At 62.6% G+C, this 95,932-nt stretch carries 80 protein-coding genes, 1 tRNA gene, 1 rRNA gene and 7 pseudogenes (1 of these 89 cut by a window edge); 30 read left to right on the forward strand and 59 right to left on the reverse strand.

Features of this window, described 5'->3' with window-relative positions; genetic code table 11:
• Positions 1-144 precede the first annotated feature (144 nt).
• The 4 genes and pseudogenes from ABMD26_RS13420 to ABMD26_RS13435 all read left to right on the forward strand — a co-directional run bounded on the left by ABMD26_RS13420 (position 145) and on the right by ABMD26_RS13435 (position 5,313).
• On the forward strand, positions 145-1,902 hold the full coding sequence (locus ABMD26_RS13420) for a carbamoyltransferase family protein (RefSeq protein WP_122743287.1): 1,758 nt from the start codon (positions 145-147) through the stop codon (positions 1,900-1,902).
• Positions 1,886-3,017 (forward strand): annotated as a pseudogene (locus ABMD26_RS13425) (glycosyltransferase). The gene ABMD26_RS13420 and the pseudogene ABMD26_RS13425 overlap by 17 nt, the downstream one beginning before the upstream one ends.
• On the forward strand, positions 3,017-3,913 hold the full coding sequence (locus ABMD26_RS13430) for an antimicrobial resistance protein Mig-14 (RefSeq protein ID WP_354311829.1): 897 nt from the start codon (positions 3,017-3,019) through the stop codon (positions 3,911-3,913). Before ABMD26_RS13425 ends, ABMD26_RS13430 begins: the two are co-directional and overlap by 1 nt.
• Positions 3,910-5,313, forward strand: a complete 1,404-nt coding sequence (locus ABMD26_RS13435; RefSeq protein WP_354310035.1) for a PIG-L deacetylase family protein — start codon at positions 3,910-3,912, stop codon at positions 5,311-5,313. The genes ABMD26_RS13430 and ABMD26_RS13435 overlap by 4 nt, the downstream gene beginning before the upstream one ends.
• 397 nt (positions 5,314-5,710) lie before the next feature.
• Here ABMD26_RS13435 and ABMD26_RS13440 read toward each other — a convergent pair.
• Positions 5,711-6,314: pseudogene (locus ABMD26_RS13440) on the reverse strand (lipopolysaccharide kinase InaA family protein).
• A gap of 237 nt (positions 6,315-6,551) precedes the next feature.
• Here ABMD26_RS13440 and msbA point away from each other — a divergent pair.
• Both msbA and hldE read left to right on the forward strand, forming a co-directional pair.
• The gene (gene msbA, locus ABMD26_RS13445; protein WP_134723551.1) at positions 6,552-8,360 is read left to right on the forward strand and encodes a lipid A export permease/ATP-binding protein MsbA; all 1,809 of its coding nucleotides are present in this window, start codon (positions 6,552-6,554) and stop codon (positions 8,358-8,360) included.
• A gap of 394 nt (positions 8,361-8,754) precedes the next feature.
• Positions 8,755-10,176, forward strand: coding sequence for a bifunctional D-glycero-beta-D-manno-heptose-7-phosphate kinase/D-glycero-beta-D-manno-heptose 1-phosphate adenylyltransferase HldE (hldE, locus tag ABMD26_RS13450; protein WP_354310036.1), 1,422 nt, complete (start codon positions 8,755-8,757; stop codon positions 10,174-10,176).
• Between the two features lie 178 nt (positions 10,177-10,354).
• Here hldE and ABMD26_RS13455 read toward each other — a convergent pair.
• The 4 genes and pseudogenes from ABMD26_RS13455 to ABMD26_RS13470 all read right to left on the reverse strand — a co-directional run bounded on the left by ABMD26_RS13455 (position 10,355) and on the right by ABMD26_RS13470 (position 13,722).
• A pseudogene (locus ABMD26_RS13455) lies at positions 10,355-11,321 on the reverse strand (metal ABC transporter ATPase).
• Between the two features lie 41 nt (positions 11,322-11,362).
• Entirely contained in the window at positions 11,363-12,175 is an 813-nt protein-coding gene (locus ABMD26_RS13460; RefSeq protein ID WP_134723548.1) for an aldo/keto reductase, read from the reverse strand.
• The gene (locus ABMD26_RS13465) at positions 12,172-13,347 is read right to left on the reverse strand and encodes an NAD(P)/FAD-dependent oxidoreductase (RefSeq protein WP_049862456.1); all 1,176 of its coding nucleotides are present in this window, start codon (positions 13,345-13,347) and stop codon (positions 12,172-12,174) included. The genes ABMD26_RS13460 and ABMD26_RS13465 overlap by 4 nt, the downstream gene beginning before the upstream one ends.
• A gap of 42 nt (positions 13,348-13,389) precedes the next feature.
• Positions 13,390-13,722 (reverse strand): DMT family transporter, encoded by a 333-nt coding sequence (locus tag ABMD26_RS13470; RefSeq protein ID WP_122743280.1) that lies wholly within the window; start codon positions 13,720-13,722, stop codon positions 13,390-13,392.
• A gap of 145 nt (positions 13,723-13,867) precedes the next feature.
• On the opposite strand from ABMD26_RS13470, the gene waaA reads away from it, so the two are divergent.
• Complete coding sequence (waaA, locus tag ABMD26_RS13475; protein ID WP_354310040.1) at positions 13,868-15,139, forward strand: lipid IV(A) 3-deoxy-D-manno-octulosonic acid transferase; 1,272 nt, start codon at positions 13,868-13,870, stop codon at positions 15,137-15,139.
• A 63-nt stretch (positions 15,140-15,202) separates the two neighbouring features.
• Positions 15,203-15,364 (forward strand): YqaE/Pmp3 family membrane protein, encoded by a 162-nt coding sequence (locus ABMD26_RS13480; protein WP_082223739.1) that lies wholly within the window; start codon positions 15,203-15,205, stop codon positions 15,362-15,364.
• Positions 15,365-15,414: 50 nt separating this feature from the next.
• On the opposite strand, the gene ABMD26_RS13485 is transcribed toward ABMD26_RS13480, so the two are convergent.
• The 27 genes and pseudogenes from ABMD26_RS13485 to ABMD26_RS13620 form a co-directional block, all read right to left on the reverse strand.
• On the reverse strand, positions 15,415-17,244 hold the full coding sequence (locus ABMD26_RS13485; protein WP_354310042.1) for a S9 family peptidase: 1,830 nt from the start codon (positions 17,242-17,244) through the stop codon (positions 15,415-15,417).
• On the reverse strand, positions 17,210-18,370 hold the full coding sequence (gene pqqE, locus ABMD26_RS13490; protein WP_056845284.1) for a pyrroloquinoline quinone biosynthesis protein PqqE: 1,161 nt from the start codon (positions 18,368-18,370) through the stop codon (positions 17,210-17,212). The genes ABMD26_RS13485 and pqqE overlap by 35 nt, the downstream gene beginning before the upstream one ends.
• Complete coding sequence (gene pqqD / locus ABMD26_RS13495; RefSeq protein WP_049862451.1) at positions 18,324-18,617, reverse strand: pyrroloquinoline quinone biosynthesis peptide chaperone PqqD; 294 nt, start codon at positions 18,615-18,617, stop codon at positions 18,324-18,326. Before pqqD ends, pqqE begins: the two co-directional genes overlap by 47 nt.
• Positions 18,614-19,366, reverse strand: coding sequence for a pyrroloquinoline-quinone synthase PqqC (pqqC, locus tag ABMD26_RS13500; RefSeq protein ID WP_134723543.1), 753 nt, complete (start codon positions 19,364-19,366; stop codon positions 18,614-18,616). The genes pqqD and pqqC overlap by 4 nt, the downstream gene beginning before the upstream one ends.
• A gap of 129 nt (positions 19,367-19,495) precedes the next feature.
• Positions 19,496-20,407, reverse strand: a complete 912-nt coding sequence (gene pqqB / locus ABMD26_RS13505; RefSeq protein ID WP_056845285.1) for a pyrroloquinoline quinone biosynthesis protein PqqB — start codon at positions 20,405-20,407, stop codon at positions 19,496-19,498.
• A 79-nt stretch (positions 20,408-20,486) separates the two neighbouring features.
• Positions 20,487-20,558, reverse strand: coding sequence for a pyrroloquinoline quinone precursor peptide PqqA (gene pqqA / locus ABMD26_RS13510; protein WP_008365141.1), 72 nt, complete (start codon positions 20,556-20,558; stop codon positions 20,487-20,489).
• Positions 20,559-20,688: 130 nt separating this feature from the next.
• Positions 20,689-23,142 (reverse strand): pyrroloquinoline quinone biosynthesis protein PqqF, encoded by a 2,454-nt coding sequence (gene pqqF, locus ABMD26_RS13515; RefSeq protein ID WP_354310046.1) that lies wholly within the window; start codon positions 23,140-23,142, stop codon positions 20,689-20,691.
• Between the two features lie 208 nt (positions 23,143-23,350).
• Positions 23,351-23,515 (reverse strand): hypothetical protein, encoded by a 165-nt coding sequence (locus tag ABMD26_RS13520; RefSeq protein WP_090360818.1) that lies wholly within the window; start codon positions 23,513-23,515, stop codon positions 23,351-23,353.
• 122 nt (positions 23,516-23,637) lie between these two features.
• On the reverse strand, positions 23,638-24,720 hold the full coding sequence (locus ABMD26_RS13525) for a polysaccharide biosynthesis/export family protein (RefSeq protein WP_049862447.1): 1,083 nt from the start codon (positions 24,718-24,720) through the stop codon (positions 23,638-23,640).
• Between the two features lie 87 nt (positions 24,721-24,807).
• Positions 24,808-26,008, reverse strand: a pseudogene (locus ABMD26_RS13530) (glycosyltransferase family 4 protein).
• Positions 25,986-27,059 carry an acyltransferase family protein gene (locus ABMD26_RS13535; RefSeq protein WP_354310049.1) on the reverse strand — a complete coding sequence of 358 codons (1,074 nt, stop codon included), beginning with the start codon at positions 27,057-27,059 and terminating at the stop codon, positions 25,986-25,988. Before ABMD26_RS13535 ends, ABMD26_RS13530 begins: the two are co-directional and overlap by 23 nt.
• Positions 27,056-28,165 (reverse strand): glycosyltransferase family 4 protein, encoded by a 1,110-nt coding sequence (locus ABMD26_RS13540; RefSeq protein ID WP_134723539.1) that lies wholly within the window; start codon positions 28,163-28,165, stop codon positions 27,056-27,058. The genes ABMD26_RS13535 and ABMD26_RS13540 overlap by 4 nt, the downstream gene beginning before the upstream one ends.
• Positions 28,166-28,280: 115 nt before the next feature.
• Positions 28,281-29,561 (reverse strand): hypothetical protein, encoded by a 1,281-nt coding sequence (locus ABMD26_RS13545; protein ID WP_354310051.1) that lies wholly within the window; start codon positions 29,559-29,561, stop codon positions 28,281-28,283.
• 29 nt (positions 29,562-29,590) lie between these two features.
• Complete coding sequence (locus ABMD26_RS13550) at positions 29,591-30,916, reverse strand: hypothetical protein (RefSeq protein ID WP_134723537.1); 1,326 nt, start codon at positions 30,914-30,916, stop codon at positions 29,591-29,593.
• Positions 30,885-32,123: a glycosyltransferase family 4 protein gene (locus tag ABMD26_RS13555; protein WP_354310053.1), complete on the reverse strand. Its 1,239-nt coding sequence runs from the start codon at positions 32,121-32,123 to the stop codon at positions 30,885-30,887. The genes ABMD26_RS13550 and ABMD26_RS13555 overlap by 32 nt, the downstream gene beginning before the upstream one ends.
• Positions 32,120-33,124, reverse strand: a complete 1,005-nt coding sequence (locus tag ABMD26_RS13560; protein WP_134723535.1) for a glycosyltransferase — start codon at positions 33,122-33,124, stop codon at positions 32,120-32,122. The genes ABMD26_RS13555 and ABMD26_RS13560 overlap by 4 nt, the downstream gene beginning before the upstream one ends.
• A gap of 39 nt (positions 33,125-33,163) precedes the next feature.
• Entirely contained in the window at positions 33,164-33,676 is a 513-nt protein-coding gene (gene rfaH / locus ABMD26_RS13565; RefSeq protein WP_056845295.1) for a transcription/translation regulatory transformer protein RfaH, read from the reverse strand.
• Positions 33,677-33,973: 297 nt separating this feature from the next.
• Positions 33,974-34,459: pseudogene (locus tag ABMD26_RS13575) on the reverse strand (WbqC family protein); the annotation flags it as partial.
• Between the two features lie 26 nt (positions 34,460-34,485).
• Positions 34,486-36,702, reverse strand: a complete 2,217-nt coding sequence (locus tag ABMD26_RS13580; RefSeq protein WP_354310056.1) for a polysaccharide biosynthesis tyrosine autokinase — start codon at positions 36,700-36,702, stop codon at positions 34,486-34,488.
• On the reverse strand, positions 36,699-37,148 hold the full coding sequence (locus ABMD26_RS13585; protein WP_134723532.1) for a low molecular weight protein-tyrosine-phosphatase: 450 nt from the start codon (positions 37,146-37,148) through the stop codon (positions 36,699-36,701). Before ABMD26_RS13585 ends, ABMD26_RS13580 begins: the two co-directional genes overlap by 4 nt.
• Before the next feature lie 7 nt (positions 37,149-37,155).
• Positions 37,156-38,082 carry a glycosyltransferase family 2 protein gene (locus ABMD26_RS13590; protein WP_320497594.1) on the reverse strand — a complete coding sequence of 309 codons (927 nt, stop codon included), beginning with the start codon at positions 38,080-38,082 and terminating at the stop codon, positions 37,156-37,158.
• Positions 38,079-39,611 (reverse strand): lipopolysaccharide biosynthesis protein, encoded by a 1,533-nt coding sequence (locus tag ABMD26_RS13595; protein WP_134723530.1) that lies wholly within the window; start codon positions 39,609-39,611, stop codon positions 38,079-38,081. Before ABMD26_RS13595 ends, ABMD26_RS13590 begins: the two co-directional genes overlap by 4 nt.
• A gap of 37 nt (positions 39,612-39,648) precedes the next feature.
• The gene (locus tag ABMD26_RS13600) at positions 39,649-40,764 is read right to left on the reverse strand and encodes a DegT/DnrJ/EryC1/StrS family aminotransferase (protein WP_354310059.1); all 1,116 of its coding nucleotides are present in this window, start codon (positions 40,762-40,764) and stop codon (positions 39,649-39,651) included.
• A gap of 54 nt (positions 40,765-40,818) precedes the next feature.
• Complete coding sequence (locus ABMD26_RS13605; protein WP_354310061.1) at positions 40,819-41,589, reverse strand: hypothetical protein; 771 nt, start codon at positions 41,587-41,589, stop codon at positions 40,819-40,821.
• Positions 41,590-42,323: 734 nt separating this feature from the next.
• Positions 42,324-43,106, reverse strand: a complete 783-nt coding sequence (locus ABMD26_RS13610) for a carbon-nitrogen hydrolase family protein (protein ID WP_354310063.1) — start codon at positions 43,104-43,106, stop codon at positions 42,324-42,326.
• Positions 43,107-43,135: 29 nt separating this feature from the next.
• Complete coding sequence (locus ABMD26_RS13615) at positions 43,136-44,818, reverse strand: flavin monoamine oxidase family protein (RefSeq protein ID WP_056845300.1); 1,683 nt, start codon at positions 44,816-44,818, stop codon at positions 43,136-43,138.
• A gap of 141 nt (positions 44,819-44,959) precedes the next feature.
• The gene (locus ABMD26_RS13620; RefSeq protein ID WP_354310066.1) at positions 44,960-45,415 is read right to left on the reverse strand and encodes an Lrp/AsnC family transcriptional regulator; all 456 of its coding nucleotides are present in this window, start codon (positions 45,413-45,415) and stop codon (positions 44,960-44,962) included.
• A 329-nt stretch (positions 45,416-45,744) separates the two neighbouring features.
• On the opposite strand from ABMD26_RS13620, the gene ABMD26_RS13625 reads away from it, so the two are divergent.
• The 4 genes from ABMD26_RS13625 (at position 45,745) to ABMD26_RS13640 (ending at position 48,737) form a co-directional block, all read left to right on the forward strand.
• Positions 45,745-46,431: a hypothetical protein gene (locus tag ABMD26_RS13625; protein ID WP_354310068.1), complete on the forward strand. Its 687-nt coding sequence runs from the start codon at positions 45,745-45,747 to the stop codon at positions 46,429-46,431.
• Between the two features lie 19 nt (positions 46,432-46,450).
• Positions 46,451-47,182: a hypothetical protein gene (locus ABMD26_RS13630; protein ID WP_354310070.1), complete on the forward strand. Its 732-nt coding sequence runs from the start codon at positions 46,451-46,453 to the stop codon at positions 47,180-47,182.
• A 107-nt stretch (positions 47,183-47,289) separates the two neighbouring features.
• Positions 47,290-47,541 (forward strand): helix-turn-helix transcriptional regulator, encoded by a 252-nt coding sequence (locus ABMD26_RS13635; RefSeq protein WP_049862428.1) that lies wholly within the window; start codon positions 47,290-47,292, stop codon positions 47,539-47,541.
• Positions 47,541-48,737 carry a type II toxin-antitoxin system HipA family toxin gene (locus ABMD26_RS13640; RefSeq protein WP_354310072.1) on the forward strand — a complete coding sequence of 399 codons (1,197 nt, stop codon included), beginning with the start codon at positions 47,541-47,543 and terminating at the stop codon, positions 48,735-48,737. Before ABMD26_RS13635 ends, ABMD26_RS13640 begins: the two co-directional genes overlap by 1 nt.
• Before the next feature lie 38 nt (positions 48,738-48,775).
• Here the strand turns inward: ABMD26_RS13640 and ABMD26_RS13645 are convergent, their stop codons facing one another.
• The 7 genes and pseudogenes from ABMD26_RS13645 to rpsU all read right to left on the reverse strand — a co-directional run bounded on the left by ABMD26_RS13645 (position 48,776) and on the right by rpsU (position 58,451).
• Positions 48,776-49,546 carry a nuclease-related domain-containing protein gene (locus ABMD26_RS13645; RefSeq protein WP_354310074.1) on the reverse strand — a complete coding sequence of 257 codons (771 nt, stop codon included), beginning with the start codon at positions 49,544-49,546 and terminating at the stop codon, positions 48,776-48,778.
• Positions 49,547-49,586: 40 nt separating this feature from the next.
• A complete protein-coding gene (locus ABMD26_RS13650; protein WP_354310076.1) occupies positions 49,587-50,402 on the reverse strand; it encodes a formate/nitrite transporter family protein in 816 nt (271 codons plus the stop codon).
• A 242-nt stretch (positions 50,403-50,644) separates the two neighbouring features.
• Positions 50,645-50,721 (reverse strand) — tRNA-Ile (locus tag ABMD26_RS13655).
• Between the two features lie 14 nt (positions 50,722-50,735).
• Positions 50,736-53,690, reverse strand: a pseudogene (locus ABMD26_RS13660) (sensor domain-containing protein); the annotation flags it as partial.
• A 367-nt stretch (positions 53,691-54,057) separates the two neighbouring features.
• Entirely contained in the window at positions 54,058-55,902 is a 1,845-nt protein-coding gene (gene rpoD, locus ABMD26_RS13665; RefSeq protein ID WP_049862422.1) for an RNA polymerase sigma factor RpoD, read from the reverse strand.
• Between the two features lie 67 nt (positions 55,903-55,969).
• On the reverse strand, positions 55,970-57,928 hold the full coding sequence (gene dnaG / locus ABMD26_RS13670) for a DNA primase (protein WP_090360755.1): 1,959 nt from the start codon (positions 57,926-57,928) through the stop codon (positions 55,970-55,972).
• 307 nt (positions 57,929-58,235) lie between these two features.
• Positions 58,236-58,451 (reverse strand): 30S ribosomal protein S21, encoded by a 216-nt coding sequence (gene rpsU, locus ABMD26_RS13675; RefSeq protein WP_002551877.1) that lies wholly within the window; start codon positions 58,449-58,451, stop codon positions 58,236-58,238.
• A gap of 195 nt (positions 58,452-58,646) precedes the next feature.
• Here rpsU and tsaD point away from each other — a divergent pair, with 195 nt between their 5' ends.
• Positions 58,647-59,672: a tRNA (adenosine(37)-N6)-threonylcarbamoyltransferase complex transferase subunit TsaD gene (tsaD, locus tag ABMD26_RS13680; RefSeq protein WP_049862420.1), complete on the forward strand. Its 1,026-nt coding sequence runs from the start codon at positions 58,647-58,649 to the stop codon at positions 59,670-59,672.
• An 18-nt stretch (positions 59,673-59,690) separates the two neighbouring features.
• On the opposite strand, the gene plsY is transcribed toward tsaD, so the two are convergent.
• Entirely contained in the window at positions 59,691-60,260 is a 570-nt protein-coding gene (plsY, locus tag ABMD26_RS13685; RefSeq protein ID WP_134723523.1) for a glycerol-3-phosphate 1-O-acyltransferase PlsY, read from the reverse strand.
• Positions 60,261-60,334: 74 nt separating this feature from the next.
• Here plsY and folB point away from each other — a divergent pair, with 74 nt between their 5' ends.
• Positions 60,335-60,688 (forward strand): dihydroneopterin aldolase, encoded by a 354-nt coding sequence (gene folB / locus ABMD26_RS13690; RefSeq protein ID WP_354310127.1) that lies wholly within the window; start codon positions 60,335-60,337, stop codon positions 60,686-60,688.
• Positions 60,679-61,194, forward strand: a complete 516-nt coding sequence (gene folK / locus ABMD26_RS13695; protein WP_192001454.1) for a 2-amino-4-hydroxy-6-hydroxymethyldihydropteridine diphosphokinase — start codon at positions 60,679-60,681, stop codon at positions 61,192-61,194. Before folB ends, folK begins: the two co-directional genes overlap by 10 nt.
• 145 nt (positions 61,195-61,339) lie before the next feature.
• Here folK and ABMD26_RS13700 read toward each other — a convergent pair whose 3' ends face one another.
• From ABMD26_RS13700 to ABMD26_RS13750, 11 genes and pseudogenes are all read right to left on the reverse strand, one after another.
• Positions 61,340-62,563, reverse strand: coding sequence for a multifunctional CCA addition/repair protein (locus tag ABMD26_RS13700; RefSeq protein WP_354310129.1), 1,224 nt, complete (start codon positions 62,561-62,563; stop codon positions 61,340-61,342).
• 66 nt (positions 62,564-62,629) lie between these two features.
• Positions 62,630-64,192, reverse strand: a complete 1,563-nt coding sequence (locus ABMD26_RS13705) for a SpoVR family protein (RefSeq protein ID WP_056845313.1) — start codon at positions 64,190-64,192, stop codon at positions 62,630-62,632.
• Positions 64,189-65,463, reverse strand: coding sequence for a YeaH/YhbH family protein (locus ABMD26_RS13710; RefSeq protein ID WP_043192463.1), 1,275 nt, complete (start codon positions 65,461-65,463; stop codon positions 64,189-64,191). The genes ABMD26_RS13705 and ABMD26_RS13710 overlap by 4 nt, the downstream gene beginning before the upstream one ends.
• Positions 65,464-65,567: 104 nt before the next feature.
• Positions 65,568-67,491 (reverse strand): annotated as a pseudogene (locus tag ABMD26_RS13715) (PrkA family serine protein kinase).
• A 312-nt stretch (positions 67,492-67,803) separates the two neighbouring features.
• Positions 67,804-68,124 carry a thiosulfate sulfurtransferase GlpE gene (gene glpE, locus ABMD26_RS13720; protein WP_122743251.1) on the reverse strand — a complete coding sequence of 107 codons (321 nt, stop codon included), beginning with the start codon at positions 68,122-68,124 and terminating at the stop codon, positions 67,804-67,806.
• Between the two features lie 28 nt (positions 68,125-68,152).
• Positions 68,153-69,034 (reverse strand): symmetrical bis(5'-nucleosyl)-tetraphosphatase, encoded by an 882-nt coding sequence (locus ABMD26_RS13725; RefSeq protein ID WP_354310132.1) that lies wholly within the window; start codon positions 69,032-69,034, stop codon positions 68,153-68,155.
• Entirely contained in the window at positions 69,034-69,414 is a 381-nt protein-coding gene (gene apaG, locus ABMD26_RS13730) for a Co2+/Mg2+ efflux facilitator ApaG/CorD (protein ID WP_090360735.1), read from the reverse strand. The genes ABMD26_RS13725 and apaG overlap by 1 nt, the downstream gene beginning before the upstream one ends.
• A 106-nt stretch (positions 69,415-69,520) precedes the next feature.
• The gene (rsmA, locus tag ABMD26_RS13735) at positions 69,521-70,327 is read right to left on the reverse strand and encodes a 16S rRNA (adenine(1518)-N(6)/adenine(1519)-N(6))-dimethyltransferase RsmA (protein WP_354310135.1); all 807 of its coding nucleotides are present in this window, start codon (positions 70,325-70,327) and stop codon (positions 69,521-69,523) included.
• The gene (gene pdxA / locus ABMD26_RS13740) at positions 70,327-71,313 is read right to left on the reverse strand and encodes a 4-hydroxythreonine-4-phosphate dehydrogenase PdxA (protein ID WP_320523606.1); all 987 of its coding nucleotides are present in this window, start codon (positions 71,311-71,313) and stop codon (positions 70,327-70,329) included. The genes rsmA and pdxA overlap by 1 nt, the downstream gene beginning before the upstream one ends.
• On the reverse strand, positions 71,310-72,632 hold the full coding sequence (surA, locus tag ABMD26_RS13745; RefSeq protein WP_134723516.1) for a peptidylprolyl isomerase SurA: 1,323 nt from the start codon (positions 72,630-72,632) through the stop codon (positions 71,310-71,312). Before surA ends, pdxA begins: the two co-directional genes overlap by 4 nt.
• Positions 72,613-75,372: an LPS-assembly protein LptD gene (locus tag ABMD26_RS13750; protein WP_192066825.1), complete on the reverse strand. Its 2,760-nt coding sequence runs from the start codon at positions 75,370-75,372 to the stop codon at positions 72,613-72,615. Before ABMD26_RS13750 ends, surA begins: the two co-directional genes overlap by 20 nt.
• 130 nt (positions 75,373-75,502) lie before the next feature.
• Between ABMD26_RS13750 and ABMD26_RS13755 the strand changes: the two genes are divergently transcribed.
• Genes ABMD26_RS13755 through ABMD26_RS13765 form a run of 3 tightly spaced genes read left to right on the forward strand, consistent with a single transcriptional unit; the run spans position 75,503 to position 77,941 of the window.
• The gene (locus ABMD26_RS13755; RefSeq protein WP_049862405.1) at positions 75,503-76,516 is read left to right on the forward strand and encodes an aminoglycoside phosphotransferase family protein; all 1,014 of its coding nucleotides are present in this window, start codon (positions 75,503-75,505) and stop codon (positions 76,514-76,516) included.
• Positions 76,513-77,172, forward strand: coding sequence for an N-acetylmuramate alpha-1-phosphate uridylyltransferase MurU (murU, locus tag ABMD26_RS13760; RefSeq protein ID WP_354310139.1), 660 nt, complete (start codon positions 76,513-76,515; stop codon positions 77,170-77,172). Before ABMD26_RS13755 ends, murU begins: the two co-directional genes overlap by 4 nt.
• Position 77,173: 1 nt before the next feature.
• Positions 77,174-77,941, forward strand: a complete 768-nt coding sequence (locus ABMD26_RS13765; protein WP_354310141.1) for a DnaJ domain-containing protein — start codon at positions 77,174-77,176, stop codon at positions 77,939-77,941.
• A 32-nt stretch (positions 77,942-77,973) separates the two neighbouring features.
• Here ABMD26_RS13765 and ABMD26_RS13770 read toward each other — a convergent pair whose 3' ends face one another.
• On the reverse strand, positions 77,974-78,918 hold the full coding sequence (locus ABMD26_RS13770) for an alpha/beta hydrolase family protein (protein WP_354310143.1): 945 nt from the start codon (positions 78,916-78,918) through the stop codon (positions 77,974-77,976).
• Between the two features lie 214 nt (positions 78,919-79,132).
• Here ABMD26_RS13770 and rpe point away from each other — a divergent pair, with 214 nt between their 5' ends.
• The 7 genes from rpe to ABMD26_RS13805 all read left to right on the forward strand — a co-directional run bounded on the left by rpe (position 79,133) and on the right by ABMD26_RS13805 (position 85,426).
• Complete coding sequence (gene rpe, locus ABMD26_RS13775) at positions 79,133-79,807, forward strand: ribulose-phosphate 3-epimerase (RefSeq protein WP_056845321.1); 675 nt, start codon at positions 79,133-79,135, stop codon at positions 79,805-79,807.
• Positions 79,804-80,622, forward strand: coding sequence for a phosphoglycolate phosphatase (locus tag ABMD26_RS13780; protein WP_354310146.1), 819 nt, complete (start codon positions 79,804-79,806; stop codon positions 80,620-80,622). The genes rpe and ABMD26_RS13780 overlap by 4 nt, the downstream gene beginning before the upstream one ends.
• Positions 80,623-80,681: 59 nt before the next feature.
• Positions 80,682-82,160 (forward strand): anthranilate synthase component I, encoded by a 1,479-nt coding sequence (gene trpE / locus ABMD26_RS13785; RefSeq protein WP_049862398.1) that lies wholly within the window; start codon positions 80,682-80,684, stop codon positions 82,158-82,160.
• A gap of 77 nt (positions 82,161-82,237) precedes the next feature.
• Positions 82,238-82,837: an aminodeoxychorismate/anthranilate synthase component II gene (locus tag ABMD26_RS13790; protein WP_134723511.1), complete on the forward strand. Its 600-nt coding sequence runs from the start codon at positions 82,238-82,240 to the stop codon at positions 82,835-82,837.
• A gap of 9 nt (positions 82,838-82,846) precedes the next feature.
• On the forward strand, positions 82,847-83,896 hold the full coding sequence (gene trpD, locus ABMD26_RS13795; RefSeq protein WP_049862396.1) for an anthranilate phosphoribosyltransferase: 1,050 nt from the start codon (positions 82,847-82,849) through the stop codon (positions 83,894-83,896).
• Positions 83,893-84,693: an indole-3-glycerol phosphate synthase TrpC gene (gene trpC / locus ABMD26_RS13800; RefSeq protein ID WP_354310149.1), complete on the forward strand. Its 801-nt coding sequence runs from the start codon at positions 83,893-83,895 to the stop codon at positions 84,691-84,693. The genes trpD and trpC overlap by 4 nt, the downstream gene beginning before the upstream one ends.
• Before the next feature lie 43 nt (positions 84,694-84,736).
• Positions 84,737-85,426 (forward strand): lipoate--protein ligase family protein, encoded by a 690-nt coding sequence (locus tag ABMD26_RS13805; protein WP_354310151.1) that lies wholly within the window; start codon positions 84,737-84,739, stop codon positions 85,424-85,426.
• 10 nt (positions 85,427-85,436) lie between these two features.
• On the opposite strand, the gene crp is transcribed toward ABMD26_RS13805, so the two are convergent.
• Positions 85,437-86,075 (reverse strand): cAMP-activated global transcriptional regulator CRP, encoded by a 639-nt coding sequence (gene crp / locus ABMD26_RS13810; protein ID WP_134723507.1) that lies wholly within the window; start codon positions 86,073-86,075, stop codon positions 85,437-85,439.
• 200 nt (positions 86,076-86,275) lie between these two features.
• Here crp and ABMD26_RS13815 point away from each other — a divergent pair, with 200 nt between their 5' ends.
• The gene (locus ABMD26_RS13815) at positions 86,276-86,698 is read left to right on the forward strand and encodes an OsmC family protein (protein WP_043192495.1); all 423 of its coding nucleotides are present in this window, start codon (positions 86,276-86,278) and stop codon (positions 86,696-86,698) included.
• 60 nt (positions 86,699-86,758) lie between these two features.
• Here the strand turns inward: ABMD26_RS13815 and coq7 are convergent, their stop codons facing one another.
• The 4 genes from coq7 to hemJ all read right to left on the reverse strand — a co-directional run bounded on the left by coq7 (position 86,759) and on the right by hemJ (position 89,149).
• A complete protein-coding gene (gene coq7 / locus ABMD26_RS13820; protein ID WP_056845328.1) occupies positions 86,759-87,406 on the reverse strand; it encodes a 2-polyprenyl-3-methyl-6-methoxy-1,4-benzoquinone monooxygenase in 648 nt (215 codons plus the stop codon).
• 39 nt (positions 87,407-87,445) lie between these two features.
• Positions 87,446-87,784, reverse strand: a complete 339-nt coding sequence (locus tag ABMD26_RS13825) for a histidine triad nucleotide-binding protein (RefSeq protein WP_049862388.1) — start codon at positions 87,782-87,784, stop codon at positions 87,446-87,448.
• 69 nt (positions 87,785-87,853) lie between these two features.
• Positions 87,854-88,627: an SDR family NAD(P)-dependent oxidoreductase gene (locus ABMD26_RS13830; RefSeq protein WP_354310155.1), complete on the reverse strand. Its 774-nt coding sequence runs from the start codon at positions 88,625-88,627 to the stop codon at positions 87,854-87,856.
• A 96-nt stretch (positions 88,628-88,723) separates the two neighbouring features.
• On the reverse strand, positions 88,724-89,149 hold the full coding sequence (gene hemJ, locus ABMD26_RS13835; protein WP_043192500.1) for a protoporphyrinogen oxidase HemJ: 426 nt from the start codon (positions 89,147-89,149) through the stop codon (positions 88,724-88,726).
• Between the two features lie 134 nt (positions 89,150-89,283).
• Here hemJ and argC point away from each other — a divergent pair, with 134 nt between their 5' ends.
• Together argC and erpA are read left to right on the forward strand one after the other, a co-directional pair.
• Positions 89,284-90,318 carry an N-acetyl-gamma-glutamyl-phosphate reductase gene (gene argC / locus ABMD26_RS13840; protein WP_056845330.1) on the forward strand — a complete coding sequence of 345 codons (1,035 nt, stop codon included), beginning with the start codon at positions 89,284-89,286 and terminating at the stop codon, positions 90,316-90,318.
• A 141-nt stretch (positions 90,319-90,459) separates the two neighbouring features.
• On the forward strand, positions 90,460-90,810 hold the full coding sequence (gene erpA, locus ABMD26_RS13845) for an iron-sulfur cluster insertion protein ErpA (protein ID WP_043192502.1): 351 nt from the start codon (positions 90,460-90,462) through the stop codon (positions 90,808-90,810).
• 61 nt (positions 90,811-90,871) lie between these two features.
• Here the strand turns inward: erpA and ABMD26_RS13850 are convergent, their stop codons facing one another.
• Both ABMD26_RS13850 and ABMD26_RS13855 read right to left on the reverse strand, forming a co-directional pair.
• The gene (locus ABMD26_RS13850; protein ID WP_134723505.1) at positions 90,872-91,963 is read right to left on the reverse strand and encodes an anhydro-N-acetylmuramic acid kinase; all 1,092 of its coding nucleotides are present in this window, start codon (positions 91,961-91,963) and stop codon (positions 90,872-90,874) included.
• 3 nt (positions 91,964-91,966) lie between these two features.
• Positions 91,967-93,430, reverse strand: coding sequence for a peptidoglycan DD-metalloendopeptidase family protein (locus ABMD26_RS13855; RefSeq protein ID WP_320523612.1), 1,464 nt, complete (start codon positions 93,428-93,430; stop codon positions 91,967-91,969).
• Between the two features lie 210 nt (positions 93,431-93,640).
• Here ABMD26_RS13855 and tyrS point away from each other — a divergent pair, with 210 nt between their 5' ends.
• Both tyrS and ABMD26_RS13865 read left to right on the forward strand, forming a co-directional pair.
• Positions 93,641-94,840 carry a tyrosine--tRNA ligase gene (gene tyrS, locus ABMD26_RS13860; protein WP_354310159.1) on the forward strand — a complete coding sequence of 400 codons (1,200 nt, stop codon included), beginning with the start codon at positions 93,641-93,643 and terminating at the stop codon, positions 94,838-94,840.
• Positions 94,841-95,355: 515 nt separating this feature from the next.
• Positions 95,356-95,932 (forward strand): 16S ribosomal RNA (locus ABMD26_RS13865) (it continues 960 nt past the right edge of the window).

The following is a 95,932-nucleotide window of genomic DNA, read 5'->3' on the forward strand; positions in this document are numbered from 1 at the left end:
ACAACGCACGAAGGCCGAGGCGCGGCGTGCGCCAGCCTTGCCCCGGTGTTGGGCGGTGGGCAATTACGCTATAATCCTCGCCTTTCGCCGCCCGCCGCCTTGAAGGCCCGCGGGCGCATCTACCCGTTCAAAGAGGCTAGACCCTTGGCATTGACGATTCTTGGCCTGTCCGGCGCCCTTAGCCATGACCCTTCCGCGGCCCTGTACATCGACGGCAAGCTGATTGCCGCCGCCGAAGAAGAGCGCTTCGTGCGCGACAAACATGCAAAGAACCGCATGCCCTACGAATCGGCCAAGTTCTGCCTGGAACAGGCCGGCATCAAGCCGTCGGACGTTGACGTGGTGGCCATTCCCTTCGCCCCCATCAGCCTGTTCGGCAAGGCTCGCTGGCATTACGCCAAGCGCTATTGGTACGCCCCGGACCGCGCTCTCGATGCGCTGTTGATGGGCAACCGCCGCTACAAACGCTACCGCAACAAGATCGTCTTCTGCCTTGAGCAATTGGGCTTCGATGCGAAGAAGATCAAGATCGAGCCGGTCGAGCACCATTTGGCGCATGCGTCCAGCGCGTACCATTGCTCGGGCTTCCAGGAAAAAACCGCGATCCTGGGCATCGACGGCAAGGGTGAGTACGCCACCACCTTTTTCGGCTACGGCGAGAACGGCAAGATCCACAAGATCAAGGAATTCTTCGATCCGGATTCGTTGGGCGGCCTGTATGGCGCAATCACCGAATTCCTCGGCTTCGAAATGCTCGACGGCGAGTTCAAGGTCATGGGCATGGCGCCCTATGGCGACGCCAGCAAGTACGATTTCTCGCGCCTGGCCTCGTTCGAGAACGGCGAGCTGGTGATCAACACCGACTACGCCAACGTCATCGGCCTGCGCCGCTATAAAGAGAAGGGCAAGGGCTTCTATTTCTCGCCCAAGCTGATCGAATGGCTGGGCCCGAAACGCGAAGGCGACATCGCCGACGAGCCGTACATCCACTACGCGGCGAGCATGCAGGCGCTGTTCGAGAAGCTCGCCTTGCAGATGATCGACCACTACCTGGGCGATGTGCTCAAGCAGACCGGCAAGCTGGCCTTCGCCGGTGGCTGTGCGCTGAACGTCAAGCTGAACCAGAAGATCATCGCCCGCCCGGACGTGAAAGAGCTGTTCGTGCAGCCTGCGTCCGGCGACGCCGGTACGGCGGTGGGTGCGGCGGCCTATGTGTCCCATGCCCGCGGTGTGCCCGTGGAGAAGATGGAGCACGTGTACCTGGGCCCGTCCTACACCAACGAGGACGTGATCGCCGCTTGCGCACGCCATCCGAACAAGCCCAAGGGCCGCATGCTCGGCAACATGCCCAAGCAGATCGCCCAGATCATGGTCGACGGTAACCCGGTGGCCTGGTTCCAGGGGCGTATGGAGTTCGGCCCGCGGGCGCTGGGTGGTCGTTCGATCATCGGTTGCCCGAGCGTGCCGGGCGTGGCCGACCGCATCAACCATCAGATCAAGTTCCGCGAGCGCTGGAGGCCTTTCTGCCCCTCGATGCTCGACACCGTCGCGCCGCAGATGATCAAGATCGACCATCCGGCGCCGTTCATGACGTTCACCTTCGAGGTGGCCGAAGAATGGAAGACCCGTGTGCCGGAAGTGGTCCATGAAGACGGCACCTCCCGTGCCCAGGTGCTCAAGCGCGAATACAACCCGCGCTACTACGACATGATGAAGGCTCTGGAAGAGCTGACCGGCAACGGTGTGTCGCTGAACACTTCGCTCAACCGCCGTGGCGAACCGATGATCTGCTCGCCGACCGATGCCTTGAACATGTTCTACGGCTCGGACCTGCAATACCTGATCATGGAAGACATTCTGGTGGTCAAAGAGGGCGCCAAAGCCTATGACACGCTCGACTGAGCGTCATGTCCTGCAAATTTGCCAAAGGCTATGACGGGCTGCTTCTCGAAGGCGCCCGTCAATACGCCGGCGTGTTGGTGGGCCGTGGCTATCGGGTCACCACCGTGTTTTTGACCGGCGCAGCCGATGCTCGGGTGGCCGCCGACTGCGAAAGCGATGAAGTGCTGTTCATGGCCTGCAGCGCCGAAGCTTTGGCCGGTCTTAAGCGGGACGCCATTGCCGAGTTGCGCAAGATTGTCGCTGCGCGAACATTCGCCTTCTGTGTCGCGCACCAGTTTGCGCCTATCTACATTGCTCTGTTGGGCACTTCGCTGCGGGTGATCGGCGTGCATCATGCGTTCGGTGCCTATCAGCGTCGTTCGCGCCGGCTGTTTGTCCAGTTGTTCCGCAAGCGCTTAGGGCTGCTGGGTGTGTCCGACGTGGTACGCGACGACATTCGCCGCTGCCTGCCCGGCTGGGCACCGGAGCGTATTGTCACGCTGTATACCCGCATGAATACCTTCACCCTGCAGGAGCAGTTGCTGCCGGCGGCCGAAGCCCGCCAGGCCCTGGGCCTTGCGCCCGATGCCTGGATCGTTGGCAACGTGGGCCGTCTGCACCCGGACAAGGACCAGGCCACCTTGCTGCGTGGTTTTGCCCTGGCCTTGGCAAAACTGCCTGAGCGAGCGCTGCTGGTGATCATCGGCTCCGGGGAGCAGGAGCGGCACCTCAAGGACCTGGCCGTGGAGCTGGGTATCGTCGAGCGAGTTCGGTTGCTTGGCCAGGTGCCGCAGGCCCGGCTGCATTTCAAGGCGTTCGATGTGTTCGCCTCGAGTTCCACCAACGAGCCTTCGGGCATGGTCCTGCTCGAAGCCATGGTTGCCAATGTGCCGCTCCTGGCGGCGGCCTGCGGTAGTGCGCCGGAGATCGTCGAGGGTGCCGGTATCCTGTTCCCGCAAGGTGATGCCGAACGTCTGGCCCATGGCCTGGAGCACATGGCCACAATGGATCGCTACCAGCGTGCGGAGTACCAAATGCTCATGGCCGAACGCCTGGACGCCCGCTTCTGCGAACGGGCCGTGCGCAGGGCCTTCTGGCAACTACCGATGGTCACGGCACTGACGGCGCAAACATGATGCTCAATCGATTGCAAAGCGTGCGCGAGCGGGGCTGGCAAACGCTGGATGCCTCCAGCTACGCCCAAGCCTGGACACAGTTCGGCGGCAGTGTGGCCACTCATCCACTGGTGGTCGAGCGCCTGGCCGAGCTGGCCGGCATCCCGGTGCGCTATCTGGGCTGGGAGCATGCCGGTGAACTGGTTGCGGCAATACCCACCTGGGGTCGCTACCTGGCGTTGTCCAAGGACGTGCTCAAGCAGCACGGCAAGAAGGGCTTGTACGATCTGGGCAATGCCGAGTTGATCCTGCCGGCAGCCAAGGACGCCCAGGCGCCGCTGCGTCACCATGGCCGTTACCTGTCCGAACTGAACCAGGGGCGTTTCAGCGGCTTGAAGACGCAGGCCGAAAGCCTGGCCATGGCGCGCACGCCGGAAGACCTGTCGAAGAAATTTCGCTACAACCAGCGCCGTGAACTGCGGTTGCTGGAAGAGGCGGGCGGGGTGGTGAAGCCGGTCACCGAGTTCAGCAGCGACGAGCTGGCGGCGATCTACTGCGATCTGTTCCTGCGGCGCTGGGGTTTTGCCGCAACCGGTGCCGAACGCATGGGCGAGGTCATCGAGTTGCTGCGCGAGCTGATGATCGGGTCGGTGCTGCTGCTGGACGATGCGCCCATCGCCATCCAGTTGGTGTACCGCGTCGAGGCCCCGGAATGGGTCAGTGTGGAGTACATCAATGGTGGTGTGGATCCGCAGTCCCGTGCGTTCAGCCCGGGCAGTGTGCTCAGTTATCTCAATACCCAGAGTGCCTGGGAACAGGCCCGTGCGGTGAACAAGCCGCTGCGCTTCTCGTTCGGCCGGGCCGATCGCGAATACAAGGACCGCTGGTGCAACCCCGTTCCGGTGTTTCAGGCATGAGCCGCAAACAGGCGTTGCTCGCCCGGCACCGGCGCAACAAGCGGCGTGTGCTGCTGGCTGGGCTGGCGGTGATGCTGCTGGCCGGGATACTGATCGCCTGGTGGTTGCCGCTGCCCCTGCTGTTGCTGGCCTGGGTGGCCCATGAGGCGTGGTTTGCCGATCATTTGTTCTATTCCCCCGGCGATGATTACGCCTACAGCTTCGACAGCACTGCGGAACTGGCCGGGGTCAGCCTGAACGGCGACCTGCTGCAGGTCACCGAACGCCTCGAAGCAGTGGACACGCTGATTCTGGCGGTGGACGTGAAAGCGTCCTGGCTGGGTCGATTCCTGGATCCGTGCGTGCAACTGCTGGGTGCCGAGCTGGCCGACCGGCAGACGTTCGAGCGCGGTGTCGACGGTTTGCGCTATCTGAACCTGAGCGGCTTTGCCGACGAACTCAATCAGGGCCGCCTGCGGGTGCGTGGACGTTTCTGTCGGATCGTCGGGGAGCCGCGGCTGTGGCGTTTCCAGCATCCGGATTTTGCCGAGCAGCGGGTCATGGTCATCGCACCCCATGCCGACGATGCCGAGTTGGCGGCCTATGGTTTGTACAGCCGGGCGGCGAGCAGTTGGATCGTGACCGTGACGGCAGGGGAGATCGAAGCCGAGCACTATCAGGCGATGGGGCTGGCGCCGGCCGAGGCGGCGCGCCTGAAGGGACGGCTACGGGCCTGGGACAGCCTGGCCGTGCCGCGCTGGGCCGGGGTGCCGGCCGAGCAGTGCGTGCAACTGGGGTATTTCTGCCTGCAATTGCCGGCCATGCAGGCGGCGCCTGACCAGTCGTGTGGCTCGCGTGAGGCGGACATGACCGATATCCGCCCGTTCCGCCAGCTCAACCCTTTCGCCTTGCCAGCTGACGCCGACGGCGCGCCGACCTGGAACAACCTGGTGGCGGACCTGCGCGAGCTGTTGCAGCGTGCGCAACCCGAGGTGCTGGTGATGCCGCACGCGAGCATCGATCCGCACCCCGACCACATCTGCGCCCAGGCGGCGGTGTTGCAGGCGCTGGAAGGGCTGGCACACCGGCCACGTCATCTGCTGGGCTATGCCAACCATTTGCATGACAACGACCGCTGGCCCATGGGCAGTGCAGGCGAGGGCGTGGCCCTGCCGCCGTTCTTCGATGCCCGCGAGCGGCTGGTGCCGTGCAGCCTGCCGGTCAGCGCCACGGTGCAGATGGACAAGGCCATGGCCCTGGGCATGATGCACGACCTGCAACCGCCAGCCCCGTTCAAGCGTCGCGTGCGACGCTGGCTGCAGTGGTTGCTGGCGGGTCGACGTTGGCCGGCCACCGGCGAAAACGAATTCTTCCGCAAGGCGGTGCGCCGTCATGAGTTGTTCTGGCGCAAGGACTTGTAAGGCGGCGTTGGGGCGTTGAGGAAAGCTGCACGGCGTTCTTGCAGGTACATCGCCTGTACCGCCGACGCGGCTCGCGCCGCTGCTACAGGGGTTGTGTTCTTGCAGGTACACCGCCTGTACCGCCGACGCGGCTTGCGCCGCTGCTACAGGGGTTGTGTTCTTGCGGGGACACCGCGTGGGCCGCCGACGCGGCTTGCGCCGCTGCTACAGGGGTTGTGTTTTTGCAGGTACACCGCGTGGGACGCCGACGCGGCTTGCGCCGCTGCTACAGGAGTTGTGTTTTTGCAGGTACACCGCGTGCGCCGCTGATGCGGGGGGTGCGGATTTCTGGCGGGCACCGCGATCCCCTGTAGCAGCGGTGCAAGCCGCGTCCGGCCATACCGCGTCGGGCCTGGTGTTATCTCAGAACGGCCTTGTTCAGCTCTGCCAACGGGAAGCAGTCGGTCAATCGCTCGCGTTCCAGGTAGCGGGAGAAATGCTCCAGATTGCGCTTGATCAAGCGCCTGGACAAAGGCCCTCGCGTGAAGCTCATGTCGGCCATGTCGATCAAGCCCAATGCCCCTTCGGGCGTGACGATCACATTGCCCAGGTGCAGCGAGCGGAAATACACCCCAGCAGCGGTGCAACTGGCGGATCAGGGCGATCAGTGGCTCAAGGCTCTCCTGCCAGGTGAACTCGGCAGTGTCCATCAACTGGCGCAGGTTCCTGCCGGGCAAGGGCTCGTACAGCACGGCCGTCATGCCGGGCTTGTCCAGACGGTAGTGCTGCAGCACCTTCAAGGTCGGCACGCCCAATTGCTGAAGACGCTGGGCGTTGGCGATGAAACGTGCCGAATAAGGACGCAGCAGCGCCGAGGAAAACAGGCGTTTGCGACGGAACAGCTTGAGGATGTTCCCGTCCGCGAGCAGGTACACTTTCGCGCCATGGCTGTCGGCCTCCAACACCTTGGCACCGGTGGTCAGCGTGTCAAAAGCAGCCTGAGGAAGGCGGGTGCATTGCATCGTGATAAAGCCTTGATTGAAGAGGGCGGTTGGCATGATGCCCAAAAGCGGCGGCATGTTCTACCGCCAGGCCCACCGCAGTGCGCCCCTCGCGGGCAGAGCCTGATACCACAAGGGACTGTGCTGTGGGAGTGGGCTCTGCCCGCGAAAGGCGCGGCGCCGTGTTCCTGCTGCACCGCGATCCCTGATCCGCCCCTGTGATAAAGTTCCCGTTCTACGCCAACAGTGAGTTAGACGATGAGTGATTCACCGCGCCCAGCGGAACAGGATTCAAGCCTGAAAATCTATTTGCGACTGCTCAGCTACGTTCGCCCCTACGTGGGCATGTTCCTGATCAGTATCCTAGGTTTCGTGATCTTCGCCTCGACCCAGCCCATGCTGGCCGGGATCCTGAAGTACTTCGTCGACGGCCTGAGCAATCCCGAAGCGGTGCTGTTTCCCAACGTGCCCTACCTGCGCGACCTGCAACTGCTGCAAGCGGTGCCGATCCTGATCGTGCTGATCGCCGCCTGGCAGGGCCTGGGTTCCTACCTGGGCAACTACTTCCTGGCCAAGGTATCGCTGGGGCTGGTCCACGACCTGCGCGTGGAGCTGTTCAACAAACTGCTGGTGCTGCCCAACCGCTACTTCGACACGCACAACTCCGGCCACCTGATCTCGCGCATCACCTTCAACGTGACCATGGTCACGGGGGCTGCGACCGATGCCATCAAGGTGGTGATCCGCGAAGGCCTGACGGTGGTGTTCCTGTTCATCTACCTGATCTGGATGAACTGGCAACTGACCCTGGTGATGCTTGCCATCCTGCCGCTGATTGCGGTCATGGTCGGCAGCACGAGCAAGAAATTTCGCAAGCAGAGCAAGAAGATTCAGGTCGCCATGGGCGACGTGACCCACGTGGCGTCCGAGACCATCCAGGGCTACCGGGTGGTCCGCAGCTTCGGCGGCGAAGGCTACGAACAGACCCGTTTCGCCAAGGCCAGCCAAGGCAACACCGACAAGCAACTGCGCATGACCAAGACCGGCGCGATCTACACGCCGATGCTGCAGCTGGTGATCTACACCGCGATGGCCGTGCTGATGTTTCTGGTGCTGTACATGCGTGGCGACGCCACTGCCGGTGATCTGGTGGCCTATATCACCGCAGCCGGCTTGCTGCCCAAGCCGATACGCCAGCTGTCCGAAGTCAGTTCCACGGTGCAGAAGGGCGTTGCCGGTGCAGAAAGCATCTTCGAGCAATTGGACGTTGCCCCCGAGCTGGACACCGGCACGGTGGAACGCGAGCGCGTGAGTGGCCTGCTGGAAGTACGCAACCTCAACTTCACCTATCCCGGCACTGATCGGCAGGTGCTCAATGACATCAATTTCACTGCCAAACCGGGGCAGATGATCGCTTTGGTGGGGCGATCGGGCAGTGGCAAGTCGACCTTGGCCGGGCTGATCCCACGCTTCTATCATCACAACGAAGGTGAAGTGCTGCTCGATGGTGTGGAGATCGCCGATTATCAGTTGCGCAATCTGCGTCGGCACATTGCCTTGGTGACCCAGAGCGTGACGCTGTTCAACGACAGCATCGCCAACAACATCGCCTACGGTGATCTGGCCGACGCGCCGCGCGAGGACGTGGTGGCGGCCGCGGCCGATGCCTATGCCAAGGAGTTCGTCGACCGCCTGCCCGAAGGGTTCGATACGCAGGTCGGCGAGAACGGCGTGCTGTTGTCCGGTGGCCAACGCCAGCGCCTGGCGATCGCTCGAGCGCTGCTCAAGAATGCACCCGTGCTGATTCTCGACGAAGCGACCTCGGCGCTGGACACCGAGTCGGAGCGGCATATCCAGGCAGCGTTGGACCACGTCATGAAGGGGCGAACCACCCTGGTGATCGCGCACCGCTTGTCGACCATCGAGAAGGCCGACCAGATTCTGGTGATGGACCAGGGCCGCATCGTCGAGCGTGGCACCCACGCCCAGTTGCTCGCGCAGAACGGCTATTACGCCAGACTGCACGCCATGGGCCTGGACGAGCCGGTAAAAACCGACATCACCTGACCCCCTGTTTGTTCTGCGGGGCGGGCCACGGCATCTGGTCTGTGGCATCTGGTCTGTGGGAGCAGGACTGTGGGAGCGGGTCTCTGCCCGCGAAGGCCTCACCGCGACCTGCCTGCCATACCGCGTCGTCCTCTTCGCGGGCAGAGCCCGCTCCCACAGGGGGGGGCGGGCCACGGCATCTGGTCTGTGGCATTTGGTCTGTGGGAGCGGAACTGTGGGAGCGGGTCTCTGCCCGCGAAGGCCTCACCGCGACCTGCCTGCCCTACCGCGTCGCCTTCTTCGCGGGCAGAGGGCTCGGCCGCCTGCCCCGCTCCCACAGTAAGGGCAGGGGCGGGCCTATCGGGTGCTTGCGTGTTAATATCGCCGCCCTGTTCATTTTGTATGTGGGTTGCCCATGAAGTTATCCATGCCGCGATTCGAATCGGCCCCTGTACTGGTGGTCGGCGATGTCATGCTCGACCGTTACTGGCATGGCGGTACTTCGCGCATTTCCCCGGAAGCACCGGTGCCGGTAGTCAAGGTCGAGCAGATCGAAGACCGTCCCGGTGGTGCTGCCAACGTCGCGTTGAACATCGCAGCCTTGGGCGCACCGGCTTCCCTGGTCGGCGTGACCGGGACCGACGAAGCCGCCGACAGCCTGAGCGACAGCCTCAAGGCTGCCGGCGTCACCGCGGTGTTCCAGCGCATTGCCCACCAGCCGACCATCGTCAAGCTGCGGGTCATGAGCCGCCATCAACAACTGTTGCGCATCGACTTCGAGGAAGCGTTCGCCACCGACCCGGTTGCACTGGCCGGTGAGGTCGACGCACTGCTTGAAGGCGTCAAGGTGCTGGTGCTGTCGGACTACGGCAAAGGCGCTTTGAAGAACCACCAGGCGTTGATCCAGGCGGCGCGTGCACGCGATATCCCGGTGCTGGCCGACCCCAAGGGCAAGGACTTCTCGATCTATCGCGGTGCCAGCCTGATCACGCCCAACCTCAGTGAGTTCGAAACCATCGTCGGCGGCTGTGCCGATGAAGCAGACCTGGTGGCCAAGGGCGCCACACTGATGCGCGACCTCGACCTGGGCGCCTTACTGGTGACCCGTGGCGAGCACGGCATGACTTTGTTGCGACCCGAACATCCGGCCCTGCACCTGCCTGCACGGGCCCGTGAAGTGTTCGATGTGACCGGCGCCGGCGATACGGTGATTTCCACGCTGGCGGCGGCCATCGCAGCAGGTGAAGAACTGCCCCACGCCGTGGCGCTGGCCAACCTGGCGGCGGGTATCGTGGTCGGCAAGCTGGGTACGGCGGCAATCAGCGCGCCTGAACTGCGCCGGGCGATCCAGCGCGAGGAAGGTTCGGAACGTGGCGTGTTGAGCCTGGAGCAGTTGCTGCTGGCGATCGACGATGCGCGGGCACACAACGAGCGCATCGTGTTCACCAATGGGTGTTTCGATATTCTCCACGCCGGTCATGTGACGTACCTGGAGCAGGCTCGTGCCCAAGGTGATCGTCTGATCGTGGCAGTCAACGACGATGCTTCGGTAAGCCGCTTGAAAGGGCCGGGGCGCCCGATCAACAGCGTCGACCGGCGCATGGCGGTGTTGGCGGGGCTGGGGGCGGTGGACTGGGTGATCAGTTTTGCCGAAGGTACACCGGAGAAGCTGCTGACCCATGTGCGTCCGGATGTATTGGTCAAGGGCGGTGATTATTCGATGGATCAGGTGGTAGGCGCCGACATCGTCAGCGCTTATGGCGGCACGGTGAAGGTCTTGGGGCTGGTGGAAAACAGTTCGACCACCGCCATCGTCGACAAAATCCGCAGCCGTTAGAGCGTCGGGTTTTACCGCGTTCCCGCAAATGCCCCGCGTCCACCGCCGACGCGGCTCGCGCCGCTGCTACAGAGACCGCGTCCACCGCCCACCCCTGTAGCAGCGGCGCAAGCCGCGTCCGCCCACACCGCAGTTTCCCAGGCACACCGCACGATGGTAGCCGGTCGGGACAATGGGGTTACTTGTGCAAACCGCTGCGCACCTTGCGCACCAATACTCGCGCCTTGACCTTGAATTTCTCCAGGCTGGTGCGGGGCTTCTTCGGGATGGCGAGGCCTTTTTCCGCTACCCAGTTGCGCCAGCGCACGCGTTCGTCGCGGACCAGCCAGCCATCCTGTGCGGCGAAGCTCTCGGCCAAGTAGACGCCCCGTGTACTGGCGGCGTGCAGCTTGTCCTTCTTCAACGTGTACAACTCGGCGACCGGCTGCCCGTCCTTCAAAGGAATCAGGTACAGGTCAGGCTTGCTGCGACTCAAACGGGTGATCAATTCCCCTTTTTCCAGCCGTTCCTCGACGTGGAACAAACTCAGCCCCTTGGCCTGGGTCGGTACTTCCAGACGCAGGTCGTACACCAACTGCAACGAAGCCGTCGGTACGTGCACGTAGGCTCGGGGCCGCTCGATCAGGTTCAGGCTGCCACACTTCACCGGCCGCGCCGCACCAGAGCGGGTGCTCAAGCGAAAGGGCAGCTTCTCCTGATAGCGCAAGACCTGGTCATACGGCGTCGGCAGCCAGGTGTCGTTGAAGCGCCCCACCCAGCCAACCTTCCGACGTCTCCAGCAGGCATTCCTCGGCAATTTCCTGAATGGCCGTGTGCAGCGGCAGGTTCACTTCATGGGCAGGCACATAGCCAGAGATCAGCTTGAGCACCACGTCGCCGCGGTCTTCGCGGCGCTGGCGCACCAGCACCCAGTAGTCGCGGCCACGCCAGTTGAGGGTCAGCCGGACCGACACGCCGAGGTTGGCCAGTTCCACGCGAAAGCGTTCGCTGTCACTCACCTCGACCGGTTTGCGCCGCTCCAGGGTCTGGGCGAAATTCAACGGCATGCCCACGGCTTCATAGCTCAGGGCTTCGGGCGTGGCATCGACGGTAAGGGGCAGGGTCTTGAAATTGCCTGGATTCTTTCGGGTCAGGGTACGCGGCATTACGGCTCCTTCTTGCGTCGGGGTCGGCCGCGTCGGCGGCGTCAATTCCTGAGTAGCACGGCAGCGGCTGTCGCTACGTTGTGGGACAGGTGCAGCGGATTTATCGTTCCGACAATAGCACTGGCAACGCCTGGGTGAGCAAACAGCAGCTCGAAGCTGGCGCGCACCGGATCCACGCCCGGCGCCAGGCAGGCATGACCGCTGGCCAACGCCTTTTTCACCAGAATGGCCTTGCCATGGGCGGCCGCGTAGTCGAGCACCGGGCGCTCGGATTGCTCGTTCAGGTTGTAGGTGACCATGGCGCAGTCTCCGGTTTCCAAGGCTTTGAGCCCACCCTGCACGGTTTTGCCGGAAAAGCCGAAGCCGCGAATCTTGCCTTCGGCCTTCAGCGCCGCCAACGTTTCGTACACCTCACAGCCCTGGAGAATATCCAGATCGTTGCCGTCCGAATGCACCAGCAGCAGATCGATGAAGTCTGTTTCCAAGCGTTTCAAACTGCGCTCCACCGAGAAACGCGTGTGCTCGGCGCTGAAGTCGAAGCGTGAATGGCCCGATTCGAATTCTTCACCGACTTTGCTGACGATCACCCAGTCCTGCCGCTGACCCCGCAGCAGCGGCCCAAGGCGTTCTTCGCTGATGCCATAGGCCGGCGCGGTGTCGATCAGGTTGATGCCCAGCTGGCGTGCCTGGCCCAGCAGCATGCGCGCGGCGCTGTCGTCGGGAATGGTGAAGCCGTTGGGGTATTTCACCCCTTGGTCGCGGCCCAGCTTCACCGTACCCAGGCCCAAGGGTGAAACCCGCAGGCCGGTGTCGCCCAGCGGGCGGTGCAGGTCGTGCAGGGTGGGCAGGCTCATGGCAGCAGTTCATCCCAGACAGGTGTGGCCAGGGCCGGCTTGGGCAGCTCTGGCAGGGGAGCATGGCTGTGCGGTGCAATGCCATCGCGCTGCAGGGCAGCGATGACGCGGTCGGCGAAATCCGGCGCCAGGGCCAGCTTGGTCGGCCAACCCACCAGCAAGCCGGGTTGATCGGCCAGAAACGCATTGTCCGGGCGCACCAGCCCGGATTGAGCGGGCTCGGCACGATTGACCCGCAAGGTGGCCCAGCGCAGTTGGCTTTGATCGACCCACGGCAGCAACTGGCCGATTTCCTTCTGGGCAGCGGCGATCTGCTGCGCCGGATCGCGAGCCACACCGTCGGCTTCGGCGATCTCGCCACCCAGGTACCAGACCCATTGGCCGTCGGCCCCCGGATGGGTGGTGACGGTGATGCGCGGCTTCGGCCCGCCGCCCAGGCAATGGGCGTACAAGGGTTTCAGGTTGGCGCCCTTGGCCAGCACCATGTGCAGTGGCCGCCGCTGCATCGTGGGTTGTTCGACGCCCAGCTCCGCCAGCAGGGCCTGGATGCCTTCGCCGGCGCTGAGCACCACGCGCTGGGCGCGAATCACCCGGCCGTCGACGATCAGTCCGGCCAGCCGGTTCTGGTCATACAGTGGCTCGATCCGCTCGCCTGCCAGCAGCCCATCGCCGGCCAGCTCGGCGAGCCGAGCGACCAGGCTAGGCACATCCACCACCAGCTCGGCCAAGCGATAGACCTTGCCCTTGAATGCGCGGTCCTGCAGCGCAGGCGGCAGTTGCTCGCCCTTGACCTGATCGACCCGGCCGCGCACGGCCTTGCTGGCGAAGAAGCTGGTGAGGTTGCCCGCCAAGGTGCCCGGCGACCACAGATAATGCGCCTCGGACAGCAGGCGCACGCCCGAAAGGTCCAGTTCGCCCTGGCCAGCCAGCGCTTCGCGCCAGCGCCGCGGCATGTCGGCGATGGCTTCGGAGGCGCCGGTCAGCGCGCCGTGCAGGGCGTATTTGGCACCGCCGTGAATGATCCCCTGGGCCTTGAAGGTCTGCCCGCCGCCCAGGCGCGCGTTCTCCACCAGCACCGTCGAATAGCCCAGGGCGCGCAGCCGCGCGTTGAGCCAGAGCCCGGCGACACCGGCGCCGACGATGACGATATCAGTGGACAGTTCAGACGGCATTGCAGACCTCACAGGCTAGGACAGGCGGGGGAGTATACAGCCTCAGTGCCCGGTGGTTTTCGAGAACAGCTGGATCACCACCACGCCCAGCACGATCAGCGCCATGCCGAGCATGGCCGGCAGGTCGAGCTTTTGCCCGTAGATGAACAGGGCGGCGATGCTGACCATGACGATGCCCATGCCCGCCCAGATGGCGTAGGCGATACCCACCGGCACCGTGCGCACAACCAGGGTCAGCATCCAGAACGCGATGCCATAGCCGGCCACCACCAGAAACAGCGGCAGCGGTGTGCTGAACCCTTTGACCGCCTTCATGGAGACAGTGGCGATCACTTCGGCGCAGATGGCGATGGCAAGAAAAGCATAGGCGTTCATGGTGGGGCTCCTGTTCGATGCAGGCATTCTAGGCGATGCACGGCCGGCGCGGGTTCGTCCATTTCGAGTGACCGCCGGGCAATCGGTTCGCAGGGTTGCGGCGGGCACTTGGTCAAGGATCATGACCTGAGTACACTTCGCCGCCATGAACAGAACTCTCTACACCTTGCTGTTTCACCTGGGGCTGCCGTTGCTGGCCGTGCGTCTGTGGCTGCGGGCGCGCAAGGCGCCGGCCTACGGGCAACGCCTGGGCGAGCGTTTCGCCTACCGGCTGCCGCCGATGCAGCCGGGGGGTATCTGGGTGCATGCCGTGTCGGTGGGCGAAAGCATTGCCGCCGCACCCATGATCCGCCAGTTGCTGCTGCGCCATCCCGAGCTGCCCATCACCGTGACCTGCATGACCCCGACCGGGTCGGAGCGCATCCAGGCACTGTTCGCTGGCGAGCCGCGCATCCAGCATTGCTACCTGCCGTACGATTTGCCCTGGGCATCCGGCCGCTTTCTCGACCACGTACGTCCGCGCCTGGCCGTGATCATCGAAACCGAACTGTGGCCCAACCACATTCATCAGTGCGCCCGGCGCGGCATTCCGGTCGCATTGGCCAATGGCCGGCTCTCCGAGCGTTCGGCCAGGGGCTATGCACGTTTCTCTCGGTTGACCGCGCCAATGCTGGCGGAAATGAGCCTGCTGGCGGTGCAGACGCAAGTCGAGGCAGAGCGTTTTCTGGCATTGGGTGCGCGCCCCGAGTGTGTGCAGGTGACCGGCTCGATCAAGTTCGATCTCAACGTCGACCCTACCGTGCCCATTCGCGCCGCTCGGTTGCGCGAACAGTGGCAGGCCAGCGAACGTCCGGTCTGGATCGCTGCCAGCACTCACGAGGGTGAAGATGAGGTGATTCTGGCCGCCCATCGTCAGTTGCTCGCCAGCCACGCCGATGCCTTGCTGATTCTGGTCCCGCGGCACCAGGAGCGTTTCGCTTCGATGCATGGGTTGTGCAAGGCCCAGGGTTTCACCACGGTGCAGCGCTCGCTCGATCAGCCGGTCACGGCGGCAACCCAAGTGTTGCTGGGCGATACCATGGGCGAGTTGCTGTTTCTCTATGCCCTGGCGGACATCGCGTTCGTCGGCGGCAGCCTGGTGGCCAACGGCGGGCACAACCCATTGGAGCCTGCCGCGCTGGCCAAGCCGGTGCTGAGCGGGCCGCACATGTTCAACTTTCTCGAGATCGGCGCGATGCTGCGCGAGGCCGGTGCATTGGTCGAGGTCGACGACGCCCAGGGTCTGGCAACGGCAGTGCGACAGTGGATAGAACTGCCGCGTGATGCGGTGCGCAGCGGAGAGGCCGGGCTGGCCGTGATGCGCGCCAACCAAGGCGCGTTGAAGCGTCTGCTCGATGCCCTCGACGCCAAGCTTTAGCGCCACGCGGAACGCCGGGGGCGGCCCGAGGTCTGTTATGCATCGACCTCAAGGAGCTGCACCATGGACATCATTCGCATCATTTTCGCCATCCTCCTGCCGCCTGTCGGCGTGTTCATGCAAGTGGGCTTCGGTGGCGCTTTCTGGCTGAACATCCTGCTCACGTTGCTGGGCTACATCCCCGGCATCATCCACGCGGTGTACATCATCGCCAGCAGAAAGTAACGACGTTGTTGCCGGTGCGTTCGTCCTTCGACGAGCGCACCGGCACCCGTTCAGAGCAGGTCGACCAGTCCGCGGTCGTCCTCCTGCATCACCTGCAGATAGAACCGCCACTCATGCTCCAACGCATGCGCGAGGTTCGCGGCATTGCGAAAGCCATGCCGCTCTTCGGCGTAATAATGCGCCTCGACCGGTATGCCGTTGGCCTCCAACGCAGCCACCATGTCGCGGGTCTGCTGCGGCACGACCACTACGTCCAGCTCTCCCTGAAAGAAGATCACCGGCGCGGTGATTCGGTCCGCATGCAGCAACGGCGTGCGGTCGGCGTAGCGCTGGTGGTCGATGTCCGGGTCGCCGATCAGCCAGTCCAGGTAATCGTTCTCGAACTTGTGGGTGACGCGCCCCAGGGCAGCCGGATCGCTGACCCCGTACTGGCTGGCGCCGGCGCGGAACACCTTGGCGAACGCCAGCGCGCACAACACCGTATAGCCACCCGCGCTGCCGCCACGCACGAACGCACGGTGCGGGTCGATGCGGCCTTGAGCGGCCAGGTACTCGACCACAGCGCAGGCATCCTGCACGTCGGTTTCGCCCCAGCGCAGATGCAGGGCGTGGCGATAGGCGCGGCCATGGTTGCTGCTGCCGCGATAGTTGAGGTCGGCGACGGCAAAGCCGCGTTGAGTCCAGTATTGAATGCGCGGATCGAAGACCGGATAGCACGCCGACGTCGGCCCGCCGTGGATGAACACCACCAGAGGCGGATGTCGCTCGTCGCTCTGTGCCGCGTAGAAGAAGCCGTGTGCCTGCTTGCCGCCGCTGGGGTAGCTGAGCGGGTGCGGCAGGCTGACCTGCTCGGCCGGCAATGGCGAGTAGCCGCCCGCCAGGGTGCGTACGCTGTGGTCGTGGCGGTCGATGGCAATTACCGCCGATGGCTGCACCGGCGAGCCGGCGATGGCGTAGAGGTGATCGGCGTCCATGGCCAGCGCGCGAAAGCGGGTGTATTCGCCGGTGTAGTCCACGCATTGGCCTTGCCCATCGCACAGGCCCAGACGGCCGAAACCTGCTTCGAACCAGCTGCTCAGGTAGCCTTGGTCGCTCGTTGGCAACCAGGTGCAGGCACCCAGTTGCCAAGGGGCCGCGGCGTGATCGGCCTTGGCGGCGGGCAATGGCGCCCAGTCGTCGCCGACCTCGGCCCAGGGTTGCCAGAAGCCGTGCGCGTCGGACAGGCAGTACAGCCGCCCCTGTTCGTCGAAGCGCGGCTGCTGCAGGCTGAAACCACTGGCCACGCACTCCGGGACTGCCGCCAGTTCGCTGCACATCAGGCGCGTTTGCGTCCAGGGTTGATGGGGCCGATCCCATTCGATCCAGGCCAGGCGGGTGCCGTCCGGGCTCAGCGCCGGTGATGCGTAGAAATCGGCGCCTTCGGCCAGCACGCGATGGCGCTCGCTGGCCAGGTCGATGGCCACCAGACGATGCGTGTCGCCGTCTTCCTCCACCGCCAATACCTGGCCTGCGGCATATTCCAGCCCCCCGTAGCGCATCTGGCCGAAGCTCAAAGGCTGCGGCAGGCCACCGGTCACCGGCTGACGGTACAGCTGCTGGTCGGCCTCGTTGACGAACACCAGTTCGTCATTCGCCAGGCAGAACGAGCCACCACCGTATTCGTAGACGCGGCTGCGCACGCTGTAACCGTCGGGTGTCAGGCACGTTGCCACGCCGTCGCGCTCGGTCCACACACGGCACGCGCCATCCTGGGGGCGGAACTCGTTCCAGAACACGCCGGCGGGGCCTACCCGAAGTTCGGCGAAATCGGTCCCGGCGGCGACGGCCTGGGATGCACTGAAGCGGTCATGCTTTGGCGATGATGCGAGAGTTTCGTTCATTGCGGAAGGCCAGTTGTTCGATCGTCTGGGTGGCGTGTTCCGCTTCTTCGCGAGCGCGCAGAATCACGCCATGGTGGGGTGACTTGCTGCACACCGGGTCGGCGTTGGCAGCATCCCCGGTCAGCATGAAGGCCTGGCAGCGGCAGCCGCCAAAGTCCTTCTCTTTCTCGTCGCACGAGCGGCAGGGCTCGGGCATCCAAGCATAGCCACGGAAGCGATTGAAGCCAAAGGAGTCGTACCAGATGTGTTGCAGGCTGTGATCACGGACGTTGGGGAACTCCACCGGAAGCTGGCGCGCGCCGTGACAGGGCAGCGCGGTGCCGTCGGGGGTCACGGTAAGGAAGATGCTGCCCCAACCGTTCATGCAGCCCTTGGGGCGCTCTTCGTAGTAGTCGGGTGTGACGAAGATCAGCTTGCAGGCGCTGCCGGCCGCTTCCAGCTTGGCGCGGTACTCGTTGGTGATGCGCTCGGCGCGTACCAGTTGCTCACGGGTGGGCAGCAGGCCCGCACGATTCAGCTCGGCCCAGCCGTAGAACTGGCAGGTGGCGAGCTCGACGAAGTCGGCCTCCAGGGCCACGCACAACTCGATGATGCGGTCGATCTTGTCGATGTTGTGCCGATGGGTGACGAAGTTGAGCACCATCGGATAGCCATGGGCCTTCACCGCACGGGCCATTTCCAACTTCTGCGCGAAAGCTTTCTTCGAGCCGGCCAAGAGGTTATTGACCTGTTCGTCGCTGGCCTGAAAGCTGATCTGGATGTGATCCAGGCCAGCGGTCTTGAAGTCGGCGATCTTCTGCTCGGTCAGGCCGATGCCCGAGGTGATCAGGTTGGTGTAGAACCCCAGGCGCCGGGCTTCGCCGATCAGTTGTGCAAGATCCTGACGCACCAGCGGTTCACCGCCGGAGAAACCGATCTGGGCCGCGCCCATCTCGCGGGCTTCGGCCATCACCTTGAACCACTGCTCGGTACTTAACTCCTTGCCCTGGGCTGCGAAGTCCAGGGGGTTGGAGCAGTACGGGCATTGCAGCGGGCACCGGTAGGTCAGCTCCGCCAGCAGCCAAAGCGGCAGGCCGACTTCAGGCGTGGGTGGCAGGCTGGGCAAGTTCGATCCAGTGCTGTGCACGGGCGACCTCCATGAATTGCTCGATATCCTCGGCCAGTTCGGGCACGCCGGGAAACTGTTCTTCGAGCTGGGCGATGATAGTGGCCACGCTGCGCTGACCATCGATCAGCCCGCCGATGGCGCTGGCACTCTCGTTGAGTTTGATCATGCCCTCGGGATAGAGGAGCACATGGCCTTTCTGCGCGGGCTCGTACTGGAAGCGGTAGCCTTGGCGCCATTTTGGGGTGCTTTGACGGTCGAAACTCATAGGGCGATCCCCTTGTGCCAGACGCGCTGGTCGGTGACGCTGTGATAGGGCGGGCGGTTCAGCTCGTAGGCCATGCTCATGGCATCGAGCATGCTCCACAGGATGTCGAGCTTGAACTGCAGGATTTCCAGCATACGCTGCTGGCCTTCGACCGTCGTGTAGTGCTGCAGGGTGATACTCAGGCCGTGCTCCACATCACGCCGGGCCTGGCCCAGGCGGGTGCGGAAGTATTCGTAGCCAGTGGGGTCGATCCATGGGTAGTGGGCGGGCCAGCTGTCCAGGCGCGACTGATGGATCTGCGGTGCGAACAGTTCGGTCAACGAGCTGCTCGCTGCTTCCTGCCAGTTGGCCCGGCGCGCGAAGTTGACGTAGGCGTCCACGGCGAAACGCACACCGGGCAGGACCAACTCCTGGGAGCGCAACTGGTCGGGATCCAGGCCCACGGCCTGGCCCAGGCGCAGCCAGGCTTCGATGCCGCCGTCTTCGCCGGGGGCGCCGTCGTGGTCGAGCAGGCGCTGGATCCACTCGCGACGGATTTCACGGTCCGGGCAGTTGGCCAGGATGGCGGCATCCTTGAGGGGGATGTTGACCTGATAGTAGAAGCGGTTGGCAACCCAGCCCTGGATCTGCTCACGGGTCGCGCGGCCTTCGTACATGGCCACATGATAGGGGTGGTAGATGTGGTAATACGCACCCTTGGCACGCAAGGCCTGCTCGAACTCGGCGGGGGTCATGGGGGTGTCGGACATTGTGGTTCTCCCGGGGAATGTGTTGTCAGTGCCGGCCTCTTCGCGGGCAGAGCCCCGCTCCCACAAGGGCTGCATTGAACCCTGTGGGAGCGGGTCTCTGCCCGCGAAGAGGCCCTTACTGACACGCCACTACAACTCGATGCTCATCCCATCGAACGCCACTTCGACACCGCGCCTGGCCAGTTCGGCCCGCTGTGGCGAGTCTTCGTCCAGGATCGGGTTGGTGTTGTTGATGTGGATCAGCACCTTGCGCTGGCGCGGCAGGCCTTCGAGCACTTCGAGCATGCCGCCCGGGCCGTTCTGCGCCAGGTGGCCCATTTCGCGTCCGGTGCGGGTGCCGACACCGCGTCGCTGCATTTCGTCGTCATCCCAGAGGGTGCCGTCTACCAATAGACAGTCCGCGCCTGCCATGCGTTCGAGCAGGGCATCGTCCACCTGGCCCAGGCCCGGTGCATAGAACAGCGTGCCACCGGTACGGGTGTCTTCCACGATCAAACCCAGGTTGTCGCCCGGGTGCGGGTCGAAACGGTGGGGCGAGTAGGGCGGCGCGGCGCTGCGCAACGGCAGGGGGGTGAAACGCAGGTTCGGGCAGGCCGGAATCACGAAGCTGCCTGTCAGTTCGATGCGTTGCCAGTCCAGTCCGCCATTCCAGTGGCTGAGCATGTTGAACAGCGGAAAGCCGGTGCTCAGGTCCTGATGCACCATGTCGGTACACCAGACCTGATGCGGGCAACCTTCGCGCAGGCTGAGCAGGCCGGTGGTGTGATCGATCTGGCTGTCGAGCAGGACGATGGCTTGTATCCCGGTGTCACGCAGGGCACGGCCCGGCTGCATGGGCGCAAAGCTCTGCAGTTGCGCACGGATGTCCGGCGAGGCGTTGCACAGCACCCAGTTCACCCCGTCGTCGGACAGGGCAATGGACGACTGCGTGCGCGCATGGGCACGCAGACTGCCATCGCGAAAGCCACTGCAATTGGTGCAGTTGCAGTTCCACTGGGGAAAGCCGCCGCCGGCGGCGGAGCCGAGAATCTGGATATGCATGGAGAACTCGCAGCATCAAGCCTGGAAATGAAAACGCCCCGGTCATTGGCTGGCCGAGGCGTTGCGTTGCAACTGAAGCTTAGCGGCTGGCGAAGTACATGGTGACTTCGAAGCCGATGCGCAGATCAGTGTAAGCAGGTTTGGTCCACATAAGAGATCTCCTTCTGGGTTGATGGGCTTGTAGCATTAGTCCGCCCCGACCGTAGGACGTTCAATGCTCCTTGGGGCGCTATGTTACTAAATAAGAAAGCCGCCTATGGGTATTTATTCGATAAAGTCCGTTACCTGCCCGGTAACGATCGCTGGGCCGGCACCCACGAAGGCTCCAGTGCAGGGCCGGTGGCCAGGCACAGCCAGCCACCGGTGCCGCTGGCCAGTTGCTGCGCCGCGTGGTGCAGGTCGTCCGGGCGTAGCTCGCGCACGGCTCGCTGCAGGGCACTCAGGTAGTCGGCACCATGGCCGGCCTGACAGGCTTGCCAGAGCAGCTCGGCCAGGGGCAGCAGGTCCATCTGCGAGCGCTCGTGGCGACTGGCGAGTTCTTCGCGCTGAGTGTCCAGCGCAGCGGGTTTCAGGGTGTCGATCAGGGTTGGCAAGGTTTCGATGAAGGTTTGCACATGGCCCAGGATATCGGCCAGCGGTGCCTGGGGCGACTGCACACCGAACACCAGACCAGTGCGGCCAGCCATCTGGCGCAGGCCACTGAACACGGCGTAGCCCAATTGCAGCTCGACGCGCATGCGCTGGTAGAACGAGGTCTGGCACAGCTGCGCCAGCAGGCGCCAGGCGGCTTCGTCGGCGATGCTCTGGCTTGGCACCGGGCAGAACAACAGCAGCGCCTGTTCGCTCGACTGGCAGGGCACATGACTCCAGCTACGCCCCGATTGAGCCGCATGCGGTTGACCCCGCTGCGGGCTGGCGGTGCCGGGCATCTTGCGCAACGCATTGTTCAGGGCGCTGCGTTCACCGTCGTTCATGCCCACGGCCAGGCCGTCCCAGCGCGCTGCGCCCCACAGCTTCTGCAAGGCCAGGGGGCGCAGGTCTTCGTCGGAGGTGCGGCTGTGGAAATAGCCCAGGCTGTGGTCGGGCAGGCGCTTGAGCAGTTCCTTGATGGGGGTCAGGGTGGCACTGGAGGATTCCTGCCCGGCCTGGTGCCAGACCTCCGGGGCCGGTATGGCCAGCAGCTCCAGGGCTTGCTCCAGCAGCGCCGGGATGGGCGCCTGCACGCCGCTCAGCTTGAGTTGCCAGTCGTCGCCCAGGCTGCTGAAGACCATCTGCACACCGGCCTGGCGTGCTTCTTCGGTGAGCTTGCGCAGGCTGTCCTGCAGGGTGCGGAACAGCCCCTGATGGCGCGAGGCATTGACGCGCCAGCGCAGGTACAGGGCGGCTTCATGGCTGTGCGCCGAAGCGCCGTCCCAATAGGCCAGACCTTGCGGATCCTGTACGGGATGGTCCGGGCGGCGGCTGGGGCGCAGGAAGCGGTTGCGCGGCGGCAGTCGCCAGCGGCCGGCCAGGTCACGTTCCGGACCGGCTGCCACTGGGTGCAACAGGTGTTCGGGGCGCAGGTGTTCGAGAATCTCGCGCAATGCCTGCAAGGCTTGGCGGCTCAACTCGCACGGCGTTTCGTCGCTGTGGTGGCGAGCCAGTTCCAAGGCACTGGCAACCTGCAAGCGGCGCTCGTTGAGCAGGCGGAATTCCTCGCGCAGGCCTTGCCAGTCGTCGTGGGCCTGGAAGAACTCCAGCCAATCGAAGCACAGCTGGCCGATCAGCGCGGTCGCCGTTTCGCCTGCCGGCGTGAGCTTGAATTCGATATTGATCAGGGCCTGGTCGGCGAAGTTATAGAACGTGCTCAGTTCCAGGGTCTGCACCAGTTGTCGGCGACGCAGCTCGGCCAGCAGGCCGCCGTGCTGGCTGGCTCCCAGCCAGGTGGCGAGGAACTCCAGCGCCTGGGTGGCACCGCGGGGCAGGTTTTCGCAGGCGAACAACAGGTTGAAACGGCCTTTGTCCGGCGGCTCGACCGCTTCGCTCGGCGTGCCCACCAGCGGTGGCGGGGCGATCTGTTCGGCAGTGTCGCCGGGGCGCAGCGCACCCGCCGCTTTTTCTGCCATGGCACGCAGCTGCTCCAGCGGTTGCGGGCCGACCAGGCACAGGGTCATCTGTCCGGTCTGGTAGAAGCGCCGGTAGAAGCTGCGCAGATCCTGCTGGAACGAATCGCGCGGCACCGGCAGGCTGTAGCGATTACCGGCGTGGAAGGCCCGCAGCGGATGCTCGGCGTCCAGCGCGCTGGTCAACCATTGCTGGTGGCGTGCCTCGGGGTCGCGCGACCAGGCGACGAATTCGGCGTGCAGCACTTCGCGTTCGCGCAGTTGCTCGGCCTGGGTCATGCGCGGATGGCCGAGCATGTCGCACAGACGTTCCAGCGCACCAGCGAAGGCATTCACCGGCACTTCGAAGAAATAGTCGGTGCAGCGCTCGCGGGTGCTGGCGTTGATCTGCCCGCCGTGGTTCTGCACGAAGGCCATCAGCCCGTGGTCGCCGCTGTGGCGTTCGGTGCCGAGAAAGAACAGGTGTTCAAGGAAATGGGCCAGACCAGGCCAGGCGGCGGGTACGTCGTGGCTGCCTGCGGCAACGCGCATGAAGGCGGCGGCACGCTTGAGACGTGGCTCATGATGCAGGCGCACGTGCAGGCCGTTGTCCAGCACCACATGTTCGGCGGCCGGCAGTGAAGGTTGAGGCATGTCAATTCCCTTTGAGCGGTCAGGCTGTAGGGCGTAATCGTAGCGGATTTGGGGGTAGGCGGGGGAGCCGTTCGCACAGGGATTTTCCAGGCGAAACGAGCTTTTTTGCGGATTGCGGAGAAATGCACATCTCGGGAAGCGATGTGGCGGCCGCCGACATCAACCGGCGCCGCCAGACCACGGTCTTCAACTCAGCTCAAAGACAGGCTCAAGCCTTGTCATCCTGCTCGTCCTGCTGCTCATCGTCGTGCTTGAGCGCTGGCTTCATGCCTGGCTGTGGCGCGTGCTCGGCGTTGGGTGCGATCTCTTCGCCGTGGTTCTTCTTTTCCTGCTGGACTTTCTTGTCGTGGGCAACGTTGCGTGGGTCAGTCATGGGAATTCCTGGTGTGGGCAGATGATTCGAATACCCGTCGACGCGAAACGCTGGCAATGAGCGCCCGGGCAAGACTTGGAGTGGAGCGCTTGCCCAAGCGTTCAGTGCGGCTTCAGGTCAGATCACTGACTCAGCGCATTGCCAGTAGCGACCACGGACGCCGAGGGCAGCAGTTGGCTGATGAAGCGGTTCCAGCGGGTGATGTCCGAAGGGCCGACGAACACGACGTCCGAGGCTTGCAGGTCGAACTGGCGGGCAAGCAGGAATGCGGTTGGCTTCTTGGCGTTGAGGTAGAACACCGTGGCGGGTTGCTGGGCGCGCTCCTGTGCGCCGCGGATCACGTAGATGGCCTCGGCGTTGGCGGTTTCCTGGGACAGGCCGCCGGCGTTGCCCAGCGCTTCGAGCAGGGTGAAGGTGCTGGTGCCGTAGGTCATCACCTGGGGCGAATTGACTTCGCCGAGCACGTAGACCTTGTTCGCCCGGTTGTTGCCCAGGTGCAGCTGGTCGCCGTTCTTCAGGTAGATGCCGTTGAGCTTGGAATCCTTGCGGTTCAGGGTGTCGATGTCGAGCAGGTACTCGTGACCGTCGCGCTTGAGGATCAGCCCGGCCAGGTTGCCGCTGCCATCGTCGCCACCGGCACGGCTGACCGCTTCGATCAGCGACAACGGCACGTTGTTCAGCACCTGGGGACCTGCGTTCTTGAACGAGCCGGAAAACACCACGCGCTGGCTGGCGTAGTTCTGCACGTTGACGTCCACCTGGGTGTCGGTCAGGTAGCGCGAGAGGGCGCGTTGCAGGTCATTGCGCAGTTCGCTGACGGTCTTGCCTTCGGCCTGGATGGAGTTGATGAACGGGTAGTACACGGTGCCGTCGTTGCGCACGATCTGCGTGCCCTGAGCGCGCGGTTCCTGGTTGGTCGGCGAGTTCAGCTCGACGTGGTCCCAGACGGTGATCTGCAGACCATCGCCGGCGCCGATGCGGTAGTCGCCTGGCTTGTAGGCATACAGCGCGGCCGGTACGGGTTCTGGCCGGTACTGGTTCTGATGCTGGGCGACGGTCTGCGCGTTGATCGGCAGGACCGTGACCGGTCCGGTTTCGCCGATGTCATCGGCGGCATCCTCGGGCGTCATGTGTTGCCCTGGGGAAAACACACATCCTTGCAGCAGCACGGCGAACAACGCGACTACGAATACAGTTCGTTTCATTGCAATCTTCCTTGGAGAATCGGACTTCTCACACGGTATTTGGGAGGTTCGGAACAGCGGTGTGGCGGTGAAGTCTTTTCGTGTGGCCTAGAGTTTCTGGGCTGCGGCGAGCAGCAGACCGGCGTCGGCCAGGCCCAGTACCGGGTTGCAATCGAAGGCATCGCCCAGACGCGCCTCGTTCCAGCGGTTCTCGACGAACTGGCGCATTTCCCGTTCGAAGCGCTTTTCCGCGAATTGCAGGGCGTTCTCGCGGCAGGCGCGGGGGTTGAAGCGCGAGGCCTGGCTCTCGAACGTCTCGATGGCGGCCGTGAGCGCCGCCACGGTCTGCTGGTAATAGAACACCCCGGTAGGGTTGTCTTCGTTGAGCCCGCGTACGGTTTCCAGGGTGCCACCGCGGCCGAAGGCGATCACCGGCGTGCCGCAGGCCTGGGCTTCCACCGGGCTGATGCCGAAATCCTCTTCGGCAGCGAAGACGAAGCCGCGGGCGTTCTGCATGTGCTCGCGCAGCACTTCGAACGACTGGTAACCCATCAGCGTGACGTTGGGGCCGCACACCGCACGGCACTTGTCCATCTCCGGGCCGTCGCCGATGACGATCAGGCGCTTGTCGGGCATGGCGCTGAACGCCTCGACCATCATCGGCACCTTCTTGTACGGCACCATGCGCTGGGCGGTCAGGTAGAAGTCCTGCTTCTCGGTCTGCAGGTTGAAGCCGGTGGTGTCGACCGGCGGATAGATCACGGTCGAGGGACGGCGATAGGCCTTGTCGATGCGTCGGCCGATGAACTGCGAGTTGCTGATGAACTCGTCGACACCGGCGGCGGTGCGCTGGTCCCACATGCGCATGTAATGCAGGATCATCCGTGCCACCTTGCTCTTGATACCGGCCAGCAGATTGGCCTCGCGCAGGTACTGGTGCTGCAGGTCCCAGGCATAGCGGATGGGCGAATGCACGTAGCTGATGTGCAACTGGTTGGGGCCGGTCAGCACGCCCTTGGCCACCGCGTGGCTGCTCGACAGGATCAGGTCGTAGCCGGACAGGTCCAGTTGCTCGATGGCCATGGGCATCAAGGGCAGGTATTTCTGGTAGCGCGTGCGGGCCTTGGGCAGGCGCTGGATGAAGGTGGTGGTGGCACGCTTGCCGCCCAGGTGCACGCGATCTTCGTCGCTGAGAAAGTCGATGACCGAGAACAGATCGGCGTCGGGCCGAGATCTTGAGCATCGAGGCCAGGACCTTTTCGGCACCGGCGTAGGTGACAAGCCAATCATGGACGATTGCTATTTTCATAGGGCACCTGCAGTTCGGGAATGAGGGGCGCTCTGGGACGAGCACGGGTGTTGAGTCGTTTGCTCAACTGGATAAAAGGCAGTTCGACGAGGCGATAGCTCACGTGCGCGGCCAGCAGCGACAGCGCGGTGGCAAGCAAGGTGACCGACAACGAACGACCGGGAACGCCCAGCAGGTAACGGCACAACAGCTCCATGCTCGGGTGCAGCAGGTACAGCGAATAACTGATGGTGCCCAGCCACAGCAACAACGGTTGATGCAGGCGGATGCGCTGGGTCAGCAACATGAAGCTGCTGATCGCCAACAGGTAGGTGAAGCAGTAGCGAAACCAGTACTCGCCGTTGCCGGCATCGAAGCCGTAGGCGGCGTAGAAGGTCGGCGGCAGGGCCACGGCATAGGCCAGCAGCAGGCCCTTCACGCAGCGCCGCACCTGGGCATCGGCCTGGCCCAGCAGGCAGTCGCGCCAGATCGAACCGAACAGCATCAGCGACAGGCCCAGCGGCAAGGCCACCGGCAGCTTGCGTTCGAGCAGCATGCGCATCATGCCCATGCCCACCGCAGCGGCCAGCAGGGCCAGGGCGCAGGCGGCGCGGAAGCGGGTGCTGCGCAGGCGACCGATCAGCATCAGGCCCAGGCACAGTGCGTAGAACAGCCACTCGATGAACAGCGTCCAGTACAGCCCCATCACATCTTCGACGCCCATGGCCGCTTGCAGCATGGTGACGTTGGCCACTACGCGCTGCCAGGTCGGCAGGGCTTCGCCGGTCAGCGCCAGCATGCTGATGTACAGCGCCAGCGACAGCCAATAGGCCGGGTAGAGGCGCAGCACCCGCGAGACGATGAAGCGACGTGCGCCGCCGGGGCCAGGTTGCAGGCTGAACGGGATCACCACACCGCTGAGCAGAAAGAACCAGATGACGCCCAGCTTGCCGATGTCCAGCCAGAAATGCGGCAGCGCACCGGGGCCCAGCAACGGCTGCCACAAGTGACAGACCACCACCAGCAGGGCGGCGATGCCGCGCAAGGCATCCAGATACCCCAGGCGAGTCATGAGTGCTCCTTGCCGGGCGACGGCTGGGTCAATGCGGCACTGCGCGGACGTCGGGTCTGGACTGTGTCGATTCGGTCGCTGATCAGTCGTGCCGATGCGTCCCAACTGAACCGCGACACGTTCTGCAGGCCCAGGGTGCGCAGGTGCTGGCGGATGGTCAGGCTGTTCAAGGCCAGCGCCATGGCCCGGCTGATGTGTTCGACGTCCAGTGGATCGAAGTACAGCGCGCTGGACTGCAGCACCTCGGGGATCGAGGCGGCATTGGCCGCCAGCACCGGGCAACCACAGGCCTGCGCTTCGAGCGGCGGAATGCCGAAGCCTTCGTACAGCGAAGGAAACACGAAGGCCGCCGCGCCCTGGTATTGCTCGATCAGCTGGGCATCGGTCAGGCGCCCGAGAAAGCGCACCCGTGGATCGCTGTTGGCAAGAGCCTCCAGGTTCGGGTCGGAAAACACCGCGCCGCCGCCACCGACGATGCGCAACTCGACCTGCTCGAAGCCCTTGAGCTGCAGGAACGCCTGGATCATGCGGCTGAAGTTCTTGTGCGCGCTGGGCGAGGACACTGCCAGCAGATAGCGCGGACCGGCCTGCAACGGTTCGCCGGGTTGAAATTCTTCACCCACGGCGTTGGGTACCACGAGGATCTTCTGCGCCGGAAAATCGTAGAACTCGCCGATCTCGCGCTTGGAAAACTGGCTGACGGTGATCAGTGTCTTCAGACGCTTGAGCAACAGCGGCGTCATCAGCCGATAGGCCGTGCGGAACTGCCAGGTGTAGCTCTGTGGATGGCGCACGTAGGTGATGTCGTGGTGCGTGGCGATCTGATTGCCATAGAACAGCGGTGCCGTGGCGCACAACGACAGCAACAAGGGATTGCCCTGGCTGCGCAGGTAGCGCGGCAGGTCCAGTTGTTCCCACAGGTGGCCAGTACGAGTGCCCACGACCTGTGCATCCAGCAGCCGAGCGGTCTCGTGCATGCGCACACCCGGTGAGGTGACGAATACCAGGTCGTCACGTTGCCGCTTGAGGGCCAGGCAGGTCTGCTCGGCGAACCGTTGCACCCCGCGCAGCTCCTGGGTCAGAAAACGTGCATTGATGACAATCATCGGAACATCCTTGGCTCACGCGCTTGCTAGAGGTAGTGCCGCGTCCAACGGTCGCGGTCGAAGGCGGCGCAAGGTGCACCGCAATTAAGGCCCGCTCCTGCGGGCGTCGCGTTTTCTACTGGGTGAACAACCAATTGGCCTTGCCCAGGCTGACGATCTTGGGGAACTCGGAGGCGGTCACCACCGTGGTGCAGTAGTGCTCCCCGCAATCCCATGGGTTCTCGCTTTCGCGCATGCCCACACCGGCCTGGCGTGTGTCGATCAGCCGCGCGCCACCCTCAAGCAGGGCGCTGGACTGGATCCGCACCGGCCGCGACTGACCCACCGCCCACATCACCAGCACCTGTTCATCACCCTTGGCGAAGCGCAATTGGTACAGCGTGTCGCTGATCACGCTGTGCTTGGCGTCGTAGCGGTACTGCGTCAGGTACGGTGCAATCGCCTTGAGCGTGGTGTACGCCGGCTTGGGGTTGAGGTCGTTATCGAGCAGGCCGAAGTTGTGTTCGCGCTCCTTGGGGTCGCGACCGTCGTTGAGCAGGTCGTACCACCACATGCCCTGGATCGCCGGATGAATGCGCGCCAGGAAAAACCCTCGCGCCAGGTACGCGGCCTGGGTGGTTTCGCTGACGCCGCAAGGCTCGTCGGCGCTGGGCCAGCTCATTTCCGTCAGGTACAGCGGCACCGGGCGTTCGGCCAGGGCGTCGAGGCGGCTGGAGATGTCGCTCAGCCACTTGATCCAGCTTTCCGGGGTGTTGCCTGCATGGTCCTTGCGGCAGTGGACATAGGGGTGCAGCGACAAGCCGTCCAGATCGTCCATCACACCGGCCTCTACCAGCCGGTCGGCGAAGCCTTCCTGCAGACCCTGAGTGGTCACCGCGCCGGCCACCAGGCGCACGTTTGGGTCGTTGCTGCGCACCAGCGCGCTGGTTTCCTTGATCAGCGTGGCGTAGTCCTGGCTGAAGGCTTCGCTGGTCGGGTCTTCCAGGTCCCATTCGTTCCAGATCTCGTAGAAGTCCACCTGGCCACGCAGGCGCCGGCTGATGAAGTTCACGTAGTTGGCGAAGGCATCGCGCACGAACGGGCTGCGCGGTTTGGCGTCTTTTTCATACCACTGGTTGCCGTAGCCCAGGATGAGCATGGTGCCGATCTGCCGTTCGCGCAGGGCCTGCAGATAGCGCTGCCAGCCCATCGGAAAGTTCAGGCGCTTGGGCTCCCGCTCCACCGTGGACCAGAACAGGTCATCGCGGGCCGAGGCGATGCCGGCCTCTTTCATGAGCAAGGTCGGCCGTGCCACCGGCGCGCTCGAATGAAGCAGATGGGTACCGACCCCGACGATGAAAGTGTCGGCGGCCTTGGTGTTCGCATGGGTGAACAGCCCCAGCAGTAACCAAACCATACGTTGCAGCAATCTGGGCATAAAAAGGTTCACGTCAGTTGAAGGCCATCGGGGTAGTCATCACGGTTGCTGCGGCGTCGCTCGGTAATCAACCACTGCACGGGCATGGCCTTGCGGCGCAGCGCATGGGCGATGGCCAGGCCCAGAAAGATCCCGCAGACCGGCACTTCCAGCACGTCAGTCGTCCAGCCCACCACCACCACGCACAGGCAAATGCTCAACAGGGCGCGAGCCATCCAGCTGTTCTTGCTGCGCAGTGTCATCAGCAGCGGCAGGAACAGTGCGTAGAGCACCGGACCCATGACGCCGAAACTGGCCCACAGGTACATGAACAGGCTGTCGGCCACGGCCGGGTACTTGACGTTGTCCACGGGGAACATGTTCACCGCGCTGCCGACCATGCCCAGCCCGCCGCCCGTCCAGCTCCAGTCGCGGCGGACCACTTCATCGGCCAGGCGCGGCCAGGTGTTGATCATGCGGTCGTACAGCGACACCAGGCTGCCTTCGGCGCCACTGGCGGCCAGGCTCGGATCCAGCTGCGTCCACAGGCCGATCAGCGGCAGCACGGCGCCCATGCCCACCAGTACGACGAAGGCGACTCGGCACAGCAGGCGCTGGTTGTAGAACGGCATCACCAGCAACACGGCGATGAGCGCCACGGCGGTGGACTTGTTGGTGGTCACTAGGATGGTCACGAACGCCACGCCCAGCAAAGCCAGGAGCAGCACCTTGGAGCGGGTGAAAGCACACAGGTACAGGGTGAAGACCGCGGTCAGGGTGGCGGCTGTGGTCGACATCCGCGCGAAACCGGCGGGTCGGTCGATACCGTCCGCTGCCCAGGTCATGTTACCGGTCAGCTCCTGGTCGCCCAGGTTGTAGCTGTAGCCTTTCCAGGGCACCGAAAACAGGCTGTCGGCGTACACACCGACGATGGTCGCCAGCAGGCACAGGCCGATCGCCCAGCCCAGCAACTTGCGGCGCTGTTCCAGATGTTCCCCGCAGACCAGCCCGAACAGCAGCGGAATGTAGCCGAACAGGGCGAACAGCGGGTTGACCAGGGCCGCGCCGTGCAGCATGCCCAATCCGGCCGAGACGACCAGGCCCAGCAACAGGATCCAGAACAGGCGGTGGGTCTTGAGCGTGGTCAATTCCAGGGCGAACAACACCACGCACAGCACCTTGGGCAGGTACAGCAAGGCCGAGATGCCGGCCTGGTCGAAGTAATAGCGCAGCGCACCGGAAAACGTCTCGACCAGCAGCAGGGCGATCGCGGTCCAGACCACCAGCGTCGACTTGTTCACCGCAAGTCGTGTCGCCGGTGCCTCAAAGCGACTGAGTGACAGGGCTGATTTCATGATGGACATTTCTTCTTTGCAGAACATCGAGGAACAGCTGTTGATAACTGTCGAGCATCCGCTCCTGGTCGAGCAGGTGCTCGACGCTGTTGCGCGCCTGGGCGCCCAGGCGTTCGCGCAGTTCGGGGTCGCGGTACAGCTGCAGCATCGCCAGGCCCAGGGTCTGTGGCTCGTCGGGGTTGCACAGCAGGCCGTTGACGCCGTCCTGGATGATCTCCGGCAAGCCGCCGCGGGCGCTGGCGATCACCGGCACCGAGTGGGCGCAGGCTTCCACCGCCACCAGACCGAACGGCTCGTTCCAGATCGAAGGCACGATGGCCACGTCGATCTGCCGATAGAAACTCTCCGGCGACTGGTAGCCGACGAAGTGGATGTTTTCGCCGCTGGCCTCAAGCTTCAGCACCTGCTCGTAGTCCAGCTGCCCGCGCCCGGCGATCTGCAAGGTGGCGTTGAACGGCAACCGTTTGAACTGATCGATCAGCCAGCGCAGGCCCTTGGGCTCGGACAAGGTGCCCAGGTAACCGAAGCGCAACGGTTCGCCTTGGGCCATGCGGGTGAAACGCGACGGTGCATGGTCGATCTTCGGGCTGGCGTTGTAGATCACCTGCTGCGAAGCGTTGCGGAAGAAGCGGGCGTCGGTGAGCTTGCCCAGCAGGTGCTGGCTGACCCCCACCACCGCGTCGACCTGGGCCGAGCGTTCGGCATGGCCCTGGCGGAAGTGCCTGCACAGCTTGCACGGCACCTTGCAGGCGGCGTTCTTCTTGAACATGTTGCTGCTGGGGCACATCAGGTACATGTCGTGCAGCACCTGCACCAGCGGCAAACCGGAGGCGGAAATCTCGTCCCAGGCCGACACCGACCAGCCACTGAGGTTGTGGCACACCACCAGGTCGACGTGCTCGGCAGCCAGCACTTCGCGCAGGTAGGTGCGCATGCCCATGTTGTACTTGTCGCGCAGGTGCCAGCCCAGCCGGGCCAACGCGCCGGGGCGCTGCTCGCTGAAGTGCCAGTAGGTGTTGAGCAGCCCGGCGCGGTAGACCTTCACGCCCTTGACGTATTCATGCTTGAGGCCCGCATCCGGGCCGGTGCTCAGCACGCAGACCTGGTGGCCACGCTGCTGCATGCCCTCGACCGTGCGTTGCAGGACGATTTCAGCACCGCCGCCGATGTGCGGCGAGTACAGGCTGCTTAGGAACAGTATCTTCATAGTGGGTAGGATTCATGAATGCCCAGACGACCCGATTCCCCGTCACGCATGGCTTGTTCGAGCAAGCCCAGGCGTCGGTCCGAACCGCTCCTTTTTGCGAAATAGCGCAGCAACAGCAGAAACACCGAGCGATTGAGCCGATACAGCAGCGTCGAGCCGGCCCACACGTGCTTGTCGAACCAGGCCTGGTTGCGCGCGGTGTAATAGGCGCGCAGGTCCGAGTTGCCGAGCAGGAAGCTCTCGAAAATGTTGTTGGTGCGGGCCTTGGCATTCCACGACTCTTCCAGGTCGTCGAGCAGCGCCTCGGTCACCAGGAATATCTGTCCGCCGCTGGCGGTGATGCGCCAGGTGTATTCGGTGTCGTCGGCATACAGCAGCAGGTCTTCGAGCGGCAGGCCGATGCGCTGGAACACGCTGCGGTGCGCGAGCAGGCCGCCGTAGGTGGTGAAGGGCAGTTGCACCAAGGGCTTGCTGGCCGCCTTGCGCCCGGCCGGTTTTCCCCAGGGCGTACGCCGCCACAGCTTGTAGGGCAGTTGGGCGATGTGGAAACCGAAGCAGCTGGAGCGCAACTGGATCGCATAGCGATGCGGCACCCCGGCGGCGATGTCGGCCTGGTGGTTGGGGCGAAAACCGATCACGGCGGCCTTGTCCACGCCCACGAGGCGCTCGCACTCGTGCAGCCGCTGGTGCAGGGTCTCGACCGCGCCGAGGGTGGGCGCATTGTCGTCGTCCATCAGCCACAGGTATTCGGCGCCCTGTTGCAACGCCGCCTCGATACCGACCTTGTAGCCATTGGCCGAACCGGTGTTGCTGGGCAGCTCGATCACGGTGATCCGGGTCGGCCATTGCGTGCGCAGCGAGTTCAGATCGGCGCGCGACGCGTTGCTCACCACCACCACCCGTTCGATGTGTGCGGAGGCCAGCGAACGCTCGATCAGCGCTTCGAGGTAACCAAGGCGGTCGCCGTACGTCAGTGTCACCAGGGTGGTCTTGGCATTCATCGAACTGCTCTCCTGAAGCATCGTATGTCGGTGCGCCGCTCAGCAGGCGTGCGCGGTAAGCCGCTGCAGGCTGCTGCGCGGCAGGCTGATACGCTGCTCGCGTTGCAGCAGGTTGAGCAGGATTACGGCGCGTTCGTCGCCGTCCTCGCAGAGGAAAATGGCCTGCACTTCACTGTCGCCGGTGCGCACCCGCACCGCTTCGCCTTCGGTGAAACGCACCGCGTTCGCGGCGCTGGCCTGGGTGCGCTGGCGAATGCTGGCGATCAGGCTGTCCGGCACCGGGCACGGCATGCCGCCGAAGGCGACGACGCGGCACACGCCACGGGTGGAACGGATGGGGTACCAGTTGTCGTTGCAGTCCAGGCGGATGAACAGGTAGCCGGGGAACAAGTCCTCGTCGGCCACGCGGCGGCTGCGGGTCAGGGCAGGGGCGGCGCGCAACGGGCGAAAGCACTCGTATTGCTGACGCAGCAGATGTTCTTCGGCACGGGCTTCCTGCCGCGGTTTGGTCTGGATCAGGTACCAGTTGGCATTGCTGTCGAAGTCGTTCATGAGCGCATCTCGATGGCGTGGACGGAAGGACTGGTGGCCACCCTGCGGGTGTCCTGTGCAGCGCTCGGCTTGAGCGTGCTGTAGCACGGCAGCCATTGGCGAATCCGTGATACCGGGTTGAACATCAGCACGTCGATGATCGACAGGTTGGGCACGAACGGGTCTTTGAACTGCGTGTAGCAAAGCTCGTCCATGCGGTGAAAACGCAGTTCCAGGTCGTGACGGGCGAAGTACTCTTCGTCGTACAGCGCCAGTGCCGCCGATAGGATTGAGGTAGCGCTGCGCACCGAAGTGGCGGGCCAGCTTCACCACGCGATCCTGCTTGTCCAGCACCAGGCGCTCGTCCACCGGCAGGGTGGAGGCGACGTGGATCGGCGTGTCGATCTGCAGGTATTCGCAGACCTTGCGCAGCGAGTACTCCAGGTACAGCGCCAGGTTGCGTTCCGGGCAGGTCATCAGCGGCTCGAGCAGCGCCAGCACGTCGTCGCGGTAAGGTGCACGGGAGTAGCTCATGGCAATGGTCTTGAGCAGCTTGCCCAGCACCTGCGGGGCGCTGTCGCTGAGCTCGCGCCGGTTGATCGCCAGGTCCGAGCGGTCCTTCTTCAGCGGCAGGGTGAACAAGCTCGGCGCGCCACAGCTGAGCAGCCGGTTGCGGTTGACCCAACCGGGATGGACGTACTGCAGGTTGTCGCCGAGCACAAAGGCATCGGCGCCGGCAATCAGCTGGAAATAGCCGAAATAGGGAAACCAGTAAGGCTGCATCATTGCAACGGTGCGGGGCATCGGGAGACTCCTGCCTGGATCGGCGATCACTTCTTGCTCGGCGAATAGTCGTAGCCGTAGGCAGCGCAGTCGTACTCGGCGGTGGACGCCTTGCGGATCACGCCGTTGAATATCGCGCCCTTGACCAGCACGCCGTTCTGCGCAAGACGACGCTTGCTGACCTCGATCTCCTTGACCGAACTCTGGCCGAAGCGAGCGACCAGCAGGGTGGTCCCGGCCTGGCGACCGACCAGGCTGGCGTCGGTCACGGCAATCACCGGCGGGGTGTCGATGATCACCAGGTCGTAATGCGGCGACAGCTCGCGCAGCAGCTTGCTGAAGTTGTCATGCATCAACAGTTCTGAAGGGTTGGGCGCGGCAAAGCCACAGGCGATCAGGTGCAGGTTGTCCACTTCGGTGGCATTGATCACCTCGGTGTTGCCCAGGCGCGCGGCCAGGGCATCGGACAGGCCGTGCTTGGGCTGCAGGCCGAACGATCGGTGCAGGTAGCCCTTGCGCATGTCGCCGTCGATCAGCAGCACGCGCTTGCCGGCCTGGGCAATGATCACCGCCAGGTTGGCGCTGACGAACGACTTGCCCACACCGGGCATGGGGCTGGTGATCATCAGCACGTTATTGCGTGCTTCCATCATCGCGAAGTGCAGGCTGGTGCGCAGGCTGCGCAGCGACTCGATGGCCAGCTCGCTCGGTGCCGCCACGCTGAGCAGGCGCGATTCGCGATTGGTCACACCCTTGCCACGTTTCTTCTGCAGACGTTCCTGCTGGCGCGACAGCGGCAGCGAGGCGTACACCGGCATGCCCAGGCTCTCGATCACCTCGGGGTTTTCCACGCCGCGGTAGAACGCCTGGCGGATGAAGATGATGGCCACGGCGACCAGCGTGCCCAGCAGCATCGCCACCAGAACGATAACCGCGCGCATCGGCTTGACCGGTTCTTCGACGTTGCTGTCGGCCTTGTCGATGATGCGCACGTTGCCGATGTTGCCGGCGCGGATGATGTCCTGCTCCTGGCTCTTGTTCAGGACCAGGGTGTAGGTCTGGGTGGTCACCTGCATGTCACGGGTCAGGCGCAGCAATTCCTGCTGAGTCTCGGGCAGGCCCTTGATCTGCGCTTGCAGGGAGGTCTTCTGCGACTCGATCTGACTGATCTGCTGGCTCAACGCTGCCGACGCGGGATGCTGACGGGTGTACAGGCGATCCAGGTCGGTGCGCTTGAGGCGCAGCTCCGACAGTTGGGCGTCGTAGGCAACCATCTGGTCGAGCAGGGCCTTGGTCTCCAGGGTGATGTCCACCGACTTGGTACGCATCTGGAAGGCGTGCAGGGCTTCTTCGGACTTCTCCAGTTCCTTGCGCACCACAGGCAGTTGCGAGCGCAGGAAATCCAGGCGCTGGGCCGCTTCGGCCGAACTGCGCTCCACGTTCTGGCGCACGTACAGGCGGCTGACTTCATCCAGCACGCGGTTGGCCTGGACCGGGTCGGTGTCGTTGATGCTCAGGTAGACGATGCCCGAATCCTTGCCCGACTCGGCTACGCGCAGACGCTGTTGATAGTCCAGCGAGGTGTTGAGCAGGCGGTTCTTCACCAGGCGAAATTCAGTGCCGGGGCGCGCGGTGAGCTCGGCCAGTTGCAGGGTCACGCCGTTGCCTTGGCTGACCTCGCCGACACGGCCGCTGAGCAGTGGCGCGCCGTCGGTGCCCACGAGGCGATACGTGCCGTTCGGCCCGGCGATCAGGGTCAGGCGCTCGCCCAGCAGGTTTTCCGGCACGTCCAGATTGAACACGTCGATCTTCTCGCCGCCCCAGGCGAATGCATCCAGACCGAACAGCGGCGCGGCCAGTTTCTGGTTGGCGGCCGGGGTGAATTCGCGCGCCATGTAGCGGCCGATCGCCGGGAAGTAGCGCGGCGTGGCCACTACGTCCAGCTTGAGGTCGCTGACCACCTGGCCGAGCACGGTGCGCGACTTGATCAGCTCGATCTCGGTCACCGCTTCCGATACCGAGGACGGCTTGGTGTTGAGCTGCGGGGTCGCATCCAGACCGACCTTCTTCGGTTCGATCTGGATCATGGCGTTGGCCTGGTACACCGGCGTGGCGACCACGGCGTAGAAAGCACCCAGCAGCGTGAACAGAGCCACGACTCCGGCAATCAGTTTCTTGTGATCGAACAAGGTCCGAAGAATCGTCGCGAGATCGATCTGGGTGTCCTTGTAGTACTCCAGGTTTGAACGGTTCATCGCGGTCATCTTTGTCGATCCTCGGAACTCAGGTAGGGCAGCCAGCCTTCGATACACCGAGTCAATTCGGTGTAGGTCCTTTGAAAGGCGGCAATGGGGCGGCGATAGGGATCGTCGATTTCGAAATTGTCGAGCCACTTGCCGATCAGAAACGTTTTGCCGCGCGTGTGCGGGGCCGTGTCGGTGATGCTGCGCAACTGGCGCTGGTCCATGACCAGAATCAGATCGGCCCAACGCACCTTCTCGCCGGTCAGCTGGCAGGCGGCGTGCGCCGGCCGTGGCACTTGGTTGCCGGCCAGTACCTGTGCGGTCAGGCTGGCCATGTCTTCGCCAACACAGGCCCTCAGGCCCGCCGATTCGACTTGCAGGTGCGGCGCGTGGTGACGCAACAGCGCCACTGCCATGGGGCTGCGGCAGATGTTGCCGATGCAGATCACCAGAACCTTGTTGATCATGTCGTCTTCAGCCCCTCGCCGCGGCCGGCGTCAGGCGCCGTATCAGGTTGCGGCTGACGTTGCCCGACACATGCAGCAGGGCGCGGAACTTCTGTACCGGGCGGATCGCCGCCACGCACATGCCGGACACCTGCACCAGAAAGTGCTCGTAGAGCACGCGATCGCCCTGGCGGAAGTAGTAGTTGGCCAGGCATGCGTAGGTGTGCAGGGTCATCTGCAATTTGTTCTGGCCCGGACGCTGGGAAAAGATCCCGCCAGGGTGCAGGCGGTAGCGTGCCGGGGCGATGTCGGCCAGGTACTTGCCCTTGCCGTGGGCACCGAGCATCGACCACCAGCACAGGTCCAGCACCGGCGCTTGCGCAAGCTCGCGGGGCAGCTCGTGCAGCACGTTGCGAAAGCAGGTGGTCAGGGTCGAGATCGGCCGCGCCTTGAGCAGGTCCATGGCGCTGGCGTCGGCCTGATACTGGCCGGTCAGCTGGATGCCCCGTTCACCTTCGCTGTCGAACGCCATGGCGTCGTGGTAGGTCAGCACGTAGTCGGCGTTGGCTTCGAGGAAGTTCACCTGCTTCTGCAACTTGAGCGGGTCGATCCAGTAATCGTCGCCCTCGCAATAGGCGATGTACTTGCCGCGGGCCCGGTTGAACAGCGCCGGGAAGCACCAGCGACCCAACTGGTATTGGTTGTGCTGATGAATCACCGGCTTGATGAGGTTCGGGTACTGTTCGGCGTAGCGCTCGATGATCTGTGTCGTGCCGTCGCTGGAGGCGTCGTCGTTGATCAGGATCTCGAAGGCGAACGTGGTGCGTTGCGCCAGAAAGCTGTCCAGGGTCTGCTCGATGTAGTCGACCTGGTTGTAGGCCGGGCAAGTGATCGACAGCAACGGCTCCTGCCCCTGTGGCCAGGCCTGCATGATCTGTTGTTCGGTCCGTTTCATCGTTCGGCGCTCGCTCTGCTCAACTTGAGAAAAACCCGTTGGGCCAGTGGTTTGTAGGTGGCGGCCACCAGGGCCAGGGTCAGCGCGCCACACAAGGCCAGGGCGACAAAGATCACCAGCCGATCGCTGGAGCCGCCGGCAATGGCCTTGAACAACGGATGGGTCAGCAGCACGCCGAGCACGGTGCTCAGGCTGATGCGCAGAATGTCGTGCAGCCAGGGTCGGTGCAGGCCGGGCGCCAGGCGCCGATGCACGACCTGTGGCCACAGCGCGAACGACACTAGACGCAGCATGAACCAGGTCACGGCCGCGCCCAGGGCGCCCCAGCCGTACACCGCGATGATCATCGCCGGCACGCTGATCACGGCCGACACCACGCTGTAGCCGATGTGCAGGCGCATTTCGCCGTAGGCGTATTGCAGGTGGTACTGGAACGCGCTGACCGCCAGGATGGCGCTGCCCAGGGCGTACCAGAACAGGATCGGCGCCCCCCACTGAGCGGCTTGTGTATCACCGCTCCAGGCAAACAGCAGCGGCTCGGCATGGAACGCGATGATCGCCGCCAGGGGGAACAGGAAGGTGCTGACGAAGCGGCTGGCACCCAGGTACAGGGCATGCATGTCGCTTTCACGGCCTTCGGCAACCTGCACCGTCATGCGCGGCAGCAAGGTCTGCACCAGCGGGTTGATCATCATCATGATCCCGGTGGTCAGCAGGGCGACCAGCGAGAAGTAACCGTATTCGGCCAGCGGCAGCACTTTGGACAACAGCACCTTGTCCAGCTGGGTCAGCACGATCCACACCACGGCGGTCAGCGATACGCTGGCCGCGAACGGCAGGATCGGCTTGACCAGCGCCCAGTTGAACCCGCTCAGCGGGGTCGGTGCAGGCAGGTGGCGGTAGGCCTTGGCAGCGAAGATCAAGGTCTCCACCAGCGCCACGAACAGCTGGAATTCGAAGAACACCTGCGCGTCCTGCGACACCCAGGTCACCAGCACCAGGCCGCCGAAGTAGCGCAGCGTGGCGATGACCACGTTGGCGTTGTTCAACCAGGCGTGCATTTCCAGGCCTTGCAGGCCGCTCTTGTACAGCGTGGCGAACAGGCGCAGGCCAACCATCACCCCCATCAGAATCACGCAGTTGACGATGGTCTGCGGCTCCAGTGCCTGGGCCTGTAGCCAATGGGCGGCCATCCAGTCGCTGGCCAGGTACACACCCAACGCGCACACCAGTGCCATGGGCAGAAACACCAGCTCGAAGGAGCGCATCAACCAACCGCCGATACGCTTGGCCGCCGCGCTGTCGCTGCTGCCCTGGTGATGAGCGATCTGGCGCACCAGCGACGGCGACACACCGGCGTCGAGCAGCAGCAGCCAGGCCTGCATCACGGCGTAGAAGCCGATCAAGCCATAGGCTTCGGCGCCCAGATGGCTGAGGTAGAACGGCATGATCAAGATGCCGATCACCAGCGCATAGGCCTGGCCCAGGTAGCTGAGGGCGGTGTTGTGGATGACCGAAAGCTTCTTCATCGACGCGTGCCCTGGTTCAACGAATTCATGCCTGTTTTCATACAGCGGTGGCCCATGAAACGGATTGTGGGTAACTCAGTTCGTGGCCGCGCAGCAGGGTGTCGATGACCTGGTCCTGAGTCGACCGCGCCAGACCGGGGTAGATGGGCAGGCAGAGCACCCGCTCACTCAGGCTGCGCGATTGGTACTGGACCGCTTGCGGCTGCAGATATTCGAGGGTGTCGAGCGAAGGGTAGAAATAACGCCGTGGATTGATGCCGCCGGCTTGCAGTTCGGTGCGCATGGAAAGCACCTGGGTTTCATTCTGCAAGGCCACCGGGAAATAGCTGTAGTTGACCTGGCTGTCGTCGGCCTGGCGTTGCAGGTCGAGGTAGCCGCTCAGGCGCTGGCGGTAGTAGTGACCCATCTCGGCGCGACGCTCGAGGATGTTGTCGATGTCGTCGAGCACGCTGAGCCCCATGGCGGCGCAGAATTCGTTGAGCTTGGCGTTGGTGCCCAGGCCCTCGATCTTGTCCACGTCGGTGATACCGAAGTTGCACAGCTTGCGCACCCGCGCCGCGACTTCATCGTCGTTGGTGACGATCGCGCCGCCCTCGATGGTGTGGAACAACTTGGTGGCATGGAAACTCAGGGTGCTGGCATCGCCCCAGTGGTACACGGACTGACCGGCGTGCTTCACGGCAAAGGCGTGGGCGCCGTCATACACCACCTTGAGACGATACTGACGAGCGATCGCTTCGATGCGTTCCACCGCGCAGGGGTTGCCGAACACGTGGGTGGCGACGATGGCACTGGTGTCGGCCTGCAGGCTGCCTGGGATCTGCTCCGGGTCCAGGTTCCACGTATGCGGATCGATGTCGGCGAACACCGGACGAATACCTTCCCAGTGCAGCGAGCTGCTGGTGGCCACGAAGCTGAACGGCGTGGTCACGGCGCTACCGGAAAGGCCCAGGGCGCGGTAGGCCACCTGCAGCGCCAGCGTGCCGTTATTGGTCAGGATCAAGTGGCGCACGCCCAGGTAATCCTTGAGGCGCTCCTCCAGCTCGCAGCACAGCGGACCGTGGTTGGTCAGCCAGTGGGACGCGTAGATACGGTCCACATAGGCCTTGAACTTGTCGATGTCGCCTAGATAGGCCTTTGTTACGTTGATCATTCGCTGCTCCCTGGCGGCTCGCCATTGCTGTGGTATCCAACCGTTGTCGTCCGCTCAGGACGCCTGACTTTTGCTGCGGGCGACTGCGCGTCGGGCGCGGTGCTGATTGAGCCGCAGGATCATCCGCGTGGTCAGGCTGCCGGCATGGGGGTCACCGTAGTGGAACAGCGCCGTGGCACGCCGGTGCGCCGGATCGCACGGCTGGTTGGCATGCAGCGAACGGTAGCCCCAGAAGAAATACACGTTGCCAGGTTTCATGCGCAGCAACAGCGGCTTGAGCCAGCCGCGCTCAATGCACCAACCCATCAGGCGCCGGCACAGCGGGTTCTGATACATCACTTTTTCGGCAGCGTTGAACAGCACGCTGCGCCGCACCTTGCGCAGGTTGGGAAACAGCACCAGGTCGCCGCGATCCTTGCCCTGATCGGGGATGAAGATCGGCACCAGCATGGTCAGCAGGGTGGCATCGAAGTGAAACGCGTTGGATTCCTTCAAGCCGCTGTGGCCTTGCACGCAACGCAATACCGGGAACACCTGGTCGCTGGGTGCGGCATGGCCCTGGCCCTGCTCGTGCAGGCGCGCCAGGTGCTGGCGAAACTCGCTCGACATCGCCGTGGCGGCCAAGCGGCTGCCCACCAGCGGCGCATTGCCGTGATAGGCGAAGTACTGTTGGTTATGGCGCGCAGCCTGGTCATCCACATAAGCACGAAGTTCTTCCAGCACGTAGGGCGCCAAAGCGTTCTCCAGTACGGCATAGCCCTGTTCATTCATGTCGGCCGCCAGGCGGTTCGACGTGTTTTCATCCAGGTTGAACAAATGTGACATGAGGAAGAACCCTCCTTGGACACGCGGTTGATTGAACGCCATAACTAACGTTCTCTGTGTTTGGGCAAAGCTACCGCCCGGTTCGTACTCGACGATCCTTGAAATGTGCAACTTCCAACTTCGCGTACTGCAATGAACATGACGGACTGCATAGGCCAGAGCACACGGCGCGGACCGCTCATTGAGGTCAGCGCTTACAGGGCATTGGGGTAGTCGTCGGGTCTGCGCGGCACTCTTCGGCGTCGCTGCAACTGCTGTGTTGGCGGCAGATGGGGTGATATATCGGCTTTGGCGGGAGGAGTGTCAATTGCTTTCGTCAAAAATAGCGCGCCGATTAGGATCGCCTTGACAGAATTACATATGACATTGATTTATAAAGTAATTTATTTTTGGCGCTGGCATATTGCTGCTTTCTTTGACGTTTTTGAAGTTTTCCAGCTGGGGAGCCCGTCAGTGGACCGCAAACCCGCGCAGTTACTGGGCCCGATCATTTCGCAAGCGCGGTAGAACAGTAAAATTCACACAAAAGACGACTATTTACCGTCGTCAAAAAAAAACCACCATGGGCCACAAAGCACGCTCATGATGGTTTATTGACATCACTCATTCACCCGTCCCGCCACACCCCCCATCCCCTTAGGAGCGGTCAGCGGCCGCGAAAAGACACTCCGGTGTGTCAGACACGCCCCAGTCAAGCTTTCAAGGTCCAAGACCCCGCCTACACGTTGGCAACATCAATAAAGCTCGGTCCGCCTGTCGTTCAGATAGGTGAACGCACTGCGCGCCGACGCCAGAAAGGCCTTGTCCAACGTGCCGACGATCAACGCCTCATCCCGACCCGCCTTGGCAATCTGTTGCCCATCGGCGCCGGCAATGCTGCTCAGCCCGCAGTACTCGAACTCCATCTCGTTGCCGCAATAGTTGGCATACGCCACGTAGCACTGATTCTCGAACGCCCGACTGCGCACGGTCACCTCGGCAATGAACCCGTAGGGGACCATATTGGCGGTGGGCACCAGAATCAGCTCCGCCCCAGCAGCAGCCAGCCGACGCGCGTTTTCCGGAAACTCCAGGTCGTAGCAGATCAGCAGGCCCAGCTTCCAGCCATTGAGTTCGAGCACGGCAGGGGCCTGTTCGCCTGCGCTGAACATAGCGCGGTCTGCGTCGCCGAACAGGTGGGTCTTGCGGTAGTTGCCCAGGCGCTCGCCGGTGCGGTCGATCAACTGCACCGAGTTGTACACGTTGCCCCGTTCATCCAGTTCCGGGTAGCCGTACACAATGGCCAGGCCGAATTGCCGAGCGATCAGCGCGACCTGTTCGGCGTTGGCACCGTCGCTGGCCTGGGCCAGGTTGCGGGCCACGCCCGCGCCAATGTTGTAGCCGCTCAGAAACATCTCCGGCAGTACCAAGAGTTCGACATCCCACTGTGCAGCTTCACGGGCGCGCGCCTGCAAGCGGGCAAGGTTGCCCTCGACGTCGAGCGGTTGGGACGGGCATTGGTACAAGGCTATGCGCATGCGGGCTCCTGTTGCGATCAAGGAAGCGGTCAATCCGACAGGGCAATGGGCCCCAGTTCATCGAAAACATCCCCAGGCCCGGGGTTTTCCGGGTGAGTGTAGCCGTCGAAGTGGGTCATGATGCCCCACACCGCGTTCAGCGACGTCTGCACCGCGCCTTCGACCCAGGCAGGCGTCCACGACACGTCGTCACCGGCGATGAAGATACCGCGTTGTGCATCAGGCAACGCGCTTTGCATAAAGTGCGCATACATGCGCTGGTTGTAGCGGTAGTGGCCGGGCAGGGCGCCCTTGAAGGCGCCGAGGAAATACGGATCGGCTTCCCATGACACGGTGATAGGATCACCGATGATGCGCGCGGCAATGTCGACTTTCGGGTAGATCTTCTTCAAGGCATCCAGGGCCAGCTTGACGCGCTTCTCCACGGGATGGGGAAGCATCTTCAAGGCATCGCTCATCCAGGCGTACGACAGGCAGATCACCCCCGGCTTGTCGTCGCCGTGGTCGAACAGGTAGGTGCCACGGGTCAGGCGGTCGGTGAGGGTCATGCTCATCAGATCGCGGCCGGTCTCGGGGTCCTTGTCCTTCCAGAACGGCCGGTCGACCATGACGAAGGTCTTCGAGGACTGCATGTAGCGGGTACGGTCCAGCGCCATCCACATCTTCTGCGAAAACAGCGTTTCCTCGCATTCGATCTGAGTGGTCAGCAACCAGCTCTGGCAGGTGGTCAGGACGGCCGCGTAATGGCGCGTGTCGTCCCAGTGATCGGTGACCGCAAAGCGGCCGTCGGCGGCCCGGGCGATCTTCTTCACCCCGCCACGTGGCGCGCCGCGGTGCAGCGACGCCAGGCTGGTGCCGGCAGGCCAATGAGCGCAGCGCTCAGGCACATGCTTCCACAAACCCAAAGGCACCTGCTCGACGCCACCGACCACCAGATGCTGGTGATCGTCGCAGTTGGTCATCACCACGCGGAAGATTTCCAGCATCGAATTGGGAAAGTCCGAATCCCAGCCGCCGGTACCGAAACCCACCTGGCCAAACACTTCCCGGTGATGAAACGACAGCTGGGCAAAGGCCTTGGACGTGGCCACGAAATCATAGAAGGTGCGGTCGTCCCACAGCGGCACCAGGGTGTTCCACAGCTCCTTGAGACGAGGCACATCGCGGTCACGGATCGCCTGCTGGATATCGCCGAAACGGGCGCCTTCTTCCAGCGCGTCGGCCCAGGCGTCCGCGACCTCCTGAAACAGCGCCGGCAGATCGGCCAAGGTCTGGCCGTAGTAGGTCTCGCCTTCCAGGTCGATCACCGTGCTGCCCGAGGCCGGGGTCAGCGGGTTGGGGAAGGGCTTGGTCTGCAGGCCGAGCTTGTCGACGTAGTGATAGAACGCGGTAGACGACACCGGAAAACGCATCCCGCCCAATTCGGCGACGATATCCTCGGTGCCTTCGAACTTCTGCGAGCGCAGCCGTCCGCCCATTTTCGACGCCTCATAGACCACGGGCCGCAGCCCCAGCTTCATCAGCTCGTAGGCCGCCACCAGCCCGGCGATCCCGGCGCCGACGATGGCCACTTCGGCGCCATGGTGGTGTTCGGGAATCACCCCCAGCCCGGCCGGATGCTCGATCCAGTCATCGAAGGCGAAGGGAAAATCCGGACCGAATACGGTGACGGGCTTCTTGCCGTCGGCGGGGTGACGCGAAGTTGGGCTCATGGCGGGACCTTGGCTGAACGAGGAAAACGCCAGGTTCATTCTAGGCAAGGGTGATGAGGTTAATAAGACACAAAGTGTCGTCGATCTGACGTTTTATCGGTCGAAAAGACGTGTCGGCGCTGCATTGTGCAAAACGGGGGTTCAACCCCGGCGGTCGACCTTGTTGCTGAGGATGATCGACGTCGTGGTTTTCTCCACCCCGTCGACGCTGCCGATCTGGTCCAGCAGTTGGTCCAGCTGCTCCGGCGAGTCGGTGCGCAGCCAGGCCACGTAATCGAACTCGCCACTCACCGCGCACAGTTGCTGCACCTGCGCCATCCCACTCAGGCGCCGCACTACGTCCTTGCCCGAGCGTGGCTGCACGGTGATGCCGACGTAGGCCTGCAGGCCGCCGTCCAACGCGTGCCGGCCGAGCCGCACACCGTACCCGCTGATGACCCCGGAGCTTTCCAGCCGAGCGAGCCGCGCCGTGACCGTCGTGCGCGCGATGCCCAATCCGCGCGCGAGCATCGCCACGCTCTCGCGGGCATTGAGCTGCAGCGCGGCAATCAATTGGCGATCTATGGCATCCAAGGCAAGCGGGTGGCGGTCGGACAAGGCGGGGGCTCCATAGGCAAGTCAGTGCGGCGCATTAGGCCATTTATCGACGCCCGGCTCAAAGCAATGTTGCCAAGGGCGATCCTTCAGGTCTTTCAACCGCTGTTGCTTGGCGTTGCGTTAGTTGAATGGAAAGTTTGACGCAACGGATGAAAAGTCCGCTGCAACCGGCTGTTTCTGGCGTCAGGCGAACGGCAGGCTGAGTGCAGTGGATTGATTAAATTGAAGTGGCAAAACAATTAATCCCTCTATAGTTCGCCTGCCGAACAAAACCCCTTTCATACCCTGACCAAACAGTCCGCTGCTCGCGGCCATGGAGAGCAAGGAACATGAGTTCAACCCGTGGCATGCACCTGCCCACCGTAGTGGCCGGTCTGATGCTGGCCTGCGCCGTGATTGCCAGCTTCCTGGCCAGCAGTGGTCCGATTCAGTGGATGGACAACGGCCTGATGCTTGCCGAGGCCGCCCACGGCTCGTTCTTCAGCACCTCCCTGGGGCCGGTCAGCCACCCGTTCCACGCACTGGTGAGCCGTGTCGTCCAGGCGCTGCTGGGCATGCACCTGCTCAGCCTGCTCAACGCCATCCTCTTGCTGCCGCTGGCGCTGGTCGTGCATGGCCTGGCGGTCAGCATCGGCGCTGCGCGCCACCTGGCGCTGCTGTCGGTCACGGCAACGGTATTGGCCCACGCCGTGTTCTGGGCGTCCACCAAGGCCGAGCCCTATGTGCTGCATGCCGTGCTGATCATCGGGGCCTACTGGCTGTGCTTCGCCACACCCGCGCGACTTGGCGCCACAGCGCGCCTGCTGGCCATCGGTGTGCTCAGTGGACTGGCCCTGGCGATACACCCGCTGACGCTGGTGGTGCTGTTGCCGATGTACGTGCATCTGGCCATGCAGGAAAGATTGCGCCTGCTGCTGGTCCTGCCTGCAATTGCGCTGGGGTTTGCACCCGCTTTGCCCGCTGTCATCGGCGACCTGGACAGCGGCATGAGCCTGTTCGACATCGCTCGCCGTTAACCTGGCCGGTCCCGACCAGTTGGCGATCATTCCCGGCGGCCGCAACGACACGCTGTGGCGTTTCGACGACATGTGGCATGAGAAGAACGCCGTGGTGCTGCTGGGTTTGTCACTGATCGGCCCGCAACTCGTTGGCCTGCTCGTGTGGCCGAAAACCCGCGCCCTGCAAGTGCTGTGGGCCGCGCTGCTGCTCAACTTCCTGTTCGCCGTGTCCTACGGCGTATTCGACCGCTTCACCCTGTTTCTGCCCGGGATCGCCCTGGCCAGCATCCTGGGCGTCGCTCACTTGGCCAGGTACCTGCCTGGCAATCGTTTCGGCGTCGCCGCGCTCTACCTTTCGGTCATGGCCGGGCCGGCGGCCCTGCTGTCGATGTGGGGGCTGTACGCCAACGGTTGGGTCAAACTGCCGACTCACACCGAAGCGCTGCCGTTTCGCAACGACATCCGCTACTACCTGGTGCCCTATCTGCAGGACCGCTCCGCAGAACAGTTCGCCCGCACCTACGAAACCCTGGTGCCCCCCGGTGCCCTGGTCGTCGCCGACCCAACCCCACTGGGCGCCCTGCGCTCGGCCCAGGCCAATGGCGCGCTACGCGGCCGCATCCTGCAAGGCTGCGAACAGAGCACCAACATCCCGCCCTACCTGAACGGCGCCGGCGCGTTCCTGCCGCGCACCAGCTTTTGCGGGAACATTGGCGAGCAGTACCGGCTGCAGGAAAATTTGCTGGGGTTTCGCCTGCAGGCCAACTGAGTGTTTCCAGAGGAGCCTAAAGGCTGCACTTTGTGTCAGGCGAAGCTTTATTTTCGCAAGGGTTAGGTATACGTTACATTGACCTCACTTTGTCACGTATACAGAACATGGATTACGAGCTCATCGCTACCCGTCTGGGCGCGCAAATCCGGCAACGCCGCCTCAATCGTGGCATGACTCAAGCCCGGCTTGCCGCATTAGCTTTTGTCACACGGCAGAAGGTCATTGCGATCGAGAAGGGCGACCACTCGGTCGGCATGACCGCCTATGCACGCGTGCTCGCTGCGCTGAATTGCGAACTCACGGTCATCCCTGCCGTGCTGCCCACGCTGGATGAAATTCATGGGATATTCGACTGATGCCGACCCTACTGCAGGTTTCAACCCCGGAGGGAGAGAGCGGAAGAGTGCTACGCAGCGAAGATGACTACATCTTCCGCTATCGCGATGACGCCGCTGCACACACCGCGATCAGTCTGCTCATGCCCCCGCGTATGGATGACTACCGCCATCGCGAACTTCATCCCATCTTCCAGATGAATCTGCCTGAGGGTTACGTGCTGGAGCAGCTGCGTAATCGCCTGGCCAAGGTGACAAACGTCGATCCAATGCTACTCCTGGCACTTTCAGGCAGCAGTTCGCCCATCGGGCGAGTCGCAGTCAAATCGCCGGAAGTCGATGCGCTGTTGCAACGCCAACAGTTCCCCGGAGAAAGGCTGGATGAGATCCTCGCCTGGGATGGTGCCGAGGACATCTTCGCCAGCCTGGTTGATCGGTACATCCTGCGTGCCGGCATCTCAGGGGTGCAACCCAAGGTACTGGTACCTGAGCATCAAAACCACGCGCCGCAGCGATTCACCTCGAAAACGTCCGAGCTGATTATCAAGAGCGGCCGAGATGAATTCCCTGGCCTGGCGATCAACGAGTTTCTGTGCATGTCCGTGGCCAAGGCTTCTGGAATCGTCGTGCCGGAATTCTACCTGTCGGATAACACCAAACTATTCGTCATGCGCCGCTTCGATCGGGACGAGCAGTTCAACCCCATTGGCTTCGAGGACATGACAGCCCTCATGGGCCTGGCTGCCGAACAGAAGTACAGCAAGAGCTACTCGTCCATTGCCAGAGCCATCCGGATGTTCTGCGCCCCTGACCGGATAGAGCATTCACTGTCTCAGCTATTCGCCATCGTGACTCTCAGCTGCATCGTCGGCAACGGCGATGCCCATCTGAAAAACTTCGGACTGCTCTACGCCAATCCCGCCCTAGGCGATGCACGACTTGCACCCGCCTACGACATCGTCAATACCACGGCTTATATCCCTGACGATGTATTGGCACTGGATCTGATCGGCAACAAATCCATGTTTGCCTCGCGCCAGGGGCTGCTGGATTTCGCCCAGCTCTGTGGTGTGGAGCAGCCGCAAGAAGTTATCCGCACGCAACTGCAGGCGTTGGAGCAGGTGCTGGCGAACTCGGGTGAGGTGACAGAGCGAGCGCAGCACGTGGTGACCGCAATACAGAAAAGTGCCGATCCGTTCAGGCAAACATTTGGGTAGTCCGCCTTTCGATGCGCAGTCTAGTGAAGGGCAGCACCCTAGAGACTTTGCATAAATCTACACTTGGGAAACGCCGAACATCCCCAAAACTGCTGCCCGGCATTGGCTCCCGTTTTCCGCGTGCGAATGACCAGCGCACTGCCGCACTTCGGGCAACAACGTTCAGCGCTTGGATCACTGCGCCGTTTGAGGTGTTGCACGTGTTCGCGATGAGTCGCAAGGCTCGGCGCCAGACGCCCGGCCTTCAATGCTTGCAACATGTCACCGACTTCCGCCTCGCTGAACACCACCTGCCGAAATGACTTGATATAGCGAATGAAGCCAATGCCCCGCGTCACGTTGGCCGGCATCTGGGTCTTGAACGTACTGCCCCCGACGAACGTGATGACCGAATGCAGATGCGCAGGGCTGACACCCAAAGCGGCTTCCAGTGCCTTCAGGTGTTTGTAGTTCTGCCGAAGGGGATTCTGGAATTTGAAACTGCGCCTGGGAAATCTCTGCGTCCACTGCGCTTGTTGCTCAGTGCCGAAAATCCACCCGCTCATGTTCTTCGTTTCCAGCACGAAAATGCCATGGACCGAGAGAAACACATGATCGATCTGCGTCGTGCCGTCAGGCGTATTCAAGGTGACGTTATGCAGACGACGGTAGATCTGCGCGTCCAGTTGCCAGTGCGCAAACAAGCGCACCAGCCACTCGCCGATATGACCCTTGGCCCATGGCGATTTGAACAGCGTGATCAGCAACAGGAGCGGTAGCGCCCAGCTCAGCGTTCCCCAGAGCTGGGCGATGACAGGTGTGAAGTCCATTTCTCAACCTTGATGACAGTACTGATCCAGCCGGGCTGGATTATTTCGGCGTTTGCGCGCCACTGGCCGTGGACGATGCTTCGGAGCCGGTTGCCGTCTTGAAGTACGCCACATGATAGGCCAAGCCGACGAAGACCGCGCCGCCCACGGCGTTACCCAGGAATACCGGCACGAAATTATCGGCGAACTGCGCCCAGCTCAACGCCCCGGCAAAGATCGCTGCCGGTATGACGAACATGTTGGCAACAACGTGCTGGAAGCCGATCGCGACAAAAGCCATCACCGGAAACCACATGCCCACCACCTTGCCGACCACATCCTTGCTCGCGTAGCTGAGCCACACTGCCAGGCACACCAACCAGTTGCAGCCAATACCGGAAATGAACGCCTGCTCGAAACTGGCCGACACCTTGGCATTGGCGATAGCCACGGTCTTTCCCATGAAGGCGCCTTCGGTCAGGCCGACCAAATGCCCGAAACAGTAGGCGACGAACAGCGCACCAACCAAGTTGGCCAGCGTCACTAGCGCCCAATTGCGCAGCAGTTGGCTCAAACCGATACGCCCGGCGAACAGCGCCATGGGCAGGCTCATCATGTTGCCGGTCAACAACTCGCCGCCGGCCAGCACCACGAGAATCAGCCCCACCGGAAACACCACAGCGCCCAGTAGGTTACCCAGCGACGCCCAATCACTGGGGATCATGGTGCTCACATGGATGTCGAGAAGGAATCCGAAGGCGATGAAAGCGCCCGCCAGAAATCCGAGGATCATCAACGAAGAGAGGCTCAGATGGGCTTTCTTGAAGCCGCTTTCGACGGCAATTTCGGCAATTTGCTGCGGGGTATTCAAAGACATGGCGGGCTCGTGCGTGATCGTGGGCTGAGCAGGGGCAACGACAAGCTCAGACGGTGCGCGCATCTGTCGCACCGGGTGGTTACGTTACGGAGGGGGACGGGAAATGGCCAATCAGCTGTTTTGATGGGGTGATTGAGGGGGTTGATGATGCGTGCGGGGGAGTGCGGTTTTGGATCATGGGACAGGGTTGTTGCAGGTCCCCCAAAAACAAAAAAGCCGCGCAAAGCGCGGCTCTAAAATTTTGGTGGGCCCAGCAGGACTCGAACCTGCGACCAAGGGATTATGAGTCCCCTGCTCTAACCAACTGAGCTATAGGCCCCAGAAGGCCGCCGATTATAGCGATGGATTGCAGGGAGTGCTATCCGAAAAATCTGTAAGGCGCATGCGAAGAAAGGTCGCGGCGAATCGGTCGGGGGGCAGGGGGAGGCTGACGAGGTAGCCCTGGATCTGCTCGCAGCCTTCGCGGGCGAGGAATGCTTGCTGCGCGGCGGTTTCCACGCCTTCGGCGATGACGGTCAGTTGCATGCTGCGGCCCAGGGCGATGATGGCGCGTACGATGGCGGCGTCGTGGGGGTCGTCGGGCAGGCCGCGGACGAAGGACTGGTCGATCTTGAGGATGTCCAGCGGCAGGCGCTTGAGGTAGCTCAGCGATGAATAGCCGGTGCCGAAGTCGTCGATGGCCAGTTGCACCCCCAGGCGCTTGAGCTGATGCAGCACCACCAGTGCTTCCTCGGTCTGGCTCATGATGAAGTTTTCGGTGATCTCCAGTTGCAGCGATTGCGGGCGCAGATCACTGTCGGCCAGCAGGCCTTCGATGCGCTTGAGCAGGTTGGGCTGGCGCAGTTGCGCGCCGGCCAGGTTGACCGACAGCGGGCCGAACTCGTGGTAGAGCTGTTTCCACTCGCGCAGCTGCCGACAGGCCTGCTCCAGCACCCAATCGCCAAGCTGCAGGATCATGCCGTTCTCTTCGGCCAGCGGAATGAATTGCTCGGGCGGCACGTCGCCGAAGTTGGGGTGCTTCCAGCGGATCAGCGCTTCGGCACCGACCAGCAGATCCGAGTCGATGCTGAACTTGGGCTGGTAGCTCAGGCTCAGCTCATCGCGCTCGATCGCCCGGCGCAGCTCGTGCTCCAGCGCGATGCGCATGGTCGCCTGAGTGGTGAGGTCGCGGGTGTAGCTCTCCACGCGGTTGCGGCCCTTGGCCTTGGAGCGGTACATGGCGGCATCGGCGTTCTTCACCAGGGTGGCGACGTCGGTGCCGTCCTGGGGATACAGGCTGGTGCCGATGCTGGCACTGGTGAAGAACTCATGGTCACCGGCCTGGAAGGGCGCAGCGAAGCAGGCCAGGACCTTGGCGGCAATGTGCTCCGCATCACTGGCGTGGGCCAGGCCCGGCAGCAGAATGATGAACTCGTCGCCGCCCAGGCGCGCCACGGTGTCGATGTCGCGCACCTGTTCCTTGAGGCGCTGGGCGATGCCTTTGAGCAGCAGGTCGCCTACGGGGTGGCCGAGGCTGTCGTTGATGTGCTTGAAGCGGTCCAGATCCAGGAACAGCACCGCGCCCTGGCCACCGGCTTCGTTCTGGTTGGCCAGGGCGGCGGCCAGCCGGCTTTCGAACAGGGTTCGGTTGGGCAGGCCGGTGAGCGGGTCGTGGTGCGCCTGATAGTCCAGCCGCGCCTGAGCGTGCTTGAGGCTGGAGATGTCGGCGAACACGGCGACGAAATGGGTAATGGCCTCTTCGCTGTTGCGTACCGAGCTGATGGTCAGCCAACTGGGGTACAGCTCGCCGTTCTTGCGTCGGTTGCAGATCTCGCCCTGCCAATGCCCCTCGGCGGCCAGGCGATGCCACATGGCAATGTAGAACGCACTGTCGTGCTGGCCCGAGGCGAGCAGGCGAGGGGTTTCGCCCAGCACTTCCTGTTCGGAGAAGCCGGTGATCTCGGTGAAGGCACGGTTGACCATGCTGATGCGTTGCTGGGTGTCGGTGATCAGCACGCCCTCGGCAGTGCTCTCGAACACGGTCGCCGCCAGGGTCAGCTTGTGTTGCATCTGCTGGCGCTCGGTGATGTCCCGGGCAATGGTCAGCATGCAGGCGTCCCCACCGATGGGCAGCGGTCGCACCGACACCTCACACAGGCGCACCTGGCCATCGATACGCCGGATGCGGCAGACGAAGTCACGAACGAAGCCTTGGCGCTGCAGCTTGTCCAGCAGCCGCTTGCGCTCGTTGGGATCGGCCCAGATGCCCAGTTCGAGGGTCGAGCGATCCAGCGACGTCTTGCTCTTGTGCCCGGTCATGATGCTGAAGCCTTCGTTGACTTCGATCAGCAAGCCGTCGCTCTGACGAGTCAGCAGCATGCCATCGGGCGAGGCGTGGAACGCCTTGGCGAATTTCTCCTCGGAAATCTGCAGGCGCTGCTGGGTCTGCTTGAGCTCGCTGATGTCGCGCACCACCACGACCATCGCCGCCGTGGTTTCCAGCTGGAGCGGTTCGGCCGAGAGCAGGCCGGTGAAGCGCTGGCCGTTGTCGCGGCGAAAGGTCATCTCCAGGTTGCGGATGCTGCCGCCCTGCAGGCGCTTGAGCAGTCGCGGCGCGACGCCGTCCACGCCCCAGATGTCGAGCTCCGCTGCACGCCGTCCGACCACCTGTCCTGCCTTGAGGCCGATCTGCTCTTCGAAGGCTTCGTTGACCTCCAGCAGGCAGCCGTCGCTGAGCCGCGCGATGACCAGAATGTCGGGGCACTGACGAAACACCGAGGCGAACTTCTGCTCGGACAGGCGCTGGGCTTCTTCGATCTTCTTGGTTTCACTGATGTCGATCATCAGGCCGCGCATCACCGGTCGCTGGTCATGCTTGATCAGGCTGACGATGTCGCGCACCCACAGGCTGCGACCGTCTGCAGTGATCACGCGGTATTCGAGGGAGTGCCCCACCCCAGCAGCGGTCTGCTCGGCGCAGTAATCGCGGGCCCAGCTCGCGTCCTCCGGGTGCAGGATGCGCAGCCAGAAGCCGGGCTCCAGCCAGCTCTGCAACGGGTAGCCCAGCAGCGCCTCGGCATGGGGTGAGACGTAGCTGTAGGTATAGTCGGTCGTGTCGGCTTCCCAGGCGATGGCCGAAAGGCTCTCGACCAGGCCGCGGTAATGGTATTCGCTGCTGCGCAGCTCACGTTCCAGAGCGATGCGCTGGCTGATTTCCGAGGTCAGGCGGCGGTTGATGCGGATCACCACGCCCAGGGCAATGACCAGCATGACCAGGCCGGGCAGGCCGTAGATCAGGGCGGTGTACCAGTCACGGGTGGGCGCAGCATCGGCCGACGAGGCCTGCTGCGTCGTTGGCACACCGTCGTTTGGCGCTGCGGCAAGCAGGGGGCGCGCCTCGGCCACACTCGCGAGCAGGGGCGGATGTTCAACCAGCCCAGACGGGTAACCAGCGGGAGAAAAAGTGTCGGCGATGGCTGCCCCGGCGAGCGAAGTCAGCAGCACAAGTGCCGGCAGTCGATGCATGGCAGCCTCGTTGGACCATCGCAGGAAGGGCCAGTGTAGTCGGGCGCGGCAGCCAGCGGGAAGAGGGGGGCGAACAAACTTTGGGGTCATGGGTCCATCACGCAAAACCCCCGGCAAGGCCGGGGGTTCTGGTGGTGCTCGTCGCTGAGGCTTATTCGTCGAGGAAGGAGCGCAGGTGCTCGCTTCTCGTCGGATGACGCAGCTTGCGCAGCGCCTTGGCTTCGATCTGACGAATACGCTCACGGGTGACATCGAACTGCTTGCCGACTTCCTCGAGGGTGTGGTCGGTATTCATGTCGATGCCGAAGCGCATGCGCAGCACCTTGGCTTCCCGTGCCGTCAGGCCGCCCAGCACTTCGCGCGTGGCTTCCTTGAGGCTTTCCACGGTGGCCACGTCGATCGGCGACTGCATGGTCGAGTCTTCGATGAAGTCACCCAGATGGGAGTCTTCGTCGTCACCGATCGGCGTCTCCATGGAGATAGGCTCCTTGGCGATCTTCAAGACCTTGCGGATCTTGTCCTCGGGCATCTCCATGCGCTCGCCCAGCTCTTCCGGCGTAGGCTCGCGACCCATCTCCTGCAGCATCTGCCGCGAAATGCGGTTCAGCTTGTTGATGGTCTCGATCATGTGCACCGGAATACGGATGGTGCGCGCCTGGTCGGCGATCGAGCGGGTGATAGCCTGACGAATCCACCAAGTGGCGTACGTCGAGAACTTGTACCCGCGACGGTATTCGAACTTGTCCACCGCCTTCATCAAGCCGATGTTGCCTTCCTGGATCAGATCGAGGAATTGCAGGCCACGGTTGGTGTACTTCTTGGCGATCGAGATCACCAGACGCAGGTTGGCTTCGACCATCTCCTTCTTCGCCCGGCGAGCCTTGGCTTCACCGATCGACATGCGACGGTTGATGTCCTTGATCTCGGCGATGGTCAGACCGGTTTCCGCTTCCAGCGCGCTCAGCTTCTGCTGGCAGCGCTGAATGTCGGCCTGCAGGCGACCGATGGCTTCGGCGTACTTCGCCTTGCCGTTGGCCAGTGCATCGCTCCAGGTCTGGTCGACTTCGTTGCCAGGGAACTGGCGCAGGAAGTCGGCGCGCGGCATGCGAGCATCACGAACGCACAGCTGCATGATTGCGCGTTCCTGCTGACGCAGGCGATCCAGGGCACCACGAACACGCTCCACCAGGCCTTCGAACTGCTTGGGCACCAGCTTGATCGGCATGAACAGCTCGGCCAGCGCGAGCATCTCGGCGATGCCTTGCTTGCTGTGACGGCCATGCTTCTTCAGCGCTTTCAGGGTAACGGCGAGTTGATCGGACACGGCGCCGAAACGCTGCTGGGCCACGACCGGATCGGGACCGCTCTCGGTCTCTTCCTCGTCGTCGCTGTCGCTTTCTTCTTCGTCGTCATCCTTGGCGTCGGCCTTGTCGGCTGGTTTCTCGACCGGCGGCGGCACCTCGGCCGGCGGCGCGATGCCGTCGTCCGGATCGATGTAGCCGCTGAGCACGTCGGACAGGCGACCACCCTCGGTGGTCACGCGGTCGTATTCGCTGAGGATATGCTCGACCGTGCCGGGGAAGTGCGCGATCGCGCCCATCACCTCACGGATGCCCTCTTCGATACGTTTGGCGATTTCGATTTCGCCTTCACGCGTGAGCAGCTCGACCGTACCCATTTCGCGCATGTACATGCGCACCGGGTCGGTCGTGCGGCCGATGTCGGTCTCGACCGCTGCCAACGCCGCAGCGGCCTCTTCGGCCGCCGCTTCGTCGGTATCGGCTTCGGCCAACAAAAGGGCATCCGCATCCGGAGCACTCTCGAATACGTTGATCCCCATGTCGTTGATCATGCGGATGATGTCTTCCACCTGCTCCGGATCTGAAATATCCTCGGGCAGGTGATCGTTGACCTCCGCGTAAGTCAGGTAGCCCTGCTCACGACCACGGGTGATCAACTCTTTGATGCGAGATTGCTGTTGCGCTTTTCCGGACATAACACCCTATCCACTGAAGGTCTTGGCGGGCAAAAAACAAGCCGAGGATTATACCCGAGCTAGGACCTCACGCGCCAGTTGAGGTCGGGGTTTGTGCGTGAACATTGCGGCTGAGAAGCTCGCGCAGTTGATTCTTTTCCTCTGCGCTCAGTTCACTCTGTCTTGATTTCCTGAGCAAATGCTCGAGACAACGCTCGCGTTGGCGAGCGGACAAGCTAGTTATAGTGTCGAAAAACTGTTGTTCAAGGTTATCGGCATCGATCAGCCATTCTTTCTCGGCCAATGCGCGCAGCAACTTGCCTTGTTCGGTACCGTGCCACCGCGCGATCAACTGCAGAGAGCGTAGCTTGGGATTCTTCTGCAGGGCTTCGAGCAGTGCCACCAGTAGCTGTGCGTGCAGCTGTTCCTCGTCGGCAAAATGACTGACATCCTCCACCTTCTCCGCCAGTTGCGGATAGTGCAGCAGGGTGCGCAGTGCGCTGAGCGTGGGCGGCTCCACCGTCACTGGCGTGCGCGGCTGCGGACGCGGTTCGAAATCACGCTTGCCCTTGCCTTTCCACGGCTTACCTTCCCATTTCTTGCCGGACGTCTTGGCCGATGTCCATTGTTGCTGTGGTTCGAAGGCCGGCGGCGCATGAAAGTCACTGAAGTCCGGCGAATAACCCGGCATCGAATCGTAATCGGCCATCGGATCGTGGCTGGGCGTCGGCGCTGCGGGCGCGCTTTGCACCAGCTGGCTGACGGCCTCGCCACTCAAGCCGGTGATCTGGCTCAGGCGATTGCGCATCAGGGTGCGCAGGTTGGCGCCCGGTACCTTGTCGATCAGCGGCGCTGCCAGCGTCGCCATGTGCGCCTTGCCTTCCAGCGAGCGCGGATCGGCTTCTTCGGTCAGTTGCTGGAAAAAATAGTCGGCCAGCGGCTGTGCGTGTTGGTTGATGCGAGCCCGGAAGGCATCGGTGCCTTCGGCGCGCACCAGGGTGTCCGGGTCTTCGCCCTCGGGCAAGAACAGAAAGCGTGCCTTTCGCCCATCCTGCAGGCTCGGCAGCGCAGCTTCCAGCGCGCGCCAGGCGGCATTGCGGCCGGCCTGGTCGCCGTCGAAGCAGAACAGCACACTGGGCACCACGCGGAACAGACGCTTGAGGTGCTCCTCGCTGGTGGCCGTGCCCAGGGTCGCGACGGCGTTGCGCAAGCCTTGCTGAGCCAGGGCAATGACATCCATGTAGCCTTCGACGACGATGATCTCGTCGAGGTTGCGGTTGTGCTTGCGCGCCTCGTACAGGCCGTACAGTTCCTGGCCCTTGTGGAACACCGGGGTTTCCGGGGAGTTCAGGTACTTGGGTTTGTCGTCACCCAATACCCGGCCACCGAAGGCGATGACCCGCCCGCGGCTGTCGCGGATGGGGAACATAACGCGATCGCGGAAACGGTCGTAGCGCTTGCCCGAGTCGGCGTTTTCCACCAGCAGGCCGGCATCGATCATGGCTTTCTGCTGAAGGCTGTCGCTGCTCAGGTGCTTGAACAGGTTATCCCAGCCCGGCGGTGCGAAGCCCAGGCCGAAATCGCGCGCGATCTCGCCAGACAGGCCGCGGCCCTTGAGGTAGTCAACGGCCGCCCGGCGTTGCGGGTGCCCCTTGAGCGCCAGGCGATAGAACTCTGCAGCGGCTTCGAGCAGTGGGTACAGCGGTGAGTCGGTGGGCTGGCGCGGCTTGCTGTTGCGCCCGCTGTCTTCGCGCGGCACTTCCATGCCGGCGGCCTTGGCCAGTTCCTCGACGGCCTGGGGAAAGTCCAGGTTGTCGTGGTCCATGATGAAACCAAGGGCGTTGCCACCGGCGCCGCAGCCGAAACAGTAATAGAACTGCTTGTCGGGGCTGACGCTGAAAGAGGGAGTCTTTTCCTTGTGAAAGGGGCAGCAGGCGGTGTAGTTCTTGCCGGCTTTCTTCATTTGCAGACGTGACTGCACCACATCGACGATGTCGGTGCGGTTGAGCAGGTCGTCGATGAAGCCTTGGGGAATCAGCCCGGCCATGGCGTTCTCTTTATCAGCAGCCCAGGAGCGGAAGTGTACCCATTGGAAATCGGTCTGGCAGGTTTTGCAGCGCAGATTTCTATGTCGGAAACGTCTCTGCGTTCAACGGCGCCTTGGGCAGCAGTCGAAGGAGGGCGTTACCAACGGAATAAGTGTGCTCGTCTGCAGCCTTGCAAGGCTCGTCAGGATGACGTGCACGATCTGGCAATGAAGCCAGTTCTGACGTTTGAGGCGGGGTACTGCGGCAACTGCCGGCAGCCCGGCTGTGGGCCGGGCAAGGCAGAAGCTTGCGACGAACGTCTGTGTATTAGTACAGACGAACGGCGCGGCGCTGTTCGCGCTGGACTTTCTTGGCGTGACGTTTGACAGCGGCTGCTGCCTTGCGCTTACGCTCCGAAGTCGGCTTCTCGTAAAATTCGCGGCTACGAACTTCAGCCAGTACACCGGCTTTTTCGCAGGAGCGCTTGAAACGACGCAGAGCTACGTCGAAGGGTTCGTTCTCTTTAACTTTGACGGCTGGCATCCAGAGCTACCTTCATTCATTACCGGGGTCGACATCTCATGGCAAAAGCGCGCATAAGTACGTCGGTTTTTAAGGGTTGCGGATGTTAACCCTTACCCAGCAGGAATGCAAAGCCTCTGATCGAAAACCGCTGGTCGGTGCCCTGTTCGACGACTATCATGCGCGCCTTCGAATACAGCTCCACAAGGCCTGGCCATGCTAGTACTGGGATTGGAAACGTCCTGCGACGAAACCGGTGTCGCATTATACGACAGTGAACGCGGCCTGCTGGCCGATGCGCTGTTCAGCCAGATCGACCTGCATCGCGCCTATGGCGGGGTGGTGCCCGAGCTTGCCTCGCGCGACCACGTCAAGCGCATGCTGCCGCTGATCCGTCAGGTGTTGGCAGAGGCCGACTGCGCGGCCACCGAGATCGACGCCATCGCCTATACCGCCGGCCCCGGACTGGTCGGCGCGCTGCTGGTCGGCGCCTCCTGCGCCCAGGCGCTGGCATTCGCCTGGGACATACCGGCGTTGGGCGTGCACCACATGGAAGGCCATCTGCTGGCACCCATGCTGGAAGAGCAACCGCCGCAGTTTCCGTTCGTTGCCCTGCTGGTATCCGGTGGCCATACGCAATTGGTCCAGGTCGACGGCATTGGCCAGTACGCCTTGCTGGGCGAGACCCTGGACGATGCGGCCGGGGAAGCCTTCGACAAGACTGCCAAGCTGATCGGCCTGAACTACCCGGGTGGCCCGGAGATTGCCCGCCTGGCCAGACAAGGCGTAGCGGGGCGCTTTACCTTTCCCCGGCCGATGTGCGACCGCCCTGGCCTGGATTTCAGTTTCAGCGGTCTGAAGACCTTCGCGCTCAACACCTGGCAGCAGTGCCGCAGCGCTGGCGACGACGGCGAGCAGACTCGCTGCGATATCTCCCTGGCGTTCGAGCAGGCGGTGGTCGATACGCTGACCTACAAATGCCGCCGGGCCTTGAAGCAGACCGGCCTCAAGCGTCTGGTGATCGCCGGTGGGGTGAGTGCCAACCAGTCATTGCGCCAAGGCCTGGAAAAGATGCTGGGCGAGCTGGGTGGCAACGTCTATTACGCCCGCCCGCAGTTCTGCACCGATAACGGTGCCATGATCGCCTATGCTGGATGTCAGCGTCTGTTGGCCGGGCAGCAGGAAACCTTGGCCATCAGTGTCCAGGCACGTTGGCCGATGGAGCAACTGCCGGCGCTCTGAACGCGCCGGCCAGCCTGCTCAGAAGTGCCGCTCGCGACCAGCGAACAGATCGCGCAGGTTGCCGCGGTGACGCCAGATGATCAGGATCGTCAGCACGCTCAGGGGCAGCAGTGTCTCTGGCCGTTGCCAGGCCAGCAGCGGCAAGGTCAGTGGCGTGGCGATCAGGGCTGCCAGCGAACTGGTGCGCGTGAGCCGAAAGGTCAGCGCCCAGGCAACCATGGCCAGCAGCGCGGCAGGCGGGTACAGGCCCAGCAGCAGGCCGGCGGAGGTGGCCACGCCCTTGCCGCCCTTGAAGCGGAAATACAGCGGAAACAGGTGGCCGATCACCGCGCAGAGCCCGATCCAGGCTTGTTGTGCGAGCGTCATCCCGGCTTGCGCGGCAATCAGTACCGGCAGCAAACCCTTGCACAAGTCGCCCAGCAGAGTGAGGATGGCGAGCTTTTTACCGGCCAGGCGTAGCATGTTGGTCGCGCCGGCGTTGCCCGAACCGCTCATTCGCGGGTCGGGAGTGCCCGTCGCGCGGCTGAGCACGATAGCGAAGGACAGCGAGCCGAGCAGGTAGGCGCCAAGCGCCAGCAACCAGAACATGCTTTATTTCCGGGTAGGGAAACCCTTGATTCTAACGGCGCCAGGCGCCCTTGTCGTGCTGCGGAGTGAAGTGCTTGGACAGAGTGTTTATCGAAGGCCTGGAAGTCGACACAGTGATCGGCGCCTATGATTGGGAGCGTGACATTCGTCAGTGCCTGCGTCTGGACCTGGTATTGGCCTGGGACAACCGTCCGGCTGCCGCGGGCGACGACCTGACGCTCGCGCTGGACTACGCGACCGTCTCGCAGCGCATCCAGGCCTTTGCCGCCCAGGCGCGCTTCGAGCTGGTCGAGACCTTCGCCGAGCGCCTTGCCCAATTGCTGATGAGCGAATTCGGCATTCCCTGGCTGCGGCTCAAAGTCACCAAGCCGGGTGCCGTCGCGGCGGCGCAGGGTGTGGGTGTGGAGATCGAGCGCGGATGTCGCTGAATCGAATCTATCTGGGCCTGGGCAGCAACGTCGATCGCCAGCGTCATCTGTGCGCCGGCCTTGACGCGTTGGCCGCCTTCCTCGTGGACCTGCGCTGCTCGGCCGTATTCGAAAGCCAGCCGGTGGGCATCAAGAGCGGTCCGTTCTTCAACCTGGTGGTCACCGCGCTGACCGATCTGACGTTGGCGGAGCTGGACCGCCGGCTGAAATTCATCGAGGCCGACAATGGCCGCTACGCCCCGGACCGCAAGGGGCTGCCGCTGGATATCGATGTATTGTTGTACGCCGACCTGGTCGGCAACTTCGATGGGCTGATATTGCCGCGTGCCGAAATTCTGAAAAATGCGTTCGTCTTGTGGCCATTGGCGCTGATTGCGCCAGAGTTGGTGCATCCGGGTACAGGCGTGAGTCTTGGCCAGTTGTGGCGCGAGGCGAGTATCGATCAGGTATTGGCACCTGTCCCCTTCGAATGGCGCGGACAGCAGTTGACGCCTGCCACGCTTTAGATCGCTTGCGCCTTCTTCGCGGGCAGAAACCCGCTCCCACAGGGAAGTGGGATCACCTGTGGGTCCCATGGGGAAGTGGGATCACCTGTGGGAGCGGGTCTCTGCCCGCGAAGAGGCCCTCAAGCCCCCCCTCAACCACCCCCATTCAAACCCCCGCCTTGTACTCCTTCAACACCTCCAACCGTGCCCGTTTCAACGCCTCACCCAGCGCCTGCCCCTTGAACCCCTGGGCAACCAGCGGCTGAACCGCCACCCCCCGCGCCGCCGCAGCCGCACCGCGCAGATAATCCGCCTGAGGGTACTCCCGCGCCTCGAGCCCCAACCGCCCACGGGCGTCCATTTCGCACGCCATGATGAAATCCTCGAAGCGCTGGGGACGGCGGTACACGTCGAAACTCTGCAACAGCTCCAGCAAGGTCGACGGTTTGAGCTCCAGAGCCCGATGCCCATGGGTGTGGTATTCACCCACCAGCACCGCCAGTTCCTGGCAATCCTTGGGCACCTTGAAGCGCTCGTTGACCGCCTTGATCAACTTCACGCCGCGCTGCTCGTGAGCGATATGCCGCGGCCACTCGCTGGGTCGCGTGGTGCCCTTGCCCAGATCGTGCAACAGACACGCCCAGCGCACGGTCAGCGGCTGGTCATGCCGCGCGGCCTGTTCCAGCACGCTCAAGGTATGCACCCCGGTGTCGATCTCCGGATGATGAGCAGGCGGTTGCGGTACGCCGAACAACGCGTCCACTTCGGGGAGCAATTGTTCCAATGCTCCGCAGTCGCGCAGCACCTGAATGAACACATGGGGGTGCGCTTCCAACAGCGCCCGGGAAATTTCCTTCCAGCTGCGTTCGGCCGTCAGGGCCTGCAACTCGCCCGATTCGCTCAGCTGACGCATCAGTTGCAAGGTCGGTTCGGCCACTCGAAAGCCCAGCCCGGCGTAGCGGGCAGCGAAACGCGCGACTCGCAGTACGCGCAGGGGATCTTCGATGAAGGCGGGGGAGACGTGCTTGAGCAGGCGGTCATGCAGGTCTTGCTGGCCACCGTAGGGATCGATGATCCGACCTTCGTCGTCCTCGGCCATGGCATTGATGGTCAAGTCGCGCCGCGACAGGTCCTCCTCCAGGGTGACGTCCGGGCTGGCGTGGAATACGAAACCACCGTAGCCGCGGCCGCTTTTGCGCTCGGTACGCGCCAGGGCATATTCTTCGCCGGTCTGCGGATGCAGAAACACCGGGAAATCGCTGCCGACCGGCCGGTACCCGTCAGCGAGCATTCGTTCCGCGCTGGCACCCACGACCACGCGATCGATGTCGGTGACAGGTATACCCAGAAGGCGATCGCGCACCGCGCCGCCCACTTCATAGATCTTCATTGCAACACCTCCGATGGCCGCGAAGGATAACACCAAGCCATCGAAGGTTTGCCCAGTGCACCGGCCTCAGAGGTGCACGACGTTGAGGTCCGCCCGCCCATGGCTGCCGTCCGTGTGCTCGTTGCGCGGTGGCACGTGGTGCGTCTTGACCAGTTGATCGCCCTGCAGCGTCTCCAGATGGATGTCGAAACCCCACAAACGGTGCAGGTGCTTGAGCACTTCCTCGGTGGATTCACCCAGCGGCTTGCGGTCGTGTTGCTGATGACGCAGGGTCAATGAGCGGTCACCGCGCCGATCGATGCTCCAGATCTGCACGTTGGGCTCGCGGTTGCCCAGGTTGTATTGCGCCGCCAGGGTCTCACGGATCGTGCGGTAGCCGTTCTCGTCGTGGATCGCGGGCACCAGCAGTTCGTCGCGCTGGTCGTCGTCCATGATGCTGAACAGCTTCAGGTCGCGAATGACCTTGGGCGACAGGTACTGCAGGATGAAACTCTCGTCCTTGAAGCTGCTCATGGCGAACTTGATCGTCGACAGCCAGTCACTGCCGGCAATTTCGGGAAACCAGCGGCGGTCCTCGTCGTCCGGGTGTTCGCACATGCGCCGTATGTCCCGGTACATGGCAAAACCCAGCGCATAGGGGTTGATACCGTTGTAGTAAGGGCTGTCGAAACCCGGCTGGAACACCACGCTGGTGTGCGACTGCAGAAACTCCATCATGAAACCGTCGGTGACCAGACCCTCGTCGTAGAGGTCGTTCATAAGGGTGTAGTGCCAGAACGTCGCCCAGCCTTCGTTCATCACCTGGGTCTGGCGCTGAGGGTAGAAATACTGCGCGATCTTGCGCACGATCCTCACGATCTCGCGTTGCCACGGCTCGAGCAACGGCGCGTGTTTCTCGATGAAGTAAAGGATGTTCTCCTGCGGCTCGGCCGGAAACCGGGCGTTGTCCTCCTCGCGGTTCTTGTCGGCGCCCTTGGGGATGGTGCGCCACAGATCGTTGATCTGGCGCTGCAGGTGTTCTTCGCGGTCGGCCTGGCGGCGACGTTCCTCCTCGGCGGAAATCGGATACGGACGCTTGTAGCGGTCGACCCCGTAGTTCATCAGGGCGTGGCAGGAATCGAGCAGGTCTTCCACAGCATCGATCCCATGGCGTTCCTCGCATTTCATGATGTAGGACTTGGCGAACACCAGGTAATCGATGATCGAACTGGCGTCGGTCCAGGTGCGGAACAGGTAGTTGCCCTTGAAGAAACTGTTGTGCCCATAGCAGGCATGGGCCACCACCAGCGCCTGCATGCAGATGGTGTTCTCTTCCATCAGGTAGGCGATGCACGGATCGGAGTTGATGACGATCTCGTAAGCCAGCCCCATCTGACCGCGCGTGTAGGATTTCTCGGTGCTGAGAAAGTGTTTGCCGTAGGACCAATGGTGATAGCCCAGCGGCATGCCGACCGAAGCATACGCATCCATCATCTGCTCGGCCGTGATCACCTCGATCTGGTTGGGGTAGGTGTCCAGCGCATAGCGCTCGGCGATGCGGCTGATTTCCCGGTCATAGGTCTGGATGAGCTCGAACGTCCATTCCGAGCCCGTGGAGATGGGTTGACGCTTCTGCTCTCTGGCGGTCATGTCGCTAACCTGCGCTGGAAGAGTTCACGGAAGACCGGATAGATATCCCCGGCCGACACCAGCTGTTGCTGGGCGAACGTATCGGCGAACGACTCGCTGATGCGCTCGTATTCGTACCACAGCGCCTGATGTTCGCGCGGCGTGATCTCCACATAGGTGTAGTACTGCACGAACGGCATGATCTGCTTGGTGAGAATTTCCCGACAGATGGGCGAGTCGTCGTTCCAGTTGTCGCCGTCCGAGGCCTGGGCGGCATAGATGTTCCATTCGTTGGTCGGGTAGCGCGCCGCCATGATTTCCTGCATCAGTTTCAACGCGCTGGAAACGATGGTGCCGCCGGTCTCGCGCGAGTAGAAGAATTCTTCTTCGTCGACTTCGCGAGCGCTGGTGTGGTGGCGGATGAACACCACCTCGATCTTGTCATAGTTACGCTTGAGGAACAGGTACAGCAGGATGAAGAACCGCTTGGCGATGTCCTTGGTGGCCTGAGTCATGGAGCCGGACACGTCCATCAGGCAGAACATCACCGCCTTGGAGCTTGGGTTGGGGTGTTTGACCAGCAGGTTGTACTTCACGTCGAAGGTGTCGAGGAAGGGCACTCGGTGGATGCGGGCGCTGAGCTTCTCGATTTCCCCCATCAGGGCCTGAATGTCACCAAAGTTGTCGGGCTCTTCGATCTTCAGGCGTTCGAGTTCGAGCTTGGCCGCCTTGAGCTTGGCGCGGCTGCTGCCCGAGAGCGCGATGCGCCGCGCGTGGGCGGAACGCAGAGTGCGGATGATGTTGATGCGGGAGGGGTTGCCCTCGTTGCTGATCCCGGCGCGCACCGTCTTGTAGGTGTCGGTACCGCTGAGGTTGCGCTTGACCAGGTTGGGCAGTTCGAGGTCTTCGAACATGAATTCGAGGAATTCTTCCTGGGTGATCTGGAACACGAACTCGTCCATGCCCTCGCCGGAGTTGCCCGCCTTTCCAGGCCCTTTGCCGCCACCCCCACCGCCTTGGGGGCGGGCGATATGTTCGCCGGCCGTGAACTCCTTGTTGCCGGGATGCACCACGGTCTGCTTGCCACCACGGCCGTGATGCAGCACCGGTTCGTCGATGTCGCGACCGGGAATGCTGATCTGCTCGCCGTGTTCCATGTCGGTGATGGAGCGGCGGCCGACCGCTTCTTCCACGGCCTTCTTGATGTGGTCACGATAACGCCGCAGAAAACGCTGGCGGTTCACCGTGCTCTTGTTCTTGCCATTGAGGCGTCGGTCGATCACATAGCTCATTAGGCCTCCGGGCAGCCTGGCTGCAAGCCACAAGTCGAGAGCGGCGAGATGCCCGGGCGGTGATGTCCGTCCGGGCCCTTCGCTGCCTGAAGCTTACCGCGCGATCACTGCGACTTCCTGACCCGCAGATACCACTCGGACAGCAGGCGTACCTGCTTGTCGGTATAGCCGCGCTCGACCATGCGAGTGACGAAGTCGTTGTGCTTCTGCTGGTCCTCCTTGCTGGCCTTGGCGTTGAAGCTGATGACCGGAAGCAGATCCTCGGTGTTGGAGAACATCTTCTTCTCGATCACCACGCGCAGCTTCTCGTAGCTGAGCCAGGTCGGGTTCTTGCCATTGTTGTTGGCGCGGGCGCGCAACACGAAGTTGACGATCTCGTTGCGGAAATCCTTCGGATTGCTGATGCCAGCCGGCTTCTCGATCTTCTCCAGCTCTTCGTTAAGGGCCACACGGTTGAGGATTTCCCCGGTTTCCGGATCGCGGTACTCCTGATCCTGAATCCAGAAATCGGCGTACAGCACGTAACGGTCGAAGATGTTCTGGCCGTACTCGCTGTAGGACTCCAAATACGCGGTCTGGATCTCCTTGCCGATGAACTCGATGTAGCGTGGGGCCAGGTATTCCTTGAGGAAACGCAGGTAGCGCTCACGCACCTCGGCAGGGAACTGCTCCTGCTCGATCTGCTGCTCCAGTACGTAAAGCAGATGCACCGGGTTGGCGGCGATTTCGTGTGGATCGAAGTTGAACACCTTGGACAGGATCTTGAACGCGAAGCGCGTCGACAGACCATTCATCCCTTCGTCCACACCTGCTGTGTCGCGGTACTCCTGGATCGACTTGGCCTTGGGATCGGTGTCCTTGAGGTTTTCGCCGTCGTATACGCGCATCTTCGAGTAGATGTTGGAGTTGTCCGGCTCCTTGAGCCGCGACAGGGTGGTGAACTGGGCGAGCATCTTCAGGGTGTCGGTGCGCGCAATGGGCCTTGGACAGCGAACTGTTGAACAGCAGCTTGTCGTAGATCTTGATCTCGTCGCTCACGCGCAGGCAGTACGGCACTTTGACGATGTAGATCCGGTCGATGAACGCCTCGTTGTTCTTGTTGTTGCGGAAGCTGTGCCATTCCGATTCGTTGGAGTGCGCCAACAGGATGCCGGAGTAGGGGATCGCGCCCAGACCCTCGGTGCTGTTGTAGTTGCCTTCCTGAGTGGCGGTCAGCAACGGATGGAGCACCTTGATCGGTGCCTTGAACATCTCGACGAACTCCATAAGCCCCTGGTTGGCGCGGCACAGGGCACCGGAGTAGCTGTAGGCGTCGGCGTCGTTCTGCGGGTATTCCTCCAGCTTGCGGATGTCCACCTTGCCCACCAGCGCGGAAATGTCCTGGTTGTTCTCGTCCCCTGGCTCGGTCTTGGCCACGGCGATCTGGTTGAGGATGGAAGGGTAGAGCTTGACCACGCGGAACTGGCTGATGTCGCCGCCGAATTCAGCCAGGCGCTTGGTCGCCCAAGGCGACATGATGGTGCTCAGGTAGCGCTGCGGAATACCGAAGTCTTCCTCCAGGATCGCGCCGTCCTCGGTGGCATTGAACAGCCCCAGGGGCGATTCGAACACCGGCGAGCCCTTGATGGCGTAGAACGGCACCTTCTCGATCAACTGCTTGAGCTTCTCGGCCAGCGACGACTTGCCGCCACCGACCGGACCGAGCAGGTACAGGATCTGTTTCTTTTCTTCCAGACCCTGCGCGGCATGGCGGAAGTACGACACGATCTGGTCGATGCATTCCTCCATGCCATGGAAGTCTTCGAAGGCGGGGTAGCGGCGGATCACCTTGTTGGAAAAGATGCGCGACAGCCTGGAATTGGTCGACGTATCGAGCAATTCGGGCTCCCCGATCGCCATTAGTATCCGCTCGGCGGCGGAGGCGTAGGTGCTACGGTCCTTTTTGCACAGCTCGAGGTACTCCTGTAATGAGAGCTCTTCCTGGCGTGTGGATTCGAAGCGTTGTTGGAAGTGGCTAAAAATACTCATGACGTCACCTCGCTCGATACGTGGAGCCGACGTCGGATCACTCAGTTGATGCTGGCGGTCACCTGAACCCCTTGGTGGCCGTATACCCCCCAGAACACCCATGTAGTCTTTACCGATTGACCCGCGCGCCGGTGTACCGGCTCTCCCCTGTTATGGATGGCCTGAGCTAAAGGATAGTTGGTAATCGGGGACTTCAAGGGCAGATGCGCAATTAAGTCTCGGCAAGGCTTTGCGCCGATGCCGGGAAGGCCCGTGGGGCGCGGCGTCGGCGCACGAAAAAAAATTCGCCGCGCCTTGCCCGCCGCCGAGGATTCAGGCCTGGCTGGTTTCGCTCGGAAAGGTGCTGCGCCACAACTCGAAGCCACCATCCAGGCTATAGACGTCGGAGAACCCCTGGCTGACCAGATAGGCGGCTGCGCTCTGGCTGGAGTTGCCGTGGTAGCAGACCACGACCAGCGGTTTGTCCAGGTCGGCCGCCTTGATGAAATCGTGCAGCGAGTGGTTGTCCAGGTGCGTGGAGTCGGTGATGTGGCTGGCCGCGAAGGTCTGCGGATCGCGGATGTCGACCACCACGGCGCCCTGTTCGCGCAGGCTGTGGGCTTGTTGCGGAGGGATGCGTTGGAATTCGGTCATGGGCAGGCTCCTGGGCTGGACATCCATTCTAGCGTTTGTCGCCGGGGGGAGGGAAATCTGCCGCAGGCATCGGTTCAGGTGCAATTGCCCCGCCCTGGTCGGTGCATTGGCATGACAGGCGCACGCCACTGTCAACGTCGAGCAGGGTCATCGCGCCGCCCCATACACAACCGGTGTCGAGCGCGAACACGCCCGGCGCGTCACAGCGACCTTCCAGGGCCGCCCAATGGCCGAAGATGATCTTGAGGTCGCGGGTCTTGCGCTCCTTGTGCGCGAACCAGGGCGCGTAACCGGGCAGCGCGGTGTCGGCGCCTTCCTTGCCTTTGAGGTCGAGCTTGCCGTCGGCGGTGCAGAAGCGCATGCGGGTGAAGTAATTGGTGATCACACGCAGACGAGCGGCGCCCTGCAGTTCCTTGTCCCACTTGTTCGGCTCGTTACCGTACATGCCGTCCAGATAGGGCTGAAACAGGTTGTCGTCACGCAGGGCCGTCTCGACTTCGGCGGCCAGGCGCAGGGCCTTGCGCAGCGACCACTGGGGCGGAATCCCGGCATGAACCAGAACGGTATTGCGTTGCTCATCGTAGTGCAGCAGCTTCTGGCGGCGCAGCCAGTCCAGTAGTTGCGGACCGTCTGGCGCGTCGAGGATCTCGCGCAGAGTATCGCCGCGCTTGAGTCGTTCGGCGTTGTGGGCTACCGCCAGCAGGTGCAGGTCATGGTTGCCCAGCACGCAGACCAGCGACTCGCGTATGGCATACAGATAGCGCAGGGTTTCCAGCGAGCTCGGTCCACGATTGACCAGGTCACCCACCAGCCACAAGGTGTCTTTCGTCGGGTCGAAGGCGACCCGTTCCAGCAGGCACTTGAGGGGTTCCAGACAGCCTTGCAAGTCACCGACTGCGTACACCGCCATCAGTGCAGGGCTCCGGGCACCGCAAGGCGAAACGGCGCAATCACGGCGTCGAATTTCTTGCCGTCTTCGGCCTGCATCTGGTAGCTGCCCTGCATGTTGCCTACGGTGGTGGCCATGACCGTACCGCTTGAGTAGGTGTGGCTCGCGCCTGCAGCAATAAGCGGTTGCTGGCCGATCACGCCAGGCCCACGGACTTCTTCGACCTTGCCGTCGCCATCGGTGATCACCCAATGACGTGATAGCAGGCGAGCCGGCAGTTGTCCGTTGTTGAGCACGGTCACGGTATAGGCGAAGGCAAAGCGGTGCTGCTCGGGTTGAGACTGTTCGGGCAGGAAACGGGTCACGACGCTGACGTCGATCTGATAGCGAGGATCGGACATGCAAAAGGCCTTGAAAGCGAGAGCGAATGTAGCCGGCGTCGGCCGGTTCAGGTCAGTCTAGGTCAAATAGAGGGCCTGTGGACCAACGGGTGGTCCACGTTAGAGGTCAGAGTGCGTCGCTTCGTTCGGCCAATTGATCGGCCAGGCGTACGAAAGCCGCCAGGTCCAGCTGCTCGGGCCGCAGGCTGCCATCGACGCCGGCCGCTTCGATCGCCTCATTGGGCAACAATGCCTTGAGGGTATTGCGCAAGGTCTTGCGGCGCTGGTTGAACGCTTCGCGGACGACACGCTCGAGCAGGCGGTGATCCTTGGCCGGGTGGGGCAGGGTGGTATGGGGCACCAGTCGCACGATGGCCGAATCGACCTTGGGCGGTGGATTGAACGCACCGGGTCCGACGTTGAACAGGTGTTCGACGCGGCAGTGGTACTGAACCATGATCGACAGACGACCCCAGTCGCCACCGCCAGGCCCTGCAGCCATGCGCTCGACCACTTCCTTCTGCAGCATGAAATGCATGTCGCGAATCAGATGGGCGTTGTGCATCAGATGGAAGATCAGCGGTGTGGAAATGTTGTACGGCAGGTTGCCGACTACGCGCAGGGTAGCGGGCTCGGCACCCAGACTGGTGAAGTCGAACTTCAACGCGTCGCCCTGGTGCAGACGGAAGTTGTCACGGCCTGCGAACTGCTGATTGAGAATGGGCACCAGGTCCTTGTCCAGTTCCACGACGTCCAGTTGCGCGCCGCTGCCCAGCAGGCCTTCGGTCAGCGCGCCCTGGCCCGGTCCGATTTCCAGCAGGTGTTCACCGGGCTTGGCATGGATCGAGCGAAGGATGCGGTCGATAACGCCGGCGTCATGAAGAAAGTTCTGACCAAAGCGCTTGCGCGCCCGGTGTTGGTATTGCTCGGTCATTAAAATGTCTCGGCCATTCGATAGGCGGTGTCGAGGGCGACGCGCAGGCTGCCGGTATCGACCTTGCCGGTCCCGGCCAGGTCGAGGGCGGTGCCATGGTCCACGGAGGTGCGGATGATCGGCAGCCCCAGGGTGACGTTGACCGCCGCGCCAAAGCCCTTGTACTTGAGTACGGGCAGGCCCTGGTCGTGGTACATCGCCAGCACCGCGTCGCAATGCTGCAGGTATTTGGGAGTGAAGAGCGTATCGGCAGGCAGCGGCCCGCGCAGATCCATGCCCTCGGCGCGCAGACGCTCCAGGGTGGGCTCGATGATGTCTATTTCTTCGCGACCCAGGTGGCCGCCCTCGCCAGCGTGCGGGTTGAGGCCGCAGACCAGGATGCGCGGGCGAGCCAGGCCGAATTTGCCCTGCAGGTCGGCATGCAGAATGCGCGTGACCCGCTCCAGGCGTTCGGCGGTGATTGCGTCGGCTACGTCGCGCAGCGGCAGGTGAGTGGTCACCAGCGCCACGCGCAGATCGCCGGTGGCCAGCATCATCACCACCTGTTGGGTGGCGGTGAGGTCGGCGAGGAATTCGGTATGTCCGGAAAACGCGATGCCGCCGTCATTGATGACACCCTTGTGCACCGGCGCGGTGATCATGCCTGCGAACAGGCCGTCGAGACAGCCTTGGGCCGCACGGGTCAGGGTCTGCAGCACGAACGCGGCATTGGCCGTATCCAGCTCACCTGTGCGCACAGGCGCGCCCAGCGGCGTATCCCATACGTACAGGCTGCCAGCGGGCGCAGGATGGTCGGGGAGGGCGTCGGCATCGACTTCCAGCAGACTGACGGCCAGCCCCAGTTGCGCGGCCCGCTCGGCGAGCAGGTCACGACTGGTGATGGCTATCAGAGGATGAGGCTGGGGTTGCGCGGCGAGCAGCAGGCACAGGTCAGGACCTATGCCCGCCGGCTCGCCGGGCGTCAATGCGAAACGCTTGGGTGTCACTGTGCGGCCTGGTCGGCGCCAGGCAGCTTGATTTCCACGTAGGCTTCGTCGCGGATCTGACGCATCCAGGTCTGCAGCTCTTCGTCGTATTTGCGGTTACGCAACACGTTCATTGCCTGCTGATCGCGGGCCTGCTCGGTGTTGTCGGTCGCGCGGCGGCCGAGTACCTGCAGAACGTGCCAGCCGAACTGCGTCTGGAATGGGCGCGAGACCGATTCCACCGGCGTCGAGGCCATGGTTTCGCGGAACTCGGGTACCAGCGACTGCGGGTTGACCCAGTTCAGGTCACCACCGTTGAGTGCCGAGCCCGGATCTTCCGAGAAATTCTTCGCCAGGGTGGCAAAGTCTTCGCCGTTCTCGATGCGCTCGTACAGTTTGCGCGCCAGCTCTTCGGTTTGCGCCGGGCTGCGGATCTCGCTCGGCTTCAACAGAATGTGGCGTACGTGCACTTCGTCGACGGTCTGGGCGCCGCCGCCGCGCTTGTCCAGCACCTTGAGGATGATGAAGCCCACGGGGGTGCGCACTGGCTGCGTCACATCGCCGACCGGCATGGTGCTCAGCATGCGATCGAAAGGCGGTGGCAATTGCGCCGGCTTGCGCCAGCCCATGTCGCCGCCCTCGAGGGCGTTTTCGCTCGACGAACTGGCGATGGCCAGCTTGTTGAAGTCGGCACCCTGCTTGAGTTGACGATAGATGTCTTCGGCCTTGCTGGCCGCTGCCTGGATAGCCGCCGAGCTGGCGCTTTCCGGGACCTGGATCTGGATGTTGGCCAGGTGCAGTTCCTCGGACAGCTGCATCTTGCCCAGGTCCGAGGCGAGGAAGTTCTTCACTTCCTGCTCCGACACCTGGATGCGCTCGGCCACGCGACGTTGACGCACGCGGCTGATGATCATCTCGCGCTTCACCTGCTCGCGCGCATCGTCATACGACAGGCCGTCATGCGCCAATGCGGCACGGAACTGCGCGGTCGACATGTTGTTGCGCTGGGCGATGGTGGCGATGGCAGCGTTGAGTTCTTCGTCGGTGATGCGAATGCCGGAACGCTCGCCGATCTGCAGTTGCAGATTCTCGACGATCAGGCGTTCCAGCACCTGCTGTTGCAGGACGCTGGCTGGAGGCACGCCACCACTACCGCCACGCTTGGCGATGGTTTGCTGCACTTCCTTGACGCGCTGGTCGAGCTGACTTTGCATGACCACGTCGTTGTCGACAATGGCCACGACACGGTCCAGCTGTTGCACCGCGGCGTGCGCCGTGGTGCCCAGCAGCATGGCGCCCAGCACGACTGGGCGCAGCAGATCACATAGCTTGGTCTTCACGTTCACGATAACCTTGAATGCCCTTGTCGAGGAAACCCTCAACCTTATTGCCTACCACGCCACCGAGGCCCTTCAGCACGATTTGCAGGAAGACGCCATGGTCGCCTTTTTCGTTCTGCGGGGCGGCCTGGCTGTATTCGTCGTTGTCAACCCAGTAACGGTTGATCAGACGCATCTTCCAGCAGCAGTTGTCGTATTCGAAACCACCGAAAGCTTCCAGCGTGCGGTTGCGGTTGTAGTCGAACTGCCAGCGGCTGATGACGCTCCACTGCGGCACGATCGGCCACATGACCGAGAAGTCATGCTGCTGGATCTTGTAGTAGTCCTTCACGTAGTTCAGATCGCCCGGCTGACCATAGTCGCCACCGAAGGTCCAGCGACCGGTCGCCGAATCGTAGTGGACGGTGTCGTCGCGGTAGCGATAGCCCAGGTTGACCACCTTGTTGGGGTTGTCTTCAGGCTGGTAATGGAACATCGCGCTGCCCGAACGAGTGCTGCGGCTGTCCGGATCCCAGTTGAAATCCGAGCTGAAGCGCCAGTCGCGGTTGAAGCGGTATTCGTATTCCAGGGCGTACGGCGAAACGTTGGCCTGTGCATCGTCGCGGGTCTTGAAGTCGACGCCCGGCAGCTGCACTTCGCGATCCCGGAAATACAGGGCCTGGCCGACGCTGACACGCTGACGCTCGAAACCGTTGTCTTCGATCCAGCGGCTGGTCACGCCCAGCGACAGCTTGTTCTCGTCGCCCACGCGGTCGGCACCGGTGAAGCGGTTTTCACGGAACAGCGAGCTGTAGCTGAAGGTGGTTTCCGAGGTGTCGAACACGGGAATGTCGGTCTGGTCTTCCTCAGGTACATAGAGGTAGAACAGGCGCGGTTCCAGGGTCTGGCGGAAGTTGGTGCCGAACATCTGCGTGTCGCGGTCGAAGTACAGGCCGCTGTCGATGCTGGCGATCGGTACGCCACGGTTCTGCGAGCTGCTGAAACGCTCGTCGGCCAGCAGGGTGTTCTTGCCGCGGCTGTCCAGATCCAGGTCGTACTGGGTGTACATGTACTTGAGCGATGGACGCACGAAGCCCCAGTTCCAGTTCAGCGGGAGGGCCACGCCGGGTTCCAGGTTCAGGCGGTTGCCGTTGGCACGGGCCAGGCCGGAGACGTTGTTGTCGATACGACGCTCACTGATACCATCTTCGTTGATGAACGTACCGGTGCGCAGATCGCGCTCGAAACGAACGATCTCGCTGTTGTAGGTAAAGTCCAGACCGCCCGGATGGTAAGGCAGCGCACCGGTGAAGGTGATCTGCGGCATGCGGTTGTACGGGGTGATGTCGGCCACGGTCGCCAGCTTGTACGCCTGGGCGTTCAAGCGTGCGGTGTAGGTATCGCCACGATAGGTCAGGGCACCCTGCTGGTTGATCCAGTCGTGGCGCTCGACGCCGATCTGGTCGGACTGCAGGTCCTGGAAGTAGTAGGGATCGCTGATGTCGGTGTAGTCGACTTCGGTGGTCAGACGCGAATCCAGGCCGCCTTTGTGCTGCCAGTTGACCATCCAGCGGGTCTTGTCGTAGTCGGACTGCAGACGGCGATCGTCGTTCTCGTCATTGAGGTACGCACCGCCGAACTGGCCTTCGCTGGTCTTGGTCAGGTAGCGGAATTCACCTTCCATCATCACGCCGCGCTTGGCCATGTAGCGCGGATACAACGTGGCGTCGTAGTTGGGCGCCAGGTTGAAGTAGTACGGCGTGACGAGGGTGAAGCCGCTGTCGGTGTCGGTGGCGAAGGACGGCGGGAGGAAGCCGGACTGGCGACGGTCGTCGATCGGGAAGTAGATATACGGCGTGTACAGCACCGGAATATCCTTCACGCGAAGGGTGACGTTGGTCGCGGTGCCGAAACCGGTGGCCGGGTTCAACGTGATGTTGTTGCCCTTGAGCTGCCAGGCGTTGCTGTCCGGCTCACAGGTGGTATAGGTACCGTCCTTGAGGCGAATGATCGCGTTCTCGGCACGCTTGGCGTACAGCGCACTGCCGCGGATGCGCGACTTGTGCAGCACGTATTCGGCGTTGTCGACCTGGGCCTCGCCGGTGTCGAGCTGGACCTGGGCGTGGTCGCCCACCACCAGCGCACCGTTGTCGCGCAACTTGACGTTGCCGTTGAGCTCGCCACGGTTCTCGGCCTGATGCAGGCTGGCCTCGTCGGCCTCGATCTGCATGCTGCCCTGGCGCATCACCACGTCACCGGCCAGCGAAGCGATCTGCTCTTCGGTCTGGTAGCGCGAAGCCTTGGCGCCGATGAAGGTCGGAGACTCGCTCTTGGGCGTGTTGTCGCTCATGCCGGGACGCACGGGTTCGATGTACGCACCGGAGCAGTACGGTCCGGTTTCGGCCAGTTGCGCGGCAGTCAGCTTGCTGCGCGGTACCCAGTCCAGGTGGCTGTAGTCGGCACTGCGCGAGGTCAGGCCACGGCCCTTGCTCTGGGTGACGGCCACCGGGCCGACGGTCTTCTCTTCACGCGAAGAGCCGCCGCCACTGCCTGCCACCGCCGCGCCGTCGTGCACGGGGCGGGGCGGCAACTGCGCAGCCGGGGCCTTGGGGTTGCAGTCCCAGGCACCGGCAGCGGAGACTTGGCAGTCGAATTGCTCTGCAGCAAAGACGAACTGGGTGGCCATGGGTTGCATCACCAGCAAACCGCCAGTGACCAGCAACGGAAATTTTTTACGAAACGCGGGGGATTTCAATGCCATCTTATTAGTCCGGGCTTCCTGCGTGCCATCTTGCCCGCGGGGGGGCCGCACGCCTCTCGATGGTCTGAAAAAGATGCTGGATAATAAAGCATGACCCGCTTGACGGCTAGCGCCGTCGGAGACCCTTGCAATGCCTGATCAAGATGTACGCCTGCAACACCTCAAAACATGGCTCGACGAGCAACTGGAGAAACTCTTCCAGGCTCGTGAATGGGGCGCCGTACCCCCGGCCACGTTGACTGCGGCCAGTAGCGACGCCAGTTTTCGTCGATACTTCCGCTGGCAGGGCCAGGGTCGCAGTTTTATCGTCATGGACGCGCCACCGCCCCAGGAAAACTGCGCACCGTTCGTGAAAATCGACGAATTGCTCGCGAGCGCCGGCCTCAATGTGCCGCAGATTCATGCCCAGGACCTGGAGCGTGGCTTCCTGCTGTTGAGCGATCTTGGCCACCAGACCTACCTGGACGTGATCGATGCGGACAACGCCGAAGCGCTGTTCGCCGACGCCATCGATGCCTTGCTGGCGCTGCAGAAACTACCGGCCAGCGGCGACCTGCCCAGCTACGACGTGGCGCTGCTGCGGCGCGAGCTGGAACTGTTTCCGGAATGGTACGTTGGCAAAGCCTTGGGCAAACAGCTGGACGCCGAGCAGCTGGCGGCCTGGCAGCGCGTGAGCACGCGCCTGATCGACAGCGCCCTGGCGCAGCCCAAGGTACTGGTGCATCGCGACTTCATGCCGCGCAATCTCATGGTCAGCGAGCCTAATCCAGGCGTGCTGGACTTCCAGGATGCGGTCTATGGTCCGGTTACCTACGACATCACGTGCCTGTTCAAGGATGCTTTCCTCAGTTGGCCCGAGGAACGTGTACAGGCATGGCTGCAGCGCTACTGGGAGCAGGCGGGCGAGCAGGGCATACCGGTGCAGCTGGACTTCGCCGAGTTCTGCCGTGCCAGCGACCTGATGGGTGTGCAGCGCCACCTTAAAGTGATCGGCATTTTCGCCCGTATCTGCCATCGTGACGGCAAACCCCGTTACCTGGCCGACGTACCGCGTTTCTTCTCTTATATAGAAACGGTACTGGCGCGGCGTCCCGAGCTGGCTGAATTGGGTCAACTGTTCAAAAGCCTTGGAGTGTCCTCATGAAAGCCATGATCCTGGCGGCAGGCAAGGGCGAGCGCATGCGTCCGCTGACCCTGACCACGCCCAAGCCGTTGCTGAGCGTCGGTGGCAAAAGGTTGATCGAATACCACCTGCTCGCCTTGGCCAAGGCGGGCTTCAGCGACGTGGTGATCAATCACGCCTGGCTGGGCCGGCAGATCGAAGACTACCTGGGTGACGGCGCGCGCTACGGTGTGGCCATCGAGTATTCGCGCGAGACCGAACCGCTGGAAACCGGCGGGGGCATTCGTCAGGCGTTACCGCTGCTGGGTGATGCACCGTTTCTGGTAGTCAACGGCGACATCTGGACTGACTACGATTTCGCCCGGTTGCGCGGTCCATTGGCGGGCCAGGCCCATCTGGTACTGGTCGACAACCCGGCCCAGCATCCACAGGGTGACTTCACCCTGCTCGAAGGCCAGGTGCGCGACCAGCCCGGGCTGACCTACAGCGGCATCGCCGTGCTCGACCCCGAGCTGTTCGACGGTCACGGCGAAACCGCGTTCAAGCTCGCGCCGTTGTTGCGCCGTGCGATGGACGTGGGGCAGGTGACCGGCGAGCACTACCAGGGCCAGTGGATCGACGTCGGCACGCCGCAGCGGCTGAGCGACCTGGATCGACTCCTGGCCGAGCGGGGTTGATATGCTGTGGCCCGCAACGGTAGCCGGCGCAGCGGCAGGTTATGCCATCGCCGACATTCCAGGGGCGCTGCTGGGCCTGGTGCTTGGTCAGGTGCTTGATCGCCACCTCAGGTTGAAGACGTGGGGGGAGTTGCTGGATCGGCTCAAAGGCAAGTCGGTGCTGCGCGACGAAGAATTGTTGTTCGTACTGCTGGGTCGGGTGGCCAAGGCCGAAGGCCAGGTGGTGGCGGCGCATATCCAGCAGGCGCGCCTGGAAATGCGCTCTTTGAACCTCAACGAGCAGGCACGTCGCCGCGCCATCGGTGCATTCAATCGGGGCAAGGCGGGGGGTGATCAGTTGCGCGGGCACCTGCTGCGCCTCAAGCATCAACCCAATTCCGCCGAAGGCATGCTGCGTGCCTGCTGGCGGATGGTCTGGGCCGATGGTCGCGCCGGAACCGCCGAACGCGAGCTGGTGGTCACCTGGGGCAAGTGGCTGGGCTGGTCGTCGGCGCGCGTGCAGGGGCTGGGGCAGGACTACGAGCCGCGCCACAGACCGGTGACCAAGCGTGGCGGTGCCTACGAAGAGGCGATGCGTTTGCTGGGAGTTTCCTCGACCACCGAGCCGGATCAGATCAAACGCGCCTACCGGCGCCTCTTGAGCCGACATCACCCTGACAAGCTGGTAGGCAGCGGCGCAACCCCGACGCAGATTCGCGAGGCGACCGACCGCACCCGTGAGCTGCACAACGCCTACAGCCTGATCCGCGAGCGTCGCGATCTGCGTTGATGGGCCCGGTCCGCTGGCGAGCGCGCAATCGTCTACTGTGCGCTCAAGGCACCCTTGACCCGCCGGAACAACTGCTCGGCCTGTGCATCCCTGTCCGGCAGCGATTTGAGCGAAACCTGGGAATACACCGCGCCCTTGTTGCGCTTGCTGGCTTGCAGACGCAGTTGCGCAGCAGCGGCCGCCGCCTGACGATCGCTGTAGAAAATGTCCGTGGTCTGCACTTTGAGCAGTGCGGCCAACTCGTCGATCTGCTGGGGTGCATTGTCCGGCGTGCGCGTGTCCACCAACACCAGTCGCTGGACGTGTGCAGGTTGCCGTTCGGCCATGTAGCGGGTCGCCCAGTAGGCACCGCTGCCATGGCCCACCAATACGATGCTGCGCGAGTTGTGTTGCTGGGCAAAAGCGATGCCTGCTTCGATGCGCGCAAAGATGCGCTCGGCGTCCACCTTCATCGGGTCTTGCAACTGCACCTCGGGGCTGGCCGCTTCGGCATCCTGCGCTGTGGCCTTTTCCACCCCGGCGCCGGCATCCGGCGGCGTCGCCTGGGTTTCGGTAGTCACTGGCAGTGGCGGCTTCTCGGCTGGCCTGGCCGAAGGCATCTGGCTGACCAGGTCCGGCAAGCTGAGGCTCAAGCTGTTGAACGCGGCGTCCGGCAACTTGCGCCGCAAGGGCCCCACGCCCTGCGGCCAGTCCGCGGTTTCCCCGGCACCTGGCACGATGATGACCGTACCCTGCGCATCGGCAGTATTGGCCGGACGCCACAGCGACAGGAACTCATCGCTGCCGGCCTGCAACTGTTGCTGCTCGCTGGCAGGCAGTTGACGTTCCAGTGCCTGAGCATCCTCTGCACTGCGCTCAGGCAAAGGTTGACGAACATCCGCCGCTTCCTTGACCGGTACGGCGTCCTCGGCCAGCGCAACGCCGTGCAGCGGAACGAGCAATGCCAGGCAGACCGCTCTGATGTGAACAGCTTTCATCGGTACTTTCCGTCCAGATCAATGATTCTTGTGTTCGACACCGGTTGAAATTCCAAGCCTATAGCTTAGTGCCATCCACGCAAAGGTCGTTCACAGCGAATGTTCCCCCTTTGCTCCGCCCCCGGTTCTGCAATGCGTTCCAGCGCGATTCGCCCGCCCATCGCACCTGAGCTACAATGCGCGCCACCGTGATTCCAGCCTGAATAGGTGCGCCATGCAGCCCTTCGCAATTGCCCCGTCCATCCTCTCTGCGGATTTCGCCCGCCTGGGCGAGGAAGTCGATAACGTACTCGCCGCGGGCGCCGATATCGTCCACTTCGACGTGATGGACAACCACTACGTCCCCAACCTCACCATCGGCCCGATGGTCTGCGCGGCGCTGCGCAAGTACGGTATCAGTGCGCCCATCGACGTCCATCTGATGGTCAGCCCGGTCGACCGCATCATCGGTGACTTCATCGAGGCGGGTGCCAGCTACATCACCTTCCACCCCGAAGCGACCCAGCACATCGACCGCTCGCTGCAATTGATCCGCGAAGGCGGCTGCAAGGCCGGTCTGGTCTTCAATCCGGCAACCCCGCTGAACCTGCTCGAATACGTCATGGACAAGGTCGACATGATCCTGTTGATGAGCGTCAACCCCGGTTTCGGCGGCCAGAAGTTCATTCCCGGCACCCTGAACAAACTGCGTGAAGCACGCGCCCTGATCGACGCCAGCGGGCGCGACATCCGCCTGGAAATCGACGGCGGCGTCAACGTGGGCAACATTCGCGAGATAGCCGCAGCCGGTGCCGACACTTTTGTCGCCGGCTCCGCTATCTTCAACGCGCCCGACTACCGCCATGTGATCGAGCAAATGCGCACGGAACTGACGCTGGCCCGCTCATGAGCGCCCTGGAGCGGCTGTTTCCCGGCAGCCTGCCGCGCCTGGTGATGTTCGATCTGGACGGCACCCTGGTGGACTCGGTGCCTGATCTGGCAGCCGCCGTCGATACCATGCTGGCCCAGCTGGGCCGCGAACCGGTCGGAATTGAAGCCGTGCGCGAATGGATCGGCAACGGTGCCCGCGTGCTGGTTCGCCGCGCCCTTGCAGGTAGCTTCGATCACGCGCACATCGACGAGGCGCAAACCGAGCACGCCCTGGAGCTGTTCTCGGCGGCCTATGCCGCAAATCATGCTTTGACCCAGGTGTACCCGGGCGTGCACGAAACCCTCAAATGGCTGCACAAGAAGCGCGTGAAGATGGCCCTGATCACCAACAAGCCGGAACGCTTCGTCGCGCCCCTGCTGGACCAGATGGGCCTGGGACGCTATTTCAAGTGGATCATCGGCGGCGATACGCTACCCCAGCAGAAGCCCGATCCGGCAGCCCTGTTGTTCGTCATGAAAATGGCCAAGGTCAAGGCGCAGCACGCCTTGTTCATCGGCGATTCGCGCAGTGACGTGCAAGCCGCCAAGGCTGCGGGCGTGAACTGTATCGCGCTCAGCTACGGCTACAACCATGGCCGACCGATCGCCGAGGAATCACCGGCACTGGTGATCGACGATCTGCGCGCACTGATGCCTGGTTGCTTCGATCCGGCCACTGGGATAACGTTGGCCCACGGCAACTCCCCCGCTCATAGAGATTCCATCGTGGTGGTCACTCGCAAACTCTGGATGAAAGTCATCAAGGCCTTGGCCCGCTGGCGTTGGCGCGCCTGACTTTCCCGTTCCAGCGTTTGCCCACAGACCGTTCGACCCCTCCATCACGAGGCTGAATCATGACCCGCGAAGAATTCCTGCGCCTGGCCGCCGAAGGCTACAACCGTATCCCGATGGCCCACGAAACCCTGGCCGACTTCGATACACCCCTGTCCATCTACCTGAAACTGGCCGACCAGCCCAATTCCTATCTGCTGGAATCGGTGCAGGGCGGCGAGAAATGGGGCCGCTACTCGATCATCGGCCTGCCGTGCCGCACCGTCCTGCGTGTGCACGGCTACCATGCCAGCGTGACCTGCGACGGCGTCGAGATCGAAGCCTGCGATGTCGAAGACCCGCTGGCCTTCGTCGAGACCTTCAAAGCCCGCTACAACGTGCCAACCATCGCCGGCCTGCCACGCTTCAATGGTGGCCTGGTGGGCTATTTCGGCTATGACTGCGTGCGTTACGTCGAGAAGCGTTTGGGCCAGTGCCCGAACCCGGATCCGCTGGGCGTTCCGGACATCCTGTTGATGGTCTCCGATGCCGTGGTGGTGTTCGACAACCTGGCTGGCAAGATGCACGCCATCGTCCTGGCCGATCCTGCGCAGGCCGATGCCTACGAGCAGGCCCGCGATCAGCTCGAAGCCCTGATGGACCGCCTGCGCCAGCCCATTGCGCCGCGCCGCGGGCTGGACTTCAATCGTCCGCAGGCTGCCGACCCGGTGTTTCGTTCCAGTTTCACCCAGTCCGACTACGAAGGCGCCGTCGACACCATCAAGGAATACATCCTGGCGGGCGACGTCATGCAGGTGGTCCCTTCGCAGCGCATGTCCATCGACTTCAAGGCAGCGCCGATCGATCTGTACCGCGCGTTGCGCTGCTTCAACCCAACGCCCTACATGTACTTCTTCAATTTCGGCGATTTCCACGTGGTCGGCAGCTCGCCCGAAGTGCTGGTACGGGTCGAGGACGACCTGATCACCGTACGGCCGATTGCCGGAACCCGCCCGCGCGGCGCGACCGAAGAAGCCGACCATGCGCTGGAAGTCGATCTGCTGTCCGATGACAAGGAGATCGCCGAGCACTTGATGTTGATCGACCTGGGCCGCAACGACGTGGGCCGGGTATCGGAAGTCGGCTCGGTGAAGCTGACCGAGAAGATGGTCATCGAGCGTTACTCCAACGTGATGCACATCGTGTCCAACGTGACCGGCCACCTCAAGCAGGGCCTGACCGCCATGGACGCCCTGCGTGCCATCCTGCCGGCTGGCACCCTGTCCGGTGCCCCGAAGATCCGCGCCATGGAAATCATCGACGAGCTGGAACCGGTCAAACGCGGTGTCTACGGCGGTGCGGTCGGCTACTTCGCCTGGAACGGCAACATGGATACCGCGATCGCCATCCGTACCGCGGTCATCAAGAACGGTGAACTGCACGTGCAGGCTGGCGGCGGCATCGTGGCCGACTCGGTGCCTGCCCTGGAATGGGAAGAAACGCTGAACAAGCGTCGCGCCATGTTCAAGGCCGTGGCCCTGGCCGAGCAATCGCCAGACTGATACCGGACCCGGCAAGCCAGTGTTCACCGGTTCCAGACAACCGGTGACCCGTCAGCAGATTCGAGAGGTTAAGCACCATGTTGCTCATGATCGACAATTACGACTCCTTTACCTACAACGTCGTCCAGTACCTGGGCGAGCTTGGCGCTGACGTCAAGGTCATCCGCAACGATGAACTGACCATCGCCGAAATCGAGGCCCTGGCCCCGGAGCGTATCGTCGTTTCGCCTGGGCCCTGCACACCCAACGAAGCCGGTGTGTCCCTCGACGTCATTCGCCACTTTGCCGGCAAGCTGCCCATCCTCGGCGTCTGCCTGGGCCATCAGTCGATCGGCCAGGCCTTCGGCGGTGACGTGGTGCGTGCTCGGCAGGTCATGCACGGCAAGACCAGCCCGATCACCCACTCCGACCTGGGTGTATTCGAAGGTCTCAGCCACCCATTGACCGTCACCCGCTATCACTCCCTGGTGGTCAAGGCGCAGACCCTGCCCGAGTGCCTGGAGCTGACGGCCTGGACCACACACGAAGACGGCACGGTGGACGAGATCATGGGCCTGCGGCACAAGACCTTGAATGTCGAGGGTGTGCAGTTCCACCCCGAATCGATCCTGACCGAGCAAGGCCACGAGCTGTTCGCCAACTTTCTCAAGCAGACCGGCGGCAGCCGCCAGGGCTAAGGAATACCCATGGATATCAAGAGCGCGCTGACCCGTATCGTCAGCCAGCTGGACCTGAGCACCGAGGAAATGCGCACGGTGATGCTCGACATCATGACCGGCCAATGCAGCGAAGCGCAGATCGGCGCCTTCATGATGGGCATGCGCATGAAAAGCGAAACCATCGACGAGATCGTCGGCGCCGTGTCGGCGATGCGCGAGCTGGCGAGCAAGGTCGAACTGCGGACCTTGGACAAGGTGGTCGACATCGTCGGCACCGGTGGCGATGGCGCCAACATCTTCAACGTGTCCACTGCCTCGGCACTGGTCGTCGCGGCGGCCGGTTGCACGGTGGCCAAGCATGGCAACCGCGCGGTCTCGGGCAAGAGCGGCAGTGCCGACCTGCTCGAAGCTGCCGGCGTCTACCTCAACCTGGACGCCACTCAGGTCGCCCGCTGCATCGACAGCGTCGGCATCGGCTTCATGTTCGCCCAGGCTCATCACAGCGCCATGAAACACGCAGCCATCCCGCGCCGCGATCTGGGCCTTAGGACCCTGTTCAACATGCTCGGGCCCTTGACCAATCCGGCAGGCGTCAAGCATCAGGTGGTGGGTGTGTTCACCCAGGCCCTGTGTCGACCGCTGGCCGAAGTGCTGGCGCGCCTGGGCAGCAAACACGTACTGGTGGTGCATTCGCGCGACGGTCTGGACGAGTTCAGCCTGGCCGCCCCAACCTTCGTCGCCGAGCTCAAGGATGGCGAAGTCACCGAATACTGGGTCGAGCCCGAAGACCTTGGCATCAAGAGCCAGAGCTTGCACGGGTTAGTGGTCGACAGCCCGGCGGCTTCGCTCGAATTGATCCGCGATGCGCTGGGTCGGCGCAAGACCGAACATGGCGAGAAAGCCGCCGAAATGATCGTCCTCAATGCCGGTGCGGCGTTGTACGCGGCCGATGTGGCGAGCAGCCTGAAAGAGGGCGTGGCCATGGCGCACGATGCCTTGCACACCGGCCTGGCCCGCGAAAAGCTCGAGGAGCTGGGTGCCTTTACCGCTGTATTCAAGCAGGAGAACGAAGCATGAGCGTGCCTACGGTGTTAGAGAACATACTGGCGCGCAAGGCGCAGGAAGTGGCCGAGCGTCGCGAACGAGTCGGCCTGGCCGAACTCGAGCGCCTTGCCGCCGCAGCCGATGCGCCGCGTGGTTTTGCCCAGGCCTTGATCGCCCAGGCCGCTTCGAAGAAGCCAGCGGTCATTGCCGAGGTCAAGAAAGCCTCGCCCAGCAAAGGTGTCATCCGCGAGCACTTCGTACCCGCCGACATCGCGGCCAGCTACGAGAAAGGCGGCGCTACCTGCCTATCGGTACTGACCGACATCGACTTTTTCCAGGGGGCCGACCTGTACCTGCAACAGGCGCGCGCTGCCTGCCAGCTGCCGGTGATCCGCAAGGACTTCATGATCGACCCCTATCAGGTGGTCGAAGCGCGCGCATTGGGGGCGGACTGCATCCTGTTGATCGTCTCGGCGCTGCAGGATGCGCAAATGGCCGAGCTGGCCGCAGTGGCCAAGGACGTTGGCCTCGACGTGCTGGTCGAAGTCCACGACGGCGATGAACTGGAGCGTGCTTTGAACACCCTGGACACCCCGCTGGTCGGCGTCAACAACCGCAACCTGCACACCTTCGACGTCAGCCTGGAAACCACGCTCGATCTGCTGCCGCGTATCCCGCGCGATCGCCTGGTGATCACCGAGAGCGGCATCTTCAATCGTGCCGATGTTCAGCTCATGGAAATCAACGGGGTTTACTCGTTCCTGGTCGGCGAAGCGTTCATGCGCGCCGAAGATCCAGGCACGGAACTGCAGCGCCTGTTCTTCCCCTGATCCAACGGCCGTCTGGGCCTTCACTTCGCACGAGTCTCGCCCCATGCTTCAGCATTTGCCTACGGAACAGGGTTTGCGCGCCGAGCAGGATCTGCTCGGCAGCGTCTGCAAGGGCGAGCAGGCATGGGGCCTGCTGTTCTGGTGCCCCACCGATCGCACCTTGGTGATGCCGCGACGCATGAGCCGCCTCGATGGCTTCGAGCAGGCCAGCCTCGCATCGGCTGCCAGCGGCTGGCCCGTGCTGCTGCGCGAGACAGGCGGCGAACCGGTGCCACAGTCGCCCTCGACGATCAACGTCGCGCTGGTGTATGTCGCCCCGCAGCAGGAAGGCGACCAACACCGTATCGAAACGGCCTACCGCCGCCTGTGCCAGCCCTTGCTCGATGCCCTCGAGCGCCTTGGTGGCAGCGCGTCACTGGGCGAAATAGAAGGCGCCTTCTGCGATGGCCGCTTCAACGTCAATCTCGACGGCCGCAAATGGGTGGGCACGGCACAGCGCTGGCGCCAGGGCCTGAGCGGCACGCGTCCGGTGGTATTGGTTCACGGGGCGATGTTGATGGAGGACGAGCGCGAATCGATGGCGGCCGCCGTCAATCTGTTCAATCAGCAGTGTGGGCTGGAGCAGCGCGTCAAGGCCTCCAGCCATATAGCACTGCACGAGCGTCATCCCGCACCGGATCTGATCGACGAGCTGCAAGTGGCCTATACCCAAATGCTAACAGCACTGGCCTGAGCCTGACGGGTCAGCGGGTTCCGTACACCACCATGGTCTTGCCCTTCACGTGGACCACGCTGCGCTCTTCCAGGTCCTTGAGAACCCGCCCGACCATCTCCCGTGAACAACCCACGATGCGGCCGATTTCCTGACGCGTGATCTTGATCTGCATGCCGTCGGGGTGAGTCATGGCGTCGGGCTGCTTGCACAGATCCAGCAAGCAACGAGCTACCCGCCCAGTCACATCGAAGAACGCCAGGTCGCCCACCTTGCGCGTGGTGTCGCGCAGACGTTGCGCCATTTGCCCACCCACTGCATAGAGCATGTCCGGCTCCTGCTGAGCCAATTCGCGAAACGCGGTGTAGCTGATCTGCACCACTTCGCATTCGGTCTTGGCACGTACCCAGGCATCGTGTGCCTGTGCGCCATGGGCTGACTGAAAAAGGCCCAGCTCACCAAAGAAGTCTCCGGCATTGAGGTAGGCAATCACCAACTCCCGGCCTTCCTCGGCCTCGATCATCACTGTTGCCGAGCCCTTGAGAATCAGCGAAAGGGTGTCATCCCGGGCACCGGCCGCGATCAGCGTGGTCTTCGCGGCAAATCGATGGCGCTGACCTTGCGCGAGCAGCTTTTCGAGGTTCTTGATCTTGTGCGCGGCAGCAGTCATGGCTTGGTTCCGGAAAGGGCAATCGATCTTGCATGAATCACGGCAATACGCCAGTACATTGGCGTCAGCTTATCAGACACATAGTGTGGTCACACGGCATTTGACTGCAGAACGTGGGATTTGACCGTTTCGACCTCGCGAATTGTTACAGGTGCGCTGTGTTAAGCTCACCCGCTTTATGAACACGGGAGTCCGGAAAGATGAAGGCGCGTATTCAGTGGGCCGGCGAGGCCATGTTTCTGGGCGAGTCAGGTAGCGGCCATGTCGTGGTCATGGACGGACCTCCCGAGAGCGGCGGCCGCAACCTCGGCGTGCGCCCCATGGAAATGCTGCTGCTGGGCCTGGGCGGCTGCAGCAACTATGACGTGGTCAGCATCCTCAAGAAATCGCGCCAGCCCATCGAAAGCTGCGAAGCCTTTCTGGAAGCCGAACGCGCCACGGAAGACCCGAAAGTCTTCACCAAGATCCACTTGCACTTCGTGGTCAAGGGCCGCGGCCTGAAAGAAGCTCAGGTCAAGCGTGCGGTGGAGCTGTCGGCGGAGAAGTATTGTTCGGCATCCATCATGCTAGGTCGCGCCGGCGTGGACATCACCCATGACTACGAAATCGTCGAACTGGGCTGACTTCCAGAACAAATGAAAAGGGCGCTCATCGAGCGCCCCTGTTCTATCTGCCGCAAACAATCAAATCCGGTAGGTGCTCTTGGTCATGACCTTGGCCAACAGGCTCATGCCAAAGCGCAACGGCGCCGGAAACCTGGCCCCACCAGCGTCGAGGGCCGATTCGGCATGGGCTTGTTCATCGCTGCGCATCTGCGCCAGGATCGCCCGCGACTTGACGTCTTCGGCGGGCAGTTGCAGCAAGTGCTCATCCAGATGCTTGACCACCTGATGCTCGGTCGCTGCCACGAAACCCAGGCTCACCCGGTCACTGATGACGCCCGCTACCGCGCCAATACCGAACGACATGCCGTAGAACAACGGATTGAGCACACTGGTGTGGCTGCCCAGTTGCCGAATGCGCTGCTCGCACCACGCCAGGTGGTCCACTTCCTCTTCGGCCGCATGCTCCATGGCCTTGCGCACCTGGGGCAGCTTCGCGGTCAGGGCCTGGCCTTGATACAGCGCCTGAGCGCAGACCTCACCGGTGTGATTGATGCGCATCAGGCCGGCCACGTGCCGACTCTGCTGCTTGTCCATCGTCACCTCGGGCTGGACGAGCGCCGGCGAGGGTCGCGATGGATGTCCGCTGAACGGTAACAGCGTGCGCATGGCCGTATCGGCCTGCAGCAGCAAACGATCAATGGGCGAGTAGTGACGCTGGGTAGCCATGGGCACCTCCGTTGAAAACCTGGCCTGCATGATTGCCGCTCAACCGGGTGGCCAGTTCATCTGGCGCTGTCCCAGTACATGCATGTGTATGTGGTAGACGGTCTGACCGCCCAGTTCGTTGCAGTTCATGACCACCCGAAAGCCCTCTTCGCAGCCTAGTTCCTTGGCCAGCCGCTGGGCGGTGAACAGGATATGTCCAGCCAGGCCCTTGTCGTCTTCGGTCAAGTCGTTGAGCGTGCGGATGGGTTTTTTCGGGATGACCAGAAAATGCACCGGGGCCTGTGGCGCGATATCGTGGAAGGCCAGTACCTGGTCATCCTCGTAGATGATCTTGGCCGGAATCTCCCGGTTGATGATCTTGGTAAACAAAGTATCCACAATGCATCTCCATGGCAGTCGAAGGTTCAGTGTACTGAGGCTTGTGCCCAGCGCCCAGCCTTGCCGGCTTCAATGGGGGGCGAAAGCCTTGTTGATCCATCCACTCACGATGCGCGTCAGCCACCGTGAGCCCAGCCGCGGAGCCCTGGCCAGCCAGGCATTGCGCCGCCCAGGCACGATCACCGCGCGATTGCGGGCCAGCGCTCGTACCGTCTGCAGCGCTACCTGCTCGGGGTCCAGCACCTGCGAGCTGTTCGCCAGGCGCGGAATGCGCCGCTGGCTGGAGCGTACCGGTCCAGGACACAGCACCGAAACCTTCACCCCGGTCTGCTTGAGTTCCTCGCGCAGCCCTTCTGAAAAATGCAGCACATAGGCCTTGCTCGCCGCATAGCTGCTCATCCATGGTCCGGGCTGGAAGGCGGCCAGTGAGGCGACATTCAGGATCTGCCCACCACCCTGCACGGCCATCGCATTGCCCAAGGCGTGACAGAGGCGGGTGAGGGCTAGAACGTTCAGTTCGATCAGATCCTGTTCATGGCTCCAGTCCTGAGCCAGAAAGTGCCCATAGGAGCGCACGGCCGCGCAGTTCACCAACAGGTCGATCTGGCGTTCGCTTTCCTCAAGCTCCAACAGGAACCCCGACAGCCGCAGGGGTTCGCCCAGGTCGCAGGCACGAAACAATACTTCCACACCAAAGCGCTGCGTCAGTTCAGCGGCAATGATTTCAAGCTGGTCACGCTGGCGCGCTACCAGAAGCAGGCTGCGCCCACGCCTGGCCAGGGCTTCGGCCATGGCCAGGCCCAAGCCTGCCGACGCGCCTGTGATCATGGCATAACGGGTCATCGAATTCTCCATACCCCCGCCAGGCAAGCTGGCGCGGTTTCATATGGGCATTCTACCGCGCGCGTCCACATTTGGGCTCGCAGCTTGTGCGTGACCTCAGAACGGCTTGACCACCACCAGGATCACCACAGCCAGCAGGATCAGCACTGGAATTTCGTTGAACCAGCGGTAGTACACATGGCTGCGTTTGTTCTCGCCACGTGCGAAGCGCTTCATCTGCGCGCCGCACACGTGATGGTAGCCGGTCAGCAATATGACCAGGGTCAGCTTGGCATGCATCCACCCCTGGCTCATCCAGCCCGGCGACAGTGCAATCAGCCAGATACCGAAGACGAACGTGGCGATCATCGCCGGGGTCATGATGCCGCGGTAAAGCTTGCGCTCCATGACGGCAAAGCGTTCGCGGCTGACGGTGTCCTCGCTCTGTGCGTGGTAGACGAACAGACGAGGCAGGTAGAACAACCCGGCAAACCAGCAGACAACGCTGACGATATGCAGAGCCTTGATCCATAGATAAAGCATTTTTGGTCTTCTCAGGTTCACGGTAGCGTCGATAGTAGAGTCTGTCGGCGTTCGCGTCATCTCAACGGTTGTGACTCAAGCCCCAGGCCCCTATCATCGAAGGCTTTCCAGTCGCATCGTGAAGAGGGCAGTGTATGGTCAAGGTCGGTATCGTCGGCGGCACGGGTTACACCGGAGTCGAACTGCTACGTCTGCTGGCGCAGCATCCGCAGGCGCAGGTAGAGGTCATCACCTCCCGATCCGAGGCTGGCCTGCCGGTTGCCGACCTGTACCCCAACCTGCGCGGTCACTACGACGGCCTGGCGTTCAGCGTCCCTGACATCAAGACCCTGGGTGCCTGCGACGTAGTGTTCTTCGCCACGCCCCACGGTGTCGCCCACGCCCTGGCCGGCGAGCTGCTGGCGGCGGGTACCAAGGTCATCGACCTGTCCGCCGACTTCCGCCTGCAGGATGCCGATGAATGGGCCAAGTGGTACGGTCAGCCGCACGGTGCGCCCGAGCTGCTGGCCGATGCCGTCTATGGCTTGCCCGAGGTCAACCGCGAGCAGATCCGCCAGGCGCGCCTGATCGCCGTGCCAGGCTGCTATCCGACGGCCACCCAGCTGGGCTTCCTGCCGCTGCTCGAGGCTGGACTGGCCGACAACACGCGTCTGATCGCCGACTGCAAGTCGGGCGTCAGTGGCGCGGGTCGCGGCGCCAGCGTAGGTTCACTGTTCTGCGAAGCTGGCGAAAGCATGAAGGCCTATGCGGTCAAGGGCCACCGTCACCTGCCCGAAATCACCCAAGGCCTGCGTCGGGCCGCCGGTGGTGAGGTGGGTCTGACCTTCGTCCCCCACCTCACGCCCATGATCCGCGGTATCCACTCCACACTGTATGCCACGGTCGTCGACAAATCGGTCGATCTGCAGGCGCTGTATGAAGAACGCTACGCCGATGAACCCTTCGTCGACGTCATGCCGGCCGGCAGCCACCCCGAAACCCGCAGCGTGCGCGGCGCCAACGTCTGCCGCATCGCCGTGCACCGCCCCCAGGGTGGCGACCTGGTGGTCGTGCTTTCGGTCATCGACAACCTGGTCAAAGGCGCGTCGGGCCAAGCCGTGCAGAACATGAACATCCTGTTCGGTCTGGACGAACGCTTCGGTCTGTCCCACGCCGGCATGCTGCCCTGACCATTTCCGCAGCATCGCCCAGAGGCCCGCATTGCGGGCCTCTTTGCTTTAGCCACTGGCTAATTCTTGACCATTTTCGTAGGAGAAGAGGATAATGCCGCCATTGAGCATTATGACGGCGTACGCCGGGAGAACTTCTACATGAGCGTCGAATCCTTTACCCCCATGGCTTTGCAATTCACCCAAGGGGCTGCCATCAAGGTCAAGACCCTGGTCGATGAAGAGGGTAACGATCGCCTCAAGCTGCGCGTCTTCGTCACCGGTGGCGGCTGCTCGGGCTTCCAGTATGGCTTTACCTTCGATGAAGACGTTGCCGAAGACGACACCATCGTCGAGCGCGAAGGCGTCAGTCTCGTGGTCGATCCCATGAGCTTCCAATACCTGGCCGGCGCACAGGTCGATTACCAGGAAGGCTTGGAAGGTTCGCGCTTCGTGATCAACAACCCCAACGCCAGCACCACCTGCGGTTGCGGTCAGTCCTTCTCGATTTGATCCAACACCCATGAAAAACGCCGTGCAATTGCACGGCGTTTTGCGTTTCAGGTATCCAGCTTCACGCCGGGTAGATGGCGCCCAACACGCGCAGGCCTCGCGCGCCGGTCACACTGGGCCGGTTGGCCGCAACGCCTTGCAGGCAGCAATCAGCCAGCCAGGCAAAAGCCATGGCTTCGACCCAGTCCGGATCGACACCCGCCGCTGCCGTGCTCTCGACCCGAGTCCCCGGCAGCAAGGCTTGCAGTCGCGCCATCAGGGCCTGATTGTGAGCGCCGCCACCGCACACCAGCAGTGCATGAGTGCTCGGCTGGGCGACACGCAGCGACTGTACGATGCTTTGCGCGGTCAGCTCCAGAAGCGTTGCTTGAACGTCGGCGTCGTCGAACGCAGGAAGGCTGTCCAGGTGTCGTTGCAGCCAGCTCAGGTTGAACACCTCGCGCCCCGTGCTCTTCGGGCCGCTGCCAGCGAAGAATGGATCGCTTAGCAGAGCACTCAGCAAATGCGGTTGCAGCGTACCGGTCGCTGCCCAAGCGCCTGCTCGATCATAGTCCTGGCCACGCTTGAGCTGAATCCAGGCATCCATCAGCACGTTGCCAGGTCCGCAGTCGAAACCGCTTACTGGCTGATTGCCGCCGATCAGGCTGAGATTGCTGAAGCCACCCACATTGAGCACCGCACGCGCCTCACCTTCGGCACCGAACAGCGCTTCGTGGAAGGCCGGAACCAAGGGTGCACCCTGACCGCCGGCGGCTACATCGCGTCGGCGAAAATCGCCCACGACGGTGATCTGCGTCAGCTCCGCCAACAACGCCGGATTGCCGATCTGTACGGTGAAGCCCCGAGCTGGCTCGTGCCTCACGGTCTGTCCGTGGCTACCAATCGCTCGGATGTCGGCAGGTGCAAGATGCTGTGAGGCCAGCAAGGCAGAGATGCCATCGGCTGCCAGTGCTACCCATTGGTTTTCGGCGACGGCAGCTCGAGCGATTTCATCCGGCCCGCTGGCGCACAGTTCCAGTAGCTGGCTGCGCAATGCCTCGGGCATGGGCACGTAGTGTGTTGCCACGAGCCGAGTGGATTGATCCTGCTCGATCAGGGCGATGTCCAGCCCATCGAGACTGGTGCCGGACATGACCCCAAGGTAGTACGCCATGGCTCAGCGCTTGCTCGCCAGCAGGGTGCTGCGCTCTACGTCCATCTTCGCCATCAGCGGCTGGCTCAGCTGGTTGAAGCGCTGTTTCTCGGACTTGGCGATCGGGTCAGCCATTGGCAGCTTCTGGCCCAGAGGATCGACGTGTACGCCGTTTACCTGGAACTCGTAGTGCAGATGCGGACCTGTCGACAGACCGGTGGTACCGATGTAACCGATCACCTGGCCTTGCTTGACGCTACCACCGGTCTTGATGCCTTTGGCGAAGCCCTGCATGTGTCCGTACAGCGTGGTGTAGCTGTTGCCGTGCTGAATGATCACGGTGTTGCCATAGCCGCCACGACGACCGGCCAAGGTGATCTTGCCGTCACCGGCCGCCTTGATCGGCGTACCGCGCGGCGCAGCATAGTCAACGCCCTTGTGCGCACGGATCTTGTTCAGAATCGGATGCTTGCGGCCCATCGAAAAACGCGAGCTGATGCGGGCAAAGTCCACCGGGGTACGGATGAACGCCTTGCGCATGCTGTTGCCATCGGCGGTGTAGTAATTACTGTTGCCCTGCTTGTTGGTATAGCGCACTGCGGTATAGGTCTTGCCGCGGTTGGTGAAGCGCGCAGCGAGAATGCCTCCGGTACCGATGACCTTGCCGTTGAGTACACGCTGCTCGTAGATGATGTCGAACTCATCGCCCTGGCGAATATCCTGAGCGAAGTCCACGTCATATCCGAAGATGCTGGCCATATCCATGGTCTGGCTATGGGACAGCCCGGCACGCGCGGCTGACTGCGACAGCGAGTTCTTGATTACGCCATGGGCATACGCTTCACGAGTCACCGGCTTGCTGGTTTCACGCTCGAAGGCGAAACCCGCGCCAGCCTTGGTCAGCCGGATGGTGTCCAGGTCGCTGACCTTACTGTGCAGGCTGAGCAATTCGCCTTCCGGCGACAGTTCGAATTCCAGCAGTTGTCCACGCTTGAGCTGAGTGAACTGTTTGGCCTTCTTGTCACTGCCTATGACTTCGGCCACGGTCGACGCCGGCAAACCGACCTTCTCGAACAGCGTGGAAAGCGTGTCGCCCTTGGCAACCACCACCTGACGATGTCCCGGCTCTTTCTTCGCGGCAGCGACTTCCTTGGCAGCGGATGCTTCCTTGGTTGCAGCAACGTGGGGGGCTGGATGCTCGGATGGCTGTGCGGCGTGCTCGGTGTCGGTCGAGGCAGGGGTTTCAATCTGGGCGAAGGGTGCAGGGGCTGCCTGCTCGGCGATCGGAGCAACCGGGGTGTCTTGTTCGGCGTCCTTGAGTTGTTCGACGGGAGCCGGCATCTCCAGGCTCATGTTCGTGCGTTTTGCTTCTACATCGCTGGAAGGAAACACCAGCAAGGCAAGGCTGAGGAGGGCGGCCAGGCCGCTGGCAGCCACGAGGTGGCTCTTCGGATAAAGCGGCGGCGCTTTAGGCGGTTGCTTGGTCATAGGTGATTTTTTGACTTTTAAAGATGGAAAGATGAGATGAATGACATGATGAAGATGAAATAACTGTATAAAATATAACCAAAACCCCTCCAAAGCAAGCTCGCAGACGTTTGCTTGGCGCCAATGAGTCACATCTGTGCCCGCGCCTTGTATTTGACCCGTGATCTTGTATCGTTGAGCCTTTTGAATCCGAGCGTTGTAGGACCTTATATGAAGTCTGTTGAAGAGCAGCTGGCGCTGATCAAGCGCGGCACTGAAGAGGTGCTGGTCGAATCCGAACTGGTCGAGAAGCTCAAGCGCGGTCAGCCCCTGCGTATCAAGGCAGGCTTCGATCCCACCGCCCCGGATCTGCACCTGGGCCACACCGTGCTGATCAACAAGCTGCGGCAGTTCCAGGAGCTGGGTCACCAGGTCATCTTCCTTATAGGTGACTTCACCGGCTCCATCGGTGACCCCAGTGGCAAGAGCGCCACACGTCCACCGCTGACGCGTGAGCAGGTGCTGGAGAATGCCGAAACCTACAAGGCTCAGGTGTTCAAGATCCTGGATCCTGCCAAAACCGAAGTGGCGTTCAACTCCACCTGGATGGACGTCCTTAGCCCAGCTGACTTCATTCGCCTGGCTTCGCAGTACACCGTGGCCCGCATGCTCGAGCGCGATGATTTCGACAAGCGCTACACCAGCAACCAGCCGATCGCGATTCACGAGTTCCTCTATCCCCTGGTCCAGGGTTATGACTCCGTCGCCCTGCGGGCAGACGTCGAGCTGGGCGGTACCGATCAGAAATTCAACCTGTTGATGGGGCGTGAGCTGCAACGCTCTTATGGTCAGGATGCCCAGTGCATCGTCACCTTGCCGTTGCTGGAGGGCCTGGACGGTGTCAAGAAGATGTCCAAGTCGCTGGGCAACTACGTGGGCATTCAGGAAGCGCCCGGCATCATGTACAGCAAGCTGGTCTCCATCCCCGATGCCCTGATGTGGCGTTACTTCGAGCTGCTCAGCTTCCGCAGCATGGATGAGATCGACGCTTTCAAGGCGGATGTGGAAGCCGGCGCCAACCCGCGTGACATCAAGATCAAGTTGGCCGAGGAGATCGTTGCACGCTTCCATGGCGAGGAAGCGGCACAGAGCGCCCACAAGGCGGCGGGCAACCGCATGAAGGATGGTGAGCTGCCAGAGGATCTGCCGGAGGTGGATGTAGCAGCCACTGAAGACATGCCCATCGCGGCTATCCTTAATAAGGCAGCGCTGGTCAAGAACGCCGCAGGCGCGCGCGACCTTCTCAATGCCGGAAGTGTTCGCGTCGACGGTGCTGTAGTAGACCGCGCATTCATCTTTCCGCTGGGCGCAACCCATGTAGTACAGGCCGGCAAGAAGGCCTTCGCCCGTATTACGCTGAAAACCGAATAATTCAAAACAAGGGCTTGACGGCGAGTTCGAAGTGTCTATAATTCGCCCCACTTCCGGCGCAGCCGAAACGATAAACGCTTTGTTAATCAATGAGTTAGTCGTTCAGGCAGTGAGGAAGCGCTTCGATCTTCAAGGTCGGAGGCGGTGAAAAAGGCAGTTGACAGCGGTTTGAAACGCTGTAGAATTCGCCTCCCGCTGACGAGTGATCGAAGCGAGTCAAGTGTTTGAAGTTGTTCAGGTTTCTGGAAAAATACTTCGAAATAAACGCTTGACAAAATGTGAGGCCAGCGTAGAATGCGCGCCTCGGTTGAGACGAAAGAATCAACCCACCGCTCTTTAACAATTGAATCAAGCAATTCGTGTGGGTGCTTGTGAGTTAAGACTGTTAGTCAACAAGATTATCAGCATCACAACAACTCCACGAGAAATCGAAGAGTTACCTCGATCCTTCGGGCTCGAGTTTGCGATTGCTGAGCCAAGTTTATAGGGTTTTCTCAAAACCCAATTGCAGTATTGAACTGAAGAGTTTGATCATGGCTCAGATTGAACGCTGGCGGCAGGCCTAACACATGCAAGTCGAGCGGTTGAGGGAAGCTTGCTTCCTGATTCAGCGGCGGACGGGTGAGTAATGCCTAGGAATCTGCCTGGTAGTGGGGGACAACGTTTCGAAAGGAACGCTAATACCGCATACGTCCTACGGGAGAAAGCAGGGGACCTTCGGGCCTTGCGCTATCAGATGAGCCTAGGTCGGATTAGCTAGTTGGTGAGGTAATGGCTCACCAAGGCGACGATCCGTAACTGGTCTGAGAGGATGATCAGTCACACTGGAACTGAGACACGGTCCAGACTCCTACGGGAGGCAGCAGTGGGGAATATTGGACAATGGGCGAAAGCCTGATCCAGCCATGCCGCGTGTGTGAAGAAGGTCTTCGGATTGTAAAGCACTTTAAGTTGGGAGGAAGGGCAGTCAGCGAATACCTTGCTGTCTTGACGTTACCGACAGAATAAGCACCGGCTAACTCTGTGCCAGCAGCCGCGGTAATACAGAGGGTGCAAGCGTTAATCGGAATTACTGGGCGTAAAGCGCGCGTA

This window comes from Pseudomonas sp. PvP001 (assembly GCF_040546375.1).
GTDB lineage: Bacteria > Pseudomonadota > Gammaproteobacteria > Pseudomonadales > Pseudomonadaceae > Aquipseudomonas > Aquipseudomonas coleopterorum.

What these genes read in the sequence shown, in the direction of transcription:
- rfaH (WP_056845295.1), bottom strand. Translation starts at nt 33,676, where the DNA reads ATGAACGACTTCGACAGCAATGCCAACTGGTACCTGATCCAGACCAAA.
- ABMD26_RS13540 (WP_134723539.1), bottom strand. Translation starts at nt 28,165, where the DNA reads ATGATTGTCATCAATGCACGTTTTCTGACCCAGGAGCTGCGCGGGGTG.
- ABMD26_RS13765 (WP_354310141.1), top strand. Translation starts at nt 77,174, where the DNA reads ATGCTGTGGCCCGCAACGGTAGCCGGCGCAGCGGCAGGTTATGCCATC.
- ABMD26_RS13430 (WP_354311829.1), top strand. Translation starts at nt 3,017, where the DNA reads ATGCTCAATCGATTGCAAAGCGTGCGCGAGCGGGGCTGGCAAACGCTG.
- ABMD26_RS13480 (WP_082223739.1), top strand. Translation starts at nt 15,203, where the DNA reads ATGGACATCATTCGCATCATTTTCGCCATCCTCCTGCCGCCTGTCGGC.
- ABMD26_RS13755 (WP_049862405.1), top strand. Translation starts at nt 75,503, where the DNA reads ATGCCTGATCAAGATGTACGCCTGCAACACCTCAAAACATGGCTCGAC.
- ABMD26_RS13700 (WP_354310129.1), bottom strand. Translation starts at nt 62,563, where the DNA reads ATGAAGATCTATGAAGTGGGCGGCGCGGTGCGCGATCGCCTTCTGGGT.
- tsaD (WP_049862420.1), top strand. Translation starts at nt 58,647, where the DNA reads ATGCTAGTACTGGGATTGGAAACGTCCTGCGACGAAACCGGTGTCGCA.
- ABMD26_RS13545 (WP_354310051.1), bottom strand. Translation starts at nt 29,561, where the DNA reads ATGGTTTGGTTACTGCTGGGGCTGTTCACCCATGCGAACACCAAGGCC.
- ABMD26_RS13615 (WP_056845300.1), bottom strand. Translation starts at nt 44,818, where the DNA reads ATGAGCCCAACTTCGCGTCACCCCGCCGACGGCAAGAAGCCCGTCACC.
- ABMD26_RS13830 (WP_354310155.1), bottom strand. Translation starts at nt 88,627, where the DNA reads ATGACCCGTTATGCCATGATCACAGGCGCGTCGGCAGGCTTGGGCCTG.
- folK (WP_192001454.1), top strand. Translation starts at nt 60,679, where the DNA reads ATGTCGCTGAATCGAATCTATCTGGGCCTGGGCAGCAACGTCGATCGC.
- ABMD26_RS13815 (WP_043192495.1), top strand. Translation starts at nt 86,276, where the DNA reads ATGAAGGCGCGTATTCAGTGGGCCGGCGAGGCCATGTTTCTGGGCGAG.
- trpE (WP_049862398.1), top strand. Translation starts at nt 80,682, where the DNA reads ATGACCCGCGAAGAATTCCTGCGCCTGGCCGCCGAAGGCTACAACCGT.
- ABMD26_RS13585 (WP_134723532.1), bottom strand. Translation starts at nt 37,148, where the DNA reads ATGATCAACAAGGTTCTGGTGATCTGCATCGGCAACATCTGCCGCAGC.
- pqqD (WP_049862451.1), bottom strand. Translation starts at nt 18,617, where the DNA reads ATGAGTTTCGACCGTCAAAGCACCCCAAAATGGCGCCAAGGCTACCGC.
- rpsU (WP_002551877.1), bottom strand. Translation starts at nt 58,451, where the DNA reads ATGCCAGCCGTCAAAGTTAAAGAGAACGAACCCTTCGACGTAGCTCTG.
- ABMD26_RS13635 (WP_049862428.1), top strand. Translation starts at nt 47,290, where the DNA reads ATGGATTACGAGCTCATCGCTACCCGTCTGGGCGCGCAAATCCGGCAA.
- ABMD26_RS13645 (WP_354310074.1), bottom strand. Translation starts at nt 49,546, where the DNA reads ATGGACTTCACACCTGTCATCGCCCAGCTCTGGGGAACGCTGAGCTGG.
- plsY (WP_134723523.1), bottom strand. Translation starts at nt 60,260, where the DNA reads ATGTTCTGGTTGCTGGCGCTTGGCGCCTACCTGCTCGGCTCGCTGTCC.
- ABMD26_RS13790 (WP_134723511.1), top strand. Translation starts at nt 82,238, where the DNA reads ATGTTGCTCATGATCGACAATTACGACTCCTTTACCTACAACGTCGTC.
- ABMD26_RS13580 (WP_354310056.1), bottom strand. Translation starts at nt 36,702, where the DNA reads ATGACCGCGATGAACCGTTCAAACCTGGAGTACTACAAGGACACCCAG.
- ABMD26_RS13750 (WP_192066825.1), bottom strand. Translation starts at nt 75,372, where the DNA reads ATGGCATTGAAATCCCCCGCGTTTCGTAAAAAATTTCCGTTGCTGGTC.
- ABMD26_RS13640 (WP_354310072.1), top strand. Translation starts at nt 47,541, where the DNA reads ATGCCGACCCTACTGCAGGTTTCAACCCCGGAGGGAGAGAGCGGAAGA.
- pqqB (WP_056845285.1), bottom strand. Translation starts at nt 20,407, where the DNA reads ATGCATATCCAGATTCTCGGCTCCGCCGCCGGCGGCGGCTTTCCCCAG.
- ABMD26_RS13610 (WP_354310063.1), bottom strand. Translation starts at nt 43,106, where the DNA reads ATGCGCATAGCCTTGTACCAATGCCCGTCCCAACCGCTCGACGTCGAG.
- erpA (WP_043192502.1), top strand. Translation starts at nt 90,460, where the DNA reads ATGAGCGTCGAATCCTTTACCCCCATGGCTTTGCAATTCACCCAAGGG.
- rpe (WP_056845321.1), top strand. Translation starts at nt 79,133, where the DNA reads ATGCAGCCCTTCGCAATTGCCCCGTCCATCCTCTCTGCGGATTTCGCC.
- ABMD26_RS13705 (WP_056845313.1), bottom strand. Translation starts at nt 64,192, where the DNA reads ATGACCGCCAGAGAGCAGAAGCGTCAACCCATCTCCACGGGCTCGGAA.
- crp (WP_134723507.1), bottom strand. Translation starts at nt 86,075, where the DNA reads ATGACTGCTGCCGCGCACAAGATCAAGAACCTCGAAAAGCTGCTCGCG.
- ABMD26_RS13725 (WP_354310132.1), bottom strand. Translation starts at nt 69,034, where the DNA reads ATGGCGGTGTACGCAGTCGGTGACTTGCAAGGCTGTCTGGAACCCCTC.
- ABMD26_RS13595 (WP_134723530.1), bottom strand. Translation starts at nt 39,611, where the DNA reads ATGAAGAAGCTTTCGGTCATCCACAACACCGCCCTCAGCTACCTGGGC.
- pqqF (WP_354310046.1), bottom strand. Translation starts at nt 23,142, where the DNA reads ATGCCTCAACCTTCACTGCCGGCCGCCGAACATGTGGTGCTGGACAAC.
- msbA (WP_134723551.1), top strand. Translation starts at nt 6,552, where the DNA reads ATGAGTGATTCACCGCGCCCAGCGGAACAGGATTCAAGCCTGAAAATC.
- waaA (WP_354310040.1), top strand. Translation starts at nt 13,868, where the DNA reads ATGAACAGAACTCTCTACACCTTGCTGTTTCACCTGGGGCTGCCGTTG.
- ABMD26_RS13600 (WP_354310059.1), bottom strand. Translation starts at nt 40,764, where the DNA reads ATGATCAACGTAACAAAGGCCTATCTAGGCGACATCGACAAGTTCAAG.
- pqqC (WP_134723543.1), bottom strand. Translation starts at nt 19,366, where the DNA reads ATGTCCGACACCCCCATGACCCCCGCCGAGTTCGAGCAGGCCTTGCGT.
- argC (WP_056845330.1), top strand. Translation starts at nt 89,284, where the DNA reads ATGGTCAAGGTCGGTATCGTCGGCGGCACGGGTTACACCGGAGTCGAA.
- ABMD26_RS13650 (WP_354310076.1), bottom strand. Translation starts at nt 50,402, where the DNA reads ATGTCTTTGAATACCCCGCAGCAAATTGCCGAAATTGCCGTCGAAAGC.
- hemJ (WP_043192500.1), bottom strand. Translation starts at nt 89,149, where the DNA reads ATGCTTTATCTATGGATCAAGGCTCTGCATATCGTCAGCGTTGTCTGC.
- ABMD26_RS13770 (WP_354310143.1), bottom strand. Translation starts at nt 78,918, where the DNA reads ATGAAAGCTGTTCACATCAGAGCGGTCTGCCTGGCATTGCTCGTTCCG.
- coq7 (WP_056845328.1), bottom strand. Translation starts at nt 87,406, where the DNA reads ATGGCTACCCAGCGTCACTACTCGCCCATTGATCGTTTGCTGCTGCAG.
- trpD (WP_049862396.1), top strand. Translation starts at nt 82,847, where the DNA reads ATGGATATCAAGAGCGCGCTGACCCGTATCGTCAGCCAGCTGGACCTG.
- ABMD26_RS13550 (WP_134723537.1), bottom strand. Translation starts at nt 30,916, where the DNA reads ATGAAATCAGCCCTGTCACTCAGTCGCTTTGAGGCACCGGCGACACGA.
- ABMD26_RS13605 (WP_354310061.1), bottom strand. Translation starts at nt 41,589, where the DNA reads ATGTCACATTTGTTCAACCTGGATGAAAACACGTCGAACCGCCTGGCG.
- ABMD26_RS13520 (WP_090360818.1), bottom strand. Translation starts at nt 23,515, where the DNA reads ATGACTGACCCACGCAACGTTGCCCACGACAAGAAAGTCCAGCAGGAA.
- ABMD26_RS13560 (WP_134723535.1), bottom strand. Translation starts at nt 33,124, where the DNA reads ATGAATGCCAAGACCACCCTGGTGACACTGACGTACGGCGACCGCCTT.
- ABMD26_RS13805 (WP_354310151.1), top strand. Translation starts at nt 84,737, where the DNA reads ATGCTTCAGCATTTGCCTACGGAACAGGGTTTGCGCGCCGAGCAGGAT.
- ABMD26_RS13850 (WP_134723505.1), bottom strand. Translation starts at nt 91,963, where the DNA reads ATGGCGTACTACCTTGGGGTCATGTCCGGCACCAGTCTCGATGGGCTG.
- trpC (WP_354310149.1), top strand. Translation starts at nt 83,893, where the DNA reads ATGAGCGTGCCTACGGTGTTAGAGAACATACTGGCGCGCAAGGCGCAG.
- ABMD26_RS13625 (WP_354310068.1), top strand. Translation starts at nt 45,745, where the DNA reads ATGAGTTCAACCCGTGGCATGCACCTGCCCACCGTAGTGGCCGGTCTG.
- ABMD26_RS13710 (WP_043192463.1), bottom strand. Translation starts at nt 65,463, where the DNA reads ATGAGCTATGTGATCGACCGACGCCTCAATGGCAAGAACAAGAGCACG.
- hldE (WP_354310036.1), top strand. Translation starts at nt 8,755, where the DNA reads ATGAAGTTATCCATGCCGCGATTCGAATCGGCCCCTGTACTGGTGGTC.
- tyrS (WP_354310159.1), top strand. Translation starts at nt 93,641, where the DNA reads ATGAAGTCTGTTGAAGAGCAGCTGGCGCTGATCAAGCGCGGCACTGAA.
- dnaG (WP_090360755.1), bottom strand. Translation starts at nt 57,928, where the DNA reads ATGGCCGGGCTGATTCCCCAAGGCTTCATCGACGACCTGCTCAACCGC.
- ABMD26_RS13590 (WP_320497594.1), bottom strand. Translation starts at nt 38,082, where the DNA reads ATGAAACGGACCGAACAACAGATCATGCAGGCCTGGCCACAGGGGCAG.
- ABMD26_RS13555 (WP_354310053.1), bottom strand. Translation starts at nt 32,123, where the DNA reads ATGAAGATACTGTTCCTAAGCAGCCTGTACTCGCCGCACATCGGCGGC.
- glpE (WP_122743251.1), bottom strand. Translation starts at nt 68,124, where the DNA reads ATGACCGAATTCCAACGCATCCCTCCGCAACAAGCCCACAGCCTGCGC.
- ABMD26_RS13525 (WP_049862447.1), bottom strand. Translation starts at nt 24,720, where the DNA reads ATGAAACGAACTGTATTCGTAGTCGCGTTGTTCGCCGTGCTGCTGCAA.
- ABMD26_RS13470 (WP_122743280.1), bottom strand. Translation starts at nt 13,722, where the DNA reads ATGAACGCCTATGCTTTTCTTGCCATCGCCATCTGCGCCGAAGTGATC.
- rsmA (WP_354310135.1), bottom strand. Translation starts at nt 70,327, where the DNA reads ATGACCGAGCAATACCAACACCGGGCGCGCAAGCGCTTTGGTCAGAAC.
- ABMD26_RS13465 (WP_049862456.1), bottom strand. Translation starts at nt 13,347, where the DNA reads ATGCCGTCTGAACTGTCCACTGATATCGTCATCGTCGGCGCCGGTGTC.
- ABMD26_RS13855 (WP_320523612.1), bottom strand. Translation starts at nt 93,430, where the DNA reads ATGACCAAGCAACCGCCTAAAGCGCCGCCGCTTTATCCGAAGAGCCAC.
- rpoD (WP_049862422.1), bottom strand. Translation starts at nt 55,902, where the DNA reads ATGTCCGGAAAAGCGCAACAGCAATCTCGCATCAAAGAGTTGATCACC.
- ABMD26_RS13485 (WP_354310042.1), bottom strand. Translation starts at nt 17,244, where the DNA reads ATGAACGAAACTCTCGCATCATCGCCAAAGCATGACCGCTTCAGTGCA.
- ABMD26_RS13535 (WP_354310049.1), bottom strand. Translation starts at nt 27,059, where the DNA reads ATGACTCGCCTGGGGTATCTGGATGCCTTGCGCGGCATCGCCGCCCTG.
- ABMD26_RS13435 (WP_354310035.1), top strand. Translation starts at nt 3,910, where the DNA reads ATGAGCCGCAAACAGGCGTTGCTCGCCCGGCACCGGCGCAACAAGCGG.
- ABMD26_RS13780 (WP_354310146.1), top strand. Translation starts at nt 79,804, where the DNA reads ATGAGCGCCCTGGAGCGGCTGTTTCCCGGCAGCCTGCCGCGCCTGGTG.
- apaG (WP_090360735.1), bottom strand. Translation starts at nt 69,414, where the DNA reads ATGTCCGATCCTCGCTATCAGATCGACGTCAGCGTCGTGACCCGTTTC.
- murU (WP_354310139.1), top strand. Translation starts at nt 76,513, where the DNA reads ATGAAAGCCATGATCCTGGCGGCAGGCAAGGGCGAGCGCATGCGTCCG.
- ABMD26_RS13460 (WP_134723548.1), bottom strand. Translation starts at nt 12,175, where the DNA reads ATGAGCCTGCCCACCCTGCACGACCTGCACCGCCCGCTGGGCGACACC.